At 54.2% G+C, this 112646-nt stretch carries 111 protein-coding genes, 3 tRNA genes, 1 other RNA gene and 2 riboswitches (2 of these 117 cut by a window edge); of the genes, 64 read left to right on the top strand and 51 right to left on the bottom strand.

What is annotated here, in order from left to right:
- Nucleotides 1–271 carry the final stretch of an ABC transporter ATP-binding protein gene (locus TW80_RS08205; RefSeq protein ID WP_045996746.1) on the top strand. The gene continues 560 nt to the left of window position 1, outside the view, so the window shows 271 of its 831 coding nt (coding positions 561–831); its start codon lies beyond the left edge, outside the window; the stop codon is at nucleotides 269–271.
- A gap of 44 nt (nucleotides 272–315) precedes the next feature.
- A riboswitch (FMN riboswitch) is annotated at nucleotides 316–448 on the top strand.
- 68 nt (nucleotides 449–516) lie between these two features.
- Complete coding sequence (locus tag TW80_RS08200) at nucleotides 517–990, top strand: 6,7-dimethyl-8-ribityllumazine synthase (protein ID WP_045997107.1); 474 nt, start codon at nucleotides 517–519, stop codon at nucleotides 988–990.
- A 438-nt stretch (nucleotides 991–1428) separates the two neighbouring features.
- On the opposite strand, the gene TW80_RS08195 is transcribed toward TW80_RS08200, so the two are convergent.
- Both TW80_RS08195 and TW80_RS08190 read right to left on the bottom strand, forming a co-directional pair.
- A tRNA-Ser gene (locus TW80_RS08195) sits at nucleotides 1429–1518 on the bottom strand.
- A gap of 351 nt (nucleotides 1519–1869) precedes the next feature.
- A complete protein-coding gene (locus TW80_RS08190; RefSeq protein WP_045996745.1) occupies nucleotides 1870–3348 on the bottom strand; it encodes an NAD-dependent succinate-semialdehyde dehydrogenase in 1479 nt (492 codons plus the stop codon).
- Nucleotides 3349–3410: 62 nt separating this feature from the next.
- On the opposite strand from TW80_RS08190, the gene TW80_RS08185 reads away from it, so the two are divergent.
- Nucleotides 3411–4190: an alpha/beta hydrolase gene (locus TW80_RS08185; protein WP_045996744.1), complete on the top strand. Its 780-nt coding sequence runs from the start codon at nucleotides 3411–3413 to the stop codon at nucleotides 4188–4190.
- Nucleotides 4191–4333: 143 nt separating this feature from the next.
- Entirely contained in the window at nucleotides 4334–4645 is a 312-nt protein-coding gene (locus TW80_RS08180) for a hypothetical protein (RefSeq protein ID WP_045996743.1), read from the top strand.
- A 55-nt stretch (nucleotides 4646–4700) separates the two neighbouring features.
- On the opposite strand, the gene TW80_RS08175 is transcribed toward TW80_RS08180, so the two are convergent.
- Nucleotides 4701–5330: a ribonuclease T2 family protein gene (locus TW80_RS08175; protein ID WP_045996742.1), complete on the bottom strand. Its 630-nt coding sequence runs from the start codon at nucleotides 5328–5330 to the stop codon at nucleotides 4701–4703.
- Between the two features lie 136 nt (nucleotides 5331–5466).
- Between TW80_RS08175 and TW80_RS08170 the strand changes: the two genes are divergently transcribed.
- Nucleotides 5467–6225, top strand: coding sequence for a DUF1013 domain-containing protein (locus TW80_RS08170; protein WP_045996741.1), 759 nt, complete (start codon nucleotides 5467–5469; stop codon nucleotides 6223–6225).
- A gap of 34 nt (nucleotides 6226–6259) precedes the next feature.
- Here the strand turns inward: TW80_RS08170 and TW80_RS08165 are convergent, their stop codons facing one another.
- Nucleotides 6260–6883: a class I SAM-dependent methyltransferase gene (locus TW80_RS08165; RefSeq protein ID WP_045996740.1), complete on the bottom strand. Its 624-nt coding sequence runs from the start codon at nucleotides 6881–6883 to the stop codon at nucleotides 6260–6262.
- A gap of 94 nt (nucleotides 6884–6977) precedes the next feature.
- Between TW80_RS08165 and TW80_RS08160 the strand changes: the two genes are divergently transcribed.
- The gene (locus tag TW80_RS08160; RefSeq protein ID WP_045996739.1) at nucleotides 6978–7877 is read left to right on the top strand and encodes a LysR family transcriptional regulator; all 900 of its coding nucleotides are present in this window, start codon (nucleotides 6978–6980) and stop codon (nucleotides 7875–7877) included.
- On the opposite strand, the gene recR is transcribed toward TW80_RS08160, so the two are convergent.
- The 3 genes from recR to TW80_RS08145 form a co-directional block, all read right to left on the bottom strand.
- Entirely contained in the window at nucleotides 7874–8467 is a 594-nt protein-coding gene (gene recR, locus TW80_RS08155) for a recombination mediator RecR (RefSeq protein WP_045996738.1), read from the bottom strand. The two genes, TW80_RS08160 and recR, sit on opposite strands and share 4 nt — an antisense overlap.
- Before the next feature lie 72 nt (nucleotides 8468–8539).
- Nucleotides 8540–8884: a YbaB/EbfC family nucleoid-associated protein gene (locus TW80_RS08150; RefSeq protein WP_045996737.1), complete on the bottom strand. Its 345-nt coding sequence runs from the start codon at nucleotides 8882–8884 to the stop codon at nucleotides 8540–8542.
- Nucleotides 8885–8945: 61 nt separating this feature from the next.
- Nucleotides 8946–10703 carry a DNA polymerase III subunit gamma/tau gene (locus TW80_RS08145; RefSeq protein WP_045996736.1) on the bottom strand — a complete coding sequence of 586 codons (1758 nt, stop codon included), beginning with the start codon at nucleotides 10701–10703 and terminating at the stop codon, nucleotides 8946–8948.
- Nucleotides 10704–10936: 233 nt separating this feature from the next.
- On the opposite strand from TW80_RS08145, the gene TW80_RS08140 reads away from it, so the two are divergent.
- Together TW80_RS08140 and TW80_RS08135 are read left to right on the top strand one after the other, a co-directional pair.
- Nucleotides 10937–12436 carry an ankyrin repeat domain-containing protein gene (locus TW80_RS08140; protein ID WP_045996735.1) on the top strand — a complete coding sequence of 500 codons (1500 nt, stop codon included), beginning with the start codon at nucleotides 10937–10939 and terminating at the stop codon, nucleotides 12434–12436.
- Nucleotides 12423–12908, top strand: a complete 486-nt coding sequence (locus TW80_RS08135; RefSeq protein WP_045996734.1) for a phosphatase domain-containing protein — start codon at nucleotides 12423–12425, stop codon at nucleotides 12906–12908. Before TW80_RS08140 ends, TW80_RS08135 begins: the two co-directional genes overlap by 14 nt.
- Here the strand turns inward: TW80_RS08135 and rsgA are convergent.
- From rsgA to TW80_RS08125, 3 genes are all read right to left on the bottom strand, one after another.
- A complete protein-coding gene (gene rsgA / locus TW80_RS08130) occupies nucleotides 12905–13936 on the bottom strand; it encodes a ribosome small subunit-dependent GTPase A (RefSeq protein ID WP_045996733.1) in 1032 nt (343 codons plus the stop codon). The two genes, TW80_RS08135 and rsgA, sit on opposite strands and share 4 nt — an antisense overlap.
- A gap of 108 nt (nucleotides 13937–14044) precedes the next feature.
- An RNA gene (ffs, locus tag TW80_RS17785) (signal recognition particle sRNA small type) lies at nucleotides 14045–14143 on the bottom strand.
- A gap of 37 nt (nucleotides 14144–14180) precedes the next feature.
- Entirely contained in the window at nucleotides 14181–16055 is a 1875-nt protein-coding gene (locus tag TW80_RS08125) for a bifunctional 2',3'-cyclic-nucleotide 2'-phosphodiesterase/3'-nucleotidase (protein ID WP_045996732.1), read from the bottom strand.
- 89 nt (nucleotides 16056–16144) lie between these two features.
- Between TW80_RS08125 and nudC the strand changes: the two genes are divergently transcribed.
- A complete protein-coding gene (gene nudC, locus TW80_RS08120; protein WP_045996731.1) occupies nucleotides 16145–17092 on the top strand; it encodes an NAD(+) diphosphatase in 948 nt (315 codons plus the stop codon).
- A gap of 38 nt (nucleotides 17093–17130) precedes the next feature.
- A complete protein-coding gene (locus TW80_RS08115) occupies nucleotides 17131–17601 on the top strand; it encodes an SRPBCC family protein (RefSeq protein ID WP_045996730.1) in 471 nt (156 codons plus the stop codon).
- Between the two features lies 1 nt (nucleotide 17602).
- Here TW80_RS08115 and TW80_RS08110 read toward each other — a convergent pair whose 3' ends face one another.
- Nucleotides 17603–18442, bottom strand: a complete 840-nt coding sequence (locus TW80_RS08110) for a prephenate dehydratase (RefSeq protein ID WP_045996729.1) — start codon at nucleotides 18440–18442, stop codon at nucleotides 17603–17605.
- Between the two features lie 121 nt (nucleotides 18443–18563).
- On the opposite strand from TW80_RS08110, the gene TW80_RS08105 reads away from it, so the two are divergent.
- The 6 genes from TW80_RS08105 to TW80_RS08080 all read left to right on the top strand — a co-directional run bounded on the left by TW80_RS08105 (nucleotide 18564) and on the right by TW80_RS08080 (nucleotide 25889).
- Nucleotides 18564–19079 (top strand): c-type cytochrome, encoded by a 516-nt coding sequence (locus TW80_RS08105; RefSeq protein ID WP_045997106.1) that lies wholly within the window; start codon nucleotides 18564–18566, stop codon nucleotides 19077–19079.
- 161 nt (nucleotides 19080–19240) lie between these two features.
- On the top strand, nucleotides 19241–21157 hold the full coding sequence (locus TW80_RS08100; protein WP_045996728.1) for an extracellular solute-binding protein: 1917 nt from the start codon (nucleotides 19241–19243) through the stop codon (nucleotides 21155–21157).
- A 9-nt stretch (nucleotides 21158–21166) separates the two neighbouring features.
- Nucleotides 21167–22246, top strand: coding sequence for a microcin C ABC transporter permease YejB (locus tag TW80_RS08095; RefSeq protein ID WP_045996727.1), 1080 nt, complete (start codon nucleotides 21167–21169; stop codon nucleotides 22244–22246).
- The gene (locus tag TW80_RS08090) at nucleotides 22243–23412 is read left to right on the top strand and encodes an ABC transporter permease (RefSeq protein ID WP_045996726.1); all 1170 of its coding nucleotides are present in this window, start codon (nucleotides 22243–22245) and stop codon (nucleotides 23410–23412) included. Before TW80_RS08095 ends, TW80_RS08090 begins: the two co-directional genes overlap by 4 nt.
- Entirely contained in the window at nucleotides 23409–25268 is a 1860-nt protein-coding gene (locus tag TW80_RS08085) for an ABC transporter ATP-binding protein (protein ID WP_084625733.1), read from the top strand. Before TW80_RS08090 ends, TW80_RS08085 begins: the two co-directional genes overlap by 4 nt.
- Before the next feature lie 165 nt (nucleotides 25269–25433).
- Entirely contained in the window at nucleotides 25434–25889 is a 456-nt protein-coding gene (locus TW80_RS08080; RefSeq protein ID WP_045996725.1) for a hypothetical protein, read from the top strand.
- Nucleotides 25890–26245: 356 nt separating this feature from the next.
- Here the strand turns inward: TW80_RS08080 and TW80_RS08075 are convergent, their stop codons facing one another.
- A complete protein-coding gene (locus TW80_RS08075) occupies nucleotides 26246–27778 on the bottom strand; it encodes a D-alanyl-D-alanine carboxypeptidase family protein (protein ID WP_045996724.1) in 1533 nt (510 codons plus the stop codon).
- Between the two features lie 260 nt (nucleotides 27779–28038).
- Here TW80_RS08075 and clpS point away from each other — a divergent pair, with 260 nt between their 5' ends.
- From clpS to TW80_RS08060, 3 genes are read left to right on the top strand one after another with little or no spacing between them, the layout of a single operon-like run.
- Nucleotides 28039–28383 carry an ATP-dependent Clp protease adapter ClpS gene (clpS, locus tag TW80_RS08070; RefSeq protein ID WP_045996723.1) on the top strand — a complete coding sequence of 115 codons (345 nt, stop codon included), beginning with the start codon at nucleotides 28039–28041 and terminating at the stop codon, nucleotides 28381–28383.
- A gap of 24 nt (nucleotides 28384–28407) precedes the next feature.
- A complete protein-coding gene (locus TW80_RS08065) occupies nucleotides 28408–29379 on the top strand; it encodes a methyltransferase (RefSeq protein ID WP_045996722.1) in 972 nt (323 codons plus the stop codon).
- Between the two features lie 19 nt (nucleotides 29380–29398).
- Nucleotides 29399–30202, top strand: a complete 804-nt coding sequence (locus TW80_RS08060; protein WP_045996721.1) for an SDR family NAD(P)-dependent oxidoreductase — start codon at nucleotides 29399–29401, stop codon at nucleotides 30200–30202.
- Here TW80_RS08060 and TW80_RS08055 read toward each other — a convergent pair whose 3' ends face one another.
- Nucleotides 30203–30589: a hypothetical protein gene (locus TW80_RS08055; protein ID WP_045996720.1), complete on the bottom strand. Its 387-nt coding sequence runs from the start codon at nucleotides 30587–30589 to the stop codon at nucleotides 30203–30205.
- Nucleotides 30590–30694: 105 nt separating this feature from the next.
- On the opposite strand from TW80_RS08055, the gene hemF reads away from it, so the two are divergent.
- Nucleotides 30695–31573, top strand: coding sequence for an oxygen-dependent coproporphyrinogen oxidase (gene hemF, locus TW80_RS08050; RefSeq protein ID WP_045996719.1), 879 nt, complete (start codon nucleotides 30695–30697; stop codon nucleotides 31571–31573).
- Nucleotides 31564–32205: a LysE family translocator gene (locus TW80_RS08045; protein WP_045996718.1), complete on the top strand. Its 642-nt coding sequence runs from the start codon at nucleotides 31564–31566 to the stop codon at nucleotides 32203–32205. The genes hemF and TW80_RS08045 overlap by 10 nt, the downstream gene beginning before the upstream one ends.
- Here the strand turns inward: TW80_RS08045 and TW80_RS08040 are convergent.
- Entirely contained in the window at nucleotides 32192–32554 is a 363-nt protein-coding gene (locus TW80_RS08040) for a hypothetical protein (protein ID WP_045996717.1), read from the bottom strand. The genes TW80_RS08045 and TW80_RS08040 overlap by 14 nt on opposite strands.
- A 7-nt stretch (nucleotides 32555–32561) precedes the next feature.
- Nucleotides 32562–33596 carry a uroporphyrinogen decarboxylase gene (gene hemE / locus TW80_RS08035; protein WP_045996716.1) on the bottom strand — a complete coding sequence of 345 codons (1035 nt, stop codon included), beginning with the start codon at nucleotides 33594–33596 and terminating at the stop codon, nucleotides 32562–32564.
- A gap of 82 nt (nucleotides 33597–33678) precedes the next feature.
- On the opposite strand from hemE, the gene hemC reads away from it, so the two are divergent.
- The gene (hemC, locus tag TW80_RS08030) at nucleotides 33679–34620 is read left to right on the top strand and encodes a hydroxymethylbilane synthase (protein ID WP_045996715.1); all 942 of its coding nucleotides are present in this window, start codon (nucleotides 33679–33681) and stop codon (nucleotides 34618–34620) included.
- Between the two features lie 5 nt (nucleotides 34621–34625).
- Here hemC and TW80_RS08025 read toward each other — a convergent pair whose 3' ends face one another.
- The 3 genes from TW80_RS08025 to TW80_RS08015 all read right to left on the bottom strand — a co-directional run bounded on the left by TW80_RS08025 (nucleotide 34626) and on the right by TW80_RS08015 (nucleotide 37000).
- Nucleotides 34626–36041, bottom strand: coding sequence for an FAD-binding oxidoreductase (locus tag TW80_RS08025; protein WP_045996714.1), 1416 nt, complete (start codon nucleotides 36039–36041; stop codon nucleotides 34626–34628).
- A 70-nt stretch (nucleotides 36042–36111) separates the two neighbouring features.
- Nucleotides 36112–36468, bottom strand: coding sequence for a hypothetical protein (locus tag TW80_RS08020; RefSeq protein ID WP_045996713.1), 357 nt, complete (start codon nucleotides 36466–36468; stop codon nucleotides 36112–36114).
- A gap of 455 nt (nucleotides 36469–36923) precedes the next feature.
- Nucleotides 36924–37000: transfer RNA gene (locus tag TW80_RS08015), tRNA-Met, on the bottom strand.
- Nucleotides 37001–37156: 156 nt separating this feature from the next.
- Between TW80_RS08015 and uraH the strand changes: the two genes are divergently transcribed.
- Entirely contained in the window at nucleotides 37157–37501 is a 345-nt protein-coding gene (uraH, locus tag TW80_RS08010; RefSeq protein ID WP_045996712.1) for a hydroxyisourate hydrolase, read from the top strand.
- On the opposite strand, the gene TW80_RS08005 is transcribed toward uraH, so the two are convergent.
- From TW80_RS08005 to TW80_RS07965, 9 genes are all read right to left on the bottom strand, one after another.
- A complete protein-coding gene (locus tag TW80_RS08005; RefSeq protein WP_045996711.1) occupies nucleotides 37498–38460 on the bottom strand; it encodes an aldose epimerase family protein in 963 nt (320 codons plus the stop codon). The two genes, uraH and TW80_RS08005, sit on opposite strands and share 4 nt — an antisense overlap.
- Nucleotides 38461–38523: 63 nt before the next feature.
- Nucleotides 38524–39348, bottom strand: a complete 825-nt coding sequence (locus TW80_RS08000) for an SMP-30/gluconolactonase/LRE family protein (RefSeq protein WP_045996710.1) — start codon at nucleotides 39346–39348, stop codon at nucleotides 38524–38526.
- Nucleotides 39345–39950: a 2-dehydro-3-deoxy-6-phosphogalactonate aldolase gene (locus tag TW80_RS07995; protein ID WP_045996709.1), complete on the bottom strand. Its 606-nt coding sequence runs from the start codon at nucleotides 39948–39950 to the stop codon at nucleotides 39345–39347. The genes TW80_RS08000 and TW80_RS07995 overlap by 4 nt, the downstream gene beginning before the upstream one ends.
- A gap of 99 nt (nucleotides 39951–40049) precedes the next feature.
- Nucleotides 40050–41117 (bottom strand): acetate/propionate family kinase, encoded by a 1068-nt coding sequence (locus TW80_RS07990; RefSeq protein ID WP_045996708.1) that lies wholly within the window; start codon nucleotides 41115–41117, stop codon nucleotides 40050–40052.
- The gene (locus tag TW80_RS07985; protein WP_045996707.1) at nucleotides 41114–42049 is read right to left on the bottom strand and encodes a phosphate acyltransferase; all 936 of its coding nucleotides are present in this window, start codon (nucleotides 42047–42049) and stop codon (nucleotides 41114–41116) included. Before TW80_RS07985 ends, TW80_RS07990 begins: the two co-directional genes overlap by 4 nt.
- 13 nt (nucleotides 42050–42062) lie before the next feature.
- On the bottom strand, nucleotides 42063–42773 hold the full coding sequence (locus TW80_RS07980) for a TSUP family transporter (RefSeq protein ID WP_045997104.1): 711 nt from the start codon (nucleotides 42771–42773) through the stop codon (nucleotides 42063–42065).
- A 33-nt stretch (nucleotides 42774–42806) separates the two neighbouring features.
- The gene (xsc, locus tag TW80_RS07975; RefSeq protein WP_045996706.1) at nucleotides 42807–44576 is read right to left on the bottom strand and encodes a sulfoacetaldehyde acetyltransferase; all 1770 of its coding nucleotides are present in this window, start codon (nucleotides 44574–44576) and stop codon (nucleotides 42807–42809) included.
- Between the two features lie 115 nt (nucleotides 44577–44691).
- Complete coding sequence (pdxR, locus tag TW80_RS07970; RefSeq protein WP_045996705.1) at nucleotides 44692–46158, bottom strand: MocR-like pyridoxine biosynthesis transcription factor PdxR; 1467 nt, start codon at nucleotides 46156–46158, stop codon at nucleotides 44692–44694.
- Between the two features lie 77 nt (nucleotides 46159–46235).
- Nucleotides 46236–47618, bottom strand: coding sequence for an aminotransferase family protein (locus TW80_RS07965; RefSeq protein ID WP_045996704.1), 1383 nt, complete (start codon nucleotides 47616–47618; stop codon nucleotides 46236–46238).
- Between the two features lie 468 nt (nucleotides 47619–48086).
- Between TW80_RS07965 and TW80_RS07960 the strand changes: the two genes are divergently transcribed.
- The 6 genes from TW80_RS07960 (at nucleotide 48087) to TW80_RS07935 (ending at nucleotide 55046) form a co-directional block, all read left to right on the top strand.
- On the top strand, nucleotides 48087–49094 hold the full coding sequence (locus tag TW80_RS07960; RefSeq protein ID WP_045996703.1) for a taurine ABC transporter substrate-binding protein: 1008 nt from the start codon (nucleotides 48087–48089) through the stop codon (nucleotides 49092–49094).
- Between the two features lie 109 nt (nucleotides 49095–49203).
- Nucleotides 49204–50007, top strand: a complete 804-nt coding sequence (locus TW80_RS07955) for a taurine ABC transporter ATP-binding protein (RefSeq protein WP_045996702.1) — start codon at nucleotides 49204–49206, stop codon at nucleotides 50005–50007.
- Nucleotides 50008–50111: 104 nt separating this feature from the next.
- Nucleotides 50112–51341, top strand: coding sequence for an ABC transporter permease subunit (locus TW80_RS07950; RefSeq protein ID WP_045997103.1), 1230 nt, complete (start codon nucleotides 50112–50114; stop codon nucleotides 51339–51341).
- A 200-nt stretch (nucleotides 51342–51541) separates the two neighbouring features.
- A complete protein-coding gene (locus TW80_RS07945; protein ID WP_045996701.1) occupies nucleotides 51542–53962 on the top strand; it encodes a heavy metal translocating P-type ATPase in 2421 nt (806 codons plus the stop codon).
- A 3-nt stretch (nucleotides 53963–53965) separates the two neighbouring features.
- Nucleotides 53966–54355 carry a Cu(I)-responsive transcriptional regulator gene (gene cueR / locus TW80_RS07940; protein ID WP_045997102.1) on the top strand — a complete coding sequence of 130 codons (390 nt, stop codon included), beginning with the start codon at nucleotides 53966–53968 and terminating at the stop codon, nucleotides 54353–54355.
- A 70-nt stretch (nucleotides 54356–54425) separates the two neighbouring features.
- On the top strand, nucleotides 54426–55046 hold the full coding sequence (locus tag TW80_RS07935; RefSeq protein ID WP_052700911.1) for an NYN domain-containing protein: 621 nt from the start codon (nucleotides 54426–54428) through the stop codon (nucleotides 55044–55046).
- Nucleotides 55047–55054: 8 nt separating this feature from the next.
- On the opposite strand, the gene TW80_RS07930 is transcribed toward TW80_RS07935, so the two are convergent.
- The 3 genes from TW80_RS07930 to uvrB all read right to left on the bottom strand — a co-directional run bounded on the left by TW80_RS07930 (nucleotide 55055) and on the right by uvrB (nucleotide 58534).
- Nucleotides 55055–55522: a HugZ family pyridoxamine 5'-phosphate oxidase gene (locus tag TW80_RS07930; RefSeq protein WP_045996700.1), complete on the bottom strand. Its 468-nt coding sequence runs from the start codon at nucleotides 55520–55522 to the stop codon at nucleotides 55055–55057.
- Between the two features lie 180 nt (nucleotides 55523–55702).
- Nucleotides 55703–56311, bottom strand: coding sequence for a hypothetical protein (locus TW80_RS07925; RefSeq protein WP_045996699.1), 609 nt, complete (start codon nucleotides 56309–56311; stop codon nucleotides 55703–55705).
- 21 nt (nucleotides 56312–56332) lie between these two features.
- On the bottom strand, nucleotides 56333–58534 hold the full coding sequence (gene uvrB, locus TW80_RS07920) for an excinuclease ABC subunit UvrB (protein ID WP_045996698.1): 2202 nt from the start codon (nucleotides 58532–58534) through the stop codon (nucleotides 56333–56335).
- 133 nt (nucleotides 58535–58667) lie between these two features.
- Here uvrB and TW80_RS07915 point away from each other — a divergent pair, with 133 nt between their 5' ends.
- Together TW80_RS07915 and TW80_RS07910 are read left to right on the top strand one after the other, a co-directional pair.
- Nucleotides 58668–58979 carry an ETC complex I subunit gene (locus tag TW80_RS07915; protein ID WP_045997100.1) on the top strand — a complete coding sequence of 104 codons (312 nt, stop codon included), beginning with the start codon at nucleotides 58668–58670 and terminating at the stop codon, nucleotides 58977–58979.
- Nucleotides 58980–59351: 372 nt separating this feature from the next.
- Nucleotides 59352–59429 (top strand) — tRNA-Arg (locus tag TW80_RS07910).
- A 19-nt stretch (nucleotides 59430–59448) separates the two neighbouring features.
- Here the strand turns inward: TW80_RS07910 and TW80_RS07905 are convergent.
- The 3 genes from TW80_RS07905 to TW80_RS07895 form a co-directional block, all read right to left on the bottom strand.
- Nucleotides 59449–60087: an imm11 family protein gene (locus tag TW80_RS07905; protein ID WP_045996697.1), complete on the bottom strand. Its 639-nt coding sequence runs from the start codon at nucleotides 60085–60087 to the stop codon at nucleotides 59449–59451.
- Nucleotides 60088–60428: 341 nt separating this feature from the next.
- Nucleotides 60429–62228: a phosphate ABC transporter substrate-binding/OmpA family protein gene (locus TW80_RS07900; protein ID WP_045996696.1), complete on the bottom strand. Its 1800-nt coding sequence runs from the start codon at nucleotides 62226–62228 to the stop codon at nucleotides 60429–60431.
- A gap of 83 nt (nucleotides 62229–62311) precedes the next feature.
- The gene (locus TW80_RS07895) at nucleotides 62312–63202 is read right to left on the bottom strand and encodes a type IV pili methyl-accepting chemotaxis transducer N-terminal domain-containing protein (RefSeq protein WP_084625730.1); all 891 of its coding nucleotides are present in this window, start codon (nucleotides 63200–63202) and stop codon (nucleotides 62312–62314) included.
- A gap of 406 nt (nucleotides 63203–63608) precedes the next feature.
- On the opposite strand from TW80_RS07895, the gene TW80_RS07885 reads away from it, so the two are divergent.
- The gene (locus TW80_RS07885) at nucleotides 63609–64004 is read left to right on the top strand and encodes a hypothetical protein (protein ID WP_052700910.1); all 396 of its coding nucleotides are present in this window, start codon (nucleotides 63609–63611) and stop codon (nucleotides 64002–64004) included.
- Here the strand turns inward: TW80_RS07885 and TW80_RS07880 are convergent.
- Complete coding sequence (locus TW80_RS07880) at nucleotides 63988–64599, bottom strand: class I SAM-dependent methyltransferase (protein WP_239450500.1); 612 nt, start codon at nucleotides 64597–64599, stop codon at nucleotides 63988–63990. The genes TW80_RS07885 and TW80_RS07880 overlap by 17 nt on opposite strands.
- 388 nt (nucleotides 64600–64987) lie before the next feature.
- Between TW80_RS07880 and TW80_RS07875 the strand changes: the two genes are divergently transcribed.
- The 9 genes from TW80_RS07875 to TW80_RS07835 all read left to right on the top strand — a co-directional run bounded on the left by TW80_RS07875 (nucleotide 64988) and on the right by TW80_RS07835 (nucleotide 75180).
- Nucleotides 64988–67081: a TonB-dependent receptor domain-containing protein gene (locus TW80_RS07875; RefSeq protein WP_084625728.1), complete on the top strand. Its 2094-nt coding sequence runs from the start codon at nucleotides 64988–64990 to the stop codon at nucleotides 67079–67081.
- 162 nt (nucleotides 67082–67243) lie between these two features.
- Nucleotides 67244–68545, top strand: coding sequence for an extracellular solute-binding protein (locus TW80_RS07870; RefSeq protein WP_084625754.1), 1302 nt, complete (start codon nucleotides 67244–67246; stop codon nucleotides 68543–68545).
- A 71-nt stretch (nucleotides 68546–68616) separates the two neighbouring features.
- Nucleotides 68617–69498: an ABC transporter permease subunit gene (locus TW80_RS07865; RefSeq protein ID WP_045996691.1), complete on the top strand. Its 882-nt coding sequence runs from the start codon at nucleotides 68617–68619 to the stop codon at nucleotides 69496–69498.
- Nucleotides 69499–69508: 10 nt separating this feature from the next.
- The gene (gene ugpE, locus TW80_RS07860) at nucleotides 69509–70375 is read left to right on the top strand and encodes a sn-glycerol-3-phosphate ABC transporter permease UgpE (protein WP_084625727.1); all 867 of its coding nucleotides are present in this window, start codon (nucleotides 69509–69511) and stop codon (nucleotides 70373–70375) included.
- A gap of 10 nt (nucleotides 70376–70385) precedes the next feature.
- Entirely contained in the window at nucleotides 70386–71423 is a 1038-nt protein-coding gene (gene ugpC / locus TW80_RS07855) for a sn-glycerol-3-phosphate ABC transporter ATP-binding protein UgpC (RefSeq protein WP_045996689.1), read from the top strand.
- A complete protein-coding gene (locus TW80_RS07850) occupies nucleotides 71420–72427 on the top strand; it encodes an endonuclease/exonuclease/phosphatase family protein (RefSeq protein ID WP_045996688.1) in 1008 nt (335 codons plus the stop codon). The genes ugpC and TW80_RS07850 overlap by 4 nt, the downstream gene beginning before the upstream one ends.
- A 171-nt stretch (nucleotides 72428–72598) precedes the next feature.
- Nucleotides 72599–73231: a sugar transferase gene (locus TW80_RS07845; RefSeq protein ID WP_045997097.1), complete on the top strand. Its 633-nt coding sequence runs from the start codon at nucleotides 72599–72601 to the stop codon at nucleotides 73229–73231.
- 91 nt (nucleotides 73232–73322) lie between these two features.
- Nucleotides 73323–73580, top strand: a complete 258-nt coding sequence (locus TW80_RS07840; RefSeq protein WP_045996687.1) for a spike base protein, RCAP_Rcc01079 family — start codon at nucleotides 73323–73325, stop codon at nucleotides 73578–73580.
- 1 nt (nucleotide 73581) lies between these two features.
- Nucleotides 73582–75180 (top strand): hypothetical protein, encoded by a 1599-nt coding sequence (locus tag TW80_RS07835; RefSeq protein ID WP_045996686.1) that lies wholly within the window; start codon nucleotides 73582–73584, stop codon nucleotides 75178–75180.
- On the opposite strand, the gene TW80_RS07830 is transcribed toward TW80_RS07835, so the two are convergent.
- Nucleotides 75177–76937: a GumC family protein gene (locus TW80_RS07830; protein ID WP_162197158.1), complete on the bottom strand. Its 1761-nt coding sequence runs from the start codon at nucleotides 76935–76937 to the stop codon at nucleotides 75177–75179. The genes TW80_RS07835 and TW80_RS07830 overlap by 4 nt on opposite strands.
- A gap of 74 nt (nucleotides 76938–77011) precedes the next feature.
- Here TW80_RS07830 and TW80_RS07825 point away from each other — a divergent pair, with 74 nt between their 5' ends.
- The 7 genes from TW80_RS07825 to TW80_RS07795 are packed head-to-tail and all read left to right on the top strand — an operon-like array spanning nucleotide 77012 to nucleotide 83429.
- On the top strand, nucleotides 77012–78277 hold the full coding sequence (locus TW80_RS07825; RefSeq protein ID WP_045996684.1) for a lipopolysaccharide biosynthesis protein: 1266 nt from the start codon (nucleotides 77012–77014) through the stop codon (nucleotides 78275–78277).
- Nucleotides 78262–79593 (top strand): O-antigen polymerase, encoded by a 1332-nt coding sequence (locus TW80_RS07820; RefSeq protein ID WP_045996683.1) that lies wholly within the window; start codon nucleotides 78262–78264, stop codon nucleotides 79591–79593. The genes TW80_RS07825 and TW80_RS07820 overlap by 16 nt, the downstream gene beginning before the upstream one ends.
- Nucleotides 79583–80161 (top strand): acyltransferase, encoded by a 579-nt coding sequence (locus tag TW80_RS07815; protein WP_045996682.1) that lies wholly within the window; start codon nucleotides 79583–79585, stop codon nucleotides 80159–80161. Before TW80_RS07820 ends, TW80_RS07815 begins: the two co-directional genes overlap by 11 nt.
- Nucleotides 80158–81267: a glycosyltransferase gene (locus tag TW80_RS07810; protein WP_045996681.1), complete on the top strand. Its 1110-nt coding sequence runs from the start codon at nucleotides 80158–80160 to the stop codon at nucleotides 81265–81267. Before TW80_RS07815 ends, TW80_RS07810 begins: the two co-directional genes overlap by 4 nt.
- Complete coding sequence (locus TW80_RS07805) at nucleotides 81264–81809, top strand: acetyltransferase (RefSeq protein WP_045996680.1); 546 nt, start codon at nucleotides 81264–81266, stop codon at nucleotides 81807–81809. Before TW80_RS07810 ends, TW80_RS07805 begins: the two co-directional genes overlap by 4 nt.
- On the top strand, nucleotides 81802–82683 hold the full coding sequence (locus tag TW80_RS07800) for a glycosyltransferase family 2 protein (RefSeq protein WP_045996679.1): 882 nt from the start codon (nucleotides 81802–81804) through the stop codon (nucleotides 82681–82683). The genes TW80_RS07805 and TW80_RS07800 overlap by 8 nt, the downstream gene beginning before the upstream one ends.
- Nucleotides 82680–83429 (top strand): glycosyltransferase family 2 protein, encoded by a 750-nt coding sequence (locus TW80_RS07795; protein ID WP_045996678.1) that lies wholly within the window; start codon nucleotides 82680–82682, stop codon nucleotides 83427–83429. Before TW80_RS07800 ends, TW80_RS07795 begins: the two co-directional genes overlap by 4 nt.
- Here the strand turns inward: TW80_RS07795 and TW80_RS07790 are convergent.
- The 12 genes from TW80_RS07790 to TW80_RS07735 form a co-directional block, all read right to left on the bottom strand.
- Entirely contained in the window at nucleotides 83420–84361 is a 942-nt protein-coding gene (locus TW80_RS07790; protein ID WP_045996677.1) for a phosphatidate cytidylyltransferase, read from the bottom strand. The genes TW80_RS07795 and TW80_RS07790 overlap by 10 nt on opposite strands.
- Nucleotides 84358–84999 carry a lysophospholipid acyltransferase family protein gene (locus TW80_RS07785; protein WP_045996676.1) on the bottom strand — a complete coding sequence of 214 codons (642 nt, stop codon included), beginning with the start codon at nucleotides 84997–84999 and terminating at the stop codon, nucleotides 84358–84360. The genes TW80_RS07790 and TW80_RS07785 overlap by 4 nt, the downstream gene beginning before the upstream one ends.
- A gap of 79 nt (nucleotides 85000–85078) precedes the next feature.
- Nucleotides 85079–85357: a hypothetical protein gene (locus TW80_RS07780; protein ID WP_045996675.1), complete on the bottom strand. Its 279-nt coding sequence runs from the start codon at nucleotides 85355–85357 to the stop codon at nucleotides 85079–85081.
- 39 nt (nucleotides 85358–85396) lie between these two features.
- Nucleotides 85397–86077 (bottom strand): PspA/IM30 family protein, encoded by a 681-nt coding sequence (locus TW80_RS07775; RefSeq protein ID WP_045996674.1) that lies wholly within the window; start codon nucleotides 86075–86077, stop codon nucleotides 85397–85399.
- Between the two features lie 101 nt (nucleotides 86078–86178).
- Nucleotides 86179–86775 (bottom strand): TetR/AcrR family transcriptional regulator, encoded by a 597-nt coding sequence (locus TW80_RS07770; RefSeq protein WP_045996673.1) that lies wholly within the window; start codon nucleotides 86773–86775, stop codon nucleotides 86179–86181.
- Between the two features lie 68 nt (nucleotides 86776–86843).
- On the bottom strand, nucleotides 86844–88055 hold the full coding sequence (locus TW80_RS07765) for a TCR/Tet family MFS transporter (RefSeq protein ID WP_045996672.1): 1212 nt from the start codon (nucleotides 88053–88055) through the stop codon (nucleotides 86844–86846).
- Between the two features lie 45 nt (nucleotides 88056–88100).
- Complete coding sequence (locus TW80_RS07760) at nucleotides 88101–88805, bottom strand: alpha/beta fold hydrolase (protein WP_045996671.1); 705 nt, start codon at nucleotides 88803–88805, stop codon at nucleotides 88101–88103.
- Nucleotides 88798–89595, bottom strand: a complete 798-nt coding sequence (gene pcaD / locus TW80_RS07755; protein WP_045996670.1) for a 3-oxoadipate enol-lactonase — start codon at nucleotides 89593–89595, stop codon at nucleotides 88798–88800. The genes TW80_RS07760 and pcaD overlap by 8 nt, the downstream gene beginning before the upstream one ends.
- The gene (locus tag TW80_RS07750) at nucleotides 89588–90787 is read right to left on the bottom strand and encodes an endonuclease/exonuclease/phosphatase family protein (protein ID WP_045996669.1); all 1200 of its coding nucleotides are present in this window, start codon (nucleotides 90785–90787) and stop codon (nucleotides 89588–89590) included. Before TW80_RS07750 ends, pcaD begins: the two co-directional genes overlap by 8 nt.
- Nucleotides 90784–91746 carry a threonine ammonia-lyase gene (locus tag TW80_RS07745; protein ID WP_045996668.1) on the bottom strand — a complete coding sequence of 321 codons (963 nt, stop codon included), beginning with the start codon at nucleotides 91744–91746 and terminating at the stop codon, nucleotides 90784–90786. Before TW80_RS07745 ends, TW80_RS07750 begins: the two co-directional genes overlap by 4 nt.
- A complete protein-coding gene (locus TW80_RS07740; protein WP_045996667.1) occupies nucleotides 91743–92561 on the bottom strand; it encodes an alpha/beta fold hydrolase in 819 nt (272 codons plus the stop codon). The genes TW80_RS07745 and TW80_RS07740 overlap by 4 nt, the downstream gene beginning before the upstream one ends.
- A complete protein-coding gene (locus tag TW80_RS07735; RefSeq protein WP_045996666.1) occupies nucleotides 92561–93238 on the bottom strand; it encodes a haloacid dehalogenase type II in 678 nt (225 codons plus the stop codon). Before TW80_RS07735 ends, TW80_RS07740 begins: the two co-directional genes overlap by 1 nt.
- A gap of 129 nt (nucleotides 93239–93367) precedes the next feature.
- Between TW80_RS07735 and TW80_RS07730 the strand changes: the two genes are divergently transcribed.
- Nucleotides 93368–93802, top strand: a complete 435-nt coding sequence (locus TW80_RS07730) for an FKBP-type peptidyl-prolyl cis-trans isomerase (RefSeq protein WP_045997096.1) — start codon at nucleotides 93368–93370, stop codon at nucleotides 93800–93802.
- Nucleotides 93803–93884: 82 nt separating this feature from the next.
- On the opposite strand, the gene TW80_RS07725 is transcribed toward TW80_RS07730, so the two are convergent.
- Together TW80_RS07725 and fabB are read right to left on the bottom strand one after the other, a co-directional pair.
- Entirely contained in the window at nucleotides 93885–94688 is an 804-nt protein-coding gene (locus TW80_RS07725; RefSeq protein ID WP_045996665.1) for an enoyl-ACP reductase FabI, read from the bottom strand.
- Between the two features lie 5 nt (nucleotides 94689–94693).
- Nucleotides 94694–95923: a beta-ketoacyl-ACP synthase I gene (fabB, locus tag TW80_RS07720; protein WP_045996664.1), complete on the bottom strand. Its 1230-nt coding sequence runs from the start codon at nucleotides 95921–95923 to the stop codon at nucleotides 94694–94696.
- 309 nt (nucleotides 95924–96232) lie between these two features.
- Between fabB and TW80_RS07715 the strand changes: the two genes are divergently transcribed.
- Nucleotides 96233–96784: a hypothetical protein gene (locus TW80_RS07715; protein ID WP_045996663.1), complete on the top strand. Its 552-nt coding sequence runs from the start codon at nucleotides 96233–96235 to the stop codon at nucleotides 96782–96784.
- 173 nt (nucleotides 96785–96957) lie between these two features.
- On the opposite strand, the gene fabA is transcribed toward TW80_RS07715, so the two are convergent.
- On the bottom strand, nucleotides 96958–97467 hold the full coding sequence (fabA, locus tag TW80_RS07710) for a bifunctional 3-hydroxydecanoyl-ACP dehydratase/trans-2-decenoyl-ACP isomerase (protein WP_045996662.1): 510 nt from the start codon (nucleotides 97465–97467) through the stop codon (nucleotides 96958–96960).
- A 146-nt stretch (nucleotides 97468–97613) separates the two neighbouring features.
- On the opposite strand from fabA, the gene irrA reads away from it, so the two are divergent.
- The 3 genes from irrA to TW80_RS07695 all read left to right on the top strand — a co-directional run bounded on the left by irrA (nucleotide 97614) and on the right by TW80_RS07695 (nucleotide 99430).
- On the top strand, nucleotides 97614–98030 hold the full coding sequence (irrA, locus tag TW80_RS07705) for an iron response transcriptional regulator IrrA (RefSeq protein ID WP_045996661.1): 417 nt from the start codon (nucleotides 97614–97616) through the stop codon (nucleotides 98028–98030).
- Between the two features lie 96 nt (nucleotides 98031–98126).
- Complete coding sequence (locus TW80_RS07700) at nucleotides 98127–98843, top strand: hypothetical protein (protein WP_052700908.1); 717 nt, start codon at nucleotides 98127–98129, stop codon at nucleotides 98841–98843.
- A 62-nt stretch (nucleotides 98844–98905) separates the two neighbouring features.
- Nucleotides 98906–99430 (top strand): REP-associated tyrosine transposase, encoded by a 525-nt coding sequence (locus TW80_RS07695; protein WP_045996660.1) that lies wholly within the window; start codon nucleotides 98906–98908, stop codon nucleotides 99428–99430.
- On the opposite strand, the gene TW80_RS07690 is transcribed toward TW80_RS07695, so the two are convergent.
- Entirely contained in the window at nucleotides 99390–100253 is an 864-nt protein-coding gene (locus tag TW80_RS07690; protein WP_045996659.1) for a glycosyltransferase family 2 protein, read from the bottom strand. The genes TW80_RS07695 and TW80_RS07690 overlap by 41 nt on opposite strands.
- 111 nt (nucleotides 100254–100364) lie before the next feature.
- Here TW80_RS07690 and miaB point away from each other — a divergent pair, with 111 nt between their 5' ends.
- From miaB to rpsA, 11 genes are all read left to right on the top strand, one after another.
- Nucleotides 100365–101675, top strand: a complete 1311-nt coding sequence (miaB, locus tag TW80_RS07685; protein WP_045996658.1) for a tRNA (N6-isopentenyl adenosine(37)-C2)-methylthiotransferase MiaB — start codon at nucleotides 100365–100367, stop codon at nucleotides 101673–101675.
- Between the two features lie 125 nt (nucleotides 101676–101800).
- Nucleotides 101801–102814, top strand: a complete 1014-nt coding sequence (locus tag TW80_RS07680; protein ID WP_045996657.1) for a PhoH family protein — start codon at nucleotides 101801–101803, stop codon at nucleotides 102812–102814.
- Nucleotides 102811–103302, top strand: coding sequence for an rRNA maturation RNase YbeY (gene ybeY, locus TW80_RS07675; RefSeq protein ID WP_045996656.1), 492 nt, complete (start codon nucleotides 102811–102813; stop codon nucleotides 103300–103302). The genes TW80_RS07680 and ybeY overlap by 4 nt, the downstream gene beginning before the upstream one ends.
- A 30-nt stretch (nucleotides 103303–103332) precedes the next feature.
- On the top strand, nucleotides 103333–104220 hold the full coding sequence (locus TW80_RS07670) for a CBS domain-containing protein (protein WP_045996655.1): 888 nt from the start codon (nucleotides 103333–103335) through the stop codon (nucleotides 104218–104220).
- 4 nt (nucleotides 104221–104224) lie between these two features.
- Entirely contained in the window at nucleotides 104225–105706 is a 1482-nt protein-coding gene (lnt, locus tag TW80_RS07665; RefSeq protein ID WP_052700907.1) for an apolipoprotein N-acyltransferase, read from the top strand.
- 33 nt (nucleotides 105707–105739) lie between these two features.
- Nucleotides 105740–105788, top strand: a riboswitch (SAM-SAH riboswitch).
- Between the two features lie 6 nt (nucleotides 105789–105794).
- Nucleotides 105795–106976: a methionine adenosyltransferase gene (gene metK / locus TW80_RS07660; RefSeq protein WP_045996653.1), complete on the top strand. Its 1182-nt coding sequence runs from the start codon at nucleotides 105795–105797 to the stop codon at nucleotides 106974–106976.
- A gap of 161 nt (nucleotides 106977–107137) precedes the next feature.
- Entirely contained in the window at nucleotides 107138–107851 is a 714-nt protein-coding gene (gene trmB, locus TW80_RS07655; protein WP_045996652.1) for a tRNA (guanosine(46)-N7)-methyltransferase TrmB, read from the top strand.
- A gap of 102 nt (nucleotides 107852–107953) precedes the next feature.
- The gene (gene aroA / locus TW80_RS07650; protein WP_045996651.1) at nucleotides 107954–109306 is read left to right on the top strand and encodes a 3-phosphoshikimate 1-carboxyvinyltransferase; all 1353 of its coding nucleotides are present in this window, start codon (nucleotides 107954–107956) and stop codon (nucleotides 109304–109306) included.
- Nucleotides 109303–109911, top strand: a complete 609-nt coding sequence (gene cmk / locus TW80_RS07645) for a (d)CMP kinase (protein WP_045996650.1) — start codon at nucleotides 109303–109305, stop codon at nucleotides 109909–109911. The genes aroA and cmk overlap by 4 nt, the downstream gene beginning before the upstream one ends.
- Nucleotides 109912–110327: 416 nt before the next feature.
- Nucleotides 110328–111626: a hypothetical protein gene (locus tag TW80_RS07640; protein WP_045996649.1), complete on the top strand. Its 1299-nt coding sequence runs from the start codon at nucleotides 110328–110330 to the stop codon at nucleotides 111624–111626.
- Nucleotides 111627–112105: 479 nt separating this feature from the next.
- On the top strand, nucleotides 112106–112646 hold the 5' portion of the coding sequence (rpsA, locus tag TW80_RS07635; protein ID WP_084625726.1) for a 30S ribosomal protein S1. It continues 1133 nt past the right edge of the window; 541 of the gene's 1674 nt are visible here — the first part of the coding sequence; it begins with the start codon at nucleotides 112106–112108; the stop codon falls past the right edge of the window.

Raw genomic sequence — 112646 nt, 5'->3', positions numbered from 1 at the left:
GAACCAAGAGCGCGGAACCACAATCGTCATGGTCTTGCACGACCTCAATCTAGCCGCCCGGTATGCTGACCGATTGGTCGCGATTGGGAACGGGCAGGTCCATTCTGTCGGGGCACCATCCGATATCCTGACCGAGACAATGTTGACCGAAGTCTTTGGCCTAAATGCACGGGTCATGGCTGACCCAGTGGGGCGTTCACCGATGATGGTTCCCGTTGGACGGTACAAAGTTACAAACGACACAGGAACTGTGCGTAAAAACGCAGGGTAAAATCATTCTGGCTCTGGCCATTTTTGGTGAAAGCTGTAGTTTGGCTTTGTTCTCAGGGCGGGGTGAAATTCCCCACCGGCGGTAATAGCCCGCGAGCGCCCTTTCACATGAAAGGGGTCAGCAGATCCGGTGGAACTCCGGGGCCGACGGTCATAGTCCGGATGAAAGAGAAGCGACATGTCTACCCGATGGGGTGGCATGGCCGAAAGCCTTGGGACCTTTTGTATCTAACGGAGGGTTCCGATATGACTGACTATTCAAACAAACGCATCGCGTTCATTCGCGCACGTTGGCACGCCGACATCGTTGATCGTGCGCACGAAGGGTTTCTAGCCGAAGCCGAAACCAAACTGACGGGAGCGCAAGTCGATGCCTTTGACGTTCCCGGTGCATTCGAGATGCCGCTGCTGGCCAAGCGTCTGGCCGCGACTGGGCGCTATGACGCGGTTGTTGCTGCCGCGTTTGTGGTTGACGGTGGTATCTATCGCCACGATTTCGTCGCTCAGGCCGTTGTCAGCGGTTTGATGGATGCACAAATGGCAACGGATGTGCCCGTGTTTAGCGTATCGCTCACGCCACATAATTATCAGGAAACAGAACTGCTGACGGACTTCTACCGCAACCATTTTGTCGAGAAAGGTGCCGAAGCAGCCCGCGCAGTACGTGGCGTTTTTGACGTCGCATTACCGGGCGCAACGCTTTCTGTCGTTAACGAATAATGTTTCGCGCCCCCGCGCATTACCGGGGGCGCAACCACTTAGATCAACGATTTTGCGGTCCCACCAGACAGCGCTAAACGCTACTACGAGTTCGTAGAAGGCTTGAAACTTTGGATGGCGTGAACCTATCAGCTAGAGCTTCAGTAAATCATAGATATGTTTGAATTTCTGCGAAAACGCCGAGCCGAAAAAGTTAAAAAATCTACAAGACTGAAAAATACAATAATTCGTGAGTTTACGCTCGGGATAGGGGGGGGGAGTGGCGGAAACGAAGGACGTCAATGTTGTTTGATTTGTGTCCATATAATGTATTTGTATCAGTGAGTTATATGCGGGGATTCATGCGAAAAAGACTGACCCCAAAAGGTTAAGAAAACCTTACAGGACTGAAAAGATACAATAATTCGTGAATAAACGCCCAGCATACGGGCAGTTTGGTGGCGGAGACGAAGGGATTCGAACCCTCGAGACGGTTTCCCGCCTACTCCCTTAGCAGGGGAGCGCCTTCGACCACTCGGCCACGTCTCCGCTGACGCGTATAGCCAACAAAACATTGGAGTTACAAGGCGAAAAGCTTCGGTTTTGAAATTTTCTCAGTTGGGCAATAAATGCCTTAAAATGGAATTGGATTTGGGCAACGTCCGGTCAATATTCTCTACATCGTGCCTAGGTGCATAGCAGCTCTGTGGGGGCGAGCGGCTAACAATCCTACTATAGCCCTGCTTTCGACAATCTGGAAGCAACCATCAATCCGTAGCAACAGTCATCTTGGCTAGATCTATATCCAAGTCTCCGAAGTGTGGTGCTATGTGCACACACTGCTCATTTTGTCCAAACAAGGGGTTTTGTTTTCACTCAACCCCTTGTTTGAGTCGAGCTTTATACTGAAACGCAGATGTATTTCATTTCGAGGTAGTCTTCGATGCCATGTGAAGACCCTTCGCGACCTAGGCCTGATTGTTTGACGCCGCCGAATGGCGCAACCTCGGTTGAGATGATGCCTGTGTTTACCCCGACGATCCCGTATTCAAGCGCCTCGGCCACTTTGGTCACGCGCGAGATGTCCTTGGCATAGAAATACGATGCGAGACCAAAGATGGTATCATTCGCCTGAAAGATGACGTCGTCTTCGTCTTCGAACATAAAGAGCGGTGCGAAGGGGCCAAAGGTCTCGTCTGTGCTGACGGCCATGTCTTTGGTCGCGTTGCTGATGATCGTTGGCTCAAAGAACAGGCCACCCAAATCATGGGGTTTGCCGCCGGTTAGAACCGTGGCTCCTTTGGAGAGCGCATCATCAAGATGGCTTTGCACTTTATCAATCGCTTTGGGTTCAATCAGCGGGCCGAGCGTGGTGCCGTCGGATAGGCCGTCACCGACGCGCAGGGCCTCGACCGCAGCTGTAAATTTGGCGGCAAAGGCGTCGTAGACGCCTTTTTGGACATAGATCCGGTTCGCGCAAACGCAGGTCTGGCCGTTGTTGCGGAATTTGCAGGCGATGGCTCCTTCGACGGCGGCGTCGAGATCAGCATCGTCAAACACGATAAAGGGTGCATTGCCCCCTAATTCCATGCTGCATTTCATGACCTGATCCGCCGCCTGACGCAGTAAAATGCGCCCAACTTGGGTCGATCCGGTAAAGGTGAGCTTGCGCACGATGTGGTTTTCGCAAAATTCCTGACCGATCTCTTCCGCAGCGTTTGACGTCACAACTGAAAACAGGCCCTTCGGGACACCTGCCTCTTCGGCGAGTTTGGCCATGGCAAGCGCAGACAATGGCGTCTGCGATGCAGGGCGCACTACAAAGGCGCAGCCAGCGGCAAGAGCAGGGGCCACTTTGCGCGCGATCATCGCGTTGGGGAAATTCCATGGGGTGATGCCTGCTGCGACGCCAATTGGTTGTTTGATCACCGTGATCCGTTTGTCCGCCATGTGGCCGGGGATGGTTTCGCCGTAGACGCGTTTTGCCTCTTCGCCGAACCATTCAATGAACGACGCGCCGTAAGCAATCTCACCACGTGCTTCGGCGAGTGGTTTGCCCTGTTCGGCAGTCAAGATGATAGCCAGGTCTTCTTGGTGCGCGATCATTAGATCAAACCATTTGCGCAAGACATTCGCGCGCGCTTTGGCAGGAAGCGCAGCCCATGATTTCTGAGCCTGTTCAGCGGTTGCGATGGCGACCCTTACCTCTTCACGGGTTAGATCAGGCACTTGGGCGATCACGTCTCCGCGTGCTGGGTTCGTTACATCAAAGCTGGCGCGACCCGCCGCTGCGACCCATTCACCCGATAGGTAGGCTGCCTCGCAAAGCAGATCGGGGCGCGCGAGCATGGATTTGAGGTTGGTAGTTTCATCAAGCATGGTAGGCTCCCGTTGTTTGGGGCTATCTGACCCCGAGGTAGGGGCGGCGTAAAGAGGTATTGATGGAATTAGATGAAGCATTTGCCAATGCGGCATATATTCCAGATGGCATGGTATACCCTGATAGATGGGCTGCAGAGGCCGCGGCCTATCGTGCGCTAGGAAATTGTACACTTGATTTGCCCTATGGTCCCGGTGAACGGCATCGGTTTGATCTGTTCCTGCCAGCGTCAAATGCGCAGGGGCTCGTGGTTTTTGTCCACGGCGGATATTGGCGCCAGTTCGATAAATCCTACTGGTCACACCTTGCGGCAGGCCCGGTGACGCGCGGGTGGGCCGTAGCGGTCCCATCCTATGATCTGTGCCCGCATTGTTCGATCCCAGAAATTCGTAGGCAAATTGCACAGTCCGTTGCTGTGGCGGCCGAGCGAATCTCTGGCCCAATAGTGCTCGCTGGGCACTCTGCTGGTGGGCAGTTGGTGGGCCGATTGGCTGCCCTTGGGTCAACTTATGCCTGGCAAAAGCGCGTTGCACGCATCTTTATGATTTCTCCGGTATGTGATCTGTCACCGCTCATGCGTACGTCCATGAACGAGGATCTAAAGATAGATGCGGATATCGCGGCAGTTGAAAGCCCATTGAATTTGGCCGCACCATCCTGTCCGGTCACAATCTGGGTTGGTGCGGATGAAAGGCCTATTTTTATTGGGCAATCTCAAGACTTGGCGCAGGCGTGGCGCGCTGATCTTAGGGTTGAAGGAGGGAAGCACCATTTTGATGTCATCTCCGATATGACCGACCCGAGGAGCGAGATGTCGCGCATATTATGCGGTGAAATGTAACCCCGATGCTTTCGCCTGACGCTTCATTTAGTCTTGAATCGTGGTTGCACCACTAGATACGCGCGTTTTGGCGTGGTAGGCGTTCATTGATTGTAAATCTCACGTTGTTAGATTTGGCGCGTGGATGTCGTTGTGAGGGCGAAATGAAGACTAGCAAGTTTACACGGGCCGGGGCCCTTATTTTGATCGCAGGCGCATTAACTGCATGTGAGGCATCACGTAAAGATGGCACCACGGTTGACGGCGGGCTTGATGGCGGGCCACTTCCTGATGGTGTCGCGTCAATTTGGGTCGATCCTGATGGGTGTCAGCACTGGTATGTGGATGATGGTATCGAAGGGTATATGTCTCCGCGACTACATCGTGACGGCACACCTTATTGCCGTGAGGAACGTGGTATGATCACGCTCAAGGATGGTAGCACAATGTTGGCAGAGCCCGAGCCAACACGCTAACCGAAAACCTCAAATGATAAGTGGTGAAAGGCGCCCATCAGGCGCCTTTTTGCATTTATCGCATCGGACTGAAATGCGCGTTTGTCATAGTGCAATCACGAATAACGTCCGCCCCGCAGTCGCGGAATTCTAAATCGCGGGTCATGCAAATCCGTGCTTCTTGGATATAGCTAGATTTGCATGTGATCGTGATTTGATCGGCAGAGAGTGCTGAATTGTCCTTGAGGAACGCTTCTTCGATTACGCTGGCAGGCACGGTGATCTCGCGGTCAATCGTCCGAAATACAGGGGGACGGGTGACGCGTGCGTAGGCTTCGCGCGATAATGCATAATAATCCTCTGAGGAAAGCCCCGTGCAGACCCCATGTTTACGCCATTGATGCCATGCGAGGCCTGACGTGCCCATAATATCAGCCATTTCGCCGGTTTGACGACGGCTTGGGGCGCGATGCGGTGTATGGCAAAACGATGGATAGCCGCGTTCGTATTGTGGCCAAAGCCCGTGGAGTATCCATCCAAAATCTTCTGCTTCGTCACATTGTGGTGAATTGCGCGCATCCCCTTCGAGGGCACACCAATTGGCCGACCACGAGAGGGATAATACATAGTAATCGAACTCTCCGGCTGTACCGTCAGCATAGGCGGGCGAGGTCATCAACATCATCAGGGCAAACAGCCGTCGCATTTTGATCTTTCCTAAAGTCGTTTTCCTTACTATATAGGGTTCAAGTTCCCCGACAATGCGAACCCGACTGATCCGTCAGTCTGCCCAGTTTAAGGGCGCAGGCGAAGCTTGTCTGAAATTTCGATGGAGACGAAAGATGTCCGATACACCGATTATGGCCAAAGCCACCGCTGTTTGGCTCTGCGACAATACCACCATCACCTTTAAGCAGATCGCTGATTTTTGCGGCCTGCATGAACTAGAGGTGCAGGGTATTGCTGATGGCGATGTGGCCGTTGGCGTAAAAGGGTTCGATCCGATTGCAAACAAGCAATTGACGCAAGAAGAGATCGACAAAGCCGAAGCAAACCCACTGCACAAACTCAAGCTGCTGTTTAACCCAGCTTCTGCTGGTGAACAAAAGCGTCGCGGTCCACGTTACACGCCGCTGTCGAAACGTCAGGACCGTCCCGCGTCAATCTTTTGGCTGGTAAAGTTCCACCCAGAGCTATCAGACGCGCAGATCAGCAAGCTGGTCGGTACGACCAAACCGACAATTCAGGCGATCCGTGAGCGCACTCACTGGAACATCAGCAATATCGAACCGATTGATCCGGTTGCGCTGGGCCTGTGTAAACAGTCCGAGCTTGACGCCGCTGTGCAAAAAGCCAACGCAAAGAAAGCTGCAGAAGGTGGCGCAATGTCAGATGACGAGCGCCGTAAACTGGTTAGCACCGAGCAATCCTTGGGCATGGAGCCAGAGCCAAAGATCCCTGCGGCCATTTCTGGCCTTGAGACATTCAGCCTATCTGACCCGCGTGACGAAGAAGAAGACGGCGAGGGCGAAGATCGTGATGCGAATTTTGCCGATGCGGATAGCTTCTTTAATCTGCCAGACGATAACGAAGAAAACTAAGATGATGACGCCACCCCACGGGGTGGCGTTTTGCTTATGCGGGTCGGCGCGCGACGATAAAATAGGGGCCACGCTTTAGACCGAAACGGTCGGTTTCGACAATTTCAAAACCCGCACGTTCGAATGCCGTAGATAGCTCTGTTGCCGAGAAAATACCAACATGCGGTGCCTTACCCACCAGTTGCATCATTCGTATGATTGGCGGCAGATACCATCCCATATCGCGCAGGCATGCTGTCTTTGAAATGACGTAACCACCGGGGCGTAACTGTCCATAGATTTGCGATAGCGTGCCGGGCAGGTCGTTGACGAGATGCAAGATACTAAAGGCGCAAATCGCATCAAACGGCGCATCGGCCAACGGTGTTTCAGCAGCGACTTGTAAGAAACGAAGGTTGCCCTGCGGTGCTTTGGAGAGCTTTTCTTCGGCTATTTTGATCATCTCTCCGGAAAAATCGGTTGCCGTATAGTTTGCGACATATGGGGCAAGCCTCATCGCGGTGCTGCCTGTGCCACACCCGATCTCGAGCAGGTGGTCGTTTTTTGTAAGGTAGCTTTGTGTGCGTTCTAACGTGGTTTCGTAGACAGGGATATTTGCGACGGGCGAAGCTGCATATTTTTGTGCGGTCTTGTCCCAAAATGAATTTGCGGCTGACATGGGGGAATTCCTAGTTGATGTGAATGCGCTCAGAATATCCATACGTAGAAATATATAAATTGCCGAATTTTGCCTTATCATTATACATATTTGTATGAATTGGCAGGCTGTCTCATTTGATTGGAACCAAATCCGTGCATTCCTCGCGACGGCCGAAGAGGGGTCGCTTAGCGCGGCGGCGCGTGCATTGGGGACCACGCAGCCAACTGTCGGGCGGCAGGTTGCCGCGCTCGAGACGGCATTGGGCGTGACGCTGTTTGAGCGGCTGGGTAAGACGCTCCGGATCACTGACGCCGGGCAAGAATTGCTGGCACATGTCCAAGACATGGCCGAGGCTGCAAGTCGGGTTTCGATGGTGGCTGCTGGGCAATCACAGGCGGTATCGGGGCGCGTATCCATTACCGCCGCCGATATTTTTGCAGCAGCCTACCTGCCTCCGATCTTGCGCGATTTGCGCCGGATTGCGCCGCAGATTGACATCACTGTCATCGCGAGCAGTCAGGTCGAAAATCTCGCGCGCCGTGATGCTGATATCGCGATACGACATGTGCGCCCTGAACAACCAGATTTGGTCGCTCGGTTGATTGGTACGTTTGAGGCTGGGTTCTTTGCTGCGACCAGCTATTTGGATTTGATGGGCCGACCGCAAAGCGTGCATGACCTGGGCGCGCACCGCTTTATCGGTGCGACGGATTTGGACGATATGCGCGGGTTCTATGAACGCTATGGGGTTCGGGTGCGGGATGAACAGTTTTCATATCAAACGGAAAATGGCGTGGTGATGTGGGAAATGATGCGCGTGGGGCTCGGGATCTGCACCATGCCCACCGGTATTTGGCAAAATACGGCGGGTGTTGAACGCGTGTTGCCTGCGCTCGAGCCCTTTACCTTTCCGATCTGGCTCGTTGCGCATCGTGAATTACACACAAGCCGCAAAATTCGCGTTGTTTACGATGCGTTGGCCGAGGCGCTGACAAGGCTACGTTTCGGCTAGAGCGCCTTGCGGGCATTCAGTGCAGCAGTGATTGTTCCATCATCCAGATAGTCCAACTCCCCACCAACGGGGACGCCCTGCGCCAGTGACGTAACCTGTACCGTCGGGAGTTGATCCGCGATGTAATGTGCTGTTGTTTGCCCATCAATCGTCGCGCCTAGGGCGATGATCACCTCTGTTACCTCTTCGGTTTTGACACGGTCCATCAATTGCGGAATGCGCAATTCTTCTGGGCCGATGGCGTCGAGCGCCGATAATGTGCCGCCCAAGACATGATAGCGGCCTTGGAATACTTTGGCGCGTTCCATCGCCCAAAGGTCGGCCACGTCCTCGACTACGGCGATCTGCCCATTTGCGCGCTTTTCCGATTGGCAAATATCGCAAATGTCCGAAGTGCATATGTTGCCGCAGTTCAGGCATTCGCGGACAGTCGCGCCAACGCGGTGCATGGCGTCGGCTAGAGGCAACAGGACAAGGCTACGTTTCTTAATCAGATGTAGAACGGCCCGACGTGCAGAGCGTGGGCCAAGACCGGGAAGCTTGGCCATAAGCGCGATCAGATGGTCGAGATCTTCAGTGCCGTTTGTCATTGCGTTCCCGGTGTAGCGAACAAATTTAGCTAAATTTGTTCTGTCCCTGAATTTAGCTAAATTCAGGGTGGATTAGAATGGCAGGTTCATTCCTGCGGGCAGCCCCATTTCCTCGGCCATTTTTGCCATTTCCTGCTGGCTGCGTTCTGCGGCTTTGGATTGCGCATCTTTGATTGCCGCGAGAATGAGGTCTTCGACAACTTCTTTTTCGTCGCCGTTAAAGATGGAAGGATCAATATCCAGCGCTTTCAACTCGCCCTTGGCTGTCGCGGTGGCTTTGACCAAGCCCGCGCCGCTCACGCCTTCAACAAGCACATTTTCAAGATCGGCTTGCATTTGTGTCACTTTGCCCTGCATTTCTTGGGCTTGTTTCATCATCTTGGCCATATCACCAAGACCGCCTAGTCCTTTGAGCATGTTCAATCTCCTGTCTCGTTGGGCATCAGATAGGGCCATCCCCACCGATTGGCAACGCATTCTAGTCTTCGTCGAATGGGTCCCATTCGTCATCAACTTCGGGAAGCGCATCTTCGAGCGCGTCTTGGGCCTTGTCTGCCTCTGTGCGGATGTCGGTGATCCGAGCCTTGGGAAAGGCGCTGATGACGGCCTGTACCAGTGGATGCGCCAGTGCCTCTTGTTTAATAGCGTTTTCAGCGGCGTCGCGGACCTCGGCAATTGTGGGTTCGCCACCTTCGTTGCGCACGGTGATTACCCAACGATTGCCTGACCATGCCTGCAAGCGTGATCCCAAACGGCCAACCAGATCAGGTGCGGCGTCGGCTGTGGGGTGGACCTCAATTCTGCCCGGTTGATAACTGACGAGCCTAAGCCCTGTTTCAACTTCGACCAAGAGCTTGACGTCGCGGTGACGGCGGATCAGTTCAACAACATCTGTAAACCGCGCATAGTGTTGCAAGGCATCACTGGCCAGGGCGACTGCCGTTTGTGCCCCAGACGCCGAAGGCCCAGTTGGTCCACTGTGGGTTGGCGCAGGTGTTGAAGCCATCGCATTTGTCGCGCCAGCGTTCGTCGCAGGCGCTGGCCGTCCACCGGATGGACCCCCATTTGGCGGTGGCGTTGCATTTTGCAACTTGCGCACCAGCTCATCGGGTGTTGGTAAATCAGCCACATGGGTGAGTCTGATCACAGCCATTTCCGCGGCCATCATTGCGTTTGGTGCCATTGCGACCTCTTCCAAGGCCTTGAGCAGCATTTGCCACATCCGCGACATCACGCGCATGGGAAGGTCAGCCGCCATGGCTTGACCGCGTGTCCGTTCGTCGGGACTTATGGTTGGGTCTTCGGCGGCTTCGGGGGTGATTTTGATCACGCTCACCCAATGGCATACCTCGGCGAGGTCGCGTAGCACAGCCATCGGGTCAGCGCCGTCTGCATATTGGGCCGACAATTCGGTTAGTGCTTCGGCAGCTTGACCGCGCATGATCAGATCGAACAGGTCAAGAACGCGTCCGCGATCTGCAAGGCCCAGCATGGCGCGGACCTGATCGGCCGTGGTTTCACCCGCCCCATGGGAAATGGCCTGATCCAAGAGAGACGTCGCATCGCGTGCTGACCCTTCGGCCGCGCGGGTAATCAATGCGAGCGCATCATCACTAATCTCTGCGTTTTCGCCTGTGGCGATTTTGCGCAAGAGGACGATCATGATTTCCGGTTCAATTCGGCGCAGATCAAAGCGCTGACAGCGCGACAAGACGGTGACAGGAACCTGCCGGATTTCGGTTGTCGCAAAGATAAATTTGACATGCGCGGGCGGTTCTTCAAGCGTCTTTAGTAGCGCGTTAAACGCGTTCTTAGACAGCATGTGAACTTCGTCGATGATGTAGATTTTAAAACGGGCCGAGGCCGCGCGATAGTGCACGCTGTCGATGATTTCACGGATGTCACCAACACCTGTTCGAGATGCGGCGTCCATTTCCATCACATCGACGTGGCGTCCCTCCATAATGGCGGTGCAGTGTTCGCATTCGCCGCAGGGGTCCGTTGTTGGTCCGCCATTGCCGTCTGGACCGATGCAGTTCATGCCCTTGGCAATAATCCGCGCCGTAGTGGTTTTGCCGGTCCCGCGAATACCCGTCATGATAAACGCCTGCGCGATCCGATCTGCTTCGAATGCGTTCTTGAGCGTGCGGACCATGGCATCTTGGCCGACAAGATCTGCAAAGGTTTCAGGCCGGTACTTACGTGCGAGCACTTGATAGGCGGGTGTGTCGGTCATATCGGCCTTTAGCGTGGATTCTTTCACGCGCCAGCCTAAGGGGGCAGGCCGCCAACGTCCACCTGTTTGACTGGCGTCGGCGGTAGGTCTATCATTTGCGTGTCGGTATCAGGCGGCACCCATGGTTCGCGGAAAGCATTGAGCACCTGAAGCTAAACTGAATGACCCATATCTGTGGTTTTTCTCATTTGCCCGAATAAGCGAACCTGCGGGCCGATCTGGTGAGGAAGCCAATGACAGATCCTTTAGCAGGGCTGCGACAGCAGGCCAAAATTCTTCAACGTCTTTATCAATCTGGCGATGCCAACGCGCGGCAACGTATTCAAATGGTTCGACTGCGTGATGAACCGCGTAAACGTGCCGATTTTTTGCATGTCATCGCCCGCGAGAATGGCTTTACACGCTGGCCGGAGCTAAAGGCCTCGGTTGAGTTGCATGGGTTAGATCGCGTTGCAAAACAGCAGCGCCTGCGTAGTGCGGTCGCACATGGGCAAACCAATTTGGTGTTGCAGCTATTGGACGAGACACCGGATCTGGCGGGTGACGATCTGGCGTTGCAGATCGCACTTTATGACGCAGAGGCCGTCGCAAGGGTGATTGCCCGCAGTCCAGAGCGCGCGACCAAATCCATACAGGGGCGTCGCCCCATGCTGCATCTTGCGTATTCGCGGATGCTGTCGGTTTGGCCGGGCAAAGAAGACCAAATGATCGCCATCGCGGACACTTTGCTTCGTGCGGGTGCCGACGTGAACGACAGCTATTCCGCGCAGCGAGACGGAGCAGAAACATTATCAGCGCTTTATGGGGCGCTGGGTTTTGCGGGGAATATGCCATTGGCGCGTTGGCTTTTGGCGCATGGTGCAAACCCGGATGATGGCGAAAGCCTCTATCATGCGACGGAACTCGGCCATCACGACGGATTGCGTTTGTTGCTTGAGTATGGCGCGAACCCGGTCGGGACAAATGCGTTATTTCGCGCGATGGATTTTCACGATGCGCAAGCTATCAAGCTTTTGCTGGACGCGGGTGCCAAGCCGGACGATGGAATGTCCGCGTTATTTCATGCAGCATGCCGTCAGTCTCCGCCAGCGGTCATTTCGTTGTTGCTTGGGGCTGGCGCGGACACGCAAACGCCCGTGATGGGGACCAGCCCTTATGCCGCGGCAAAGGTGTTTGGAAATGAGGATTTGGCAGAGGCGCTAGCGCAATCGGGGGCCGCTACAGCATTGTCCGAGGTCGAGCAGATATTGTCCGACTGCGTGAACGGTGTGGCCACCAAAGGGCGCTGGATTGATCCAGCGCAATTGCGCGGTGCCTATAAATTCCTGCTACATGAATTGGTTCCAATTCAGGGGCGGATGGATCATATCCGTGCTTTGGTTGATGCGGGTATGCCGTGGGATGTACCAGACCAGCAAGGCGTGCCACCTGTGCAGCATGCCGGGTGGAATGGTTTGGTGGATGTCTTGGAATACTTTCTCAAGCTGGGGCCTGACCTAAGCTATGTGAATGGCTTTGGTGGAACCTTGCTGGGGACAATTATTCATGGCTCGGAAAATTGCCCGGAACGGTCGACACGTGACCATCTTGGTTGTCTGAAAATCGTTCTAGAACATGGCGTTGCCCTGCCGCGCCGCGCGATCAAATTTGCCGGAAACCCAGAGGTTGCGTCTTTTCTTGGGGATTGGGCCGAGGCGCATCCGGGCCAAGTTGTCGGTGATGGGCTTGGGTGATTTTGCGTTGCATAAGATCCCGTTGGGCGGTGGCTGTTTGGCCATTGCCCCGGCACCGGGCGCGAACGGTGACTTTGCGACGGATATTTCTCAGATCGCTGAATGGGGTGCGCGGTTGGTCATCACAATGACCACCGTGGATGAATTGCAGGCATTGGGCACCGCGAACATGCGAACAGATCTGGTACAGATGGGGATCGACTGGCTGCACTTGCCAGTTCCTGATTTTTCGACCCCCGATACGCTTGATTGGTCTACGCTACGCGAAAACGTTTTGGGCCGTTTGGAAAATGCTGAACATGTGCTTGTGCACTGCCGTGGAGGATGCGGCCGATCGGGAATGCTGGCACTACGTCTAATGATTGCCGGTGGCGAAGCACCGAACAACGCGCTGAAAAGGTTGCGCAGCATTCGGCCCTGCGCGGTTGAGACAGCAGACCAAATGCGCTGGGCAATGCAAGATGCGGGCTAACGCTTTTTCTTTTTGGTCGCGCTCTTGATACGTTTGCTGAGTTTCTTGGAGCGGTCCCGCGCTTGCGCAATCGTTTCGGTTGCTTGCGTGTTTTCACGTTTCAGCTTGTTAAACCGACGCAGCCGTTCGGGATCGATTTCACCCGCTTGAATAGCGGCTTGGACCTTGCAACCCGGTTCGCTTTCGTGGGCGCAATCACGGAATTTGCATTGCGAGGCAAGTTCGGAAATCTCAGGGAAAGTTGCGTCAATTCCATAGGCGACTTCGGCAAGGCCAAGCCCCCGCATGCCCGGTGTATCAATAAGCCAACCACCTGTTGGGATTGCGTGCAGCGAACGACCTGTGGTGGTGTGCCGACCGCGTGCATCGTCTTGGCGAATGTCTTGGGTAAGAGCGTTTCCACCCGTAAGCTTATTCGCGATGGTGGTTTTCCCAACGCCAGACGAACCAGTCAACGCAACGGTTTCGCCCGGTCCACACCATGGCGATAAGACTGCGGCCATATCGTCGGATTTTGCGTTGACAGCGACAACCATCAGGTCACGCCCCAATGCAGATGCTTGGCCAATATAGCGGTCAGGGTCGTCGCATTCATCGGCTTTGGTAATCAAGATGACCGGCGTAATCAGCGCATCATGCGCAAGGGCTAGATATCTCTCTAGCCGGGCGACGTTGAAATCGTCGTTGCATGATGTGGTGATAAAGAGCGTATCAATGTTCGCGGCGATCAATTGTTTCTCGCCGCTGTGGAATTCTGTGCCACGCGACAGTTCGGTTTTGCGGTCCAAAACGCGCGTAACCCGATGTTGTTTGGGGATGGTGAGGACCCAATCCCCCACGGCAACTGCTGCGGTCGTAATCCCGGGATCAAGCGTGAGCTCAAGCGAACCTTGCTCTGATAATCCAACGACGCGATCACGGTGCACATTTGCAATGCGGGCAGGGATCTGACTGTTTAGGTCTTCGGCGTCGAGCTGCGCGAAAAAGAACTGCGACCAGCCAAGATCGTCGCGTGTGAGCTGTGTCAATGGATTGTCTCCGCCAAAGGATGATGGCCGCGGCTGACACTACCGACCTCGCCGTGCAGAGGAAAGCGATTTTGCGTGGGTTTCACGCCTGCACAATCATTTTAGGAAAGGTGAGAGGTTGGACATCGACCCAAGTGGGGCTCGTTGTGGCTGCTTCCTTCCGGACCTGACCAGGTTGGCGAGGCACTTGCCCGCGCCAACCTCTCAGGGGTCATATAGTGTTGCGAACACCGCAACGCAAGCGTCAGAATGCAAAACGATAGCGGTCAAATCCGTTTTCTGCTGGCCCAATATAGCTGACCTGTTCGGGCATAAGATCGCGCGCGGCAGGGGCAGATAGAAAGGTGGCCGAAGTTTTTGGCAGATTGCGAAACCGCCAAGTCCGGTCTGGCAAGTCATCAATGCAGGGTTGCTTGCGCAACGAACCGATCAATATTTCACGCAGCGAATCTTGGCTCGCGTACAAGATGTCTGCGTCGCAACAGCGCGCGAACCCTCCACCACCGTTGATCCGGTAGCGATTGGCGGCGACGATAAACATAGCGTCATCCGTCACCGGCTGTGCCTGATAGGTCAAATTGCGAATGCGTTGGGCGTTGGAGTCTTGCAAGACACCATTGGTGCTAAACATCGCGGGTTGGCTTAGGTCGATTTCGTAGGAAAGCCCATGGATGACATCACAGTTATAACCGGGGCTTTGCAGGTTGATCAGCGGCTGCTCGTGCTCGCCAATTGTCACTTGGTGATAATGTGCGGCGCTGCGTTCAAGCCACGCACGAATTTGCGCACCGGTCCGGCGCACGGCACATAGATTATCTGCAAAAGGAAACATCGCAGCAGCATCGCGCAGCGCGATTGGACCTGCGGGGATGTCGATATAGTGACCAGGGCCAGCACGACCGCCAAACAGATAGGGCGCCGTTGCAGTCAAAAGCGGATAACTTGCGGCGGGCGTCCCCATCAGGGCGGTTTCGATGAATTCACGCTGTGCACGGGCGAGAATACGCTGGCTTAGGTCTGGTCCAACGGTCGTAAAGTAACTGTGGATGCGTTTTCGGGTTGAGGCGATGGGTTTGCGGATATGGCTTAGCGTTGCGCTATGGGCTGCACCCACCTCTTTACGTAGCTTTTGCGACAGCGTGCTACCCGCCGGTTGGGCAGACTTGCCCGCGACGAGGCGTGATTGGTGGCAACCTACCTGCCATTTACCGTGATCCCATCGTAATTTGAGATCAACAATCCCAAGCTGGTTACCGTAAAAACCGGGCATAACGGTCGGTTTTCCGTGTAATGTACCCAAAACGGGATCGACGACTTCTGAACTGTCGCGCATCGGATCAGGGAACAGTTCGTGGGTGTGCCCTGCCAGTACCACATCAATATTATCGATTGATGCGAGCGGAATAGCTGCGTTTTCCATCCCATTGACATGATCTTGCCCGCCAATTCCAGAATGACAGAGGGCAACGATAATATCGGCTCCTTCGGCCTTTAGATTTGGGATATTGGTCAGCGCAGTTGATACAATGTCGTCGACCTGAACAACGCCGTCGAGTTTCTCAGGATTCCATTCAGAAACTTGTGGCGGAAGAAAGCCGATGACACCGATCTTAATCGGGCGCGTGATACCGTCGTCGCACTCAATTCTCCTGTCTAGAATAGCATATGGCCGGGATAACGCGCGTCCATCAGTCAGTCGAAAGTTGGCACATGTGACCGGGAACTGCGCATCCGATAAGGTTTGGAGCAAGAAATCCACGCCATAATCAAATTCATGATTACCCAAACCAATGGCATCGTAACCAAGCAGGTTCATTGCCGCGATCATTGGGTGTGGCTGACCATCTTGCCCGTGGCTAGCGACGTAATCGGCCAACGGATTACCCTGAAGAAAATCGCCGTTGTCGAGCAGCAAAGTCGTAAAGTTGCTGTCTGATCGTAGTTCTGCAATTGTATCGGCAAGGTTCACCAGACCAGTCGATCTGTCAGGATGATCGGCAAAATAGTCGTAGTCCAAGATTTGCATATGCAAATCCGTTGTTTCCAAAATACGTAGGTGCCCCGTCGGGATGACGTTCCTATCTTTGCTTTGGTGAAACGCAACAAGTTCGGTATTCATACTGCAACTATAGGCAGTGTTTCGGCAGGCACCAGCGCCCTTTTGCAGAATAAATTGAACTTCTCTCGCGACCGTGCCATTTCGGTCCTATGAAAATTGCAGAAACAGTAACTTTTGGTGGTTCTGGGCTAGATCGGGCGGCACATTTGCGCGCCAAGGCCCCAGATTTATTAACAGATTCGGCAACTCAGGTTCTCTTGTTGTGGCGTGGCAAACCGATGTTGCAGGCCGGAACTTTGGTGCGTGTTCCCTATGATCACCCGGTTCTTCAGGATGCGTCTCGAGGTTTGATCTTTCTAGGACTTGATGAGGGACCTGTATTCGCAGCGGATTTGTCGTCGTGGACGCCGAAGGATGTTGATGCAGAAGCCTTAAACAGCTTTGCCGATGCATCCGAGCAGCACCATCCCGCCATGCCATCAGACGCCGCCTTTGTGGAATTGCGTACAGTGATGAGCAGCCTTTCTGCGCGAGACGCGGAATTGGCGGCGACCGCGCGCGCAGTCTTTGGCTGGCATCGTTCGCATCGGTTTTGTGCGCTATGCGGAAACGAAAGCGAATTTGCCATGGGCGGGTGGCAGCGCGATTGCCCAAGCTGCGGCGGCCATCATTTTCCGCGCACGGACCCGGTGGTGATTATGCTGATCACACGTGGCAATGCGGTTTTGATGGGGCGTTCCCCCGGCTGGCCCGACGGTATGTATTCCTTGCTGGCAGGTTTTGTGGAACCCGGAGAAACGATCGAAGCCGCCGTACGTCGCGAAGTTCTAGAAGAAGCAGGTATTCAAGTCGGGCCTGTGCGCTATTTGGCCAGCCAGCCTTGGCCATTCCCGTCGTCTTTGATGTCTGGCTGCGCAGGCGAAGCAACCAGCGAGGAAATCACCATTGATCCCGCCGAAATTGAAGACGCGCGCTGGGTCACACGGGAAGAGATAGCATTGTCATTCACAGGCCATCATCCTGACATTCTTCCGGCCCGAAAAGGTGCGATTGCACGTTTTTTATTAGAAAACTGGTTGGCAGACCGACTTGATTAACCAATAAGCGCTAGGACGGTTCCCAAAGGATCAACAAAATGAAATTTAGCACGCGCGAGGATATCGAAGCTCCGGCTGACTACGTGTTCAGTCAAGTGAGCGATTTTGCCTCGTTTGAGCGCCGTGCCCTACGCCACGGGGCGCAGGTTTCGCGTGTTGACCAGAATGGGGGAACGCCAGATGTCGGCACCCAATGGAAGATCGCATTCAAGTTTCGTGGCCGTAATCGCAAACTCGACGCGACGCTAGAAGAAATCGAATCGCCCGTCGGCTACAGCGTTGCGGGGGCCTCGGACGGTATGACGATTCGCACGAATGTCGAACTTGTTCCGCTTTCGCCCACGCGTACGCGTATCTTGGTGGGTGTCGAACTACGGTCAAAGTCATTTACTGCGCGGCTGGTTCTTGAATCCATGAAGTTGGCCAAGACCAAGCTGAACAAACGATTCCGCGCACGTGTCGTGGAATTCGCCGAAGATATCGAAGACCGCTACCGCAAAGGCGGGTGAATTACTTTTCGTGCCGTCGCGCAGCAGCAGGGTAGACCCCCATGACATGCAGCTTGTCGGTAAAGTAATTGAGTTCTTCGAGCGCGAGTTGAACGTTCCTGTCGTCCGGGTGCCCTTCGATTTCGGCGTAAAACTGCGTCGCGGTAAAGTGGCCACCAACCATATAGCTTTCTAGCTTGGTCATGTTGATTCCATTGGTCGCGAATCCGCCCATCGCCTTATAAAGCGCGGCAGGAATGTTCCGCACCCGAAATACAAAGCTGGTCATCATGCCGTGCTCACCGCGTTTGCGGTAATCGGGGTCACGCGCCATGATCAAAAAGCGGGTGGTGTTGCGATCATGATCTTCGATATGGCGCGCCAGAACCTTGAGACCATAGATCTCGGCAGCTAGTTCAGAGGCTAGTGCCGCTTGGGTTTTGTCTTTGCCTTCAGAGACTTCGCGCGCCGCACGTGCGTTATCGGTGCTTGAATGCCCATGAATTCCATGGTCCCGCAAGAAACCGGCGCATTGTGGCAAAATCACCGGGTGCCCAAAGGCGTCTGTAATATCGCCAACTGTCGCATCGGGTTTGCCCAGCAAATTGACGTGCACGCGGACAAAGGTTTCGTCAACGATGTGTAAGCCGCTTTCGGGCAAAAGAGAGTGCACATCGGCCACCCGGCCATATGTCGAATTCTCGACGGCAATCATACCCAGATCGGCGTCGCCATTGCGCACGGCCTCGATCGCGTCTTCGAATGTCCGGCAGGGCAGGGGGGCAAAATCTGGGCGGGCGGTTGCACATGCTTCGTGACCGTATGCGCCAAGCTCTCCTTGGAATGCGATTTTTTGCGTCATATTGCGTGCCCTCCGAACGGCACCCGTGAAAAATGGGCGATTGGTCGCGGCAGTATACCTTGCAACCGGGTATGGGAAGCGGATACATACCCTCAAAACTGTGAACTGAATGGAACGCGACATGTTCGACACAATGACTATGACCAAAGTAGTAGGCGGCCTGTGTGGCACGTTTCTCGTTTTCTTGCTGGGCGGTTGGGCCGGCGATATCATTTATGCAGGCGGCGGCGGTCACGGCGACCATGCACAGGCCTACGTGATTGAGGTCGCAAGTGCAGATGACGCTGGCGAAGTGGTCGAAGAAGTCGATTTCAGCGAAATCATGGCAACGGCAAGCGCAGCAGACGGTGAAGGTCTGTGGCGGAACTGCCGTTCTTGTCACTCACTCGAGCCGGGCGTGAATTCAACAGGTCCATCTCTCTATGGTATCGTTGGCCGTACGGTAGGTAGCGAAGATGGCTTTAACTACTCTGGCGCATTGGTTGCGGTTGCTGATGTTTGGGACGCAGATCACCTGAACGGTTTCTTGGAAAATCCAAAAGGCTACGCACCGGGCACTGCGATGGGCTACAACGGGATGCGCAAGATCGAAGATCGCGCAAACTTGATTGCTTATCTGGATAGTCTCGACGACTAATCCCAACTTTGTGATTATTTCAAAGGCCGCCCAATTTTGGGCGGCTTTTTTGTTGTCCAAATTCGCGTGAACTTCGCGTGAGGATGCATTCTCAACTTGAACTTAAGAGCGTCTGTCACGTAGCCTTACCGGTAACTTTATGTCTGTGACCGGAGACCAAAATGTTAAATCGACCGAATGCTCGCGCAATTTCATTGGCGCGCCAAGACAATGCGGGCCGGGCGTGGCGTTGGGTTTCAGGTTCTTTGGTTGCGGTCGGTGCGTTGTTTGCGGCGGGGGTGGTCGACGCAGAATCACATGAAGGCGTCATTCAAAGTCACGGTTACAATGAATACGGTGAACTCAAATATAGCGCTGATTTCACCCACCTCGACTATGTGAACCCTGAGGCCCCTATTGGTGGCGAGGTCAGCATTTCCACCAGCGGCACCTTTGATAACATGAACCCATTTGCCACGCTTAGTGGTACGCCTGGGTTAATGTCTTCGATGATGTATGAACGCTTGATGACTTCAACAGATGACGAGGTCGGTTCAGACTACTGCCTTTTGTGCACAACGATTGAATATCCAGAAGACCAGTCATGGGTCATTTTCCATCTGCGCGATGATGTGACATTTTCTGATGGCACGCCGATGACGGCACATGATGTGATTTTCACGCATGAATTGCTGCGTGAACAAGCGACCCCTTCGTATCGTACGGCGATTTCTCAGTTGGTCGAAAAATACGAAGCTTTGGACGACTACACGGTTAAATTTTCGTTTAGCGCGGATGCGCCAGAACGGGGCCGCGTTTCGCAAATGGGCGCGCAGATCGTCATGTCAAAGGCATGGTTCGAAGAAACTGGCGCGCGTCTGGATGAAGCGCGGATGGAGACGTCGCCCGGAACGGGCGAATATATGATCGGCTCGATTGAGCCGGGACGGCAACTGATTTATACGCGCAATCCTGATTACTGGGGCGCTGACATGCCGATCAATGTGGGGCGGGGCAATTACGATTCGATTCGCGTCGAATATTTCGCCGATACATCCGCCGCGTTCGAGGCGTTCAAAGCAGGTGAATTCACATTTCGCCGCGAAAACAGTTCTTTGAACTGGGCGACGTCATATGATTTCCCAGCTATTGAGAAAGAATGGGTTGTCCGCGACACGTTGGATGATGGCACATTGCCTGCCGCAACTGGCTTTGTTTTCAACCTGCGTCGCGAAAAGTTCCAAGATCGGAACGTGCGTCGCGCCTTGGGGTTGATGTTCAATTTCTCTTGGACAAATGAAAACCTGCAATACGGGCTGTTCCAGCAGCGTGAAAGTTTCTGGGAGAATGACCGGCTTAAGGCGGCCGGTCTTCCCGAAGGGCGCGAACTTGAAATGCTCGAAAGCGTGCGTGAATATCTCCCCACCGAGATCTTCACCGAAGAGGCGCTCTTGCCGCATGAAAGCGGAGAGCGGGCATTGGATCGCGGTAATATGCGCCAAGCTCTCGTGTTGATGGAGGCCGCAGGATATACAATTGGCGATGACGGTCTGCTGCATGACGCCAATGGAAATACGCTGGATATCGAATTTCTGGAAACACGGCAGAGCTTTGACCGCGTTATCACCCCATACATTGAGAACCTACAGCGATTGGGCGTGAACATCACATACAACCGCGTTGATCCTTCGCAATATCAGGCGCGTACGCAGGAAAATGATTTCGATATCATCTTTGGATACTACGTGAACGGTCTGCAAGAGGGCCGCGGCATCCGGCAGCGATACGGCTGCGACAACAAAGATGACGTGTTCAATCCAGCAGGCTATTGTTCGCAGGCGGTGGATGAATTGGCAAAACTGGTCACAGCCGCAGAAGATTACGATGAAATGGCTGCGGCTGTCCGCGCTATTGATCGCGTCATGCGGTATGAGTACTTCATCGTTCCGGTCTGGTATCTGGGTAAAAACTGGGTCGCCTATTACGATATGTATGAATACCCGGATAACTTGCCTGAATTTGGGTTGGGCTACCTAGACTATTGGTGGATTAATCAAGACAAGGCTGACGCCTTGGCGGCTGCTGGCGCGTTTCAATAAAGAACTGATATGGGCGCTTATATCCTTCGACGGCTCTTGCTGGTGATCCCCACATTGTTGGGGATCATGATCATTAACTTTGCACTCATCCAATTTGTCCCCGGTGGACCGATTGAACAAATCCTTGCCAATCTCGAAGGAAACGGTGACGTCTTCGAAGGCATTTCTGGTGGGGGCGGGGACGCGTCCTTTGGCAGTGAAACCGAGAGCGATTATATTGGTGGTCGTGGTCTGCCTCCCGAATTCATCGCCGAATTAGAACGCGAGTTTGGCTTTGATAAGCCGCCGCTCGAACGGTTCTTGAACATGATGTGGAACTACATGCGCTTTGACTTTGGCGAGAGCTATTTTAGGTCAATCAGCGTGTTTGATCTGGTGATGGAAAAAATGCCTGTGTCGATCACTCTTGGGCTTTGGTCGACGTTGATTGCCTATTTCGTTTCGATCCCGCTCGGCATCAAAAAAGCCGTAAGGGATGGATCTGCGTTCGATACTTGGACCTCTGGTGCAATTATTGTGGGTTATGCGATCCCCGGATTCTTATTCGCGATTTTGCTGATCGTTTTGTTTGCTGGTGGCTCTTATTGGCGGTTCTTCCCATTGCGGGGGCTGACGTCGTCTGATTTCGACCAACTATCGTTGATTGGCAAAGTTCTGGACTATTTCTGGCACATCACGCTGCCGGTGCTTGCCTCGACGATCTCTGCTTTTGCGACGCTGACGCTGCTTACCAAAAACAGTTTCTTGGACGAAATCAAAAAACAATATGTCATCACCGCCAAGGCCAAAGGTTTGTCCGAGGGGCGTGTGCTTTATGGGCATATTTTTAGAAATGCGATGCTGATCGTGATTTCTGGCTTTCCGGCGCTATTTGTTGGGGTGTTCTTTGGCGGGTCGCTGATCATTGAAACGCTGTTCTCGCTTGATGGTCTGGGTCGCCTTGGGTTCGAGGCAGCCGTTGCCCGTGATTACCCGGTTGTCTTTGGTACGTTGTTTGCATTTTCGCTGATTGGTTTGGTGATCGGGATTATTACTGATCTGACCTATGTATTCATTGATCCGCGCATTAACTTTGAGGCACGCGGATGAAGCTATTGTCACCTCTTAACCAACGCCGTTGGCGCAACTTTAAACGGAACCGCCGCGCTGTCTGGTCGTTGATCATTTTCGGTGTGCTGTTTGGGCTGTCATTGATGGCAGAATTCATCGCCAACGATAAACCCATCGCCGTGAACTATCGCGGTGACATTCGGATGCCGATCTTTCACTTCTATTCAGAGCGTGATTTCGGCGGCGATTTCCCAACCGAGGCAGTCTATAAGGACGCCGAGGTCGAATGCCTGATCGTGACAGGCGGATTAGAAGACTGTTTTGACGATCCAGACGGATTGATCGCAGCAGTGGATGCCGGCGAAACCCTCGACGGTGATTTTTCTAAGGGTTGGGTGATCTGGCCTCTGATCCCTTATTCTTACAACACAATCGTTGACGTCAAAGGCGTCGCCCCAGCTAAGCCAAGCGCTGACAACTGGTTGGGCACGGACGACACCAAACGCGATGTTGTGGCGCGCGTGATTTATGGTTTCCGGCTTTCGATTGCTTTTGCCCTGATTGTGACCATTGCCTCATCGCTGATTGGTATCGTCGCGGGCGCTGTTCAGGGGTATTTTGGTGGCTGGACTGACCTGATATTTCAACGTTTCATCGAGATATGGACAGGAACCCCATCGCTCTACGTGATCATTATCGTCTTCGCGATTTTAGGACGAAGTTTCTGGCTCCTTGTGTTTTTGACTGTGCTCTTCGGATGGCCTGCGCTTGTGGGTGTCGTGCGGGCAGAGTTCTTGCGTGCACGGAACCTTGAATATGTTCGCGCGGCTAAGGCGCTGGGTGTGAAAGATCGCACCATCATGTTCCGACACATGCTGCCCAATGCAATGGTCGCGACAGTAACAATGCTGCCCTTCCTTGTGACCGGGGCGATCGCAACGCTCGCGTCGCTCGATTTTCTGGGGTTTGGATTGCCGTCGTCGGCGCCTTCCTTGGGTGAGCTGACTTTGCAGGCCAAACAGAACCTACAGGCGCCGTGGCTGGGCTTCACAGCTTTCTTTACCTTTGCGATCATGCTGTCACTGCTTGTTTTCATCTTTGAAGGTGTGCGTGACGCCTTTGATCCACGTAAAACCTTTGTGGCTGACGGTCTGGTTGATACGGCAGAGCTGTCCTTTGGCAATGTAGACGGGGCAGGGGAATGACCACTGTTTTGGATGTGCGCGATCTGCGCGTGGGCTTTCGTCAGGATGGCAGTGTTACTCATGCGGTGCGCGGTGTGTCCTTTCAGGTCCAAAAGGGTGAGACCGTTGCATTGGTGGGGGAATCGGGTTCAGGTAAATCCGTGACCGCTTTGTCTAGCGTGCAATTGCTGGACGATAGCGCCGTGATGGCCGGGTCCATAAAATACAATGGCGAAGAAATGGTCGGCGCGGACGAGCGGACCTTGCGCCGTGTACGTGGCAACGACATCAGCTTTATCTTCCAAGAGCCGATGACCTCGCTCAACCCGCTGCACACGATTGAGAAGCAGCTTCGCGAGTCGATTGAATTACATCAAGGACACTTGCTTCGTCGTGTGGGGCAAAAGAGAAGCACGGCAATCGCCAGAAGGCATAACTGGACGCCAGCCAAAATGGCGTTTGTAGCTGGTAGCATGTCGATTTTCCCGCCGACAATTCTTTTGGTTCTAAAGGCAATGTCAGTACTCGGTTCATTTCTGTTTGCGTGGCTGTGCTGCTTTGTTTTGTTCACTGCCTTTGGCTATTGGTGGGGAGGGAAACTTAAACAGCGGAATGAAGAAACGATTGTGGATCACGATGCGATAAAGCTAACTGATCCGGTCGGTGCACATGTAATTGACCTATTAAGGCGTGTAGGCATCCATGAGCCCGAAAAGCGTCTTGGCTCATATCCACACCAATTATCAGGTGGGCAGCGCCAGCGGGTCATGATCGCGATGGCACTGGCCAATCGTCCTGAACTACTCATTGCAGATGAGCCGACAACCGCGCTCGACGTTACCATTCAGGCGCAGATTCTGGAATTGCTCGCGGAACTTAAGCGCGATGAAGGCATGTCGATGCTATTCATCACCCATGATCTCACGATCGTTCGCAAGATCGCGGATCGTGTCTGTGTTATGAAAAACGGTGAGATTGTCGAGACTGGTCTAACCAACGAGATATTCGCCAACCCGCAACACCCTTATACCCAGATGCTCTTGGCGGCAGAATCGACTGGTCTGCCTGTGCCTGTTGCGCCAGACGCGCCCGTGGTCTTGCGCACCGACAAATCGCGCATTTGGTTTCCTATTCACGCCGGTTTGCTCAAGCGGACAGTCGGTCATGTCAAGGCTGTCAACGAAGCCTCGCTTGAAATCCGCGCGGGCGAGACGCTTGGCGTCGTCGGCGAAAGCGGATCAGGCAAAACCACCCTTGCATTAGCAGTGATGCGGTTAATCAGCTCCGAAGGGAAAATCGCCTATCTGGGACAACAGATCGAAACGCTATCGGCCAAGCAGATGCGCCCGCTGCGTAGCGAAATGCAGATCGTGTTCCAAGATCCCTATGGCTCGCTAAGCCCGCGTATGACTGTCGCGGAAATCATCGCCGAAGGTCTGGGCGTGCATGGGGTCGAACCTGGGCGCAATCGACGAGAGATGGTCAGGGAAATCATGCAAGAAGTGGGGCTCGATCCGGATACGATGGACCGCTACCCACATGAATTTTCTGGCGGGCAACGACAGCGGATCGCGATCGCTCGGGCGATGATCCTGCGTCCGAAATTCGTCGTTCTTGATGAGCCAACCAGTGCATTGGATATGACCGTTCAGGTGCAGATCGTACAGCTATTGCGTGACCTGCAGCAAAAATATGGACTGGCCTATCTGTTTATCAGCCACGACCTAAAAGTCGTGCGGGCGCTATCCCACAAGGTTATGGTCATGAAGCAAGGCGATGTCGTTGAGGCAGGAGACGCAGACGCGATTTTCGATGCACCGCAAACCGATTACACACGCGCTCTGATGGCCGCAGCGTTTGAGGGAAAGGTTGTTTGAAAGTGTCAATTCTGAAGCGTTAATGTCTGCTACGCGGACTCTGCAGTCATTGATCCTATCTCTTCCAATGGCCGGTTTTAGCGCTTAGCGACAGGCCCATATACGTTTGGCCCATGATAAGATTTTGGAAGTTCTAAAGCTGAGCGAGAATGGTATTGGAGAACTATGGATTACAGCAAATCGACTAGAAAACGGCTAGATGCAAAATCACTTGAACGATCTGTGGCGCATTGGTTGCGTCACGCTGTAGAGCTTGAAGCGTTGCTTGATATTCATCTTGCGTGCGGGTTTCCGAATGCGTTCGACCTAATTAAGAATACACTTCACCAGGGAAGGAGCGATTGGAACTATACTGATCGCATCGAAGGCCATAGCCGTATTCTTCATCGGCCTGAAAATATTCAGAACTTCGGTGATTCAGAGTTGCAGTGCCGTCGAGTCGAAGTGCTACTGCTCAACATCCCTCAGGTACTTAGTAGCGAGCGGCCCGTTGTCGACATGGAGTACAACCTAGAACGGTTACACAATGCGCTGGGTAGTATGGGCTACCCGGTAAAGTTGGCTTGGCCACTCTGGAAAACTTACTGGGAGAATTGGCTATCCGCCGAAAACCTAGCCTAATTAAAGCCGGGGGCTGTTGATTTTGTCGTGGCATCAGGTTCCCATTCACACCACGATGCTACGCTACCGAAACACCTTCAATCCGCGCTTGGTCGCAAATATCGAGCTTCGCGTCATCAGACCAAAACCGCTTCTTACTAATGCGAATGGAGCGCGCATAAGTGTCCACCATCGTTAGTGGACACTTAGCCAAGCCTTGGCGCTTCCGTTAGAGAAAGTTAGCCAAACGCTTACTCTAACCTCAGCTTTTCGCACCTTGTAGTCATATGTGCGTAGCGTAGCATTTGTCATTTCGGGCTCTAAGCGGCCTTTGCTCCTTCCACATGTTTTGGCATGTGTGGAGGGTGAAATCGACGTTAACCTTCAGATCCAATCATGAAGCATGTCGTGCCGCGTGCTTGTAGGCGGCGGCAGGCGAGGTCGGCGCCTTCGCGGCTGAGGCCCATGAAATTTGCGTCAAAACCACCCGAACGTTGCACAACGCGGCGGAGTGCGCCGTCGAGTGTGCTCATTTCATTCAAGGCGACCCGCAGCAAGACGCGTTCGGCATCATAGCGGCTGTTGTAGCGGCCGACGTTTACGCCCCAGTGGCGACCGCCTGAGGTTGAAATGCGAGTGACCACCTCTGGGCCTGCATCGGCAACAACAGCGGCAGGTGGCGCAGTTGCGGGCGCTTCTACGGCTGCAACTGTTGTGGTTTGCAGGCTTGCCGGGCGGAGATGCGGTGTCACTGCCGGGGTATCGCGTGCGATCAATGTTGAGGTGGTTGGTTGCAGCGCGGTTTCAGCGGGGGCTTCTACGACAACGGTTTCCGGCGCGACTTCCGGTTCGGCCATTGCTTCGACCAAGGCCGCATTGATGGCGTCGTTCAATACGTTATCTACGGCGGGTTCCTCGGCTGCGGCGACGAGGATCTCGGCGACAGGTGCTGTTGGCAATGGTCGTGCGACGGGGCGCAAGCTACGGCTGACCAAGCCGGAACGGCGCTGGGTCGAACGGCTTTGCGTTGCTGGCGCACTGGTGAGCATTGCCGCCGGTGGATTGGGCCGACGGATCGTTGCGCGCGATGGGGCACGGTTAAAGCCCATATCCATCAGTTCCGTCACACGTGCATTGCGCGCAGTCGTCGATGATCCGCCGAACACCGTAACGATGATACGTTCCTGTCCGCGCTGAGCAGAGGCCACAAGGTTAAACCCTGCGGCGCGTGTGTAACCCGTTTTGATGCCGTCACCGCCTTCGTAGGCATCAAGCCAACGGCGATTCGTGTGGCGGACAGTGGCAATGCCCGCATCGGCCGTCCGGCGCGAAAAAAGGTTATAGTATTGTGGAAAATCATAGATCACGTGGCGACCCAGCACGGACATATCACGTGCTGTCGAAAGGTGCCCGGATTGTGTCAAACCATGCGCGTTGTGGAATGTCGTGTTGCGCATACCCATTGCGCGGGCGGTCCGATTCATGCGTGTGGCAAACGCTTCTTCGGAGCCGGAAATCGCTTCGCCAATGGCGGTGGCCGCGTCATTGGCCGATTTGACAGCCGCTGCACGCAGCAAATACCGCAGGCGGATCGTTTGCCCTGCACGAACACCAAGTTTTGAAGGAGGTTCAGAGGCTGCGTTCCGGCTAATGCGTACTTCGGTATCAAGTGTGATTTCACCGCGCTCAATGGCCTGAAATGCAATGTAGAGCGTCATCATTTTCGTCAATGATGCAGGGTGTAACCGCGTGTCAGCATTACGTGAATGCAGCACTTCTCCCGTGCGGGCGTCCATCACCATTGCTGCATAGGGTGCAGCAGCTGCGCGTATAGGCGCAAGCAAAGTTACGATCAAAAATGCGAATAGATACAGCCCATTAAGGGCCAATTGTCCCGGACGACTTGCCACGTCGCTTGCCTCTTATATTTACTGCCTCTGGTCCCGAATTTTCCGGTGACCTTATTATTATGAGCAAAGGCTAACATAACTTCGCTTTTCGGAAAATACCCTATTTTCAAAGACTTTTATTGTGATCATAAAGCACAAAATCGCACATGTTGTGCCGCAAATTTGGGCCTGCGCTAAATGGCTGAATTTCGTTCGCAACACAGGGGTTTTCAGACGAGATCAGTGTCTTATATATGGGGTTCACCAAACTGGGCAGAGCGATGTTGGCTGATTTACACATGATGGCAGATAAAAAGGGCGACGACGATGGCGGCGACCTCGGGGTTGCGCTTGAGACAAAGCCCAAGACCAAACGCCCCCCAATGTACAAAGTCATGATCCTGAACGACGATTTCACGCCGATGGAATTCGTTGTGCTTGTGTTGGAACGTTTCTTTGGTTTGTCCCACGCGCAAGCGTTTGAGCTGATGCTGACGGTGCATAAAAAGGGTGTTGCAGTTGTTGGTGTCTTTAGCCATGAGATTGCAGAAACCAAGGTTGCGCAGGTGATGGATTTTGCTCAGCGTCATCAGCACCCGCTACAATGCACGATGGAGAAAGAATAGCGCCGCGTCGTTATTCGCAAAAACATGTCACAGTCTCGCTTAAGCACCGCTCTTGATGACGGCCTTCTTGTGTTGCCCGAAGGTGAAATCGCGATTTATCGCCCGTCTGCCACCTATGATATTGCCGGATTACCGCGCGAGCAGCTGCGTATCGTGCATGGGTTCTATCCCGATTACGTCGCTTGGAAAAACGCCGGATATCCAGTGTCCCAAGAACCGAGCAAAGCTGCCGTCGCAATTGTCGTTGTGCCGCGTGCCAAAGCTTTGGCGCGGGCCATGGTTGCGCAGGCTTGTGCCATGGCTGATGTGGTAATTGTGGACGGCCAAAAAACGGATGGTGTCGATAGCGTTTTCAAGGAATGCCGCAAGCGGTTAGGGACATTGCCGTCGGTGACCAAAGGACATGGCCGCATTTTTTGGTTTGACGCGACCGACGCATTTGCGGATTGGGCAGCCCCAGCGCCAAGCAAAGGCGCGCACGGCTATGTCACCACAGCTGGCGTATTTTCGGACGGGGCCGTTGATGCGGGGTCTGCGCTATTGGTTGATGCGCTTCCTGATAAACTGCCTGCCCGTACGGCAGACCTCGGCGCTGGCTGGGGCTATCTGGCGGCACCGGTTCTTGAGCGTGAGAATGTTCAGTCTCTTGATCTGATTGAAGCAGAGGCGCTGTCGCTGACATGTGCAAAGCAAAACGTTTCAGACCCACGCGTGCGTTTCCATTGGGCTGACGCAACCCAGTTTCAGCCCGAAGCATCCTTTGACGGCATTGTGATGAACCCGCCGTTCCACACAGGGCGTGCTTCTGATCCGTCCTTGGGGCGGGCATTCATTCAATCTGCTGCTCGAATGTTAACCCCAAGCGGAAAACTCTGGATGGTTGCGAACCGGCATCTTCCTTATGAAACCACCTTGTCCGAATGTTTCCGTAATGTGGACACGATTGGCGGGAATGGTGCGTTCAAGGTTTTTCATGCCAACCGTCCCAAGCGGTAATTGGCGAAGGAGTAACACGATGTCATTTTCGATTTCTGGCAAGACCGCCATTGTTACCGGTGCGGCCAACGGTGTTGGCCTCGCGATTGGGCGTCACTTTGTGCGCGAAGGCGCGAATGTCGTCTTTGCTGATATGGATGAAAAGGCGCTTTGCCATGAAGTAGGTGAAGCCGCTGACAAAGAGCAAAACGTTCTGACATTTGCCGGTGATCTACGCAAAAAACTGACGATCGCAAATTTGCTATCGGCAACAATTGACGCCTTTGAACGGGTCGACATTTTGGTCAACGCCTCACGGCAAGTGCTCCAGACTGATCCACTTGATCCCGACGATAACAGTGTCGAAGAACTGCTTCAGCAAAATACGATGACAGCCCTGCGGGTTAGCCAAGCCGTCGCGCGCCGTATGATCAAGCAGGCCGGTGATGAACCGGCTGGCCATGTAGGGTCGATCGTGAATATCAGTTCAATTGCCGCGCGACGCACACATCCTGATTTGCTGGGTTACTCGGTCAGCTCTGCCGCGCTTGAGCAGATGACACGGTCGTTGGCTGTGGCCCTTGCGCCCAATGGCATTCGCGTAAATGCCGTGGCCTTTGGCAGCGTCATGAGCGCGAGTTTGAAGGGATCGTTGAAAGGCTGCGAGGCAGACCGCGAAGCCATCGTGGGCAGCACGCCGCTGCACCGTATCGCGAATCCGGGCGAGGTATCAGACGCTGTGCAATATCTGTCGTCAGATGCGTCCAGCTTTGTAACCGGGCAGGTGATTACAGTGGACGGTGGCCGGACCCTATTGGATCCGGCATCGGTGGCCTGTCACTAATTATTCCGGGTGTATCGCGATACATTGCGCGACCATTTGATCGGAATTTGCCTGCGCCTGGACAAGGCGCCGTTCTAACTGTTCTAGCTTGGTTTGTTCGGCATCAAGGTCGATGGCAACCGGGCGTGTCGATGTATATGTTTCGGTTTCGTTACACGGGAAGCGGAATGTTTCGCCTTCCTTGTTTTCGCCACGGCACATTTTTGTCAGCGTGCGGACGTCTGTTGTCTCTGCCAATGCATAGCCACGCGCCAAATTGCCGCGCGCCTCATTGATCAACGCCCGCAGGACATAGAGGTCCTGATTAGCATCACTAATACATTGCTCTCGTGGGGTTGCGCAGGCAGTCAGCGCAATGATTGGCAGCAGAATAAGGGCGGGGCGCATAGGTAATTCTCCGGGACTTGATCTAGATCATCGTTAGCAGATTGATATCCTGCAAAGAACCTAACATAGAGTGTTATTCAATATCACAGTGCAAAAGGGGCTGTTATGTCAAACGGATTTGAAGCGGAAAAAAGCAAAGCATCGGCTTGGTTTCGCACATTACGCGATCAGATCGTTGCAGCCTTTGAAGCATTAGAAGATCGCCAGCCCAGCGACGCGCCCGCGGGCCGATTTGAAGTGACAGAAACCAAGCGCGCATCAGAAACTGGCGAAGACGCAGGGGGTGGCCTGATGTCTGTCATGCGTGGCGGCCGCGTCTTTGAAAAAGTGGGCGTGAATGTATCTACAGTCTACGGCGAACTTGGCCAAGCGGCGCAAAAATCTATGGCTGCGCGTGGTGTACCGGGCATGGATCAAGACCCGCGGTTTTGGGCATCTGGTATTTCGCTTGTCGCGCATATGCAGAACCCGCATGCGCCAGCGGTTCATATGAATACACGCATGTTCTGGACGCCACATGCGTGGTGGTTTGGTGGTGGCTCTGATTTGAATCCTTGCATCGAATACGACGATGACACCGAGCATTTTCATGCCGTGCAAAAAGAACACCTCGACCCGCATGGCGCCGATCTCTACCTGCAGCTCAAGAAGTGGGCGGACGAATATTTCTATATTCCACACCGTAATCGCGCCCGCGGTGTTGGTGGAATTTTTATGGATGACCGTTGCACCGGAGATTGGGAAGCCGACTTTGCCCTGACCCAAGATATCGGCCGCGCGTTTTTGCCAGCGTACCTGCCGTTGGTTGACCGCCGTCGCGAAATGGCATGGGGCGAGGCCGAAAAGGACATCCAGCTGATCCATCGCGGTTTGTACGCGGAATATAACCTTGTCTATGATCGCGGGACCAAGTTTGGACTGGCGACAGGTCATGATGCGAACGCCGTCCTCATGAGCCTGCCCCCATTGGCGAAATGGGCCTAGCAGGGATCGATATCTCTGTGCTGATGGCCTTTGCGGGCACGGCGATGCTGATCGAATTAACCCCCGGTCCAAATATGGTCTATCTCGCGGTGGTTGCCGCGAGCCAAGGGCGCAGACTGGGGTTTGCTGCCGTGGCAGGCGTCGCACTTGGCCTTGCATTGGTAGGGATTGCGGCCGCTTTGGGGTTGGCCGCGTTGATCAATGCGTCACCTGTGTTTTATCAGGCGCTTCGTTTTGGTGGCGTGGGATATATGCTTTGGCTGGCGTGGGATGCGTGGCGTGACGCGGATGAGCCTGTGCAGCAGGTCGCCCATGGAATTGCAGCGCGCACTTACTTTCGACGTGGGTTGATCACGAACCTTTTGAACCCAAAGGCTGCCGTTTTCTATGTTGCGATCCTGCCGAGTTTTGTTGATCCGGCTTTGCCGGTGGTTCCTCAGACGCTTGCCCTTTCGGCGGTGTTTGTCGCGGTTGCGACGATTATTCACGCGCTCATTGTCGGTTTGGCGGGGACTGCTCAGGTTCTGCTTGAGGACCCAAAGCGCAGCACATTTATTCGGCGTGCCTTAGCGCTTGCGCTGGTCGGGGTTGCACTGTGGTTCGGCTGGTCAACGACCCTTAGTCAACCGTGATAAATTTAGGGCCGTTGATCCCGCGATTGTTGATCGTAGTATCGGTTTGATCGGCTGGGTTTCCCTTGGCGATTTGGCGCAGCATCATGCCTGCCAGTTCGGGTGATATTTCGCCATCACTTGCCTCGCTCAAAAGGCGGGCAGCGCGATCAGGGGCGAAATGCACCATCGCGCGCGCAATCCGCATGGGTATCAGCCCCGCTGGCCGTTCAACGCCGATAGGCGAACGAAGCGCTGATCGTTCCACTGGTGTCGCTGGCACAAATCCGATCCAGCCGATGACCATGATCATCAGGCCAACCCAAGCGCTGCGTATCCCGTGAAATATCACGCGCAGCGTCAGAGGCATTTGCAGCCTAGCCACCGCGTACTGTGTCGATCATCAGTTGGACATTATCCGGGTTCGCGTCCGGCGTAATCCCATGCCCAAGGTTAAAGATATGCGGCCCCTTGCTAAAGGCATCGCAGATGCGGCGGGTTTCATCAATCAGATCCTGACCGCCAGTCACCATATGTGATGATTTCAGGTTGCCCTGAACGCATCCGTCAATTTGGACATGCTCCGCAGCCCAAGCCGCATCGACCCCATCGTCAAGAGCAACACAATCGGCACCCGTTGCGGCGTGGACGCCGGCGTATTTTTCACCGGCTCCACGTGGAAATGCGATGACCGGAATTTCAGGATGTTTTTCTTTGATGGCTGCCGTGATTTTTTGCATTGGCTTGATCGAGAAATCAGCGAAATCGTCACCTTGTAGTGATCCTGCCCAGCTATCAAACAGCTTTACGACCTCGGCGCCTGCCTCGATCTGTTTGGACAGATAGGCGATTGTGCCTTCGGTCAGGCGGTCAATGATGCCTGCGAATACAGCACGGTTTTCAGCCTTGAGCGCGTGTGCAGGGCCTTGGTCAGGGGTGCCTTTGCCTGCAATCATATAGGTCGCAACAGTCCATGGCGCACCGGCAAAGCCGATCAACGTCGTTTCCTTTGGCAGTTCTTGCGACAGGATTTTGACTGTCTCATAGACGGGGTTCAGCGTCTCATGAATTGCTTCGATCGGCTTGAGTTGCGCGAGGCCATTTGCATCCGTGATTGTAGATAGGCGGGGGCCCTCACCCGTTACGAACCACAGATCAGCACCCAGCGCCTGCGGGAGTAAGAGGATGTCCGCAAACAAAATAGCGGCGTCGAACCCGTATCGACGGATGGGTTGCAACGTGACCTCGGCCGCCAATTCCGGGTTATAGCAGAGCGACAAAAAGTCGCCTGCCTGCGCGCGCGTTGCCTTGTATTCGGGAAGGTAACGACCCGCCTGACGCATCATCCAAATCGGCGGGGTGGGCAGTGTCTCGCCTGCGAGAGCCCGAAGGATGGTTTTTTGCTGCGTCATAGGGTCTTCCTTTTCATTTCAACGGTGGTCCCAATTGCTTGGCTTATTGTCAAGCGAGATCACGGTCGCTAACAGACTAGGCATGACATTCGATATGCCCACACCCGCCCGTAGTTTTAAGATCGGAACCCGTGGTTCGCCGCTGGCCTTGGCCCAAGCACATGAAACCCGTGATCGGCTGATGGCTGCGTTTGATTTACCGCAAGATGCGTTTGAGATTTGTGTGATTAAGGTCACGGGCGACCAAATTCAGGATAAGCCGCTGCGCGAAATCGACGGTAAGGGGCTGTTCACCCGCGAAATCGAAGAGGCGCTGTTGGACGGTTCCATCGACATTGCTGTCCATTCGACCAAAGACATGCCGGTTGCCCAACCTGATGGTTTGGTCATGGATACATTTTTGCCGCGCGAAGACGTGCGCGATGCCTTTGTGTCGTTGAAGTATAACGCGCTGACAGATTTGCCGGATGGCGCAGTTGTTGGGACATCATCAACGCGGCGTCGTGCACAGCTGGCTGCGCGGTTCCCGGCGCTTAAGGTGGTCGAGTTTCGTGGCAACGTGCAAACACGATTAAAGAAACTCGCTGACGGCGTCGCAGACGCGACCTTTCTTGCGACGGCTGGGTTGCGCCGTTTGCATATGGATGACGTGCCCTACACATCCATTTCCCCGGATGAGATGTTACCCGCTGTTGCCCAAGGTGCGATTGGCATCGAACGGCGCATCGGTGATGATCGCGCGGAAAAAATGCTCGCGGCTATTCACGATATTCCAACCGGACATAGGATTACAGCAGAGCGGGCGTTTCTGGCGCGGCTGGATGGATCTTGCGAGACGCCAATTGGCGCGCTTGCAGAGCTTGATGGCGATACCTTGCGTCTACGTGGCGAAATCCTGAGCGAAGATGGCTCACGCGTCCTGACGGATGATGTGACGGGTCCAGTTCAATCCGGGCCAGAGATGGGGAACGCAATGGCCCTGCGCCTGCTGTCGCGGGCAGGGCCGGATTTCTTCAAGACCTGATTGACCTAACTTGCAGGTGGGATGACCTTGCCAGGGTTTAAAATCCCTTTGGGGTCAAGCGCTGCCTTGATCGCGCGCATCGCGTCCAATGCGACGGGATCTTTGCGGCGACGCATCGTATCCAGTTTGGATATGCCGACGCCGTGCTCTGCGCTGAACGATCCGCCGAGTTCTTGAACCACGTCTTCGACAGCTTCGACCATGGCTTTCATGGCGTCCGGATCATTGCGGCTGACAAAGGTTGTGTGGTGAATGTTCCCATCGCCCAGATGGGACACGATAACCTCGACACAGTCAGGATCAATTGCCTTGAGGCGGGGCGTGATTTCGCGCTCGAATGTACCGACCTTATCCAGCGGAACTGCAATATCCGTGTTCACAAAGGGATCACCTTTAACCAGAATCTCGCCTGCTTCTTCGCGGCGGCGCCACATCTCGGCGCGTTGCGTTTCATTCTGTGCGATAACGGCATCCAAGACGCGACCATCTTCGAGCATTTCACCGAGTATCTGTTCGAGATGGGCTACGACAGGAACCTCACCGTCTGCATTTGGCGTGGCATCCCGTTCGGCGGTCGCGCCGACTTCGATCAGGATATTGACGTCATAGCTGTCTTCAAAGGGTGGCTTTGCGTCATCCATGATTGCGATGTGGCGGTCGATATAATTGCGCGGCATATATTCAAACGCCTCAACCGCGCCGCCTGTGCTGTCTTGCATCGTATGCAGTAGCCCCAAGGCATCGTCCAAAGTTGGCACTGCGATCATAGCAGTCGCATAGGCGCGTGGCTTGGGCTTTAGCTTCATTATTGCGGCGGTAATGATGCCAAGAGTGCCCTCGGCACCAATCATCAAATGCCGCAGATTTAGCCCTGAATTATCTTTGTGCAGCGCGCTCATAAGATTCATGATGCGTCCGTCCGCCATCACCACCTCTAGGCCAAGGCAAAGATCGCGGGTGTTTCCGTAGCGCAGCACATTCGATCCGCCCGCATTGGTGGATAGAACCCCACCGATCATCGCAGACCCTCGGGCACCAAAGGTGAGCGGAAAGATCAGGTCATGTGCGTCGGCTGCGTCATGCAAGTTCGACAAAATTACACCTGCCCCGACGGTTGCGGTGCGCCCTGCGACGTCAATGTCGTGAATCGTATTCAACCGATCAACCGAGAGCACCAGCGCGTCAGTCGCAAGCGTCGCCCCTGTCAGGCCCGTATGCCCAGAAACCGGAACAACTGGTGTGCCAGACGCATGGGCAAGCTTCATGATTTGTGAGATTTCTTCAGTAGAACCGGGGCGCAATACAGCGATCGGTGCACCTTTGTATTGGCCTGTCCAATCCGTTGCGTAGGGGGCTGCGTCCGCGCCCGTAAGTACCCGATCTTCGCCAATAATCTTTGCGATATCGCTGCAAATGCCCATAAAACTCTCCCTCGGTTCCTCGACAGCATTGCTAGCCGCAATTGTGAGGCAGTAAAAGGTCAGAGTACGATCAGTTGTTTACGTTTTCGGAGTTTCGCACGGTGGCAAGTAGAATCATCACAATGAGGCCCAATCCAAAAATCATGGCATTGTAGGCCCAGCCGTTGAGCACAACGATTTTCAAAAGCACCAAGATCAGCGCGATCCCGGATGCTGCACGCGTCCAGATGTAGGCAACCAGCCAAATACCAAGCAGAATGAGCGCTCGATGATAATATGCGTCAAAAGTTGGCCCGTAACCTAATGGTTCAAGCAGGATTGTCAGTGATTCTATAGGGGAGGCGGGGATGTCATTGAGGCCGATGAAACCAATGGCGCTAAGGATTAATCCCGCAAGAGAACACACAGTATGGGAAACAAAATGCATATGCGATTCCGGAACAAATAAACGAGTTACGTACTCAGTATAGTCCGGAGAGTTCTGGAGGTAAACTTAAAGGTGAGTATTTTTGAACGTTTAAACTTAAGGGCGATCAGCCTTCGCGCAGTGTCACGAAAACTTTCGTTTCAACTGGGCGAAGGCCTCTCCGCGGAATTTAGGCGCGGGAGAACCGGCAACCACACCAACACACAACAGTACAACTAGCAAAACATCTAACATTTGGTTCTCGCTTTCTGGCCTAGTGGCAATTTCAGTCAGCCACATTCAACCGCATGATGATATTATTGCCATGTTTTTCACCGCACTCATATATACCCTTTAGTACAGTCTATTTTCTTATCCATTCGGATAGGTAATTCGGAATATCGGATTAAATTATAATTTAATTGCGCAGCAATACTGTGAATTGAATTAATCATAATAGAATTAATGGAGAGTGGTGGTGGCGTGGGGGAGATTTGAACTCCCGACCTAACGATTATGAGTCGTTCGCTCTAACCAACTGAGCTACCGCGCCGAACCACGAGGGACCGATTAAGCAATGGCGGGCAGGGTGTCAAACCGATTCTTTGCGGTTTTGTGGGATTTCTTTTGGTCACACGAAGGGGACGTAAATCCGCGTGACAAACGACGCTGATTTTTGCAACATTTGCAGGCCACAAGAGGATCAAAGATGACAGGTTTCCTGACAACGCATGTTTTAGACACCGCCGCTGGCGTGCCCGCAGCGGGGATGCGCGTTGACTTATTTCGGCTCACCGATGGCACGCGGGCACATTTGGTGACGATGACAACTAACGATGATGGCCGCACGGATAGCCCGATCTTACCAGCCGAGTCGTTTGCCGTGGGACAATATGAGCTCGTTTTTCAGGCTGGGGCGTATTTCGGACGGGACGAAGAAAACAGCTTTGTGGATGAGGTGCCCATTCGCTTTGGAATCAATGATCCCAATTCGCATTATCATGTACCGCTATTAGTCTCGCCTTTTAGCTTTTCGACATATCGGGGCAGCTAGGCGCGAAAACTCCATCGTGTGGTCTGGCGGTATGGGGCGTCTGGAGACACAGTGATTGACGGAAAACCACGATGGTTTGGTGCGTCCGGCCAGCGCTGTGGTTCGATTGCTAGTCCTTCGTATGTGGAGCAACCGGGGCGTTGTGCACCGCCTCCATCATAGATTTGAATGCCCGGTTCTGTTGTTGCAATCGACATCGCCACGCCGCTCGCGCCAGTCAGTGTTAGGACTTCGCGTATGTCTACGGGGGTGTGTGAGAGGCAGAAATTATGGTCAAGTGCGGGAGATGCCTTTTCCAATAGCCGCATGTTGCGGAAATCCATATCGGTGTCGCTCACGTCGCAGATTTCACCAGTTGGGGCAGTGGCATCGTTGATCGGCAGGTAATGATCGGCGGCTATCCGCAAGCTGTGACCATCCCAATCCGGCGTGCCGTCTAAGTTCCAATAGCTATGGTTGGCAAAATTCATCAGCGTCTTGGTATCCGTCTCGCCCGTGATTTCGAGTGTCAGCGATGCGGGTGCAGTCACGGTGAAGGTTGCCGTGATTTTGCGGTGGCCGGGCAACCCGTTCACCCCGTCCGGCAGTGTAACGGTTAGCGTGACGCTGTTTGCGCTTTGATCCTGAACGGTCCAAAGCTGCTTATGAACACCGTCACTGCCGGAATGCAGGTGGCCTATCCCGTTTTCGTTACGCTCAAGTTCATACATCATGCCTTCTAACCGGACACGCGCGTTGCTGATCCGGTTGGCGATCGGGCCGACGAGCGCACCGTGATAGCCCATCGATCCAAAGTAGTCGTCGATATTCGACGATCCAAGCGTCAATGAATAGGGAATGCCGCTCAGCCGGACATCTTGAATGATGGCCCCAAAGGTCAAGATACTGACGCTAAGATCGCCATCGGCAATCGTAATCTCGTCGATTTTGTCGCCGTTTGCGGTTGTTCCAAAGGCCATATTGGATTCCTTGGTCTATGTCCGCTGGCGCGGATGATTTGAGTATTTTGAACAAAGCGAGGTTTAGAGCTGTACCTGATGTTCGCGTTGCCCTTTGATGTCTGTCTCAACGCAGAAGGTGCGCCCATTACTTTCGCTGGTGGGCAGACCCGTTGCCGCGGAAGTGCAGAACAAAGTTGTCAGGTTGTCACCACCAAAGGATGGGCAGGTGGTCTGTGGTGCAGGGAAATCAAATGCTTTGATAAATGTGCCGTCAGGTGCATAGCCCGCGACGCGGCCGCGACCCCACTGTGCGTTCCACATGTTGCCGTCGTGATCAATTACGGACCCATCTGGTCGATCCTCGGTTCCCGAGAGGTCAAGGTAAAGCGTCGGTTCGCTGGCTGGCCAGCCGTCTTGGTCGAGTTGGACCTGCATGATCTTTTGGGTCGGTGTGTCCGTAAAGTAAGCGGTCTTACCGTCGGGGGCGAAGCAGATGGCATTTGAGATCGTGATCGGCGCAAAGAGCTGGCGGAGCTCGCCTTTATAGTAGCGGTAGATCGCACCAGCGTTCTCTTGGGCTTCGATGCCCATGGTGCCGATCCAGAAACCACCTTGCGGATCGGCGCGCCCGTCATTGGAACGTGTGACGGGGTTATCCGCCTCGAGCGGGCAAATTTCGGTGCGTTCGCCCGTCTTGATGTCGAATTTTAGCAAGGATTTGGCTGAAGCGATCATCAGCGTATCCGTATCCACCCAACCTGCGGCGCTGACATAGGTGTCAAATTTCCATTCTTGGCCTTTTGTGTGGAGCCTGTGGTTCAAGATGTCGAACCAGAACAATTGGTTGCGTGTGGGGTGCCAGAGTGGACCTTCGCCTAATTGGCATGCGGTGTTGTCAAAAATCATGATGATGCCTCGTCAAATGCTGAAACGATGTGCTGCGCGCAGGCACGTAGGTCTGCGATTGTCATTCCTGGCTGATAGAGCGCACTGCCAATGCCAAAACCATCGGCAGTGGCGTCGAGCCATTCTTTGAAGTTTTCGGGACCCGCGCCGCCGACGGCATAGAGCAGCGTAGTTTGGGGCAGAACCGCGCGAAACGCCTTGATCCCAGCAGGGCCGACGATGGATGCGGGGAAAATCTTAAGCCCATCGGCGCCAGCCTTGAGTGCAGCAAAGCCTTCGGTGGGTGTCATGACGCCCGGCCAGCTTTGCATTCCGGCGATTTTTGTGGCGACGATAACCCGCTGGTCACAATTGGGCGAAACGACAAGTTGACCCCCAACTTGCGCCACGCGGCCTGCATCATCGGGCGACAAAACGGTGCCAGCCCCGATCAGCGCGTCCTGCCCAAAGGCGGTTGTCATCGCCTTTATACTGTCAAAGGGATCGGGGGAATTGAGCGGGACCTCGATTTTCGTGACCCCCGCATCAATGAGCACCTCTGCCGCGAGGGCGGCCTGATCAGGTGTAATCCCGCGCAGGATAGCGATTAATGGGCGGCTCATTTGGTTTCCTTTTGCGGTAGGTCGTGCTGGGGCAGCAGTGTTAGCGGTATCGATCAAGTGCTAAGGCAGTGCGCAAGTAATTTAAAGTCCGCATTCGGATTAAGACGTGGAATCGGATTGAATACGTATCGCATCGCGTGCGATTTGTCTTTCTTCGTCGGCAGGGATGATGTGAACATCCACAGATCCGAGGAATGCGAGGTGGTCTAGGATTTTGTCCCGAATGGGTGCTGCGTTTTCACCGATGCCGCCGGTAAAGGCGATGGCGTCCACCCCGCCCATAGCGACAATTGCTGAACCTGCCTCGCGCGCGGCCCAATAACAAAAATGGTCGACGGCAAAGCGCGCGTTTGCGTCTGAGCGCGCGAGCAGGTTCTTCATGTTGTTGTCGCCTGCAAGGCCTTTCAGCCCGCTTTGTTTGTTCAACAGGTGATCCGCTTCGCTTAGGCCCAGATCGTGGGCGATCCGAAGAACAGCCGCGCCATCGATTTCGCCGCATCGGGTGCCCATCACAAGGCCAGACATTGGCGAATAGCCCATAGAACTGGCGACGGATTGGCCGTATCTGATTGCGCAGAGGCTGGCACCATTGCCCAAGTGCAGCGCGAGCAGGCGGTCGGGTAAGGCATCGCCGAATTCGCTGACCATGTTGGCGTAGGACGATCCGTGAAAGCCGTATCGCTGGATGCCTTGAGCGTATTGCTGATCCGGGATGGCGTAGCGCTTTGCGATATCGGGGTTTGTCGCATGAAACGCCGTATCAAAGCTGACGAATTGCGGCATGTCAGGGCGCAGTGCGTTGATTGCTTCGATGCCAAGCAAGTTTACCGGGTTGTGCAGGGGTGCAAGCGGAATACAGGCGCGGATCGCTTCGATCACCTCTGGCGTGACGCGGGCGGGTTCTGAAAAATATGCGCCACCGTGAACCACGCGATGTGCAACGGCGGAAATATCTGTGGTTTTATGCCCTGCCTGATCAAGTGCCCCGAGCATCTGTTGCAGCGCGCTGGCATGATCCTTGGCCGTAATGTCCGCGCTTTGATCATTGAGCGTCAGGATACTGGCCCCACCAATATTGCTAACCGCGCCATCGGCGATTTGGGTCAGATCGGTTGTAAACAGACTGACCTTAAGCGATGAGGACCCAGCATTAACGACGAGGATCATTGTGCAGCCGCCACAATCACGCCGAGCGCCGCCGAGCAAATCCGCGCGGGGGCCTGTTGGCTGCGTGATGTCAAAAGAACAGGAACCTTGAGCCCCATAACCAGCCCGCCAGCGCAGCACCCCATGCCAAGCACCATCATTTTGAATAGTGCGTTGCCCGAGGTGATGTTGGGGGTGAGCATAATGTCTGCATCGCCGGACACAGCAGATGCATAGTTTTTCGCTTTTGCTGCCTCGGCGCTTAAAATCAGATCGAGCGCCATCGGACCTTGGACTGTAGCATTTGGAAGGGCGTCTTTTGCCCATGTCGCGATTTCGTCGGCTTCAGTTGTGTTCGGGATTGAGGGGATCAGGTCTTCTGTCGGGGCAAGGATGCCGGCCTTGACCGACGTGTCGCCCAAGATTTCCGCCAATCGCACGGCGTGGCTGAGGCATGCTTTGCGCGTTTCTACTGACGGGTTCACGTTCAATGCTGCGTCTGTCAGCAAGAGCGGGCGTTCGGACCCGGGACGGGTAATATGAAAGACATGGCCGCATCTTGTGCCTTTTTCGCGCAGCCCTGCGGCAGAGGGGAGCAACCCTTTGAGAAATGTCGAGGTGTGGACCTGACCTTTCATAATGCTGTCTGCTTCGCCCGCCCGCGCAAGTTCGGCAGCGCGCGTCGACGCCTGCGCATGGGGCGCGTGTTCAATGCGATATGGGCTGATGTCCCAGTCAATCTGACGGGCGGTTTCGCGGATCTTGTCTGAATCGCCGATCAAGATCGGTTCGGCTAAGCCTAGCTCGACCGCTTCGCGCATGCCTTGCAGCGGATTGACTGCCCCTGCATTCACCAGGGCAACCTTTGGTGTTGGCAGGCTTTGTGCTTTGGCCAGCAGTCCAGCCGGGCAGGGTGCAGTTTCTTGCGACAAGAACGGGAAGGGGAGTGTCATTTAGCGTGGCCTTTCAGGTCAGTAATGGGCGTAATAGGCCAAGACCTGACAAGATCAGCAAGAGAAAAACCGCAAAACGACGAAAGGTTACCGGTGAAGTGGCCAAGAACTGCCGCCCGCCAAACCATATACCAAGGCCGAGAAGGGGAAATGCACAGATTGCAGCGATGCCCGTGTCAGGTGTTACCAGCCCTCCATGCCACATCAACGGCAGGGTCATCAGGTCAAGCCCGGTTAAGAACACGATCATCGTCGCGCGGAACCGGACGGCGGGGATTGGCTGTGCTGATAGAAAAGCAGCGACAGGCAGCCCGCCGACACCCGCGCTGTTACAAATGCCAGCCAGCGCGCCGACCATCCCGTGCCCATTGCGCCCAATGGTGCGTTGCAGGGTGACACCCGATAGCAAGACAAGCGATAGAACCAAGATGATCCCAGAGATGGCGAGCCTGATTGCGTCGTCCCCGATCGAAAGAACAAAGCGCACCGCAAACGGCAGGGTGATCGCCGCCCCAATCAAGAGAGCAACCGCCCGCGCCCAATCAACATTGCCGCGTATCCCGCGCGCCTGAAACCCGGTCATCATCATTTCGCAAGCAAAGACCACGGGGATCAATGGCAATGGGTTTGTCACCAGCGATGCTGACGCAATGAATATGGCCGAGAAACCAAAGCCGGAATATCCGCGCACATAGGCAGCCCCCAAGAGGGCCACGGCCAGCATCGCAGCCGTGGCGGGCGACAAATCAAATGGCACTTAGTCAGCCATATCGTCGCTGACGACACCCGCCACACGCACAGGTTTTTTCATGGCATCGCGACGGAATGGTTCACCTAGCTCTTGGTTTAGGATGACTTCGATCAGGGTGGTTTCGTTGTTTTCCATCTGATCGGTGATTGCCTGTTTCAATAAGGTGGTTAGTTCGTCCATCGTTTTGGCTTGAACGCCTTTTAGCCCGCAGGCCTGTGCAATCCCCGCATAGGATACTTTCATATCCAGTTCGGTCCCGACAAAGTTATCATCGAACCACAGGGTGGAATTGCGCTTTTCCGCACCCCATTGGTAGTTACGGAAAACAATCTGCGTAATTGCAGGCCATTCATCGCGGCCAATCGCGGTGAGTTCGGTCACAGAGATGCCAAATGCCCCGTCGCCCGCAAAGCCAATGACGGGAACATTCGGGCAGCCGATTTTTGCCCCAACAATTGATGGCAGCCCATAACCACAGGGGCCAAACAATCCGGGGGCAAGATATTTACGCCCGGTGGGGAAGGACGGGTAGGCGTTGCCGATCGCACAATTATTACCAATGTCAGAACTGATAATCGCGTTTTCGGGCATCGCGGCTTGGATTGCGCGCCACGCCATACGGGGGCTCATCCAATCGGGGCGGGCGGCGCGCGCACGTTCGTTCCATGTTGTGCCGGGATCATCGTCTTCGTGATCCATGCTGGTCAGCTCTTGGGCCCATGACGATTTCGTTTTGGCGATCAAGGATTTGCGGTCGTCGCGCCCTGCGTCGCCCGCAGTGTCGGATAGTTGCGCCAATATCCCGCTGGCGGCCTTGGCTGCATCTGCAATGATCCCGACGCTGACCTTTTTCGTCAGGCCAATGCGGTCAGGGTTGATGTCGACCTGAATGACCTTGGCATTCTCTGGCCAGTAATCGATGCCATAGCCGGGTAGGGTGGAAAACGGGTTCAACCGGGTGCCAAGCGCCAGAACAACATCGGCCTTGGCGATCAATTCCATCCCCGCTTTGGACCCGTTATACCCCAAAGGCCCGGCAAAGAGCGGGTGCGCACCGGGGAAGGCGTCATTGTGCTGGTAGCCCACGCAAACAGGCGCATCGAGCCGTTCGGCCAAGGCGATTGATGCATCAATGCCGCCCTCAGACAGGACAACACCCGCGCCATTTAAGATCACGGGGAACTTGGCCTCGGATAGCAGCTTTGCCGCGTCCGCAATCGCGTTGTCACCACCTGCCGGGCGTTCAAAGTCGACGATCATGGGCAGTTCGATATCAATGACTTGGGTCCACATGTCGCGCGGAATGTTGATCTGCGCAGGGGCGCTGGCGCGTTTGGCTTTCATGATCACACGGTTCAACACCTCAGCCACACGAGAAGGATCGCGGACCTCTTCTTGATAGGCGACCATGTCTTCAAACAGTTTCATCTGTTCGACCTCTTGGAAGCCCCCCTGACCGATGGTTTTATTTGCCGCCTGTGGTGTCACGAGCAAAAGTGGGGTGTGGTTCCAATAGGCGGTCTTTACGGCTGTGACAAAGTTTGTGATCCCCGGACCGTTTTGCGCAATCATCATCGACATTTCACCTGTCGCACGGGTGTAGCCGTCAGCCATCATGCCAGCAGACCCTTCGTGCGCGCAGTCCCAGAACGTGATGCCCGCGGGCGGGAAGATATCCGAAATCGGCATCATGGCAGACCCGATAATGCCAAAAACATGTTTGATCCCATGCATTTGCAGTGTTTTGACGAATGCTTCTTCGGTAGTCATTTTCATGGATGCGATCCTTCGTATTGGTCGGGTGGGGCAAATGCGCGGGTGGATTTGCGTAAGTTAAAATTCTGCAAGCTTTGGCAATAGGGCCAGTTGTGTCAGCCTCTTAATACCAAAATTACAGAGTATGTCTTTGGATAGCCTGAGCGATACGCTGAATGCCGGGTGCGATTTGCGATGCAGGAATGGATGAATACGCAAGGCGGTAATACTCTGTCGGCGGTGTTTCAGATGCAAAAAACGGTGCCCCCGGTTCAATGAGAACGCTTTCGTTACGCAATTCTTTGGCGAGCCGCGCTGTGTTGATCCCGTCAGGTGCGCGTAGCCACATGGCAGAGCCACCATAGCTGCCATGGCCCGCAATCGTTAATCCGTGGGCATTGATCGCGTCGTCCATGGCCTGTCGGCGTGCGTGATACGCGGCACCCATCCGACGTATCAGCGCATCGTAATGGCCAAGCGATAGAAAATAACTGACGGTGCGTTGAATATGGCCGGGCGGGTGGCGCAGCACGGTGGCACGCAGCGCGCGCGCCTCGCGAATAAAAGGTTCAGGCCCCACCAAATAACCCAATCGCAACCCCGGAAAGAGCGATTTTGAAAACGAGCCCACGTAAATCACTCGTCCATTCCGATCAAAGGACTTGAGTGCGGGAGATGGGGCTTTGAGGAATGACATCTCGAATTCATAGTCATCCTCTACGATCAGAAAGTCGTTTTCTTCGGCCCTTTCCAGCAGTGCCTTTCGGCGGTCAATCGGCATGGTCGAGGTGGTCGGGCATTGATGGCTGGGCGTGACAAAGGCGACATCTATTGACTCGGATAATCGGGTTGGATCGATCCCTTTGTCGTCAACGGGCACGGGTGTGTATTGACAACGCGAGTGATCCAAGATGTTGCGTAGCGCAGGATAGCAAGGGTCCTCAATCGCGGCCATTCGGCGACTATTCAGCAGAACCTGTGCGGCCAGCCAAAGCGCGTTTTGTGCGCCCATCGTCAGTAGGATTTCATCGTTGTTGGCCAAAATCCCACGACGCGGCAGTGTTTGGCGCGCGATAAATTCGATCAACTGCGGGTCATCGTCATCATAGTAGTCAGAGGTCAACGCTCCAAAATCACGCATCCCCAAGGCACGCAACGCACAAAGCCGCCAGTTCGCCGCGTCGAATAGCGACTTGTCTGTTTGCCCATAGAGGAACGGGTATTTGTAGCTCGCCCAATCCATCGGCTTATCAACATTGAGGCCGGGGGCGAATTTTTGACCCAATGCACGGTTCCAGTCGACCGTGCCGTTGCTAGATCGATTGGCAGGAAAAGCCGGAGGTTCTGGTGCGTTATCCGAGACAAAGTAACCAGAACGGCCTTTGGATGTCAGGTAATCATCTGCGACCAGTTCTGTATATGCCAGCGTAACTGTGATCCGGCTGACCCCAAGATGCGCCGCAAGTTTGCGCGACGATGGCAGGCGTTCGCCCGGACGAAAGCGTCCCGCAAGAATGCCTTGGGCGACCATCTGTTGCACACGTGCCTGCAGGGTGCCTTCGGCAGATGGATCAAGAAAGAATGTATCGATAGAAACTGGCATGAACTGGCCCTAAGTTGATCCGATTTTGGACTTAACTTAGGGCCGGGGCAAGCGCCAAACGCGTGACCTTGTTTTCGCTATCCCAACACCTGCGTGATCGCGTTACTCACTGCCTCGGTGACTTGGTTTAAGTCATCTTTGGTCGCAATTAGCGAAGGCGCAAAGAGAACTGTGTTATTGTAGCCCGGAACCGAGCGATTGGTTCCGCCGACGATCACACCGTTTTTGATGCACTCGGCAACGATTGCGGCGGTGTGCTTTTCGTCGATTGGTTCTTTTGTTGTGCGATCAGTTACCAGTTCAATCCCGGCAAACAGCCCCATGCCGCGTACATCGCCGATCCACTTGTGCTGCTCTGACAAGGCAAGCAGGTTCTCGTTGAGGTGTTCACCCATTTGGGTCGAATTTTCCAGCAACGCTTCTTCTTCGATGATTTTCATATTCTCGATGGCCGCCGCTGGTCCGCCAGTGCATCCCCCAAAGGTCGAGATGTCGCGGAAATAGCTCATCTTGTCAGTGTCATCTTTGAACTGTTCAAACACCGCGTCTGTCGTCACACAACAAGAGATCGCCGCATAGCCTGATGCGACCCCCTTGGCCATTGTGACGATGTCAGGTTGAACGCCGAATTGCTGATAGCCGAACCACGTTCCGGTCCGCCCCATGCCGCAGACGACCTCGTCAATATGCAGTAGGATATCGTATTTCTTGCAGATTTCCTGAACACGTTCCCAATAGCCTTTGGGGGGGACAATGATGCCGCCCCCAGCCGTAATCGGTTCAAGGCAAAGCGCACCTACGGTGTCTGGACCTTCGCGGAGAATGACACCTTCGATCGCTTGTGCTGCGGCGTGGCCATAGGCCTCACCGCTTAGGCCGTTTTCGGCGCGATACTCGAGGCAATGGGGCACACGAACAAATCCGGGGGCAAAGGGACCGTATTGTGCGTTGCGCTCATCTTGGCCGCCAGCAGACAATGCGCCGATGGTAGTGCCGTGGTAGTCACGATCACGGTAGAGGATTTTGTATTTCTTTCCGCCATGATGCTTATGGCTAATCTGGCGCACCATTTTAAAGGCTTTTTCATTGGCCTCAGAGCCAGAGTTCGCGAAATAGACGCGATCAAGGCCGGGCATCTTTTCAATGAGCATTTCGGCATATTGCGCGCCCGGAATAGTGCCTGCTGCGCCGCCGAAGAAACACATCTTGGTGACAGCATCGGCGACGGCTTTGCCGATACGCTCGCGCCCATAACCCACGTTGACCGTCCACACGCCACCGGCAACGGCATCGATATATTCCTTGCCGGTGATGTCCCAAAGACGCAGGCCTTTTCCTTCGACAAAGATGCGCGGATCGCTGGTTTCATAGACCTTGTGCTGGCTCAGGTGGTGCCAGACATGGGCGCGGTCAGCGTCGACCACATGGTCAAGATCATTGGAAAACTGTGTCGTGTCCATTCCGGAGCCTCGATTTAAGAATTGGAAAATGGGGAACGCGAATCTGGCTCCGCCTCGCCCCGTTCAACTGTATTTTGACGGATTTTCCAATCTCTCTAATAGGTCCAATTGGTGCCCCTAAATATATCCAGAAATGCAAGGGAACGACGGTATTCATTGATGTTTTATACGTCACTGCGATGAATTATTGCGCAAATTTTTCATCATTGCGGATTTGAAGCGCGAAACTCTTTAGAAAACCACGCAACTGCGTATGATGAGCGCAAGCGACTGGCTCAGTCTATGTCATGCATGTTGAAGGAACGGAAATCGGCGGGATGAACGTTGACTGACATTGATATTCTGACAGGCTGTCAGATGTGAGGGGATAGCTTCAATAGCTGGGTCACATTGGCGCTAAATACACAAGGCGGGTGAAGCCGTCAGCATTTCTGCCTCGATCTGCGGGGTCCAACACGGGAGTTAAAAATGAAACTAAAGTCGGTATTCACCAGTGCACTCGCAGGGGCTGCGATTTTGGCCTGCGGAACATCTGCAATGGCTGAGGGCCATGGCGAAATCACTGTCGGCTATTTCTTGGAGTGGCCGATGCCATTCCAATACGCCAAGGTAAACGGCACCTACGATGAAGCGCTGGGCCTCAAGGTCAACTGGGTGAGCTTTGATGCAGGCACGGCGATGTCAGCGGCCATGGCCTCGGGCGATGTGCAGATTTCTGTCAGCCAAGGTGTGCCACCATTTGTTGTTGCCGCCTCTGCCGGGCAAGACTTGCAGATCCTCGATGTGGCTGTTTCCTATGCTGAAAACGATAATTGTGTGGTCGCCACAGAGCTTGAAATCGACAAGGACAGCGCGGACGAATTGGCCGGCAAAAAGGTAGCGGTCCCGCTTGGTACTGCTGCACACTATGGGTTCTTGCGTCAAATGGAGCACTTTGGTGTTGATCTTGCCTCGCTTGAAATCGTTGACATGGCCCCACCGGATGGTGCCGCCGCAATCGCGCAAGGCTCTGTCGATATGGCGTGCGGCTGGGGTGGTTCTCTGCGCCGGATGAAAGAATACGGAAACGTTCTGCTGACGGGTGCCGAAAAGGAAGAATTGGGCATCTTGGTGTTTGACGTCACCTCTGCACCTGCCAGTTTTGTGGCTGAAAACCCCGATCTGGTGGCGAAATTCCTTGCTGTCACGGCAGAGGCAAATGCCGCTTGGAACGAGGGGTCTGCCGTTGCAGAAATGCTGCCCGTGATCGCGAATGATGCCGGTATGGACGAAGATGCGACTGCTGAAACAATGGCCAGTTTTGTCTTTCCAAGCGTCGAGGATCAATTGTCCGATGCATGGCTTGGTGCGGCTGCGCCCGTCTTTATGAAAGGTGTCGCAGACGTCTTTGTGGATTCTGGTTCCATCGATAGTGCGCTGGATAGCTATGCTGGCAACGTCAACACAGGGCCGCTGGCCACTTTGAACGACATGTAATTTAAGATTGCGGCCCGGCAACACCCGGGCCGCGACAAGAATTTTCTAGAAAATTCTTCGGTCCGCCGCGGCGTGCCAATAATTTTCCAGAAAATTATTGGAGCGGGAAATGTCGTCACTACTCATAGACAAACTGTCCATGCGGTTTGATCTTCCAAATGGTTCTTCGGTACAGGCGCTGCAAGATGTTTCGCTCGATTTGAAAGCGGGTGAACTGCTCTCGATCCTTGGGCCATCGGGCTGCGGAAAAACCACGCTGCTCAATATTGTCGCCGGGTTTTTGGCCCCGACTGCGGGCCATGTTTCGTTGAACGATAAGGTGGTCACTGGTCCGGGCGCTGAGCGGGGCATGGTGTTTCAGCAGGGCGCATTGTTCGAATGGATGAGTGTACGCGAAAATGTAGGCTTTGGCCCTTCAATGAAAGGCATGCCAAAGGCCGAGAAGGGACAAATCGTTGACCATTTGCTCGATGTTGTTGGGCTGCAGGCTTTTAAGGACAAAGCTGTCTATGAACTGTCTGGCGGTATGCAGCAGCGCGTTGCCTTGGCCCGCTGCCTTGCGAATGAACCCGATGTGATTTTGATGGATGAACCCCTTGGCGCATTGGATGCGTTGACCCGTGAAAAAATGCAGGGGCTTGTCTTGAAGCTTTGGAAAGAGACCGGAAAGACCATTATTTTGATCACCCATTCGGTGGAAGAGGCGCTTTTGCTCGGCGAGCGGCTAATCGTCATGGCACCCCGTCCGGGCCGTATTCACAAAGAATATCACCTGCCATTTGCAGAAATGGGAGTGAACCAAGACCTCCGCGAGGTGAAGCGTGATCCCCGTTTTAGTGACACTCGAGAAGAAATTCTGAGCATGATCTGGGACATGGAAGAAGAAATTATGGGCCGGGCGGAGACTGCTTAATGGAATTGCTTGCGGATTTGGGCGCAGAGCTCTGGGCGGTCCTTGCCACTGTTGTACGCGTTATCCCCTATATCGTCGGATACATCGTTCTGATTTTGCTCGCGATGGTCGTTTGGCGTGGCGTCAAAAGACTGCTTGCGCCCAAACAAGATTACGGATCGCTCAAGACTGTGACCTTTGGTGACGAAAGCGCTGTGACCTCGAATACGGCTGCGTCGGTCGTGTCGGTCGTGCTGATTTTCGTCATGTGGGGTGCGTTTACCGGCTCTAAACTGTTGCCGTTCTTCATGCATGCGCCCGGACCGTTTTCTGGGGATGCCAGTTTCACCTACACGATTACCACGCCGGATGGTCAATCAGATGATGCACAAGTGTTTGTTATTGTTCACCCCGCGACGGTTGAAACCGATGCCCCTGAGGTGCCATTGGGTGACGGAATCGCCAAGGACGACTCTGTCGCAATCGCGAGTTACCGCAGCGCGCTCTTGCGGGTTGATCGCAACGATGAAATGGGCCGTGATCAAGATACGTTCATCACGGCAGTGAACGGACGGTCGATTGGGCCAGGTGGTTCGGTTCGGGTCGGCTTTGGCACCGTTGCGATGTCATCAAAGGGTACGCTCAACATCATTCCCGCTAAGGGCATGCAGATGGAACCCATCTGGCTGCCCGCCCCAGAAGCCGTATGGATGCGTCTGACCGAAATCGCGACCGAAGGCTTCCGTAATTCTACATTGATGGAGCACTTGGGCTTTTCGCTATTCCGCGTGATTGTTGGATTTCTGCTTGGGGCAATTGTAGGTATCCCATTGGGCTACGCGATGGGGCTGTCAAATTGGTTTCGCGGCTGGTTTGATCCCATCGTCGAATTTATGCGCCCGGTTCCTCCGCTTGCTTTGATCCCGCTTGTTATCATCTGGGCCGGTATCGGAGAGGTGGGCAAGATCATCCTGCTCTTTCTCGCCGCCCTTTGGATCATGGCGATTGCAGCGCGGTCTGGTGTGTCTGGTGTTCGCATTTCAAAGGTGCACGCGGCCTATTCGTTGGGTGCCTCAAAATGGCAGATCATGCGTCACGTGATCATTCCGAATTCCCTGCCAGAGATATTCACAGGCGCGCGCGTTGCGATGGGCGTGTGCTGGGGCACGGTAGTTGCTGCAGAATTGGTCGCTGCCGAAAAAGGGGCGGGCATGATGATCATGGTGGCTTCGAAATTCCAGAATACCGATATTGTTCTAATGGGGATTATTTTGATCGGTATCATCGGGTTTAGCATCGACATGCTGATGCGGTGGATCGAACGTATTCTCGTTCCTTGGAAAGGCAAAGGTTAGGCCCGGTATCACGAATTGGGGAAAGCTGAATACCTGGTGCTGTGACCCCGTTAGTGATGGTTGTGGGCGGCACTGTGGATTGGTCCAATGCGAAATTCATCCGAGAATGGATGAACCAATAAAAGAATTTGATCTGCGTTCTTGACCTTCCTGTGACTGGAACCCCTATGTAAGGTGCCAGACCAATCGTGAGGCATCCCATGGGATCATCGTCAGAACTAAAATTTCAGGTCGCCGGGCTTAGCTGCGCAGGCTGCGTTGGCCGCGCGGAAAAGGCGATAGCAGCTGTACCTGGTACGGCAGATGCGCATGTAAACTTGGCAAACACGTCGGGGTCGGTGCGGGTGACGACTGCTGAAACCGGCCGCGCAGTGATAAGCGCGCTAGACGCCGCAGGCTATCCTGCGGTCGCTCATAAATACATCTTTGATGTCGCAGGTATGACATGTGCGTCCTGTGTCGGCCGTGTAGAGCACGCATTACTGGAAATCGCAGGTGTTACTGGTGCGACGGTCAACCTAGCCAATGGCACTGCGACGGTGACGACAGTCACTGATTCAGCCATTCTGCGTGATGCGATTGCCGCCACGGGCTATACCGCCACGCTGCGTCGCGATGGTGAGCCGCATGAAGATCGGCAGGGGGCCGAGATACGTCAGCAGTGGCAACGTTTTGTGATCGCAGCCGTGCTCACGCTGCCAGTGTTCGTCCTTGAGATGGGGGGGCATCTATTGCCGCCGTTTCATCACTGGGTCATGCAGACAATCGGTCAACAAACGAGCTGGGCAATTCAGTTCATTTTGACATCTGTGGTGCTTTTCTTTCCGGGGCGTGAATTCTTTGCCAAGGGTGTTCCTGCGCTTAGGCGCAAGGCACCCGATATGAATTCGCTTGTTGTGATGGGAGCCGGAGCGGCGTGGATTTACTCGACTGTTGTGTTGTTTGCGCCTGCGCTTTTGCCTGCGACTGCGCGCGCGGTTTATTTCGAAGCAGCCGCCGTCATTGTGACGTTGATCTTGTTGGGGCGCTGGCTGGAAGGGCGGGCAAAGGGCAAGACTGGCAACGCAATTAAGCGGCTGATTGGACTGCGACCGACCCACGCGCAGGTCTTGCGTGGGGATACAGAAACCCAAGTCGCAGTGGATGACATCCAAAGCGGTGATATAGTCGTTGTGCGCCCCGGCGAGCGTATTCCAACGGATGGGGTTGTTTACAGTGGCCAATCATTTGTGAACGAAAGCATGGTCACAGGAGAACCGTTACCTGTCGAAAAAGACAACGATGATCTCGTGATTGGCGGCACGATAAATGGTAACGGTGCACTGCAGATACGCGCAACGGCGGTTGGAGCCGAAAGCCTGCTGTCGCAAATTATTACAATGGTCGAAGACGCCCAGAGCACCCGCCTGCCGGTGCAGGATTTGGTGAACAAAATCACGCAGTGGTTTGTTCCCGCCGTTATGGCGATTGCGACGGCGACGATCTTGATATGGCTTTTGTTTGGGCCGTCTCCGGTGTTGTCTTATGCGCTTGTTGCTGGGGTATCGGTCATGATTATCGCCTGCCCTTGTGCCATGGGATTGGCGACACCGACTTCAGTTATGGTTGGCACCGGGCGGGCCGCCGAGCTGGGGGTGCTGTTTCGCCGTGGTGACGCCCTTCAGACGTTGCAATCGGTCGATGTTGTAGCCTTTGATAAGACTGGTACGCTCACTTTGGGGCAGCCGACGCTAACCGACGTTTTGGCGCTGGACGGAGACAAAGATGGGCTGTTGCAGGTTACGGCATCGGTCGAGAGCCTATCAGAACATCCGCTTGCACGCGCGATCGTAGCGGGGGCTAAGGGGCCGTTGCCAGAGGTTTCAGATTTTACGTCACTGACCGGACATGGTCTGCGCGGCGTTGTTGACGGTCAAGTGGTGCTAGTCGGGACCGCACGCCTCTTATTGCAGAACGGTGTTGATACTACGCTGCTCGAACCAACTGCACAGGATTTGGCGCGGCAAGGGAAGACACCGATATTGGTTGCGGTGGATGGCCAGCCCGCTGGTGTGATCGGCGTCGCAGACACGTTACGGCCATCGTCAAAAGAGGTCGTGCAAAAGTTGCGCAAGAATGGTGCGCGGGTGGTCATGATCACCGGGGACGCCGAACAAACGGCGCAGGCAATCGCTGCAGACCTCGGGATCGATGAAATCCATGCGCAAATTTTGCCCGGTGGCAAAGCCGAGGTTATTCGCCAGTTACAGGCAGATGGCGCAAAGGTCGCCTTTGTCGGGGACGGTATCAACGATGCTCCGGCGCTGGCCACGGCTGATGTGGGGATTGCAGTTGGGACGGGAACTGACGTCGCGATTGATAGTGCTGACGTTGTCTTGATGTCGGGTGATCCCTCTGCCGTGTTAAATGCAATTACGGTAAGCCGCGCTACAATGGCCAACATCAAACAGAACCTCGTCTGGGCCTTTGGCTACAACGTACTTTTGGTGCCTGTCGCGGCAGGAGTGTTGTTTCCGGTATGGGGCGTATTGTTGTCGCCAGGGCTGGCTGCTGGGGCAATGGCATTGTCGAGCGTCTTGGTGGTTTCAAATGCGTTGCGGTTGCGCTGGGTAAAGGGCTGAATGATGAACATCTCAGAAGTAGAAACACGCACCGGCCTACCTGCCAAAACGATCCGCTATTACGAAGACATCGGCCTAGTGACGCCCGCACGTCGCACGAATGGGTACCGTGACTTTAGCGATAAAGACGCGCATAAGCTCGCGTTTTTGGCGCGCGCGCGGGCATTGGGTTTTTCGATCGAGGATTGTCGAAACCTCCTCGCGCTTTGGGAGGATCAAACCAGAGCAAGCAGCGACGTACGTGAAATCGCCAAACATCACCTTGTCGAAATCGAAGCGAAAATTCAGGGCTTAATGGCCATGCGCGATACGCTGTCCGATTTGGTGCATCAATGTGCCGGAGATAGCAGGCCAGACTGTCCGATCTTGAAAGGGCTAGAAGGGTCGCAATGACGCCCCAATGTTGCCTTGCGGTTGTATCAGGACTAGAGGAACGATGTTCAATCTGGCTTAGGGATTTGGGATGCGCATTTTTCGGTGGCTTTTGTCTGGCACCTTGATCGCTTTGGTCGTTTGTGGCGCTGCACTGCCTGAAGGGTCCGACAAAACACGCATCATTGACGGGCTGGGTAAGGCGGTTTTTGTCAGCTTTGGTCTGCTTGCGCTGGGGTATGTTTACCGTTTCCGGCGTTGGCTGCGGGGCGCGCGTCAAACGCCCGTTGTCGCCCAACGCCAGCGCGAGAAACCGATTATCGTTGACGGTTCAAATGTGATGCATTGGGGTGGCGATCCATCGGCCAAGGTCTTGGCCCGCGTGATCACGGCCCTAAAAAACCGCGGCTATGATCCGGTGGTCTATTTCGACGCGAATGTTGGGTATAAATTGGCGGATAAACATATGGGGCCACGTGAACTGGCCTCTGTCATTGGGGTGCCTGCGGCGGATATTGCACTGGCACCGAGCGGCTCGCCCGCCGATCCGATCCTGCTAAAACACGCTGCCGACGAAGGGCTGCGCGTGGTGACGAATGACCGTTTTTTGGATTGGAAACAGCAGTTCCCAAAGGTTGGCGACAAAGGGTTTCTGGTCAAAGGACGCTGGCAAGAAGGTAGCGTGATCCTGTTGGGATTGGGGCGAGGCTAAAGGCTGGATCAACGCGGGCTGATGTCCAAAGGCGACAGCCGGAATGCTTTGCCGAAACCGCCATTCAGGTGAAACGCGGTTGGTGTCAGCCGGAACATGATGAAATCAGGGAAATCGTAGTACAGCTTTGCCTTTGGGATTTGGGCAAGCCATGTGGATTTATGCGCAGGTTTGTCGACATGCGCGGCGCTGCATTGCACGGTTAGGCGTGGGTGCGTCAGCGGGTCACCTTTGTCGCCGGGTTCGCCGACCAGAACGGCGCATTGGGGTGCGGCTAATAGTGCGGTGGTGTGTGTCGACAGCCGCGAGACCAGAGTTAGGAAACCATCCCCAGCCCAGATTAAACCGACTCGCGTCACATAGGGCGCGCCGTCTGAGTCCACGACCGCCAAAGCCCCAAACCGCGTGGCGGTCAGGATGTCATTGGTGAGCGCAATGGATTCGGGTGTGGTGGGATTAATGGGGTCTTTGGTCATGATGGGGTTAGCATAGGTTTGGACGCGTGAAAGGGAAGGGGGCTATCCGATACCGCGCCAGATATCAGGCGTAGCGTCCGGCACGAGGGCTGGTGCGGAACGCGCCCGCCCGTGGCGGCCGGTCGGACGCGTGCCCTTTGCAGGCAAAGAGCGGCATAGAAAATATGCGCGCTGGCCGGGTCAACTATGGATCCAATCAACCAATAAATCGCCATAGCCCCATTGGATTGTTCCCCAAATCAATAATGTGAATTCAGTCCACCATATAGTTTTTAACCAAATCGTGTTCGACTCGTGGCTGCGAGCGTATCTTTCCTCGAATTGATTAAGTATGTTGCTGAGGTCGCTAAGAGGATTTTCGCCACTATTTTCTTCTAGACGCTTCTGAACGTCTCTACAGAACGATTCTACTTTCTCAGCATCATTTTCACAGAACGGGTTCGGGACCTGTAATACCTGAGCTATCTGGGCATGCTGACATGCATGAATATCAAACGTCAATTCTAGAGCCTGACGGTCAGCTTCAAATTGTTTGCGCAGATATACAAGGTGAGACTGAGTACGCTGATGTTCCCACTTCTGGTTGACGGTGTTAAAGGTTGATTGGCTCCGTGATAGGTAGAAAATTGCCCATGCAACGATTAGCGATCCTAGGCGCGCAAACCAGTCAGGTTCGTTGGCAAGAATTAATTGAACTGAGAGCCAGCCAAATAGTGCAAACGGTATTAGTTGATAAGCAAATGGATGTATTCTCTTTATGAAATTATTCTTTTGAAAGTGACTGAACATATTGCCCAACTCCTTGCATTGCTAACGCTTCCTCCTCTTAACCCCGCCCCGCTGACCGGGCTTGCCAGCGGTACTGCGCCCTGCCGCTTTTTGCGCATCATCGACGGCTTTGTTGACGGCTTGTTGCCGTGCCAGTGGGTCGTCGCTGACGACCAGATCAACGGTTTCGAGCCGTTTGATTTCGTCGCGTAGGCGGGCGGCTTCTTCGAATTCGAGGTTCTCGGCGGCTTTGCGCATGTCGGCGCGTAGCCCGTCCAGCACGGCCTCGAGGTTGCCGCCGTGCAGCGGTTTGTCGACGGTGGCGGTGACCCGGTTCATGTCCACGTCGCCTTGGTAGAGCCCGGCGAGGATGTCTTCGACGTTCTTTTTCACGGTCTGCGGGGTGATCCCGTGTTCTTCGTTATAGGCCATTTGTTTGGTGCGGCGGCGCTCGGTTTCCTTCATCGCGCGGTCCATGGAGCCAGTGATTTTGTCGGCGTACATGATGACGCGCCCTTCGGCGTTCCGCGCGGCGCGGCCGATGGTTTGCACGAGCGAGGTTTCAGAACGCAGGAAGCCTTCTTTGTCGGCATCCAGAATGGCGACCAGCCCGCATTCAGGGATATCGAGTCCCTCTCGCAATAGGTTGATCCCGATCAGCACGTCGAACGCCCCAAGCCGCAGGTCGCGCAGGATTTCGATCCGCTCAATCGTGTCGATGTCAGAGTGCATGTAGCGGACCTTGATCCCCTGTTCATGCATGTATTCAGTCAGGTCTTCGGCCATGCGTTTGGTCAGGGTCGTGACCAACGTGCGGTAGCCATTGGCCGAGACTTCGCGGACCTCGTCCAGTAGGTCGTCCACCTGCATATCGACGGGCCGGATTTCGATTTCAGGGTCGATTAGCCCGGTGGGTCGAATGATTTGTTCGGTAAACACGCCGCCGGTCTGTTCCATTTCCCACGCTGCAGGCGTGGCCGATACGAACACGGATTGCGGGCGCATGGCGTCCCATTCTTCGAATTTCAGCGGGCGGTTATCCATGCAAGACGGCAACCGGAACCCATGTTCGGCCAGTACCGATTTACGGCGGTAGTCGCCTTTGTACATGCCCCCGATTTGCGGCACGGACACGTGGGATTCATCGGCAAAAACAATGGCGTGGTCTGGGATAAATTCGAACAGGGTGGGCGGTGGTTCACCGGGGCCGCGGCCGGTAAGATACCGCGAGTAGTTTTCGATGCCATTGCAGACGCCTGTCGCCTCGAGCATCTCAAGGTCGAAGTTGGTGCGCTGTTCAAGGCGCTGCGCCTCGAGCAGTTTGCCGTTGGCGACCATCTTATCAAGCTGCGTGCGCAGTTCTTTTTTGATGCCGATGATGGCTTGGTTCATCGTTGGTTTGGGCGTGACATAGTGGCTGTTGGCGTAAACGCGCACCTTGTCGAACGTGTCCGTCTTGGCCCCCGTCAGCGGGTCGAATTCTGTGATGGTCTCGAGCTCTTCGCCAAAGAACGACAGTTTCCAAGCCCGATCATCTAGGTGGGCGGGCCAGATTTCAAGGCTGTCACCACGCACCCGGAAGGTGCCCCGCTGAAAAGCGGCATCGTTACGACGGTACTGTTGGGCGATCAGATCGGCAATGACTTGGCGTTGGTCGTACATTTCTCCGGCATGCAGATCTTGCGTCATCGCGCCGTAGGTTTCGACCGAGCCGATACCGTAGATGCAGGACACAGAGGCCACGATGATCACGTCGTCGCGTTCCAGTAGTGCCCGCGTTGCGGCGTGGCGCATCCGGTCGATTTGTTCGTTAATTTGGGATTCTTTTTCGATGTAGGTGTCAGACCGGGCCACATAGGCCTCGGGTTGATAATAGTCGTAGTAGCTAACAAAGTATTCTACGGCGTTGTCAGGAAAGAACCCCTTGAATTCGCCGTAGAGCTGCGCGGCCAGCGTTTTGTTCGGCGCAAGGATAATCGCCGGGCGCTGCGTTTCCTCAATCACTTTGGCCATGGTAAAAGTCTTACCCGTGCCCGTCGCCCCCAAAAGAACCTGATCACGTTCGCCCCCCAAGACACCGGCGGACAATTCCTTGATGGCCGTGGGCTGGTCGCCCGCCGGATCAAATTCAGTGCTTAGTACAAATTTCTTGCCGCCTTCCAGCTTTTCGCGGGTTTTCACATCCGGCGCGGGATTGGCAAGATATGCATCGGGTTCTGACTTGTCGGTCTGGGCGTATGGCATCGGCTTATCCTCGGGTTAATCTATATGTGATCCCTTTTTGTTCCGCTGCAACCCCGTTTCCTGACATTCGTTGTCAGTATGCTTGCGCAATCGCACTGTTTTGCGGATAACAAGCCCAATTATGGAGTTCATGATGCGTGCACGAATCTACAAACCCGCAAAAACAGCCATGTCGTCAGGCACAGCCAAAACACACCTTTGGGTTTTGGAACATGTCGCGCAATCCGCCCGCGAAGTTGACCCGCTCATGGGGTGGACATCTTCGGAAGATACGCAAGCGCAAGTAAAGCTGACCTTTGAAACCAAAGAAGCAGCGGTGGACTACGCCAACGAGCATGGCATCGACTTTGTGGTCCAAGAACCCAAAACACGTAAACCAAACATTCGTGCCGGTGGCTATGGAGAAAACTTCGCAACGAACCGCCGCGGCGCATGGACCCATTGATCGTTGTAAATCGGGGAAAAGTTGTCTCGAAATAGGGGTAAGGATCCCGCAAAACTGGTGTAATGTGGAAACCTATTGATATTGGCCCTGACGGATTTACTAGCGGGCCAGTTCAGACAATGGGCCTTTAACTCGGATTGAACGTTGGTTTAGCACGAAGCGTGCGTGTGGAGCGGGGCAAATACATGGCCGCTCCAGTTTAACTAGATGTCGGGTCGCTCTCGAAGCTCAATAGTCAGCCTGTCTCATTCAAATACCGACTACTCGACCTCCGATTTCTGCCATCTCATCACTGCGCTTCGGGACTAGGCCCCGACCGAGATAGCAAGTTGACAATATGTACAATTTGTCTGATTAACCCCACGCAAGCATGGGCCGTTAGCTCAGCTGGATTAGAGCAGGGAACTTCTAATTCTCAGGTCGGGGGTTCGAGTCCTCCACGGCTCGCCATGCTTGTTTTTGCCAATGATTAAACGACCATTGTCTGATAATGCTTTGGAAGCTGAAGACCAGCATCCAGAATTCTCTGCTGAAGCGCGTCAGAAATGAAAATGTTTGGGCGACGTATGCGTTTTTCGCGCCAGATCTGCGCATCACCTATGATACTTGGCGACATTGCCAAACCCGCAGTTGCTTTTTTTGTATCACTACCAAAATACAAAGGGCTGTCATGAAACGAAGCTTCGTCGCTTTCATCCGGCTGAAAACTGTCAAGAAATTGCCCAATGCGCATTCCAAAGTAGCTTTCCGGATAAATTTTTTCGCGAGGCATCACGATCTCCATCGGCCAAAACTGATGTATGCCCGGCTCCGCCTCTTCGATAATCTCTTTCAGACTTTGGTGGGCAATAAGGAGCTTGTTCGTGATTTCGGCTAGGGCTGCTATTTCTTTTACGTTCTTTTTGGTCTCAAACTGCTTAACCATTTCGACGTCTTCGAGAGGTCCGAAATCCTCTGTAAATTTCCGAGCTACCGAGAATGTGTTCCGTGCGTCATCATCCGCGCCGATCTCGTCCCAATGCTTTTGAAGACCCTCCTTCCATCCTACGAAATCGCCGTTGAGAAAGAATTTACCAAAGCCACTCGCCTCATGAACTGCCCAAACCATTCTACGCACCTTTCTCCGGTAAGGCCTTCTGCGCCCCCATCTTTTCCAATGTCTCCGCGTCCACCATCCGTGTCACGATCGGCTGTTGGCATCAATCGCATTCCCTATAACTTGATCTGAACTCTAGCCATCATACGCATGAGCAGAACATTTGCGGCGGCGTATAAAGTGACCCGTACATCTTGATCGCCCGCTTTTGAGATGCGGCCAGGGTTATCCTGTTCGCAGCGATCTTTCGCTGTCTAACATCAAGGTTGGATTTTATTTGAAACTGTTGTTTTCATATATTAGCAATCTCGCTAAGTGTTTGGGGCGCTTGGTGGCGCCCCAGTTGATGAGTATCAGTTGGCTGAGGCTAGGCGCGTCCACACCTCGACCCGGCGATTGAGGTCGCGTCCTTCGGCGACGTCGTTACAGGCCATTGGCAATTGTTCGCCAAAGCTAAGCGGCGTGATGTCGTTATCGACGAGCGTTTGACGCGGTAGTTCGCGTTCCAGGATTTCCAGAACCGCTTGCGAGCGCGCTTCGGCAAGGATCGTATTCAGGTTTGAATCCCCAACGCTATCCGCAAATCCAACGAGCAGTATTTCTTGTCCCTCAAATTCGTTTGCTTCGATCCGTTTCGCAAGCTCACCAAGGTTGTCGATGGATTCTGGATCCAAGATGCTTGACCCTGAACGGAACCGGAATGCGATGGAAAGGCGGTCAGCGCCGCGGAGTTCCCGCATCAAGGTCGAGAATTGATTGCCGTCGAAATCGGGTTCCACCGCCGCAGTATGCACGAGCATCATGCCCATATTTTCGATCCCGGTCTTTTCGAGATCCGCGTTAGCAAAGCCTGCATCGCCGATGATCTCTTGTGCAGCAGAGCTCTTGGACCATTCGACAAACTCTTTGGCGACAGGATGCAGCGCATCGGGACGGGTGTAGGCGTAAATCGAACGCCCCGCAGGGTAGTCGCCAATTTTGACGCCAAAATTCGATGGGGCGGCCAGCAAGCCACACGACCGGATCAAAGAGATCAGACGACCGCCACCCGCAAGAGCCGTAGCACGTGATGCGACGCCGATGGCTGCGCGGTCCGACACAACAGATTCAACCAGTCCGGCAGAGGTCTCATGCGTTGCAAAAACCGGTGTGCTACCCGAAAGTTTTGAAGGGAGAATGCGTGCGCGGAATTCTTGTGCGATCGCAGTTTGCGCGTTGGCATAGTCGTGGATGCGGATTGGCATATCGCGCCCTCCTAACTGCTGCCAATTCGTGATTTCACCCGACCAGATGCGCTGGATGTCCTCTGGCGCGAGGTTGCGGATTTGATTGGTGGGGTGCACGAATACGGTGACAGCATCAAGTGCGAGCAGGGCCTCGTGCTGGCTGCCGCGTAATTCTCCGAAACCTCTTTCGGTATAGATTGCGGACTCTTGGGGTGTAATCCGGCGCTGAGTGAAGCCAACGTCAAACACCCCTTCATCAAGTTGGGTAAGGACACTATCGTCGTCGGCAACGCGCAATGTCAATTCGGCGACAAGCGTTTCGTCGGCCGCGTGAATTTGGGCGATCCGTTCGCCTGTGATCGCGTTAGTCGTAAAGCTGATCTTGGCCTCTTTGGTGTCCGCAAACCCCTTAAGTAGGGCGGGCAAAAGGGACTCCATCGTGACGCCTCCGGCCTGAACAACAAAGCTGGGCGTTTCTGAAATCGTCGGGCAGCCGGGGCCGTCGCAAATCATCAGGTCCTGCGAAAGCCGCAGTTCCCCTAGGGCCGTATCCAAGACATATGCGCCATCCTCTAGCGCAACGAGCTGGCCCGTCAGTTCCATTGATCCTGATTTTTCGCGCAGGGTTACGGTCGGGCGTTCGATGACCTCTGGCGCGTCTAAGTCCGGGCAAAGCGCGCCGATACATTCTACATCATTGACGTCGATAAGCAGCCGACCCAAGGCCGTCTGGATAGCATATGCGCCATCCTCTAATGCAATGTCTGTGCCAACAATCTCAAGTTCATCGTCGACGCGCAGAACAACCTGTTCCTGCGCAAAAGTAATGCCGGGCATCAGCAAAAGTCCAATGGATGCGAGATGCAGTCGGCCGGCACGAAGGGTGGTTTTGGCGTTTGGGAGTGTCCAACTTTTTCTCATGATCATTTCATCGTTCCTTAGTGTCGTGGGGTTTTGGCAAGGGTGAGTGGTGCCAAAAAAGGGGCCCGCAGCGAACGGACCCCTTTGTTTCATTGCGTAGGAATCTCTTCGTAGAGACCGACAGCGTCATTCATGGTTCTGAGCAGGGGTTCTGTTTCACTTGCCAAGAGTGCCATGTCGCTGTCGCTTAGCACTTCGCCTGCAGCGGCGCGGTCCATGATGGCTTTGACTGGAACCCAAAGCTCTTTGACATCTTGAAGTCGGTTGGCAATCGCCTCTGTTGGGGCGGGGATAACGCCTGCCTGATCAAAGCCAACCATCAGCGCATTCAGCGAAAGGTCAAACAACTGGACTGTTTCTGCGACACGGGCAGCGTAGAGTTGTGGATCATCTGCGATGCGCATCATGCAGACTTCTTTGACAGCACGTTGGGTGAGCATGCGCTGACGTCCAGCAACGTCAACGGTTATGGTTTGACCTAACGGCAAATCAGGCGAGACATCCGCATAGGCACGGGCTGTCTGAAACACGGCCATGTTCATGAATTTCAAAACCTGAAGGCTGGCATCATCAAGTGTTTGGAGCTCGTCTTGGTTGATGATCCCTGTATCAATACTTTGCTCGATTACGATGCGATAGCGCAGCCAGTGCTCGTCGATATTCCCCAAAGATCGCAGCACACGCGGAAATGTCTCGGCCTGAAGTCCCATGTCTTCATTCCCGTGACGAAGAGCATCGTCAGAGGCAACGAATAGATTGTAGGCCGATGTCATTTGGTCGAAAGCGGTGCCAAAACTGATGTCTTGTGCCATCAGGCAAGCTGCCTTTGCCATGCGCTGTGACAGCATACGTTGGCGGCCCGCAATATTGACCTTGCGGGTGGCTTCTTCGGCACTGACTGTGGGTTCTGCGATTGAAGGTGTTTGCATCCCAAGTAGCAGCATGCATGCTAAGGTTGCATATTTTGGGATTGTTTTCATGGGCGATTGCCTTATTTGGTGTTGATTTGTTTGGCTATTGTTCGCACTGGGCGCGAAAAATATCAGCTTTGCGGCATTTTTCTTTGATCTATTTTCAGTCAAAGATTCTATCTTCGGTTGTCGTTTTCTTGTCTAAGGAATTGACTCAGGAATGCGCGGGAACGAAGGCAAAAACTGAAATGCGCGACATTTTGTTCATGTCTCGCATTTTGGCCGCATATAATATTAGCAGAATCGGGGATTTTGCATAATTTCCGCGCGAATGATGACTCGCCTGAAAGCTGCGTTTATCGCAAAAATGAATGGGTAAATTCTGAGCAGTTCGAGAATCTAAATTTGCAATGCGTGACGAACATTGAGCTCGCGCTGACTAGGCAGCGGTTTAGGAATTGTGCATACCGTTCATATGACGAAAGAAAACTCCGAACTGAGATCCTTGGTCGCCTTCTTGATGATTGGGGGCGGTTTTAGCATATTTTATGCAGTCACAACCGCGGTGCTGATCAGTGTTTTGCATACGCCGCCGTTCTGGACTAGTGTCACGGTCTTCACTGCCTGTGTGCCGCCGGCTTTTCTTGCGCAGCAGCATCTTGCCTTCAGGGCCAAGAAACTCCGGCAGCATGCTTTCTTAATCTACGCGGCCACCCAAATTTTCGGAATTGCACTGGTTTCGACCATAACGACGCGCTTTGTGACCTATGATATTTTCTGGGACACCATCATCATGGGCGTCACGGTTGCGATCAACGCAATTGTCGGCTTTTTGATTGGGCGGTTCGTGACCTTTAATCCCGTGGAGTAAGTCGCGCGATAAAGTGCAGCTTGCGACCGAAAACGAGGTTCAGTGGGAAACCATAGAGAGGCACATTGGTGTTAAACTCTTCAATATTGAGCCCAGCTGCATCAAACCATTTTTCCCATTCAGCGCGAGATGCATAGTTGTAGGGCAGAACAACACCGTGTGGTGCATTGCCGACCCAATCCATAAGTCTCAGCGTAAGGTGATCAAACCAATTTTCGCTCAGGTGGTCTTTGATGATGACCGATGTGCGGCAAACGCGACCCGCCTCACGAATGAGTTCGCTAGGGTCGTCCGTATGGTGCAAAACATCAACAAAGGTTACGACATCGACCCCTTTGTCGTCGACGGGAATGACGTGACCATCGAATAGTTCGACAGGTATGTGCGTTGTCTCGCGCAGCATAATGTCGATGCCCCGCATTTTAGTACCGTTTTGCCGCTCACCAATTGCCTTTGCGATTTGGCCATCGCCTGTCCCGACATCAAGAATTTCGGCATTACTTGGAATTTGTGATCCGAGTTGCTCAATCAGCACTGCAATCCGCCGATTAAACACCATCTTTTCGTGAACTTTTCCCAGAAGCTTTTTGTACATATTGATGCCTGTCGTCATTAATTCGTAAGATTTGCCAGAGTTCTCGGGTCTTTAACAGCCACTAATCCGAGAATATGTGCAGAATTAGGAAAACTTTGGGCGCGTGCGCTTGATTGAGTGTGCCTTAAAACAGTGCGGCATTTCGCTATGGTAGGTTTTCACTTGTGGGTTTAGTTGTTGGGATGAATGCACTGTAAGCGTTAGTCATTGAAAATATTGACAGTTTACATCTTTACGTTAACGTCAGGCCGTAGTCTTGGGCGCGATTCCATTTTATTTGAAGCGCATTCAGAAGCGCATTCATATATGCCGTTCCGAGGCTGCTTAATTCAAACGATCCAGGCCGCTTTCCGCTCCCCAGACAAAAATCTTGTTTTTGAGGGGACAAATGAAAACCTGTAACTCACTAAATTTCGTGGCCAAGCTGGGCGTTTCTATTGGGGCGTTGATTGCGATGCAAAGCGGCGTGGGCTTTGCCCAAGATGTTGATCTGGGGACAATTGTGATCGACGGTGGGCAGAGTATCTCTGTCACGGGCGCGGGCGCTAATCTGGATGCCGATGATGTTAATCTTAAGTCAGGCGGTGATATTGCCGACGCTGTTCGCGCGACGCCGGGCGCGTTCACGCGGACGCCCTCGGATAATCCGGGCATTTCGGTGAATATTCGCGGCATGCAGGGCAATGGTCGCGTGAACACGATGGTCGAAGGCGTGCCACAGACATTCCGGAACCTGTCAGGTCATGCGGGGTCCTTTGACGACCAGTTGTTTATAGATCCAAACCTGCTTGCAGGCGTCGATATTTCGCGTGGGGCTGTGAATGGTGCCGATGGCACTGGCGCTCTAAGCGGTGCGGCCAATTTCCGATTGCTTGATGTGGATGATGTCATTCGCGATGGCCAGGACCAAGGTGGCATGTTGCGGCTGAGCGGCGGTAACAACGGTTCGACCTTTGATGCGATGGCCGCCGCGGCAATGCGACGGGATCGTTTTTCCGCGCTAGTGGCGCTAAGCGGTTACGAAGACGGTGACTATGTCGATGGTCGCGGCAATGAAATTGCGACGGATGCAAAATCACAAAGCGGGATGGCGCGAGCAACGTTTGATGTGTCCTCAGATTCCGATCTTGATGTGGTTGCGCTTTGGGGGCAGACGGATTTCTTGGCGAATAGTTCATCGGGCTATTATTGGGAGACTGAAAAGACTCTTGGCAAAGTGAACTACAGCTTTAATCCCGTGTCGGACGCTGTGGACCTAGAGGTCGAAGCGTATCTGCAGCAAGACGATATCTATTTTCCGGGTGATGATGAACAGAACGGCAGTTCGTTTAACGGTCGTGATGGAACGGATACCGGAATGGGGCTTAAGCTGACCAATACAAGCACGTTCAGCGCATTTGGGAACCCTCTCTCGTTGAGCTATGGGGCGACAGTTCAACAAAACGAATATGACGGCAATGCCCAAAGTGGCGCCAATGCGAGTGGAACGCTCAAGAAATATGGTGTGTTCTTGAGCGGTGAATATGCGGTGTCAGATTTTGATCTGGCGGTTGGTTTGCGTGCAGATGGTTATGAGGTCGAAGGTGTGACGCTGGCGACCGCCGCAGGGAGTGGTGACTGCCCGAGCGATGCGGACGGCGGACGCTGTATTGATGAGCGCGACTCGCGCAGTGACAGCGCGCTGCTGCCCAGTATCGTGATGGGTTATAAGGTTACGCCACAGCTTCGGGTTTATGGTTCTTATGCTTTAACGCAACGCGCGCCGACTGCATCCGAGATGTTTTATCCCGGTGGTCATAGTTTTTCTGGATCGGTGAGTGGTTCTGCGCAGAACCTTGATCTTGCTGCCGAAGAAGCGGCCACCACAGAGTTGGGGGTTACCTATCAGACACAGGGGCTGATTTCGGCGGATGATGTGTTGAATACGCGGTTCAATCTGTTCCGCTCTGATATTGATAACTATATCGTCTATGGTTTCGATCCAAACGGAACAGCGGGTGGAATTTGGTACAACACTGATGACACGACGCGTACCGAAGGTGTCGAGCTGTCAGTCAACTATGACAGTGACCTATATTTCGCATCCCTGAGCTATACCAAGGCGGACACCCGCCAGCCGCTTTCGCTTTATGCGGGGATCGGGAACGATGTTGGCCGTTTGCCAGATGATTTTGGCACCCTCGATCTAGGGGTAAAGCTGCTGGACGCTGACCTGATCTTGGGCGCGCGGGTCCGGTATGTCGGGGACAGTGTGATCGCGATTTTCGACGAGGAAAATTCGCTTCATCTTGATCCTTATACGCTGGTTGATTTTTACGGCAGCTATCAGGTGAATGACGCGGTTCAACTGTTTGCGAGCGTGCGCAATGTCGCGGACAAGGAATATTACGAGGCGAACACTGGTATCGGTGACACCGAATACGCATCAGATAACGGCGGGCGCGGGCGCGAAGTGACTGTTGGCGGAACCATTCGTTTCTAAAATACCACCTGCAGCGTCTTTGGGCGCTGCAGGTCATGCTGCACAATAGTTGTCCGTTACAAATAGTTCACGGTTATTTTGCAAAACTGACATTCAGCGAAACTAATCCGGCCCCTGCAAGACAGGGGGCATATGCGCCCTTTGCGTTTAGGGAAGCATATTATGAAAACGACATCCGTAATTTTTGCAGGTGCGGTCTCTGCTGTTTTGGCTGGGCCGGCGTTTGCGCAAACTGAAATCGAATGGTGGCACGCAATGGGCGGGAGCCTGGGCGAGACGGTCAACAAGATCGCCGCTGATTTCAATGCCAGCCAAAGTGATTACACCATTACCCCCGTATTTAAGGGCAGCTACGAAGAAACATTGACCGCCGGGATCGCTGCATTCCGCGCAGGCGAGCAGCCGAACGTATTACAGGTATTTGATGCGGGCGCGGCCACTGTGATTGGTGCACAGGGTGCGACTGTTGCTGTGCAGGATCTGCTGACGGATAATGGCGTGCCATTTGATATCCAAGATTACATTTCCGGCGTGCGCTATTTTTACGCCGATAGCGATGGCAAAATGATCGGCATGCCGTTCAACTCGTCCTCTCCGATCATGTATTACAACGTAGAGGCTCTCAACGCTGCAGGCGTCACGCCACCAGTGACATGGGAAGAGTTCCAAGAAACAACAGCCCCCGCATTGGTCGAAGCTGGATACATCCCGCTAAGCCAATCGCATATGCCTTGGATTTTCACCGAGAACTTCTTTTCGCGCCACAACTTGCCATTTGCGACTGGCAACAATGGCTATGATTCCGCGTCAGTTACGATCAACATGGATGCGCCTGAAATTCGCGACCACTTTGCCGCGTTCAAGGGCTGGATCGACAACGGTTACGCAGGTTTCTGGGGTGCCGGTTGGGATGACAACGCGACACCGTTTGAGCAAGGCGAAGTCGCAATCTGGCTGGGGTCTTCGGGTTCGTTTGGTGGCCTGCAACAAACCGCAGAATTCCCATTCTCGGCGACCTACCTGCCATATTGGGAGGCCATCACCACAGAGCCGACACAGACATTTATCGGTGGTGCAGCCCTGTTTGCGATGTCAGGTCACTCTGACGCTGAAAACAAAGCGACGGCTGAGTTCTTTCGCTATCTGACGTCGCCTGAGGTGCAATATATGTGGCACCAAGAAACAGGTTATGTGCCGATCACAGAGGCAGCCTATGAACTGGCAAAATCAGACGGTCACTATGATCGCTTTCCCGCAGCAGAGGTTGGTATTCAGCAACTTTCACTGCCTGCAGGCGATTGGACACGTGGCTACCGTATGGGCTTTTACGTTCAAATTCGTGACGTGATGAACCGTGAATATCAGCGCTACCTGACGGGTGAAACCTCTTTGGATGACGCGTTCACTGCGATCAAGTCCGAGGCAGACGAGCTGCTGGCGCGCTTTGCCCAGACCCAAGGCTAACTACGGAACATCTAGATGGCGGTCGCAGCGATGCGGCCGCCGCTTTCGTTATTGAATATCAGGAATACGACATGAAGCGCGCGGCGTTTTCTCAGCCGTTGATGCCCGTGGCACTGTTGATGCCACAGCTGATCATCATTGCGGTATTTTTCTACTGGCCAGCATGGGAAGCGGTTTATTCCTCTTTCTTCTTGCAAGATCCGTTTGGCTTTGGTGCCAGCTATGTCGGGGCGGATAATTACACGCGTTTGGCGCGTTCAACCGAATACGGCAAAGTCGCGGGTTTTACGTTGTTCTTTACGCTCGTGGTGACGTTTCTGTCGCTGGGGATCGCGCTATTGCTGGCGGTCAAAGCGGACAAAGTCATACGCGGCGCTAAGACCTATCGCACATTGCTGATGTGGGTCTATGCCGTCGCACCGCCAGTTGCGGGATTTTTGGGGAGCCTGCTGTTCAACCAAAACATTGGCCCCATCACGGATCTATTCGCGTTTTTTGGTTATGACCTGCAAATTGGGCTGAACTACAACGACACGGCTTTTGCGATGATCACGGTGTCGGTTTGGAAACAGATCCCTGTGAATTTCATCTTTTTGTTGTCGGGGCTGCAGTCCATCCCCGTTTCTGTTCGCGAAGCGGCGTTGATTGACAACCAGTCTGGGGTGCGTCGATTTTGGGATATCACCTTTCCGCTTTTGGCGCCGACCGCGTTTTTTCTGCTGATCATCAATATCACCTACGCGTTGTTTGATACCTTTGGGATCATCGACATCATGGTCAAGGGCAACCCGGCCTCGAACCCGATCACACTGGTTTACAAGGTTTATACAGATGGGTTCCGCGGCAATGATCTGGGTGGTTCTTCTGCGCAGTCTGTCGTGCTGATGGTTTTGGTTCTGCTGCTCACGATTATGCAGTTTCGTATGCTCGAACGTCGCATTCACTATACCTGAGGATCGCAACATGAAGACTAACAAACGACCCATCCGGCCGAGCGATGTCATCGACCATTTGATCTTGGTTTTGGGCGCTCTTTTGATGCTGTTTCCGGTTTACCTGGCGCTGACCACAACCAGCCATGACAACGTCTTGCTTAGCAAAGAGGGTTTGCAATTCTGGTTTGGCGACCAGATGGGGCAGAACTTTCGCGCGGCCATGTTCGACAAGGGCGGGTTTAGTGAGCAAATCGACGGCACAGCGATGCTCATCAATTCTCTCATCCTCGGAGTCGGCTTTGCCGTCGGCAAAATCGCTCTGTCGATGGCCGCTGCCTATGCGATTGTCTATTTCCGACTGCGCTTTGCCACGTTTGCGTTCTGGGTGATCTTTACGACAATTTTGCTACCCCTCGAAGTGCGCATTTTGCCCTCTTACGAGGTGGTCACTGGTCTGGGAATGGCGAACACCTATTCGGGGCTGATCGTGCCGCTTTTGGCATCGGCGACAGGGACTTTCTTTTTCAGGCAGTTCTTTTTGTCTGTCCCAGAAGAACTGGTCGAGGCTGCCCGCATAGATGGGGCAGGGCCGGGCAAGTTCTTTGTTGATATTCTAGTGCCGTTGTCGCGCACAATGATCGCGGCAATCTTTATTATCATGTTTGTGTATGGCTGGAACCAATACCTGTGGCCCACGCTGATCACGACAGACGAGAGCCTGTTCACCTTGGTGCGCGGCATCAAACAAATCACGCAATCCGTGTTCGAAGGAAATCAGATCCCCGAATATGGGCAGGCCTGGGCCTTGGCGATTATCGCAATGCTGCCGCCCGTTTTGATCGTGATCTTTTTCCAAAGCTGGTTCGTCAAGGGCCTCGTTGAATCTGAAAAATAGGAAGACCAAGATGGCGACCGTAAGTGTTACCGATATTTCAAAAACCTACCCCAACGGGGCGCAGGCCGTGTGCCCGGCCAGTTTTGAAATAGCCGATGGTGAATTGATTGTTTTGGTGGGCCCATCGGGCTGTGGAAAGTCGACGCTGCTACGGATGGTGGCAGGGCTTGAGGACATCACAACTGGTGATTTGCGCATCGGGGATCGTGTGGTGAATAACCTTGACCCTGCAGAGCGTGACATCGCGATGGTGTTTCAAAATTACGCTTTGTATCCGCACATGACCGTCGCCAAAAATATGGCCTATGGTTTGAAAAATCGCGGCGCATCAAAGGATCAGATCGCGGCAAAGGTTACCGAGGCCGCTGAAATGCTTAGCCTTACACCGTTGCTGGATCGTCGGCCTAGTCAGCTATCAGGCGGCCAGCGGCAGCGCGTGGCGATGGGGCGGGCGATTGTGCGTGATCCAGCCTTGTTCCTTTTTGATGAGCCTTTATCGAACCTTGATGCAAAGTTGCGCCATCAGATGCGCGTGGAAATTCGCAATCTACAACGGCGCCTAAATGTCACCGCGATCTATGTTACCCATGATCAGGTCGAGGCCATGACAATGGCGGACCGTATCTTTGTTCTGAATGCTGGCGCGATTGAACAAATAGGCACTCCAAGCGAAATCTACCGCAAACCTGCATCGACCTTTGTCGCGTCATTTATGGGCGCGCCGCCGATGAACCTGTTGCACGCGCAAGCGGATGCAGGTCAGGTCCGTATGGGTGATGTTGCCCTGCGTATGCCCTGTGCCGACGGTGCAGTCCAATTAGGTATTCGCCCAGAAGAAGTCAGTTTTTCGCCAATGGGCGAGGTGCCGTTTAAACTGACCTTGGTTGAGGAGTTAGGAGCGAGCCGTCTATTGCATGGAAAAGTTGCCGGGCAAGACTTTGTCGTGAATGCGCCGAATGATGATGCGCCTTTGGCAGATGGACTGATGCTATCCTTTCCAGCCGAGTCATTGCATCTATTCGATGCACAATCGGGCAAGCGGCTATGACGCGGATTGTCTCTGCGTTGACACCAGTCACACCAGCGCAACGTGCCGCAATTCTAGACGCGGCTCCAACGCGGGACGCGCATCGCGCACTGATGGCGCAAATACCGGCGATGCACGAGATCGAGGTTGGTGGAGACGGCAGCGGGCCGATAGATGGACACCTGAATGTCGTCGCTTGGAACCTTGAACGCTGTCTGTTCCCAGAGGAAAGCGCAGAGCATCTGCACGATACGTTCCCAGATGTTGTTTTGGTATCCGAGGCGGACAAAGGCATGGCGCGCACTGGGCAACGGAACACAATGGCGGATATGGCTGCCGCTCTTGGCATGCATTACGCCTTTGGTGTCGAGTTTCACGAGCTTGATCTTGGGGGCGTTACAGAACGCGCCTTTTGCCGCGACGATTATAATGCGCTGGGCTGGCATGGTAACGCGATCTTGTCGCGTGCGCCGTTTGAGAGGCTGGAACAGATCCGCCTTGATGATCACGGGCATTGGTTCGCGCCTGATCAGAACGCCTCTGACCCCGGCCAGCCACGTGTAGGCGGGCGGATGGCACTGGCTGCGGTGATCAGGGTGGATCGAAAAGACATATGTTTCGTATCAACGCATTTGGAAAGCAACGCAGATGCCGCACATCGTGATCGGCAGATGCATGTACTGCTCGACGCTGTCGCGGCATTCGCAGGCGATATGCCGGTTATTATTGGCGGTGACCTGAATACGGGCAATCACTTGCCCCCAGATTTTCGCTGGCAAGATGAAACGCTTTTTGAAACGGCAACTAGGCGCGGCTTTCATTGGGATGCAAATGCCGATGGGTTCACAACCCGGCCCAGCCTCATTACGCCGCACCCAGATCGGCGTATGAAGTTGGATTGGTTTTGCTGTCGCGGAGTGGTGGGCCAAAACCCCAGGATCATTTCAAGCCTAAGTAGATCTGGTCGCCCGCTGTCCGATCATGATGTTGTGACGGCGCAGTTTCAATTCGCTACGCTATCTTAAGGTTAGTGTAATTCACCTTAACACGCGACAGGTGTGTTCGTTAACGGGATTGGGGCAAAAACTGTGCAGCGCAATGAAAGCAAAGGTTTTTCTTTCTATGGGTTAAGTTGCTGTTAACTATCTTATCGCAGGTTCGTTAACCAAAGCGTGGTTGAGTTGACGGTGCAGGCGATGTTGGATTTTCAAGGCGAGTTGGTGGCGCAACACGGTGTCGAGGCCCCGCATTTTAGCCCCATTTCAAAGCGCGTGTTCGACAAATCGGTTGCGACGCTCTTGTTGGTGCCTTTGGTGTTTTGTGCCACTCTTCTGGTCCTTTTGAACCCCTTCGCAAACCCCGGCAGGCTTTGGTTTTGGCAGCAGCGTATGGGTAAGGACTGCAAACCGTTTTACGTTCTCAAATTCCGCACGATGCGCGAGGGCCCAAGTCGGCGTGGCGCATTTGATCCTCTCGAAAAGGGGCGCGTGACAGTGTTGGGCCAGTTCTTGCGGCGTGCCCGACTGGATGAGCTGCCACAGGTGATCAACGTGTTACGTGGCGAAATGAGCCTGATCGGACCGCGCCCGGACTGTTACGAACATGCGGTCGTCTATGCTCAACAAGTTCCGGGCTATACGGCGCGCCACTCGGTGCTACCGGGGATTAGCGGATATGCGCAAACCCAGATTGGTTATGTTGATAGTTTCGCGTCCATTTCGCGCAAAGTGGCGGCGGATCTCTATTACATAGATCAGGCATGTTTTGGGTTTGATATGCGAATTGCGTGGCGCACGATTATCGTAATCCTGACACGATCAGGGCGCTGACCTGATGTTGCGCGACCGACCGTACGCTACACTTAGTAATTTCTAAGCATGCCCGCCTAGGCATGAGGGGTGATTTTAACGGAGAACCCTCATGTCTGATCCCTTTGATTCTGATTACGTAAACCTGACATCCCCTGCGGTTTCACATTTCGTGGTGGTGCCAGACGACAGCACAGACCTGCCTGTCCGGCCTCGCGCGATCTATGTGAATACCGCAGGAACGGCTGTGCTTCAGGATAAAGACGGCGTAGCCGTCAGCTACGACCTAGCCGCTGGGGCGGTGCTAAGCATCCGGCCGCTTCGCATTCTGGCTACGGGCACCACCGCCCAACTGGTCGCGTGGTACTAAGATGATCGGTCTGGAGCTATCGCCCGGATATACGCGGACCGCGTTATTGCCACCTTTGGCAGGATTTTTCGTACCCGGTGAGGGGCAGAGGGTGGCGCTTGCCGATGGTCCCGCTGATACCTTGTCTGTTTGGACCGAGATTGGCGAAGGTTTTGCGGCCCAAATGCGTTTAGATGCCAACGATCCAGCGAATAGATATTCTTGGCGTGAAACACTCGTGGCAGCATTGCGCAATGTCTATCCGATTGGTGCGTTGACGCTATCTTCGGGGTGGTCGCAATTGCAGTCTTCGGGCTCTGGCCTGCAAGCCAGTTACACAGGAAATCGCGCGATTAGCACATCTTCGGGTTCCGCCGAGGCCACGGTCACGGTTGATGCGGACCATAGCTATGATCTGTGGGTTTACTATACGGGTCGCACGAATGGTGGCTATTGCCGGGTTGAGATCGACGACGCGCAGGAACTGGTCAATGAAATCGCTGACCCGGCTGGGTTGGGTTACAAAGCTTTTGCGACCTATGCCGCGAATGATTTAACCAGACGTCAGTCGATCAAGGTGGCCAGCGGCCTTCAGGGGGCACACGTGATCAGGCTGACCAACGGTGGCGTGGCGAACCCCGGTGGAAACGCAATTATGATCGAGGCCGTAGGCATCACGGGCAGCTTGGCGGATAGCCGTATTTTGCCGCCCGCTTGGTCGGCCTCAACGCAATATACGATGGGGGACGAAGTACAGCACGGCGGGTTGTTCTACACGGCCCGCGCGACCGGTGTCAGCGGTTCTGCCGGGCCTACCCATAGTGGGGGCATTGCGTCAGACGGTGCCTTGGACTGGCGGGCAGACAATCGGCCCACCTATCCCAATTTCGTCGCTATCGATTACGCGTCAGAGCGCGAATATGCTGCTGAATTCGCGGTTGCGGGGAATACCACTGATCTGGGCGGCCAGACCCACGGCAACGAAAGCCTGATCTCGCGGTCCATTCAGCTTGATGGTGTGTCATGGGTGCCGGGGCAGAGCCTGAATGGGCTGTCCGTCGGTGCCGAAATCACCATGGTTGAGAACACAACTTGGCAACGTTCAGAAGGTGGCGACATCGGGGAATGCCAGCTCAGGCGGGTGATCGCACCGGGAGAGGTTCGGCACGATGTTACCCTTATTGCCACTGCATCCGAGGTTGACTTTGCATGGGTCTACACAGGCATGGTTCCACTAGTGCATTGGGATGGTGAGACCAAGACCAAAGTCTTTGATACGGTCGAACCCGCACAGAACGCGATGCTTGACCTTGATGACTATGATGGGGTGAACCCACCCAATATTGTCTACGATGACGTGGAGCGTATCGGCCTGTCGGGCAAGATTTTTGGCAATGATCTGAGCTATGGCCACGAGATTGGAAAGCTTGCTGCAGGTGATGAATTGTTTGGGGCTTGCGACGCAATTTTGCGCCCCAATATCAACGCCTCATCCGCCAGCGGTTCGACCGATTGGATGGCAAAGCTGTATGCAAGTAGCGGTCCGTTTCAGATGGTCGCAGGCGATACCTTGGGATTTTATAGTCGTCATGTGATGAAAACGTCGACGGCTGCCAGCTAAGTCACGATGATTTCGGGGGTCGGCGCATGGACAGAGTTCAGCGCCGACTGTCCGGCTTGGGCTGATGTGATCGAGGTCTTGTTCGCCCGTAGGCAATACAAAATGCGATCCGAAAATCGCGCAAGGATCGGCGTATCCGCATAAGGCGTAGCAGCAGGCGCGTGTATGACGATGTAATTGTATTCGCTGCGCGCGGCTTGGATCATTTGTTCAAATTCGTTGCTCAGAAAAATGTCGGCAGGAACCGTGCCAGTATGACTAAGATGGATGGAATCTATACCGTGTTTGGCGTCGCGCGTAATGTAATCGTTCAATGTCATTGGCGACGCGGGTATCGTGTCAAGACGCTGTGCCGTTTGAGTGGCCTGTCGCGTGTCGGCATCGATAAAAAGCGTCTTGTCATCAAGCCTCGCGATTGATTTTGCGAGTGACAGCGCAATCTCGCCCTGCCTATCGCGAGCAGTTGCGCCTGCGCACAAGATAACCGTGCCAGTGGTCGATTTTGGTACGCGCATCATCCGCGTTCTTAGATGATTGATCGCCTCGTCGGCCTTGGCGACCTTAGCGTTGCAGTGCGTGGCGTTCCCAATCCCTAACACTGTCCCAATTGTTTCCGCCTGCACTGCGCGCGATTGTCGCCACAGAACCCAGAGGATACCCAGCAGGCCACCAACAACCGTTGCCAGCAGCACCATCAGTGTCTTGCGCGGGCCAGCGTGTTGACCTGTGGACGCGGGCGAAAGCAGACGCGCATCCGGTGGTCGCATCGTTTGCTGCATGCGTGCTTGCTGTAGCTCTGTCGATAGTTGGGTGTAGATTTGTCGCGTATTTTCGGTCTCGCGTCGCAACTGCTGCAATGCGACCAATCCCGCAGATTGCTGGGCGATTTGATCGTTCAGGTCATTGTGAAATGCGGACAAAGATCGAATTTGTGGCGTGAGCTGCGCCGCGTTTTCAGGATGTGCGGCCAGTTCGTTCTGGGCATCAGTCAGTCGCGTTTGCGCTTCGTTTGCTTGACGGCTCAGTACGTCGAGTTCTGCATCTGATTGAAACTGCCCGCCAGCGATCCACGCGTTAATTTGCGTTTCCTTGTCACGTAGGACTTGCTGTAGTTCGCTGACACGTTGCTGAAGCTGCGAAATGTGTGTCGTGGTTTCGGACAGTCGCGCAGTGGTTTGATCATCCAGATAAAACTGTACCCACGCATTCGCGATTTGCTGTGATTTATCGGCGTTTCCCGTCGTCGCGGTCGCAGAAATAATGTAGGTGCCGCGCTCGATACGCGTGGTTAGCGCATTGGCTAAGTTTTCGATAGTCTTAGAGGTGACAGTATCTGGCGTCGGATCAGTCATCGGTATTCCGGTCACCATGCTACGCAGCCAATTGCGTGCCCCATTTAGCGACCACGCCGGCACAGGAACCAAATACCGATTAAATTCTGGGTCGCTCTCTAGATCGAGCGTTGTGACGACACCCGACAGAATATGACGCGAGCGAAGGATCGCGGCATGTGTGTTAACCACAGCGGGGTCCACTGTGGTCTGATCCGCGCGAAAGCTATGACGCGGCTCGAGGTGGATCGTTGCAGTCGCAGAGTAGGCAGTGCCCGCCACGGCAAATGCGAAATAGATCGTGACAATGCCTGCGCCCACCGCACAGAGCAAGACAGTCCATTTACCGCGCCATAGGCCACGCATCATTGCGGCCATATCAAACGGTGGGATCGTTTCATGTTGAAAGGGAAAGGGATGTTGCACGAGGTTGCCTTTGGGCGTGATTGGTCGTGCCGAGATAAATCACAACAGGGTTAACCGAAAATTAATCTCAATGAATGATCAGTAAATCTGAGACCGAAGGGCTTAACACTTCGAAGGCAGGTATAGAGCGTATGATCCCACGACATGTCCGCGATATGATGGCACGCCATGCATTTGGCGCGTTGGCATTACGCGCAGGCATGGTCGCGCTGAACTTTGGGATCATGATGGGGATTGCCGCTTGGGTTGGCATGGCGGCCTTTGGGCAAATCGCCGTGATGTGGAGCACAACACTTGTCGTTGCCCCGATTATCGCCTGCGGTGGACCACTTCTGATCTTGCGCAATGCATCTCAGGGGCGGATGTCCGGCTTTGATTTCCTTGTGCAGGCGGTGCTGATCCCCGGCGCGGCATGCGTTTGCGTTGCATTCGTGTCTGGGGCGCTATGGCCCAACATGGCTTGGGGAGAGATCGTCCTTGGTGGATTTTTCATAAATCTGCTTTCGTGCCTGGCGAGCGCGCTGCGTGGACGAGATAGTGTGAATATCTCGATGATCACCCGCGATTGCGTGCCGTTGATCGCACTTGGTGCTGCTGTGTTCATTGGCGGGCCGGATAACGCATTGCGCGGAGCGTCATTGGTGATGGGGGCGTTTGCGGTGTTCGCCCTGCTATATCTGATCCGCGCACAGATGTTTTTGATCACCGTTGACGTGTCAAAGCCGTCGATGGGGTTGTGGGGCACCTCTGTGTTGGGCGTGGCGCTATCTCAGGTCGATATTATCGTGGGTGGTTCTGTCTTATCTGACGCGCAAATGGGGATTTATGCCTTGGTCCGCAGGGTCGCGAATTTAATCGCGTTGCCAGTGACTGTGTCCACTTGGGTCACCGCCAAAACAATCGCGCAAAGCCATCGTGACCAAGATACGCAAGCGCTCCGCCGCGCGAGCGATACTGGCAATAGGATCGCATTTGGTCCGGCAGTCGTGCTCTGGATGGTTGTTATTGTGGGGCTTGGTGGTCTGAGCAATACGCCATTTATGGTCGGATTTATCCTTGCGACTACGGCTTTGCTGCAGGTCGCCTTTGCATCAAGCCTGCCTGTCGCGACGCTAAGCGAGCTGCCACATTTCGCAGCTATTTCACGCGCGATGAGTGTTATCGCCTACGCTGTCATGTCCATTTTTGTGGCTAGCATGTTGGGCAACGCCATCGCCTATGCGATCGCGATTGTCATTGGCTGTGTGTTCTTATGGTGTGTGCTGTGGCGCAAACTGGGGGTGGATACTTCTGTCATGGCGCTGCTTTCCTCGCAGGGGATACGATGGCGTCTGTCTTAACGATTGCATTGGCCGCGATTTGTGCGGTTGTCCCATTTGTAATTGGGCAACGTCACGGCGTTGTGCGGTTGGTTTCGCCTATGCATCTGCTCTGCTACTTTTGCGCCCTTGGGTTTTTGGCCAAGTTCACCATCTATAGCTTTCAGCCAGAGCTCGCGTTTTATCGCAAGTTTGATTTGGATCCATCTGCGCCACTGTTGGGTGCGGCCTACCTAAGTGGCTTTGTCTTGCTAATGTGTTGTGGCTATCTGTCCGGTATTCGGCGGATAAGTTCTCCGACATACAGTGCGCGCCTGATTGCTGCGGGGATTGAACGCAGTGCTTGGCTTACCCTTGGGGCGTTTACCGTGGCATTGGGAACGCTGTTCTTGATCCTGAATGCGCGTGGTGCCAGCCTGTTTGATGCGTCACTACTGTCAGGGTTGAACACGGCCAAGCAAATCAATGTCAACGACAATGGCGTTGGGGCGACGCTTGCCGGGATCAAGACGCTCTTTATCATTCCGAAATTTGCATTTGTCCTGATCCTCGCGCGCGGGATCGCGCGTCGGTCAATGTTGCAGCTAATGATTGCCGCTGCCTTGGCCGGGTTGCTGATAGTGATTGCGTTAGTTTCGGGTGATCGCTTTGAACTGATTGAATTGCTGATCTATGCGCTCGCAACCTATCTGATCCTTGGAGGTCGGATCGGGGGAAGGGCCATTGTCGTCGCTGCAATGGGCGCTGCAATTGTCACAATGGTCTCGATTTACATGACGCAATTGCGGTTGGGGCACGGGTCGCTCGTGGGGCAGGTATTCGGGTCAACCTATTTTCTCGATATTAATGCTTCGGTCATGATTACCGACCAGATCAAAGCGGATCAGTTCCTTTGGGGCGCAAGCTATTCGTGGTGGAGCTTTGGTTGGGTCCCGCGCGCGTTCTGGTTTGATAAGCCCGCGATTGACTTGGGCGTCTATTTTAAGCGCGAGGTTATGCAAATCTATACCGGTGGGGCCTATAACGTCACTGGTCCGGGTGAGGCCTTTATCAACTTTGGCTGGGCAGGCGTGAGTGTCGGGTTCGTTCTTGGTTGGGTGTATCGCCGGATCGAAGAAGCGTTGCTTGCCCCGGGCAATATCATGCGGTTTGGATCGTTCTTATTCTATCCGATGGTCTTCTACCCGTTTGTGCAGGCTACACTTCAGTCGTCATTTAGCGCGTTCATTGTTGGTGCGGTCGCTCAAACCGTCCTGATCGTTTTGATGATTTTGCTGTGTGTCACACGTTTCCGGCCGCAGATGTGCCAACCGATTGGGGGGCATCATGCGGTATAATCCGATCAGTTTATCCTATTGGATTGCACGTGCCGTCGCTGGTGTTTTACGCCGAACTGGCCGGGTGTGGGCCACGCAAATTCATCGCGCGACCCTGAAATCGGTTGGGGCCGGTTGCGTGTTTCAGCCCGGTGTGCGCTTTGGCCGTCCTGATCAAACGACCATCGGTGATCACTGCTATTTCTGGCGCGGGTGCGACGCCTCTTCTGAGCGGAGCGATGGTTATTTGCAGATTGGTGACGGCGTTCAAATCAATATGAACACGCATCTGGATATGACGGGTGGTTTGTCACTTGGCGACGGGGTGATGATTTCTCAGGACGTGCTGGTTTACACCCATGATCACGGCCTTGATCCGCGGTCCGTGCCGCAGCCAATCGGCAAAGAGATCGCAACGGGTGCTTGGATCGGCGCGCGTGCCGTGATCATGCCCAGTTGTCGGCGTATCGGAACGGGCGCGGTCATAGGTGCCGGGGCGATCGTGACCAAAGACGTGCCAGACCGTGCAATTGTTGCGGGCAACCCGGCGCGTATCGTCCGAATGCGCGATGGGAACAGCGCAAAATGAAGGTTTTACACGTCAGCCCTTCGTTCTATCCGGCGACGTTTTGGGGTGGGCCGATCTGGTCGACCAAGGCAATATGCGATGGGCTGGTCAAAGACCCTGCCGTTCAGTTGCGTGTTTTGACGACTGACGCGGCAGGACCACTTCGCGCGGATCGCGTGGCTCCTGTTCCGCTGGATTATCCGGTCACCTATCTTCGGCGGATGGCGGGCCATAGCATCGCGCCGGGATTGTTGATCCATCTTTGGCGTGCGGTGGCCTGGGCAGAGGTCGTCCATCTGACGGGCACCTATAGTTTTCCGACCCTACCCACGCTTATGGCGGCGCGCATCATGGGCAAGCCCGTGGTCTGGTCGCCGCGCGGCGCATTGCAAGCAAGCGCAGATTGGCCAGACGCCCCGCGACAAAGGGTAAAGCGCTGCTTTGAACGCGTTGCGCAAACTCTCGTGAATGATCGGGTCGTGATGCATGTCACCAGCCAAGCCGAGGCGCGGGCGAGCCAATCGCGCATCGTCACAGCGCATACCGCCGTTATCCCCAACTCGGTCCCGATCCCAGCGGTGACGCCCAAGCAACCATCGAAGCAGTTTCGACTAATTTATGTCGGGCGGATACATCCCAAAAAGGGGCTCGATCTGCTGATCAAAGCAATGGCGCAGCTACCCGCGCATGTGACGCTGGATATCTATGGCACGGGCTTGCCAGCGGATGTTGCACCGATTGCCGGGGCCTGTAGCGACCGTATTCGCATGCATGGACATTTGGATGACGCAGATAAGCCAGCTGCCTTTGCAAAGTCTGACCTCTTTGTGCTGCCCAGCCATTCCGAGAATTTCGGCATCGCAGTGGCCGAGGCATTGGCGCATGCCGTTCCGGTGCTGACAACAACAGCGACACCTTGGCATGCGCTTGATGACATTGGGTGTGGGCGCTGTATGGATCTGGGGCGGGACGATTTATCGGAGGAAATTCAGGCGTTACTCGGGCGGGATTTGACCCAGATGGGCCAAGCTGGGCGGGCTTGGATGCAACGTGCGTTCTCGGCAGAGAATATGGTCGCAGAGTTCCGATCCCTTTATGTCCGTCTGATTGAGCAGAGGGCGAGATGACACAAAGAGTAGATGTCGCTGCCAATCGCGCCGCACGAAAATACGACGCGCTGACGCAGGTCAAACGTGTACTATGGGCGCTATGCTGGCCCTTGTTCCGGCTAAGCCCGCGCCCAATGTGGGGCTGGCGGGTCTGGATTTTACGGGCCTTTGGGGCGCAGGTCGGTCGCGGGGTGCATGTCTACCCAAGTGCTCGCATAACGATGCCTTGGCATTTGCGGTTGGCCGATGAGGTCGCGATAGGTGACCGCGCGATCCTCTATGCGTTGGATGTCATTACTATCGGGGCACGGGCGACCGTGTCGCAATATGCGCATCTGTGCACGGGCAGTCACGATCTAGGTGATCCCGCGCGTGCGCTAAAGACTGCACCTATAATGATAGGGGCTGACGCCTGGGTCTGCGCCGATGCCTTTGTTGGGCCGGGGGTACAGATCGGAAAATCCGCAGTTCTGGGCGCACGTGCCGTCGCGTTCAAGGCATTACCCGACAGGTGCGTTGGTATTGGCAACCCGATGCAGATTAGGTCGCGCCATGACTGAGATTACCGTCATCATCTTGTGCAAGGACGAGGCCGCACATATTGGGCGTGCAATTGCATCTGTCGCGAAAATTGCAACCCGCATTGTCGTCGTGGACAGCGGTTCCAGTGATGACACAGTTGCAATCGCAAAAGCCGCAGGCGCAGACATATTGTTCAACCCGTGGACCACACACGCGCGCCAATTCAATTGGGCGCTGGATCAGATCGCTGGCGTGGCAGGATGGGTGCTGAGGCTGGACGCGGATGAGGTGGTGACCCCGGAATTGGCGCAACAGATTGGCAGGGGTTTGCCGGATGTCGACGGTATCTATCTGCGGCGCAATATCTGCTTTCTTGGTCAAGAAATTCGCTATGGCGGTGTGTATGGGCTTTCCGTCATGCGCTTGTTTCGCAATGGGGCAGGGCGAGCAGAGCAGCGCTGGATGGATGAGCATATCGTCGTTAATGGGCCGACCGCGACGTTGTCGGGGGCGATTGTGGATGACAATCGTAAGCCGCTAGATTGGTGGATCACCAAGCACAACGGTTATGCTAGCCGCGAAGTGATCGACATGTTGCGGACTGAATTTGGCGCGCAGAACGGGCCAGCGCAGACCGGGGCAAAGCGATGGATCAAAACCCACGTTTATCGACGGCTTCCAGGTGGGCTTCGCGCGGGGACCTATTTTTTCTATCGCTACGTCATGCGTTTGGGGTTTCTGGATGGGCCACAGGCGCGGTCATTCCATGTGCTTCAGGGGTTTTGGTACCGTTACTTGGTCGATGCAAAGTATGCCGAAACCCGCCGTCACATGGTGATGAACGGTTGTGGGTGGGAACAGGCTGTCTCTGATGTCCTAGGGGTCACAATCAAAGATGAGGATATGCGATGAAAATCTCGGTGGTGACGGCGGTTAGAAATGGAGCGCGCACGATACCTGATGCAATCCAAAGTTTGCGTTCCCAGACATACAGCGATGTTGAACATATCGTTCAAGACGGCGGATCACAGGACGGCACGCTGGCTTATCTGTCGGACAATGCGCACCCGCAGATGTCGCTGCTCTCGGAACCCGATAATGGAATTTATGACGCCATCAATCGCGGGATTGCGCGCGCCTCGGGCGATGTGATCGGGCTGTTGCATGCCGATGACATGCTTGCCGACCCAACCATTTTGGAAAAGGTTGCCTCCGCTATGTGTGATCCGCAAATTGATGGGGTCTATGGCGATCTGCAATATGTGACGCATTCAGAAACTGCGCGCATCGTGCGGCATTGGCAGGCAGGTCAATACGATAGACGCAAGCTGGGGCGCGGTTGGATGCCCCCACATCCTACGCTTTATCTGCGGCGATCAGTGTTTGAACGTTATGGGGTATATGATCCCACATATCGGATTTCTGGCGATTACGATGCGATGCTGCGCTATCTCGTGCAGGGCAATCTACGTTTGGCCTATCTTCCACATGTCATGGTACAGATGCGACTAGGCGGCGCGAGCAACCGATCGTGGCGACAGTTGATCCGCAAAAGTCAAGAAGACTATCGCGCGATTAAACAACATCAGGTTGGCGGAATTGGAACGTTACTTGCCAAAAACCTCTCCAAACTTCCGCAGTTTTTCACTCATCCGTAGAAGAACCTGACAAGGTGGTAGAATATTGGCGCGGCAAAGATCACGCTGTCGAGCTGATCAACAAAGCCCCCTTGGCCGGGAATAAGATGCGACCAGTCTTTGACGCCGCGGTCGCGTTTGATCGCCGCAAAGACGAGACTGCCAAGCATTCCGACCAGACAGGACGCACCAGCAAGCGCAGCTGCACCAAAGACATCAAATGGTGTGATCCATGAAAGCAGCGAACCGATCACCATCGCACAAAGCACACCGCAAATGACGCCTTCCCACGTTTTTGGGGAAAGACCGGGGGCGATCTTGTTCCGGCCAATGCGGCGCCCAAAAAAGTATTCCAACAGGTCCCCGAACTGCACGACCATGACCAAGAACGCGATCATGAGAACGGCGCGATCACTGTTCTCTGTGATTGTTAGATTGATGAGCGCTGGTACGTGGCTGACGCAAAAGACTGCGATCATCAGACCCCATTGGGTTTCAGCAACCCGGATGAGGAATTTTTCCGCGTTGCCGCGCAGGGCCGACACGATTGGCAATAGCAAGAATGCGTAAACCGGGATGAAAACGGTATACATACCTGTCCATCCCATCCCGACAAAGAGATACTGCAACGGCAGTACGACAAAGAAGGCAAGTGCAAGCGATATGTGGTCTGCCTGCGCTTTGGTGGTCAGGGTCAAAAATTCGCGTAGTGCCGCGAAAGAACAAAACGCAAAAAGAACCATCACCCCCAGTTTGCCGACCAACAGCGCTGTGCCGACAAATGCGACCATGCCCCACCAGCTTTGAATGCGGGTCATATAGGTTTCGAGTACTGGGTTCTGCGTTCCGGGTTCTTGGCGTGCGCGCAGTACCTCGCCCAGAAAGGTGAGGGCAATCAGAATACCAAAGCTGCCAAAAGCCAGCAAAAGAATATCGACGGTCGTGCTGCTCATGATTTTGTCTCGGGTGCCAGTTCGGCCAGCGCAGTTGATGCACGCGCTAGAAATTCGTCTTTGGTTTCACCTTCTTTGACGTGGATCGGCGCGCCAAAGGTCACGGTGCAAATCAACGGTAGCGGGATGATTTCACCCTTGGGCATAATGGTGTTGAGGTTCGCGATCCACGTCGGAACCAGATCAACATCAGGGCGCGCAACACCCATATTATACAGGCCCGCCTTGAACGGCAGTAGCAGTTCGTCGGTCATGTTACGGTTGCCTTCGGGAAATATGATCAATGACGATCCTTCGTCCAGCGCTGCGATGATCTTGTCCATCGGCTTGTCTTTCACCTCGGGACGCCGATCAACCAGAACGCAATTAAAGACTTCTGGGCCGACAAAGGCGCGGAGTTTGTTTTTCAGCCAATAATCAGCGGCGGCGACGGGGCGGACCTCGCGGCGCAGAGCCGAAGGCAGCGCCGCCCAAATCATCGGCATGTCGCCGTTGCTGGTGTGGTTGGCGAAATAAACCCGTTGACGCGGTACTGGTTCGATCCCTTGCCAATCGGCACGCACGGCTGTGATGGCCCGGGCAAAGATACGAAGGGCGTGGCCGACGATGCGCGCCGCGAAATGACGTAGAAACTTCATAGGTCTAACCTTGGCCGAAACCTGGCCGATTTCAAAGAAGAAACCGCCCGCGATAAGTCACGGGCGGGGGGTGGGCGCGTTAGCTGCCTTCGCCGACATAATCAGACAACAGCTTTTCGTTTTTGGCGTCTTCAATCCGTTGGATACGGTCCTCGGACATTTTTTCGTCAAAGCGATATTTGACAAAATTGACCAGCGCCAAAGTCAGCATCATCACCGACATCGCCCAAAATCCTTTGGTGGACAAAGGCACATCTGTCGACAGCCATAGTGAAATTCCCAGCATCCCATAGGCGACAGCAACACCAGCGCCATTCACAAACATAATCAGAGAGTTATCAGATTTAATACGTGCCATTTTCTTGTTCCTTGTAATCGTTCTTTGGTGTCTTTGGGGTTACTTTTTCGCTGACTTGAGCCGCGCAAGGACATCGTCAGTTGTTGATCTGGTGCGCGAACCAATGCCAGCATTTGACATACGGTCAGTGATATTATCGCCGTTCAGGTCGCGGTCGATTTCGGCCAGAATTTCGGTCCTTTCGAATGGATCATCACGTCCGAGAACCCGTTGGATCAATTCTTCGGCTTCGTCCACACTGCTGCTCATCGGTGTGGATTTGGCCAGTTTCATTTGGATGTTTTGTTCACGACGCACCGCGCGTGCCTGAATGGCACCCTGCTTGAGGTCGATAATCCGGCGATGCGCGCTTTCGATTGATGACCGCAGGCGAATGACTTTCTGGTCAAGACGATCAAGCGTCTCGCGGCGCACAACAAGTTCGTTTTCCATTGGCGCAATTGCACGTGCAGCTTCGGTGGCGAGGTCCTCGCGGTCATTTTCCAGAGCTTCGGTCGCGCGTGCCATCAAATCGTCAATACGTGCCTTCAAGGCGGAATGTTGTTTTTCCTCAGTGCGCTGGCGCTGAATTAAGCTGGCGAGCGTGGCTTTGGCGGCGCGCAGGCTTGCTTCGGATTCGCGAATTTTCTGATCAATCAGTTCGATCGCAAATGCGTCGCGGACACGATCTTCGGCGCGGGCATTTTGGCCATTGATCAAAGTAGCAAGCGTCTTAAACATCGATTTTCCTTTCGTTCAGCTTTCATGAACACTGTTCACAAAAGCCTTCTAGGCGACCAATGTAGATTCGGTCAAGTAAAAATTGAACGATGTTCAAAAAATTATTTGGCCAGCGTGATCTGTCGCAGGATCAAGGCAATCATGCTGTCGATTTCATCTGAGGGCACGCCCGCACTTGCGCCATCAAGACCCAAGAGCACAATGCCATGCACTGACGAAAACAACCCACGAGTCAAAAGCGCGCGCTCTTGATCAGAATACTGCGGGAATATGACCGCGAGGGGGTCTGAAATATAGGTAAACAAGCGCCCCATTTCTTGCAGGTACCATTCTGGGGCATCTTCATCGGGCGCACGTTCAACATCAAAGAGCGCCCGCCACGCATGTAAATTTGCCGCCGCGAAACGGTGATAGGCCTGTGACATGACCACCAACTGTTCAACGGGATCTTGCGGCGCATCGGCGAGCGCCTCGGCGACCTCAGCGCCCAATTTGTGAAACGTGCGGGCGTTCACAGCGAGCACCAGATCAGTCAAATCGCCGAAGACGTTGTAGATTGCGCCCAGCGCACAGCCTGCCTCTTTGGCTAAATCGCGCGCGCGCAATTCGCTGAGGCCGTCATTTGCGATCCGTTGCTCCGCGATGTTGATCAGGTTTTCGCGCAGTGCTGCACGTCGTTCTGCCACTTTGCCCGCCATTGATCCTCTCCCGTTAGTGAACGAGGTTCATGATACTGTGCGATCAGGCAAAAGCAAAGCAATAAGGGCTAATCTGCCATGCGCCGCGTTGCGGTTTGTATAAACACCAAAATACAGGCCATCGTCAGTATTGCGGAAACCAAGAACGGCGCGCCCGGCAGATAGAAGGGCGCGTTTTCGCTGGTAAAGTAAAAGAACGTCTGCGTAACGATCAACGGGGCAATGATCGTGGCAACGGCCGCAATTGATGACACTAGCCCCTGCAATTCGCCTTGCTGGTCATCGGATGCTGTGCGTGACATGATCCCTTGCAATGCGGGGCCAGCGACAGAGCCAAGTGCAGTTAATGGGATCAACGCAAGGGCGACCCATCCGTTTGTTAAAAACCCCAGCAAACCAAAGGCGAGTGTATCCAGCCCCAAACCCAGTATAACTGCATTGCGTTCGCCGATCCGCGCGAGAACAGGCTTCATCATGCCGCCTTGCACAATCGCGATGCAAATCCCGAAAACGCCAAGCGACAGCCCGATCATACCGGGCCCCCAGCCAAACCGGGCAGTGCCGAAATAGGCCCAAACACCAGGGTACACAAAAAACGCAATCGTATAGACAAAATGGATAAGCATGAGCCGCTTGAGACCGGGAAGCCGCCCGATATTCAAGAACGCCCCAAGCGGATTGGCGCGACGCCATGAAAACTTGCGCCGAATGCTGTCATCCACGGTTTCTTTTAGGACAAAATATCCGAAAATCGCATTGCCTCCAGCCAGAACCGCAGCAGCCCAAAATGGCGCACGTGTGCCAAACTCGGCCAATAGCCCACCCAACATGGGACCAAAAACAAAGCCAAGGCCAAAGGCCGCGCCGATTTTGCCAAAGTTGATAGATTTTTCTGCAGGCGTTGAAATATCGGCGACATAGGCCGTTGCAGTTGCTTGCGTGGCGGCTGTGATCCCACCAATGATACGACCAATCACCAAGAGCCAGATGCTCCCTGCGAGCGCCATGAGCACATAGTCGAATGACATAAACACCAGCGAACAAAGCAGCACCGGGCGACGCCCAAATCTGTCAGATAGGCTACCGACGATGGGTCCGCACAGGAACTGCATTGCGGCGAATATCGTTGCTAGGATTCCACCCCAAACAGCGGCTCGGCCAAGGTCGGCGGCTTCGACTTCTTGGATGAGTTCCGGCATTACCGGCAGGATTAGCCCAATACCCATGCTGTCGATTACGACGGTAACCAGAATAAAGATCAGTGGCAGGCGGTTTTGCATAGGGCGCAGAATTGGCGCGAGCCTGCCCGATTGCAAGCCTTATTATTACGATTGCGTTGCAGCGCGGATGAGTTGCTCTGCCAGCGCTCGGGGTTGGGATAAGAACGGCGAATGCGAAGTTGCCATCTCCGTCACATCGCTGGTGGGCCAATCTTGGGTCATCGTGACCTGAAACGCAGGCGGAATTGTGCGATCATCGGTGCAGCGGATGTAATGCACTGGCAAATCATGTGCGGGCGATAGAGGCGTTTCTTGGGGCAGAATTGGCTGCGGTCCTAGGTTGCCAACGGCCCATTTGGCGCGCTCGGGGGCAACGTCGTGATAGAACTTTGCAGTCGCTTGGGCTGGATCGACCGAGAATGTCACGCGGTCTTCGTCCACGATAATCGCGTCGAGTAACGGTTGCGATGGGGCCATACGGCGCATCTCTGCCAGCGTCTTACAGTTGGATGGCACATAGGCGCAGAGGTAAATCAGCTTGCTGATCTTATCAGGAGCAAGGTTGGCCGCTGCTGTTATGGGATAGCCCGCCATGGAATGCCCGACCAAAACGACGGGGTCTTGGATCGCATCTACAATCGCCTTTGCATAAAGATCGAGAGTAACATCTTGCGGCGGGGTCGTATCTTGGCCGTGCGAAGGAAGATCAATTGCCCGCGCTTTGTGACCCGCGGCTTGCAAGTGGGGGATGACATCATCCCAGCACCACGCCCCATGGCACGATCCATGGATCAACAAAAATTCAGGCATGGCGAATGTCCTTAATGAATTGCTTCAATAGGTTAGCATAGCCCTCTGGGGCTTCGACGCAAGGCAGGTGTCCGCTACGCCGCATTAGCGTGAACTGCGATCCCGGAATCAGATCAATTGTTTCGCGAACCAGATCAGGTGGTGTTGCGCCATCCTCGGAGCCAGCGATCCCAAGCGTCGGAACGCGAATCCCGCTGGTCGGCGTATAGAAATCTGTGCCGCCAATTGCCGCGCAAACGCCAGTGTAGCCAGCGACCGGGGTGGTGCAGAACATCTCGCGCCACGGAGCGATATTAGGCGAGGCATAAAACCCGCGCGAAAACCATCGTTTCATGACGTCATCGGCAACGGCATCCATTCCCAATTTATGAATTGCGGCAATCCGATCTTGCCAGAGTTTGTTGTTCCCAATCTTGGCGGCTGTATTGGACAAGACCAATCCACGGATCAAATCCGGGCGTTTGACGGCCAATCCTTGCGCGACCATGCCGCCGACAGATAACCCGACAAACAGGACATCACTTAACTCAAAGGTGTCACAGATGGTTTCGGCATCGCTGACCAATTGGCCCATGGAATAGGGTGCCTCGGGGACATCGGATTTGCCGTGCCCACGCATATCATAGCGAATGATACGATGCTCAGCGGGTAGCAGTTCTACAACATCGTCCCAAAGCCGCAGGTCGGTGCCAAGTGAATTCGCAAATACGATAGCCGGGCCATCAGTTGGCCCCTGTGCAACGGCATGCAGCGACACGCCGTCACGCGCGACAATTTTGGTCTCAGGCATCGGGGTCGCCGATTACCATATGTGCCATAATTTGCCCGTGGTCGGACGCGAGCTTATTATAGGGGGCCTCTGGGTGTGAGCCGTCAGTTAGGTGATCGTTCAGCACGCTGAAGTATTCCATTTCGCCAATCTTGCGAGAATGATCGGGATGGAAATGCCGCGACATCAGAATTTGGTCGATGCTTTCGAATACCCCACCGAAGGCTGAGGTATAAACCATGTCACGCAGCGATTTTCGGACGAACAACTTTTCCGCCGAGAAAAGGCGTACCTTGCTGATCTTTTCTTGGATAATCTCGTTTTCGGCGTCGGAATATCGGTCGCGTTTGGTTTGCGCATCGTGGCGGCGCATCCAAGCGTAGTTTTTGAATGGGGCTTCGCCAGTGATAATTTCGGACGATACCGCAGTTTCGCTATCGTTAAAGTCACCCAAAACCATCACGGGGTGTCCTGCCTCTAGCTCCTTGAGCACCTCGTTGCGTAGCACCCATGCCTCGGCCATGCGGCGCAGCGCGGCACGGAGCGAACCCATCGCGCGCGCGGCAGGGTCATAGTTGACCAGATCTGCGGCAGGGGGGGTGGCCGAGCCATCCACGCGTGGGAATTCACCCAACTTAGATTTCAGGTGGCAGTTGAACACCGTCACCACCGCGTCACCAACGGGAATACGCACCTTTAGAATGGGGCGGCTGAGTCGTTTGATTGTGTAGCTTCCGCCATCCGTGCCGTCGATGTCACTAAATGGCACCTCAAGAGGTTCGGGCAAATCTTGGATTACGTCAGGTTGCCCGACAAATCCAAAACGCGACAGTATCGCAACGCCGGGTCGCCTTTGGCCCGGGCCACCGTCAAAGCTGTTGGGGGCAAATGCAAGGGTTGCTTGTGTGTAGGGCTCATAAGCGAGTTTGCGAAAGATCGCCTTGCGGGCATATCGTTTAGAACGGTCTGGGATATTCGCCGCATTTGCCGCCATACCCAATTCATCCGCTTCGATAACAACATCGCGTAGCGCGTTTTCGCTAAAGATTTCCTGAAAACACACAATATCTGCATTCATTGTCAGCAGTTGGTCGGCCAGCCAAGCACGTTTCCACGCGTATTCTTCGGGCGTGTATTCTTCGAATTTATAGTATTCCTGCTCGGGTTCGATCAGGTTTTTGACGTTAAAGCTGGCGATCGTGAAACGGGTCATACAAGCGTGTCCAGTGCGCGTTTAAAGATAGAAGGGTCTACGTTACCACCTGTAGCCACAGCGACAACCGCATCGCCCGTGAATTCGTCAGGATGGTATAGCGCTGCCGCCAGCGCCGCCGCGCCACCGGGTTCAACAACGATCTTAAGCCGTTCAAACGCGACGCCCATTGCGCGCAGGCATTCGTCTTCGGAGACAGCGACGCCGGGCCCACAATGTTTCTTGAGGATTGGGAATGTGATGTCACCCGGTTGTGGCGTCGCAATTGCATCGCATAGCGAGCCGTCCAATGCTGCGTTGCGTTCAATCTTGCCGCTTTGCAAGGAACGCTTCACATCATCAAAACCTTCTGGCTCTGCGGGGCGAACACGAAGACCCGGTGCTTTTTCGGCCAGCGCCAGCGCAATGCCAGAGGTCAGACCGCCTCCACCACAGCAAACCATCACATCCGCTGTAAGCGTTCCCAGTTCTTCGGCGATTTCAAGGCCACATGTGCCTTGGCCCGCGATGACCAATGGTTCGTCAAACGGCTTGATCAGATTCAGCCCACGCTCTGCGGCTAGCTGTGCGCCCAATGCGTCCCGATCTTCGGTCGCGCGGTCATAAAGCACGACCTCTGCACCAAGCGCGCGGGTATTCGCGATTTTGATGGCCGGGGCATTGGACGGCATGATGATGACCGCCGGTGCACCATGTTCGCGCGCCGCGAGCGCGACCCCTTGGGCGTGGTTGCCGCTTGAAAATGCAATGACGCCAGCCTTGATCTGTTCCGGGGATAGGGCGGACACCGCGGACCAAGCGCCGCGAAACTTAAATGATCCTGTATGCTGTAGGCATTCCGCTTTGACGAAGACACGCCGCCCTGCGATCTCATCCAAAAACGGCGACGAGAGGATCGGCGTTTTGCGCGCGTGCCCGTCAATGCGCTTCGCCGCGTCGCAAATCATTTCAAAGTTCATTTCATTTTCTCCAGCCAAGCAAGCAAGGCAGTCAGTGATTGTGGTTCGTCAAGGAAGGGTACATGTCCGCGTCCGGGCACATCTGTGCGGATCATGTCCGGGCGTCGGCGGGCCATTTCATCTGCGGTTTCAGGGGATAGAAGGTCAGAATTTGCACCACGGATTAGCGCGAGCGGTAAATCTTGCGTTGCATCAAACAGCGGCCATAGGTCGGGTAGGGGCTCTGCCCCGGCGGCCAGAATAGCATCACGAAGCTTGGGATCGTAGCGGATGACCAGCCCTTGTGGGGTTTCCTGATAATGTCCCTGCACCTCGGCCAGCCAACGTGACATCGGCACCCCTTCAAATTGGGTCCACATCCGTGCCCGTGCATCAGCGGCCTGCGCGTAGGTTTTTTGCACCGGGTTTCGGCCGACGTAATCCATGATGGTGCTTAGGCCTTCCGCTTGCAGTTCGGGGCCGATATCGTTCAACGCGACCCCAAGCAGCCGGTCCTTGGCCCGCGCGGCAAGCGTCATCCCGATAAATCCGCCGCGCGAAGTTCCCAAAATGGCGGCCTTGTCTAGTTCAAGGTGGTCCATCAGTGACAAGACATCCACCGCCTCGTGGTCAATTGTATAGGTCGCCGGATCGGCCCAAGCCGATTTTCCACGCCCGCGATAATCGGGCCGGATCAGTCGTGTCGGCCAGCGCGGAGCGATGTGGTTAAAGTCTGCCCCATTTCGGGTTAGCCCAGCCAGAGCAATAACAGGCAGGCCCGCGCCTTCATCCGTGTAGTGCAGGGATAAACCATCCTTTGAGGTGTAATATGGCATCAGATGAGCTCCGGTATTTTGGTTAGGTCTGAAACAACGTGATGCGGTTTGGCAAAGAGCCGATCTTGCGGGGCCGCCTGGCGGTTAACCCACACCGTGCGAAACCCAAAGCCAGCCGCGCCAGCCACATCCCAACCATTTGAAGATACAAATAAAACTGAGTCTTTTGCGCCACCAAATCGTGCGCCAACCATATCGTAGACCTGATCTGCAGGTTTGAAAATACCCACATCTTCGACAGATAGAACTTCATCCAGCAATGTGTCGATCCCAGCAGATTTGACGGCGCATTGCAGCATGCGCGGACTCCCGTTTGAAAGGATAGCTGTCTGGACACCGCGATCTTTGATCTGGCGCAATACATTCGCGGCTTCTTTGTAGGCTGGCAGTTCCCAATAGAGTTCTAGCAGCCGCTCGCGTATTGCTGGATCATTAATGTCATGTGCTTCGAGCGCCCAATCTAATCCATCTTGGGTCACCTGCCAAAAATCGCAGTGTTGCCCCGCGATTGCGCGAAGCCAGCTATATTCTAGCTGCTTGGCCCGCCAATCGGCTGCCAATGCGGGCCATACTGCAGCTAATGTCGCATGGGCGGGGTCTTGTGCTGCGACTTGCGCCGCAGCATTGACGTCAAACAGGGTTCCGTAGGCGTCAAAGATACATGTCAGCGTCGTCATCTGTGTCCTCCCGATATAGGGGCACCGTTGCACGCAGTTCAACGAACGAAAAGAGGGAAACAGGTTTACAAACGGCGACCTGCCCGCGTAGCTAGGGCACACTCGGGAAAATCAATGAAAGAAATGCTCATGAGCACAGCAAAGACCGGCGACACGGTTCGAATCCATTATACTGGTACACTCAAATCAGGTGAGGTGTTCGACAGTTCAGAAGGACGCGATCCGCTTGAGTTCGTGGTGGGGTCTGGTCAGATTATTCCGGGACTTGATCGCGCGATTCCGGGCATGGAAGTTGGCGATAAGAAAACTGTCGAAGTTCCCTGTGCACAAGCGTATGGCGAGACCAATTCAGAAGCGCGCCAAGCCGTCCCACGTGGTAGCATCCCTGATCACATTCCGCTTGAGGTCGGAACGCAGTTGCAAATGCAGACACCGCAAGGGCAGGTGGTGCAGGTCTTTATCGCTGAGGTGACAGAAACCGAAGTCACCTTGGACGCGAACCACCAGCTTGCTGGCAAAGACCTGACATTTGCCATCGAAATGGTTGGTATCGACGCAGCCTAAAAATAAATAGGCACAGACGCTGTAAACGTCTGTGCCCATAATCTCCGGTATCTACCCAATACCATCGGTTCCCGTCGCAGTATTATGACTGTGGCATAACCAAATTATCGGGTTGCGGCATTCCCAACACATGGAAGCCGCCATCAACGCGAATGATCTCACCTGATGTAAAGGCCCCTGCATCAGACGCCAGATAAACGGCGGTGCCGCCGACTGCCTCAAGCGATGCATTCTCGCGCATTGGTGCATTTTGCTGCGTATGTTTAAATGTCCGACGTGCACCAGCGATTGCGGCGCCAGCAAGCGTTTTCATCGGGCCGGGGCTGATCGCATTGACGCGGATGCCTTGTGGGCCAAGATCATTCGCCAAATAGCGCGTTGCGCTTTCCAATGCGGCCTTTGCGACGCCCATGACGTTGTAGAATGGGGTCACCCGATTTGCCCCTTGGTAGGTCAAGGTCAGTAGGGTGCCGCCATCGGGCATGAGCTCTGCCGCACGTTTTGCAACGTCGATAAACGAATAACAGGAGATCGCGAGCGAATTTTGAAAATTCGCTCTGGTTGTCTCGGTAAAACGCCCGGCGAGTTCGTTTTTATCGGAGTAGGCAATTGCGTGAACGACGAAGTCGAGCTTGCCCCATTTCTCTTTGATCAGATCGAAAGCGGCGTCCATGCTGGCATCATCGGTAACGTCCACATCTACGAGGATATCAGAGCCGACCGTCGCCGCTAAGGGCGCAAGTCGCGAACCAAAAGCTTCACCTTGATAAGTAAATGCAAGTTCTGCGCCAGCGTCATGCATTGCTTTGGCGATCCCCCAAGCAATTGAGCGATCGTTCGCGACCCCCATGATCAAGCCGCGTTTGCCCTCTAAGGATATTGTCATACGATTTAGCCTTTAAATTTGGACAACAACATCGAACCGTTTGTACCGCCGAACCCAAAAGAGTTGGTCATGACAGTATCAAGTTCTGCGTTCTCAACCAAGGAAGTCGCGATTTCAGCAGGATCAAGCGCTGGGTCGAGCGTTTCGACGTTAATTGATGGCGCGATAAAGTCATCTTGCAGCATCAACAGGCAATAGACGGCCTCAGATGCACCAGTCGCACCTTGGCTGTGTCCGGTCATGGATTTTGTCGACGACACGGGGGGCGTGCTGCCTTCGCCAAATACCCGGCGGACGGCTTCGATTTCGCCAACATCACCCACGGGTGTCGATGTGCCATGCGCGTTAATGTAGCTGACTTTGCGGCCCTCTGGCAGGGTCTCCAGTGCCAAGCGCATTGCGCGTTCGCCGCCTTCGCCCGATGGGGCAACCATGTCGTGGCCGTCGGATGTCGCGGCATAGCCAGTGACTTCGGCGTAGATTTTTGCGCCGCGTGCTTGGGCGTGCTCAAGGCTTTCGAGCACTAGCATCGCACCACCGCCTGCGATTACAAAACCATCGCGGTTTGCGTCAAACGCGCGGGAGGCTTTTTCAGGGGTATCGTTATATTTCGAAGACATCGCGCCCATTGCGTCGAATAGGCAGGACAGCGTCCAGTCCAGTTCTTCGCCGCCGCCCGCGAACATCACGTCCTGCTTGCCCATCATGATCTGTTCGGCTGCGTTGCCGATGCAGTGCAGGCTGGTCGAACAGGCGGATGTGATGGAGTAGTTGATGCCCTTGATCTTATACTGGGTCGACAGGTTCGCGGAGATCGTCGAAGACATGCATTTAGGCACAGCAAACGGCCCGATGCGTTTAGTCGCGCCAGTTTCGGTCACCACGTTATGTGCAGCGAACATCGCAGACGTCGATGGCCCACCAGAGCCAGCAACAAGGCCAGTGCGCACGTTCGACACAGTGTCGTCATCCAGACCCGCATCGGCGATAGCTTGCCCCATCGCGATATAGGCATAGGCCGCACCCGGCCCCATGAAACGCAATGCGCGCTTATCGACGTGTTCTTTGATGTCAATTTTTACGGTGCCCGCGATCTGGCTGCGAAAGCCATGCTCTGCCATCTCGGGCGAGGCTTCGATCCCGGATTTCCCCGCTTTTAAAGAAGCCTTCACCTCTTCAGCGCTATTCCCAATCGGAGAGACAATCCCCAAACCTGTAATGACCACGCGACGCATGAGCGCACTCCCTTTATACTGCTAAGGCTTTGTACGGCAGCAGTGGGGGCGGGGGCAAGCAGGTAAGGTTTGGGTGTGGTGTCGGTGACAAGTTTGATGTGGGTTGATAGCTTTTACGCGAATGACCGCTTGGAGCCCAAAGCGACTGAAGACTGCGCGATGAACGAATGGCCGCTATTGATCCTGCAATACTGAAAGTATCGCGTGACGCATGTCGTTGATCACCAAATCAGTAGGATTGAGGAGTTGCCTCCGTGGAACTATGAAGGCCAAGAGAGGCACATACCAAGGATACGACGGTTTGATCAAATGAAGATTTCTGAGCGTATGGCTCGCATCGACAAGGCTCTGGAACCACTCAAGGCGGACCTGTTGGCTGCTGGTGTTCGATTTAAAAACACGGGCGAAATACACCTTTTGCACAAAGAGGACTATCCAATCGGCCTTCCGATTATCTTTGCCCATCTCCAGATGGCGTATGATGATCTGCCAAGGGCCATAATGGCCGAAGCGTTTTACTACACAAAAAACATACACACACTGAACGCATGGCCCGATATTGCCGAAATTTACACCCAAACCCCAAATCAAGCATTACCATTCAGCGACGGCGCATTGCCTGTACAGGAATCGGACGCGAAAGAGATGCTCGCCAATGCACTTCTCCGGCTATATCAGCCCAAGCGCTTCGATGCAGTCGTCGACATTGTCCGCAATCCACGTAACGGTCGCACACGCATCATACTTCTTGAGCCGTTACTTCGTGTTCGCAATCGTCGTGTAAGGGCAATGGAAGTACTGAAAGAGCTTATGGCAGACCCAGTGCTCGAGACTGCACTATCTGAGCGCGGTGTCGGTTAAAGTTACCCTCAGTGTCCACTATCGACGGTGGCCACTTAGCCAACTCCCTGCGCTTGCATCGAACCGGGCATTGGTATGAGAGCAGCGAACGACAGCTTCGTCCGCAAAGCAGACCTTTATATCTTGTAAAACAGCCTAACGCCGATCAATCAAACCAGCGTTAGGCCTAAACCTTAACTCTCGCTCAGCGCGACTTTCATGTCTTTGACTTGATAGATCACTTCACCGTCGGCTTCGACGATGCCGTCGGCGACACCCATTGTCAGGCGGCGGGTTTGAATCGCTTTGGTGAAGTCGATTTTGTAGGTCAGCATTTTGCGGTCAGGGCGGACCATGCCTGTCAGTTTGACTTCGCCAACGCCCAATGCGTATCCGCGCCCCTGCCAGCCGCGCCAGCCAAGGTTAAAGCCAGTCAGCTGCCATAGGCCATCAAGACCCAGACAGCCGGGCATGATTGGGTTGCCGGGGAAATGGCAGTCAAAGAACCACAGATCAGGGGTGATATCGAATTCTGCGACAATATGCCCTTTGCCGTGCGCGCCGCCGTCAGCGGATACTTCGGTAATGCGATCCATCATCAGCATCGGTGGGGCAGGAAGCTGCGCATTACCGGGGCCAAATAGCTCTCCGCGGGCGCATTTCAAGAGATCGTCTTTATCAAAACTTGTGGGGTAGTCTGCCATTTGTGTGGTCTCATTCTTGGCTGCTGTATCGCAAGACCTCTATCATCGCGGGGTTTGTAAGGGCAAGTCTGGCTGGAATATTGGAAATTCGTTTGATAAATACCCATTCCTTGCCATATATAGGGACAGGCAGCGGATAGGCGACTATGACAGATATCGTAACACAGCGCAGTTCAGATTGGCTTTCGGGGGCAGGTTTGCGCCCGACACGGCAACGTATGACCTTGGCAAGCCTACTGGTAGGCGATGGTCAGGACCGGCACGTCACAGCCGAAAGCCTGTTTGATGCGGCTTCTTCTGCGGGCGAGAAGGTATCTCTTGCGACGGTCTATAATACGCTACGCGCCTTTTGCGATGCTGGTCTGATGCGTGAGATTACCGTTGATGGAGCGAAAAGCTATTTCGATACCAATATGACGGATCACCCCCATTTTTACTGGGAAGACACCGCGCATTTGACCGATGCCCCTGCTGAACAGCTCGAGATTGCCCGCGTGCCGCATGCCCCCGAAGGTGCAGAGATCGCATCCGTGGATGTCGTGATCCGGCTACGCCGCAAGTAAGCAACACCTAGAAATTACCGCAGCTGCACAGCTTGCGGTTGCGCATATATTGAACCAAGTTGCCCCTTATTCAGTAGATGTATAGGGCGCAGAGATATGCCAGAAGCACGGCGTCAAGAAATGGTTTTGTCTTATCACCGGGTGCGGACGGCGCTTGGGGTTTTGGGAATGGCGCTGCCCATGGTGTTGCTGGTCGGCGGACTGTTAGATTTTCGTCGGATAGAGCCCTCGATCAGTGATTTTTATCATACAACCTATCGCGACATTTTCGTTGGAACGCTCTGCGCGATTGGCGTTTTCTTGATATGCTATCGTGGCTACCGCCGTGTGCCGGGTGATATCATCAATGATGATTGGCTCGGAACAGTTGCAGGTGTGGCGGCCTTTGGTGTGGCTCTCTTTCCCAATGAAAGCCCGACGGCCGAGATCGCAACGATGACCCAAGAACTGGTTGGGATCGGCATAAGCCCGATTTTTCACTATACGTCTGCGCTGGTGTTCTTCTGCTCGCTCGCGGTGTTTTGCCTGTTCAAATTCGCTCGCACACGTCACAGGCTACGCCGCCGGATATATATCGGCTGTGGCCTCATTATTGTGGCTGCTCTGATCGGGATTACGCTGGCATCATATGCCAAGGTCATGGGTGCGCCTGAACAACGACAGATGGTCGCGGCCTATAATCTGGTCTTTTGGTTCGAAGCGATAGGAATTTGGGCGTTTGGGCTGTCTTGGTTGGTCAAAGGAAAGGCGGATAGTGCCTTTGTGCGACTAGCCAATCGGGTTGCTGAACATAGAGATCCGCTGCTCAGGTAAGGTGGATCGAGATCCACCCTACGGTTTACGGCGCATTAACCAATGCACTGCACTGTAAACATATGTCAAATTATCGCCGACGCTATGTGCCTGGTGGCACCTATTTCTTTACAGCTGAATTGCTGGACAAACAGTCGACTCTCTTGACTGAGGAAATTGATTTGCTTCGCGCAGCGACGGCCATCTGCAAACGGCGTTGGCCGTTCCAGATTAAAGCAGCCGTGATACTGCCTGCCAAGATGCATATGATCTGGACACTGCCACCTGGCGATACCGAATACTCAAAGCGTTGGCGTCTGATCAAATCGACATTCTCGCGTCACGTTGATCCGCCCATTTCACCAACAAAGACAAAATTACGCGCGGGTGAAAAAGGCATATGGCAACGTCGATTTTGGGAACATGTGATTAGGGACCAAGCGGATTACGATCTACATATGCATTTGATCATCACTGCGCCCGTGACAGCCGGATTGGTGCGCAAGCCGCTGGATTGGCCTTATTCGTCGCTGGCAAGGCGAAGGGTGGATCTTGATCCACCGCCATCTAAAACCATTGCCCCGGTTCAATTATCCCCCAATCCATAAGCTGCTGGGAATGCCATTGAAATTTTTCAGAGTTTTCCCAGTGAAAACTCGCGATGTCGTGGCGGCTACCGGGGTTGCGCCGAAGCGCCTTGGCTGTGCGAAACGATGCCGTCGCAGCGGTGATATTATTATGCCAAGGGCATGAAATCGTGTTGTGTTCATATTCTGAAAAACCGCCGTCAGGTAGCATCTTCAGACCGGGGATCACGCGATAAAGTGATGAACGATCGAGCCTTTGGCGCGGGATCGCGATATGCTCTTCAAATCGCCAGCGCAGCCCTCCGTAGATATTGAGCTGACGCTCCAATGTTTGCCCAAGCGCATCCTCGCGCGCGAGCGCAAAATATCCGGTTGAATCGAAGTAGGCGTCTTCGCGATCAACTGCGCTTGGTGTTTCTTCGAGGTCGCGTGCGTAAAGATCCACCGTGTAGGTTTGTATGCAATCGCGACGTTCCTCGGCCATGAATGCAACAAGTTCTCCGATGCTGCGGGTCTCGCAAAATGGGAATACGAGGTATTCCGCGTTGTAACAGTAATAGACCCATTGATTGGCGGCGCATTTGATCACTGCATTATTGATCGCTTGCAGCGCCCCATCGGCTGTTACGTCAAAATCAACCCGGTGCACATTCTTGGGTAAGTTATCGGGCAGGCCAAAATCGGCAGCACAAAAGACCAGCACGTGCTGAAAGCCCAAGCCAACGTGATGCGCGATCGTGCTCTCGACCTCAATCCCATCTTCGATGAGAATGATCGCAATCGGCCCCTTGGATAGGACGGGTTTTCCTTCGGAAATCATTGATTGCAGGTCGCTGTAGTGCATGGTGTTGGCATCCCGTTGTCGTGGGTGCAAACTGTGCCAAAATGCCTTGCATTGCAAGCGAACCAACAAGTCGCTAGAAGGCCCTGAACCCGCCAAACCCAAGAGCCAATCATGCCAGAGCCCAAAAAGCTATATATCAAGACCTACGGCTGTCAGATGAATGTCTACGACAGTGAACGCATGGCCGAAGCGCTGGGTGGCAAGGGCTATGTTGAGACGCAGTCACCAGACGATGCGGATATGATTCTGCTCAACACCTGTCACATTCGTGAAAAGGCAGCAGAAAAGGTATATTCGGAACTTGGGCGTTTTAAGGGTCTGAAAGCGGAAAAACCCGATCTGAAAATCGGCGTGGCTGGTTGTGTTGCGCAGGCCGAAGGCGAAGAGATCATGCGCCGCCAGCCGATGGTTGATTTGGTGGTCGGCCCGCAAAGCTATCACCGCCTACCAGCGATGGACGATGCCGTTCAAACCGGCGCAAAGGCGCTGGATACGGATTTCCCCGAAGAGGATAAATTTGCCACCCTCAAAGGGCGCGGCAAGGCAAAACGTGGCCCAACCGCGTTTTTGACTGTGCAGGAAGGCTGCGACAAATTCTGTGCCTTTTGCGTGGTGCCATATACCCGCGGTGCCGAAGTATCGCGCCCGGCTGAGCGCATCATTCGCGAAGCAAATGAGCTCGTTGAAGCGGGCGTGCGCGAAATCACCCTGCTTGGACAGAATGTGAACGCCTATCACGGCCACGATGGCGGTTTGGCAGGTTTGATCTGGGAACTTGATAAAGTTGATGGTCTAGAGCGCATTCGTTTTACCACCAGCCACCCCAATGACATGGACGATGCGCTCATCGATGCCCATGCCACCTGCGAAAAACTGATGCCCTATCTGCATCTGCCTGTGCAATCCGGCTCTGACCGCATTCTCAAGGCTATGAACCGCAAGCACACGGCCGAAGGTTATGTTCGGTTGATCGAACGTATTCGCGCTGGTCGCCCAGATTTGCTGTTATCTGGCGACTTCATCGTTGGGTTCCCCGGTGAAACCGAAGAAGATTTCGAAGATACAATGCAGCTTGTTCGGGATGTCCACTACGGGCAGGCTTATTCATTCAAGTATTCAACACGTCCCGGTACGCCCGCCGCAGAAAAGCCGCAACTGCCTGACGACGTAATGAACGACCGCCTACAGCGATTGCAGGCCTTGTTGCGCGAACAGCAGCAAGCCACTCAAGCGTCAATGGTCGGTCGCGAAGTTAAGGTCCTGTTTGAAAAGGCAGGTCGCGAAGCAGGTCAGATGATTGGAAAATCAGAATACTTGCACGCCGTCTATGCTGAGGCACCGACTGACGTACTTGGCACTGTGCGCCGCGTAAAAGTCGTGCAAGACAGTCCAAACTCGTTAAAAGGTGAGTTGTTGAGCTAAGCTTTGCTGCACATTTGTTCGGCCGCGCGGTTTTTCCGTCAATTGCATCACAATTGAATGACTCTTCTTGCACATGCAGCATTCCCTTGCCACGATAGGGGCATAGAGACTCAAAGGAGAGCCGTTTGGCTACAGGTGCCCTGACCCAACCCGCCGATACCGTCACTGAAACCGTACTAGAGTTTCCTGACAATTTTCTGCTGATTGACCTTTGCGGCGAATATGACCGCAACCTTACCACCATCGAAAATAGCCTAGGTGTGCAGATCGTGCGTCGCGGCAACCAGCTTGCTGTGATCGGCGAGGATGGCTCTCGTCAGACGGCGCATAACGTTTTGCAATCGCTCTATGGACGTCTTGAGGCGGGTCGCAGTTTGGATCCGGGCGACATCGATCGCGAATTGCGTATGGGCCCTGAAACTGTGCGCGGCCCCGCAGGTCCTGCCGATCAAGAAGAACTATTCAAAGGCGATGGCGCGCGGGTTGAGATTAAGACGCGCAAGAAACTGATTGAACCGCGCACCGACGCGCAAAAGGCCTATGTAAAATCACTGTTCGACAACGAATTAGCGTTTGGGATTGGGCCAGCAGGGACCGGTAAAACCTATCTGGCGGTTGCCGTCGGCGTGAATATGCTGATTTCCGGGCACGTCGATAAGATTATCCTGTCGCGCCCCGCCGTCGAAGCTGGCGAAAAGCTAGGCTATCTGCCCGGCGACATGAAAGACAAAGTCGATCCTTATATGCAGCCGCTCTATGATGCGCTGAACGATTTTCTGCCGGGCAAACAAGCTGCCAAGATGATCGAAGAAAAAGTGATCGAGATCGCACCGCTGGCCTTTATGCGTGGCCGCACGCTTTCGAATGCTTTTGTTGTGCTGGACGAGGCGCAAAACGCGACAACAATGCAAATGAAAATGTTCCTGACACGCCTTGGCGAAGGCTCTCGCATGGTGATCACGGGTGACCGCACCCAGATTGACCTACCGCGCGGTGTCAATTCAGGACTTTGGGATGCTGAGCGTCTGCTTAAAAACATCCCCAAAATTAGTTTTAACTACTTTTCGGCAAAGGACGTTGTCAGACATCCATTGGTTGCCGCAATTATTGAAGCCTATGAGAAAGATAACGAGAATTGACTGTTGACTGTGTAATTGAAGATATCCGTTGGAATAATATTGATCGCCTTGCGAAAGCAGCCAAAGATGTGACGCTGACCCATTTGGGTTTTGATCCTTCGGCCTATGAAGTAAGCATTCTCGCGTGCTCTGATGAGCGGATCGCCGTGCTCAATTCTGATTTTCGCGGCAAACCTTCGCCGACGAATGTATTAAGCTGGCCGTCTTCTGAACGCGCTGCTGCCGAAGATGGAGGCACCCCAATTCCGCCAGAACTGCCCCAAGATGCAGAGCTAGGTGATATCGCTATCGCCTTTGAAACATGCATCAAAGAGGCTACAGCGATGGGCAAATTCGTCGAGGATCACGTGACCCATTTGCTGATTCACGGCGTCTTGCATCTGCTTGGTTATGACCATGAACGCGACAAAGACGCAGCGTTGATGGAGCGTTTAGAAACGCAGATACTTGGCAAGCTGGGTATTTCTGACCCATATAAGGTAGCGTAGGGCGATTTTGCCCCCATAGGTAAGGAAGAAATGGGCGACAATAACGAGGGTCCATCTATTGCAGCGCAAAGCGCGCATTTGGATCAACAAGTGAATACTCCGGGTTTTTGGGCGCGTGTCAGTAACGTGTTTTGGCCTCAAACGACGTCAGAGGCGCATGAGGTTGTTGTCTCTGAAGACAGCCAACCCAAACACTATGTGTTAGGTATGTTAAACCTGCGGCGTCAGCGGGTAGAAGATGTTGCCGTTCCGAAAACCGATATCGTCGCTGTGCCTGCCTCGATCTCAAAGGACGATCTGCTGCAGGTCTTTCGTGACTGCGGTCTTACCCGTCTACCTGTTTATGACGGAACGCTGGACACACCTGTCGGATTGATCAACCTCAAAGATTTTGCACTGCGTCACGGCTTTAACGGGGACAGCCCTGATATGGACGTGCGCGCAATGGTGCGACCATTGCTCTATGTTCCGCCATCAATGCCCTTGGGGGTGCTACTGCAAAAAATGCAGGCCGAGCGGATTCACATGGCTCTGGTTATTGATGAATACGGCGGTACGGATGGATTGCTGACGATTGAGGATTTGATCGAACAGGTCGTCGGCGAGATCGAGGATGAGCACGACATCGACGAGGCCCAAAGCTGGTTCATGGAAAAGCCGGGCGTCTATATGGCGCAGGCGCGGACTGAGCTAAAGGAATTCGAAGCCGAAATCGGCATGAAGCTGACGGACCACGAAGAAATCGACGAAGAAGAAATCGATACGCTGGGCGGGCTGGTGACAATGTTGTCGGGCGACTTGCCTGCACGTGGCGAAGTGATCTTGCATCCGGACGGCCCTGAATTTGAAGTCGTTGATGCAGACCCGCGCCGGATCAAGCGTCTGCGCGTCAGATTGACACGTACGGGCGATGCCTAACCCAATGGGGGCTATTTTAGCGCGATCCGCCGTTTATCGTCGGGTCGCGCTCGCTGTGTTGGGCGGACTCGCTGGGTTTGGTCAGGCGCCGCACGATTTGTGGTATATCACTGTCTTGGCTCTTGCCGCTTTTCTTGCGGTGCAATCGAAAGCGTCCACCAGCAGAACAATCGCGTGGAATGCTTGGGCCTTTGGTGCAGGGTATTTCGCGTTTTCCCTTCGCTGGATCATCGAACCCTTCTTGGTCGATATTGCCAGGCATGGCTGGATGGCCCCGTTTGCAATTGTCCTGATGGCTGCCGGAGCCGGGTTATTTTGGGCCGTATTCAGCTATTTGGGTGCACGGATCATCCGGCGAGCAGAGCTTGCGACATGTGTCGGTTTGATCTGGGCTGAAATTGTCCGGTCACTTGTGTTTACCGGCTTTCCGTGGGCGTTGCTGGGGCATGTGTGGATTGACACGGGCCTTGTCCATATCGCCACCATTGGCGGACCTCATTTATTAACGCTGGCGACGGTATCGATTGCATGGGCCGTCTATGCCCTATCGACAGGCATGTGGCGCAGCGCGGTTGCGATCTTGGCGCTATGGGCAGTTTTGGCATTCATTATGGTTCCGCCTCCGCAGACCACCGATGACGGCCCCATCATCCGCTTGGTACAACCAAACGCACCACAGCATCAAAAATGGGACCCTGCCTATCGCGACATGTTCCTTAACCGAATGGTCTCAATGACTGGCGACGGTGCGGTGCCCGACCTTATCGTCTGGCCCGAGACGGCAGTTCCCTTCCTTTTGAACTACGTGCAGTCTGACCTTAGCCTGCTGGATGAGGCCGCGCGCGGCGCGCCGTTGGTCTTTGGCATACAGCGCCGGGACGAAATGCAGCGGTACTTCAATAGCCTCGTGGTGATGGGCGCAGGCGGCACCGTGCATGATGTTTATGACAAACGGCATCTTGTGCCATTTGGCGAATATATACCTGGCGGCGAATTGCTCGGCCGCTTTGGTATTCGCGGTTTGGCCACCACTGACGGGAATGGATTTGCCAGTGGCACGGGGACCCCAATGGTCACTGTGCCGGGCATTGGGAACGCGCTGCCTTTGATTTGTTATGAAGGGATATTTGCCGAAGAGGTGACGACCTTTCCCGAGCGCCCACGCATGCTGTTACTGATCACCAATGACGCATGGTTTGGTCAGGCTGCTGGGCCTTATCAGCACCTCGCCCAAGCACGCTTGCGTGCGGTCGAACAAGGTTTGCCAATGGTGCGCGTCGCCAACACAGGTGTCAGCGCTATGATAGACCCCTACGGTCGGATAGGGGCCGCGATCCCGCTAAATACGCATGACGCGATAGATGTGCCTCTGCCTGATGCGTTAGAGGCAACAATATATGCGCGCTGGGGTGATTGGCTCGTTTTCTTAGTAAACGCTTTATTAACGTTGGGACTCTATCTGAAGTTTCATCGTGATAGAGATTGACGCCCGCGCACCTGAGGCATAGACCCGACGCTAGTTCTGTCACAACGGCTTCCTGACGTGGCAGGTTTAATTTAATGGAGCACTTCCCATGGCACGACAAAACTACACGTTCACTTCGGAATCCGTTTCCGAGGGACACCCCGATAAAGTTTGCGACCGCATTTCCGACGCGGTGCTTGATGCCTTTTTGGCAGAAGAACCCGAAGCGCGCGTAGCGTGTGAAACCTTTGCGACCACAAACCAGGTTGTTATCGGTGGCGAGGTTGGTCTTTCTGATCAGTCCAAGCTGAAGGACTACATGGGACGTATCGAAGATATCGCCCGCGATTGCATCAAAGACATTGGTTACGAGCAGGATAAATTCCACCACGCGACCTGCAACATCACCAATCTGCTGCACGAACAATCTGCGCATATCGCGCAGGGTGTCGATGCTGCCGTCGACAAAGACGAGGGTGCTGGCGATCAGGGTATCATGTTTGGTTACGCGACCACCGAAACGGACGCGCTGATGCCTGCGCCAATTCAATACGCCCACGCGATTTTGCGCCGACTGGCAGAGGTCCGCAAATCCGGCGAGCAGCCGACATTGCGCCCCGACGCGAAAAGCCAAGTATCTGTACGTTACGAAGACGGCAAACCGGTCGAGGTCACCTCGATCGTGCTATCGACACAGCACCGCGACGAAGACCAATCCAGCGACGATATCCGCGCGATTGTTGAGCCATATATTCGCGAGGTCCTGCCCACTGGCTTTATCACGCCGAAAACAGAATGGTGGGTGAACCCAACGGGCAAGTTCGTCATTGGCGGCCCCGATGGTGATGCCGGGCTGACCGGCCGCAAAATTATTGTGGATACCTACGGTGGTGCCGCCCCGCACGGCGGTGGTGCTTTTTCTGGTAAAGATCCGACCAAGGTGGACCGTTCTGCGGCTTATGCCTCGCGCTATCTTGCAAAGAACGTCGTGGCTGCGGGAATGGCCAGCCGCTGCACCATTCAGCTTAGCTATGCGATTGGCGTGGCAAAGCCTCTGTCGATCTACGCCGATACACATGGTACGGGCGAAGTGAGCCCCGAGCAGATTGAACGTGCGGTTGCGCAGGTAATGGACCTTACCCCACGTGGCATTCGCAGCCACCTTGGGCTGAATAAACCTATCTATGCTCGCACAGCTGCCTATGGTCACTTTGGTCGCGAACCAGATGCTGATGGCGGATTTAGCTGGGAACGCACTGATCTGGTCGAGCAGCTCAAGCGGGCTGTCTAAACTGCGTAGTCAGTGGATTTGTGAAAGGGTGCCATCCGTGGCGCCCTTTTGTCGTTTCCGGGAGTGGCTATCCGTTACAATCGACGCAAACGCGGCGTTATCATCATGACTGCCCAATTGAGGTAATTGCGCTGTTGCCGCAGGCTTGCTAAGGCAGCGCCATGAAAAATGATCGACATCCGTCCGGCGCCCCATGGCGCAACTTCTACGGCCGTTTTCGCGGGAAAACGATCCGTGCGAGCCAGCATGATTATCTGGAGAATGACTTGGGGCCATTGTCCCCAGGGCCGATTAGTTGGGAAGAAAACCCTGACCGTAACCCGCTCGATCTGAACGCGGTCTTTCCGGGTCAAGACGTCTGGCTTGAGATTGGTTTTGGCGGCGGAGAACATCTGGTTCATATGGCCGAGACATATCCTGATGTCGGTTTGATCGGATGCGAGCCATTCATCAATGGCGTTGCGATGCTGCTGGGGAAAATTCGCCAAGCCAATGTCGATAACCTGCGCGTTCATCCCGGCGATGCACGCGATTTGTTCGATGTCTTGCCAGACCACAGCCTGAGCAAAGTTTTCCTGAACTACCCGGACCCTTGGCCGAAAAAACGACACCACCGCCGACGCTTTGTCACGCCCGAGCACCTCGCGCCGTTGCACCGTGTGATGAAACCCGGTGCAGAACTACGCGTTGCGACGGATATTCCAGATTATGTTCGTCAAACGCTCGAGCAAGTGCCGCGCCACGGGTTTGACTGGCTTGCCGAACGACCCGACGATTGGCGCACCCCTTGGGGCGATTGGATTTCAACCCGCTATGAACAAAAGGCGCTTCGTGAGGGGCGAACACCCCATTATCTGACGTTCCGACGCGTTTAGATTTGAAGCCTCCGGCGGGAGTATTTCAAACAAAGCGAGGGTAGGAGTAGACCCTCGTGCGGTGCTACGTTAAACCGCCTTTGATAAGTAAAGGAAAACTTCATGTCTGGCCACGGCACACCTATCCCCATGACATCACGCCCTTGCGGCCCCTTGAGCGGTGAGGCCAATGTGCCCGGCGATAAGTCTATCTCGCATCGTTCCCTGATTTTGGGTGCGCTTTCGGTTGGTGAAACCAAGATTTCGGGCCTGTTGGAAGGCGAAGATGTCTTGGATACGGCCAAGGCCATGCGCGCGTTTGGCGCGACAGTGACGGATCATGGTGCTGGCGAGTGGTCTGTTCACGGCGTCGGTGTTGGCGGATTTTCGGAGCCAGATCAGGTAATTGATTGCGGGAACTCTGGCACGGGTGTGCGATTGATCATGGGGGCAATGGCGACCTGTCCAATCACGGTGACCTTCACGGGGGACGCATCACTGAATGGCCGCCCCATGGGCCGCGTGACTGATCCTTTGGCACTGTTTGGCACCCAAGCCGTTGGCCGCGATGGCGGTCGGCTACCGATGACTTTGGCGGGTGCGGCCGAGCCTGTACCTGTCCGCTATGTGGTCCCTGTACCCTCTGCACAGGTAAAGTCGGCGGTCTTGCTGGCGGGGTTGAATGCGCCCGGCCAGACCGTAGTGATTGAGAAAGAAGCAACGCGTGACCACACTGAGCGAATGTTGCAAGGTTTCGGCGCGACTTTGTCGGTCGAGGAAACCGATGAAGGGCGTGTGATTACGCTTGATGGTCAGCCTGAACTGCAGGCGCAAACGATTGTGGTTCCACGCGACCCATCGTCAGCCGCGTTTCCTGTTTGCGCTGCGATTATTACACCGGGTTCTGATGTATTGGTTCCAAATATCGGATTGAACCCAACGCGGGCGGGACTGTTTACTACTCTGCAAGAGATGGGCGCGGATCTGACGTATGAGAACATGCGCGAGGAAGGTGGCGAGCCTGTCGCAGACCTGCGCGCTAAGTTTTCGCCTAACCTCAAGGGCATCGCTGTGCCACCTGCGCGCGCGGCAAGCATGATCGACGAATATCCTGTGCTTTCCGTTGTCGCGTCCTTTGCAGAGGGTGTGACTGATATGCAGGGCGTCAAGGAGCTGCGTGTCAAAGAAAGTGATCGTATTGATGCCATGGCCAAGGGGCTGCGCGCTGCTGGCGTCCAAGTGGACGAGGGCGATGATTGGTGGAAGGTCACCGGGCTAGGCCATGGCAATGTGCCGGGCGGTGTGACCGTGGCCAGCGTGTTGGACCACCGGATTGCTATGTCGTTCATGGTGATGGGCATGGCCACACAAAAGCCAATGTCCGTTGATGACGGCTCACCTATTGCGACGTCCTTCCCGATTTTTGAGACACTGATGGGGAACCTTGGTGCGCAGCTTGTGCGTGACGACGCGTGAGCTTTACCGTCGCCATAGACGGCCCCGCTGCGGCAGGTAAGGGTACGATCAGCAAGGCTGTCGCCGCGCATTTTGGTTTTGCCCATCTAGACACTGGTCTGCTGTACCGGGCTGTGGGTGCCAAAGTGCTAGCAGGGGCTGAGCCGATTGCTGCGGCCCGTGCGCTAGATCCTGTTGATCTAGAGGACGATAGCCTGCGTACTCCGGCAGTTGCGCAAGCGGCGAGCGAGATTGCCGTGATTCCTGAAGTTCGTAGTGCGCTTGTTGATTTTCAACAGAAATTTGCGGGTCGTGATGGCGGCGCTGTGTTGGATGGCCGCGATATTGGGACGGTAATTTGTCCCGATGCGGGCGCGAAATTGTTTGTGACAGCGAGCGCGGAATGCCGTGCCGAACGGCGGTTCAAAGAACTGACGGGCAAGGGGATGGACATCACGCTTGATCAAGTTCTGGCGGATGTGAAGGAGCGCGACGCACGCGACCGCAGCCGCCTAACAGCCCCCCTAATCCCAGCAGATGATGCCGTGCTGATTGATACATCTGACATGACGATTGAACAGGCCGTGGCACGCGCGATTGAGATCGTGCAGGCGCGATTAGGTTAACACCGTAGAGTGCTGAGCCACGCCCGCGCAACGTGCGGGCGGGTTAACGCGCGTTTTTACCCCGAAAATATGAGGAATACGCAGTCTGCATTGCGTATGTTTTGCGTATGCATAGCGTATGGCAGGTAGTGTGGTTTTGAGGTGTGGGGAGTGTGGTTAATGAGGCGTGCGTTAAGGATTGTTGGGGTTTTGTGAATGTCGGCTGTGCGGAGTGACCCGACCTTAGCAGATTGACGGCCAAGGGCTGCTTTTCCCTTCTGTTCTTGCAACGAAACGCAGCAACGGCGGAAATAAGTCGTTCGCTGCAGGTGTGTAACTACAACTGGCGAGATCGAAAAGTTCACCTTGTCCGAAGCTCAATTGTAAGGGATATTTGGCTTTTATCAGTGAAATTAGTAACTATCAGGAGATAGGCAGTGTACATCCGGAAACGGAAAGCATTCATTGAGCTGCTCAATTTGGTCCGCAATATTGAGGATAATCCAGATGACATTGAAGCTGTTCGTCAGGTCAACGAAAAGCTGATTGCTCTACTGACTAGTGCCGAAACAGCGATTGCCCAACATGGAGAATCCAAAAAGTCATTAATAGAACAACTAAAAACTCAACGCCTTCCTAAGGCAGAAACGAAAAAAATTCGGAGTAAACTCAAGAGAGTTGATGGTTATATCAAAGCCCAACGTGATCAGATTTTTGTCTGGAAGAGCATTGGTGATGCTTTGGCGTTTGTCTACTTAGACCCATTCGCGATCAAGCACATGTTCTTCGATACGGAAGACTATAAGGTCAGACAGGATGCAGGTGCTTTATTAGGAAAAAAGGGATTGGAAGCGGAACTTCAAGTACTCAACGATGCTCTGGATAACAACGTCCCAGCAATTCTATGTGACTTAACCAATACGCTCCGTTTTGGTGACATTTGCCTGTTAGGAAACTCAGACCCCTACCCAATTGAAATAAAAACCAGTTCTCGCTTGAATCAAAGAGGGTTGCGACAGAAGGCCAAGTTAGAAAAGCTACACAGTTTCTTGGACACTAACAGTGCGGATGATTTTCGCGGTTTTTCTGGACAGACCAGCCGCATTGCGTCTTCAACTCCGAGTTACCACCGTGACGTAATTAACGAGGCTATCGGGAATGCTTTAGAAAGAGGCTATGTTACTATTACGCCAGAAGACGGTTTGAGTTTTCTGGTGATGCGGACCGACAGTTGTCCAAACGAAGTTTTCGCAGGGCTGGACCTGGAAACCCCAGAGATCTTCGATCTAAATCACTTTAAGAACGGCCATGCATGGGCTGCGTATTTACCATTCATTCTCAGCATTCGCGAACCCGACCACCTTTTAGGTTTCTTAGAAGGTAGGATCTATATCCTAGCATTTATAGAGGGTCATAAATTAGCCTCAAGGTTTGAAGCCCCAAACAGGGAAGTAAGGTATCGTCCGAATGAGCAGTACTCCATACAATGCTTAGACAATAAAACAGGAGAATTCTTCGGTGTCTCTTCTCAGTTTATCGCTCGTGCTGCCTTCGAATTTCTGTCTTTCGAAAGCATTGTGTCCAGCCAAAGTCCGACGACTGATCATTTAGTCGAACTGTCGTCCAAATATGACCAACCGATTGATCCCGTAGAGTTTAGGCAGAGGCTAAGTGCGATGTTGGGGCCAGATGATGAGTGGGTTGAGCGAATTTTGCAGCTATACTCGTCGTTTTAGGCCACGGGTTCTAAAGCGATTTGCCCAGCCGTCCTGAATCCGACCTTCGTACGCGGTGCTACAGGGCTCAAAGCTGTCGTTGGATTGAACTGCATCATATGCCTTTGCGAATGCAAAGGCAGCGCCCGGTCCGGGGCTCCGCCCGTTCGCCCCTGAAATGGTCCACTGGAGCATTTCCAAGACGGGCTTCATCCTCCTTCATCGGGAGGGCGCTTCGCACCCACCCCGACGTGGGGCACGGTGTGTGATTGATAGGGAGGAATGAGTCAAAATTCCTTGCAAACTTGGGCAAACGGGCCTATACGCCGCCCTGTCGAAGCATCGGAACAGGTGTGGGCTTGAGATTTGAGCGGGGTCGGGGAATTACCGGCCCTGTTGTTTTATGCCCATGAAGGTCGCTTTGACCAACTGAAACCCAAAAGACCGGCGGAGACAACCGCTCGGCCCGTATAAACAAAACGTTAGGAAAACGACGCCACATGGCAAATTTGATGGATGAGTTTGAAGCACTCTTGAACGAAAGCTTCGAAATGGACACACCGACCGAGGGTTCGGTTGTAAAAGGTAAGGTCATCTCGATCGAGGCTGGCCAAGCTATCATCGACGTAGGCTACAAAATGGAAGGCCGCGTTGATCTGAAAGAATTCGCAAACCCAGGTGAAGACGCTGAACTGGCTGTTGGTGACACTGTTGAAGTGTTCCTGCGCCAAGTTGAGAACGCCAAAGGCGAAGCTGTTATCAGCCGCGAAATGGCGCGCCGTGAGGAAGCTTGGGATCGTCTGGAAAAAGCATATGCTGACGAAGAGCGCGTCGATGGCGCAATCTTTGGCCGCGTTAAAGGTGGTTTCACTGTCGATCTGGGCGGCGCTGTTGCGTTCTTGCCAGGTTCACAGGTTGATGTACGCCCAGTACGCGACGCGGGCCCATTGATGGGCCTAAAGCAGCCATTCCAGATCCTGAAAATGGACCGTCGTCGTGGCAACATCGTTGTGTCCCGTCGTGCAATCCTTGAAGAATCTC

The sequence above is a fragment of the Loktanella sp. S4079 genome, assembly GCF_000967725.1.
Taxonomy (GTDB): domain Bacteria; phylum Pseudomonadota; class Alphaproteobacteria; order Rhodobacterales; family Rhodobacteraceae; genus Yoonia.
Note: the sequence above shows the minus strand (reverse complement) of the source record. Positions and strands in the feature narration are given on the sequence as shown.

What these genes read in the sequence shown, in the direction of transcription:
- TW80_RS08045 (WP_045996718.1), top strand. Translation starts at nt 31,564, where the DNA reads ATGGGCCTAGCAGGGATCGATATCTCTGTGCTGATGGCCTTTGCGGGC.
- TW80_RS08105 (WP_045997106.1), top strand. Translation starts at nt 18,564, where the DNA reads ATGTTCGACACAATGACTATGACCAAAGTAGTAGGCGGCCTGTGTGGC.
- fabA (WP_045996662.1), bottom strand. Translation starts at nt 97,467, where the DNA reads ATGGCAGACTACCCCACAAGTTTTGATAAAGACGATCTCTTGAAATGC.
- uraH (WP_045996712.1), top strand. Translation starts at nt 37,157, where the DNA reads ATGACAGGTTTCCTGACAACGCATGTTTTAGACACCGCCGCTGGCGTG.
- TW80_RS07845 (WP_045997097.1), top strand. Translation starts at nt 72,599, where the DNA reads ATGTTGGATTTTCAAGGCGAGTTGGTGGCGCAACACGGTGTCGAGGCC.
- TW80_RS07740 (WP_045996667.1), bottom strand. Translation starts at nt 92,561, where the DNA reads ATGCCATATTACACCTCAAAGGATGGTTTATCCCTGCACTACACGGAT.
- TW80_RS08125 (WP_045996732.1), bottom strand. Translation starts at nt 16,055, where the DNA reads ATGAATACCGAACTTGTTGCGTTTCACCAAAGCAAAGATAGGAACGTC.
- TW80_RS07870 (WP_084625754.1), top strand. Translation starts at nt 67,244, where the DNA reads ATGAAAACGACATCCGTAATTTTTGCAGGTGCGGTCTCTGCTGTTTTG.
- TW80_RS08175 (WP_045996742.1), bottom strand. Translation starts at nt 5,330, where the DNA reads ATGCGACGGCTGTTTGCCCTGATGATGTTGATGACCTCGCCCGCCTAT.
- TW80_RS07915 (WP_045997100.1), top strand. Translation starts at nt 58,668, where the DNA reads ATGCGTGCACGAATCTACAAACCCGCAAAAACAGCCATGTCGTCAGGC.
- miaB (WP_045996658.1), top strand. Translation starts at nt 100,365, where the DNA reads ATGCCAGAGCCCAAAAAGCTATATATCAAGACCTACGGCTGTCAGATG.
- TW80_RS07905 (WP_045996697.1), bottom strand. Translation starts at nt 60,087, where the DNA reads ATGGTTTGGGCAGTTCATGAGGCGAGTGGCTTTGGTAAATTCTTTCTC.
- TW80_RS07695 (WP_045996660.1), top strand. Translation starts at nt 98,906, where the DNA reads ATGTCAAATTATCGCCGACGCTATGTGCCTGGTGGCACCTATTTCTTT.
- nudC (WP_045996731.1), top strand. Translation starts at nt 16,145, where the DNA reads ATGAAAATTGCAGAAACAGTAACTTTTGGTGGTTCTGGGCTAGATCGG.
- TW80_RS07760 (WP_045996671.1), bottom strand. Translation starts at nt 88,805, where the DNA reads ATGCCTGAATTTTTGTTGATCCATGGATCGTGCCATGGGGCGTGGTGC.
- TW80_RS07935 (WP_052700911.1), top strand. Translation starts at nt 54,426, where the DNA reads ATGCGCATTTTTCGGTGGCTTTTGTCTGGCACCTTGATCGCTTTGGTC.
- TW80_RS07690 (WP_045996659.1), bottom strand. Translation starts at nt 100,253, where the DNA reads ATGCACTACAGCGACCTGCAATCAATGATTTCCGAAGGAAAACCCGTC.
- TW80_RS07825 (WP_045996684.1), top strand. Translation starts at nt 77,012, where the DNA reads ATGATCAGTAAATCTGAGACCGAAGGGCTTAACACTTCGAAGGCAGGT.
- TW80_RS07730 (WP_045997096.1), top strand. Translation starts at nt 93,368, where the DNA reads ATGAGCACAGCAAAGACCGGCGACACGGTTCGAATCCATTATACTGGT.
- TW80_RS07775 (WP_045996674.1), bottom strand. Translation starts at nt 86,077, where the DNA reads ATGTTTAAGACGCTTGCTACTTTGATCAATGGCCAAAATGCCCGCGCC.
- hemC (WP_045996715.1), top strand. Translation starts at nt 33,679, where the DNA reads ATGACATTCGATATGCCCACACCCGCCCGTAGTTTTAAGATCGGAACC.
- TW80_RS07950 (WP_045997103.1), top strand. Translation starts at nt 50,112, where the DNA reads ATGGTCGTTTGGCGTGGCGTCAAAAGACTGCTTGCGCCCAAACAAGAT.
- trmB (WP_045996652.1), top strand. Translation starts at nt 107,138, where the DNA reads ATGAAAAATGATCGACATCCGTCCGGCGCCCCATGGCGCAACTTCTAC.
- TW80_RS08020 (WP_045996713.1), bottom strand. Translation starts at nt 36,468, where the DNA reads ATGCATTTTGTTTCCCATACTGTGTGTTCTCTTGCGGGATTAATCCTT.
- TW80_RS08185 (WP_045996744.1), top strand. Translation starts at nt 3,411, where the DNA reads ATGGAATTAGATGAAGCATTTGCCAATGCGGCATATATTCCAGATGGC.
- xsc (WP_045996706.1), bottom strand. Translation starts at nt 44,576, where the DNA reads ATGAAAATGACTACCGAAGAAGCATTCGTCAAAACACTGCAAATGCAT.
- TW80_RS07790 (WP_045996677.1), bottom strand. Translation starts at nt 84,361, where the DNA reads ATGAGCAGCACGACCGTCGATATTCTTTTGCTGGCTTTTGGCAGCTTT.
- TW80_RS07795 (WP_045996678.1), top strand. Translation starts at nt 82,680, where the DNA reads ATGAAAATCTCGGTGGTGACGGCGGTTAGAAATGGAGCGCGCACGATA.
- TW80_RS08150 (WP_045996737.1), bottom strand. Translation starts at nt 8,884, where the DNA reads ATGCTCAAAGGACTAGGCGGTCTTGGTGATATGGCCAAGATGATGAAA.
- TW80_RS08040 (WP_045996717.1), bottom strand. Translation starts at nt 32,554, where the DNA reads ATGCCTCTGACGCTGCGCGTGATATTTCACGGGATACGCAGCGCTTGG.
- irrA (WP_045996661.1), top strand. Translation starts at nt 97,614, where the DNA reads ATGACAGATATCGTAACACAGCGCAGTTCAGATTGGCTTTCGGGGGCA.
- cueR (WP_045997102.1), top strand. Translation starts at nt 53,966, where the DNA reads ATGAACATCTCAGAAGTAGAAACACGCACCGGCCTACCTGCCAAAACG.
- pdxR (WP_045996705.1), bottom strand. Translation starts at nt 46,158, where the DNA reads ATGCCAGTTTCTATCGATACATTCTTTCTTGATCCATCTGCCGAAGGC.
- hemE (WP_045996716.1), bottom strand. Translation starts at nt 33,596, where the DNA reads ATGACGCAGCAAAAAACCATCCTTCGGGCTCTCGCAGGCGAGACACTG.
- TW80_RS07965 (WP_045996704.1), bottom strand. Translation starts at nt 47,618, where the DNA reads ATGGACACGACACAGTTTTCCAATGATCTTGACCATGTGGTCGACGCT.
- TW80_RS07735 (WP_045996666.1), bottom strand. Translation starts at nt 93,238, where the DNA reads ATGACGACGCTGACATGTATCTTTGACGCCTACGGAACCCTGTTTGAC.
- TW80_RS07850 (WP_045996688.1), top strand. Translation starts at nt 71,420, where the DNA reads ATGACGCGGATTGTCTCTGCGTTGACACCAGTCACACCAGCGCAACGT.
- TW80_RS08080 (WP_045996725.1), top strand. Translation starts at nt 25,434, where the DNA reads ATGGATTACAGCAAATCGACTAGAAAACGGCTAGATGCAAAATCACTT.
- TW80_RS07925 (WP_045996699.1), bottom strand. Translation starts at nt 56,311, where the DNA reads ATGTTCAGTCACTTTCAAAAGAATAATTTCATAAAGAGAATACATCCA.
- TW80_RS08055 (WP_045996720.1), bottom strand. Translation starts at nt 30,589, where the DNA reads ATGCGCCCCGCCCTTATTCTGCTGCCAATCATTGCGCTGACTGCCTGC.
- TW80_RS08060 (WP_045996721.1), top strand. Translation starts at nt 29,399, where the DNA reads ATGTCATTTTCGATTTCTGGCAAGACCGCCATTGTTACCGGTGCGGCC.
- TW80_RS08160 (WP_045996739.1), top strand. Translation starts at nt 6,978, where the DNA reads ATGAATTGGCAGGCTGTCTCATTTGATTGGAACCAAATCCGTGCATTC.
- TW80_RS07805 (WP_045996680.1), top strand. Translation starts at nt 81,264, where the DNA reads ATGACACAAAGAGTAGATGTCGCTGCCAATCGCGCCGCACGAAAATAC.
- ugpC (WP_045996689.1), top strand. Translation starts at nt 70,386, where the DNA reads ATGGCGACCGTAAGTGTTACCGATATTTCAAAAACCTACCCCAACGGG.
- TW80_RS07780 (WP_045996675.1), bottom strand. Translation starts at nt 85,357, where the DNA reads ATGGCACGTATTAAATCTGATAACTCTCTGATTATGTTTGTGAATGGC.
- TW80_RS07990 (WP_045996708.1), bottom strand. Translation starts at nt 41,117, where the DNA reads ATGATCCTCGTCGTTAATGCTGGGTCCTCATCGCTTAAGGTCAGTCTG.
- TW80_RS07955 (WP_045996702.1), top strand. Translation starts at nt 49,204, where the DNA reads ATGTCGTCACTACTCATAGACAAACTGTCCATGCGGTTTGATCTTCCA.
- TW80_RS07820 (WP_045996683.1), top strand. Translation starts at nt 78,262, where the DNA reads ATGGCGTCTGTCTTAACGATTGCATTGGCCGCGATTTGTGCGGTTGTC.
- TW80_RS08140 (WP_045996735.1), top strand. Translation starts at nt 10,937, where the DNA reads ATGACAGATCCTTTAGCAGGGCTGCGACAGCAGGCCAAAATTCTTCAA.
- TW80_RS07725 (WP_045996665.1), bottom strand. Translation starts at nt 94,688, where the DNA reads ATGACAATATCCTTAGAGGGCAAACGCGGCTTGATCATGGGGGTCGCG.
- aroA (WP_045996651.1), top strand. Translation starts at nt 107,954, where the DNA reads ATGTCTGGCCACGGCACACCTATCCCCATGACATCACGCCCTTGCGGC.
- TW80_RS08000 (WP_045996710.1), bottom strand. Translation starts at nt 39,348, where the DNA reads ATGATTTTTGACAACACCGCATGCCAATTAGGCGAAGGTCCACTCTGG.
- TW80_RS07900 (WP_045996696.1), bottom strand. Translation starts at nt 62,228, where the DNA reads ATGATCATGAGAAAAAGTTGGACACTCCCAAACGCCAAAACCACCCTT.
- TW80_RS08025 (WP_045996714.1), bottom strand. Translation starts at nt 36,041, where the DNA reads ATGGGCATTTGCAGCGATATCGCAAAGATTATTGGCGAAGATCGGGTA.
- uvrB (WP_045996698.1), bottom strand. Translation starts at nt 58,534, where the DNA reads ATGCCATACGCCCAGACCGACAAGTCAGAACCCGATGCATATCTTGCC.
- TW80_RS08095 (WP_045996727.1), top strand. Translation starts at nt 21,167, where the DNA reads ATGGGCGCTTATATCCTTCGACGGCTCTTGCTGGTGATCCCCACATTG.
- TW80_RS08065 (WP_045996722.1), top strand. Translation starts at nt 28,408, where the DNA reads ATGTCACAGTCTCGCTTAAGCACCGCTCTTGATGACGGCCTTCTTGTG.
- TW80_RS08085 (WP_084625733.1), top strand. Translation starts at nt 23,409, where the DNA reads ATGACCACTGTTTTGGATGTGCGCGATCTGCGCGTGGGCTTTCGTCAG.
- TW80_RS07835 (WP_045996686.1), top strand. Translation starts at nt 73,582, where the DNA reads ATGATCGGTCTGGAGCTATCGCCCGGATATACGCGGACCGCGTTATTG.
- TW80_RS07700 (WP_052700908.1), top strand. Translation starts at nt 98,127, where the DNA reads ATGCCAGAAGCACGGCGTCAAGAAATGGTTTTGTCTTATCACCGGGTG.
- TW80_RS07875 (WP_084625728.1), top strand. Translation starts at nt 64,988, where the DNA reads ATGAAAACCTGTAACTCACTAAATTTCGTGGCCAAGCTGGGCGTTTCT.
- TW80_RS07980 (WP_045997104.1), bottom strand. Translation starts at nt 42,773, where the DNA reads ATGCTGGCCGTGGCCCTCTTGGGGGCTGCCTATGTGCGCGGATATTCC.
- TW80_RS07745 (WP_045996668.1), bottom strand. Translation starts at nt 91,746, where the DNA reads ATGAACTTTGAAATGATTTGCGACGCGGCGAAGCGCATTGACGGGCAC.
- TW80_RS07930 (WP_045996700.1), bottom strand. Translation starts at nt 55,522, where the DNA reads ATGACCAAAGACCCCATTAATCCCACCACACCCGAATCCATTGCGCTC.
- TW80_RS07800 (WP_045996679.1), top strand. Translation starts at nt 81,802, where the DNA reads ATGACTGAGATTACCGTCATCATCTTGTGCAAGGACGAGGCCGCACAT.
- TW80_RS08005 (WP_045996711.1), bottom strand. Translation starts at nt 38,460, where the DNA reads ATGGCCTTTGGAACAACCGCAAACGGCGACAAAATCGACGAGATTACG.
- TW80_RS07945 (WP_045996701.1), top strand. Translation starts at nt 51,542, where the DNA reads ATGGGATCATCGTCAGAACTAAAATTTCAGGTCGCCGGGCTTAGCTGC.
- TW80_RS08090 (WP_045996726.1), top strand. Translation starts at nt 22,243, where the DNA reads ATGAAGCTATTGTCACCTCTTAACCAACGCCGTTGGCGCAACTTTAAA.
- TW80_RS08165 (WP_045996740.1), bottom strand. Translation starts at nt 6,883, where the DNA reads ATGTCAGCCGCAAATTCATTTTGGGACAAGACCGCACAAAAATATGCA.
- TW80_RS07750 (WP_045996669.1), bottom strand. Translation starts at nt 90,787, where the DNA reads ATGACCCGTTTCACGATCGCCAGCTTTAACGTCAAAAACCTGATCGAA.
- TW80_RS08170 (WP_045996741.1), top strand. Translation starts at nt 5,467, where the DNA reads ATGTCCGATACACCGATTATGGCCAAAGCCACCGCTGTTTGGCTCTGC.
- TW80_RS08180 (WP_045996743.1), top strand. Translation starts at nt 4,334, where the DNA reads ATGAAGACTAGCAAGTTTACACGGGCCGGGGCCCTTATTTTGATCGCA.
- TW80_RS07995 (WP_045996709.1), bottom strand. Translation starts at nt 39,950, where the DNA reads ATGAGCCGCCCATTAATCGCTATCCTGCGCGGGATTACACCTGATCAG.
- TW80_RS08100 (WP_045996728.1), top strand. Translation starts at nt 19,241, where the DNA reads ATGTTAAATCGACCGAATGCTCGCGCAATTTCATTGGCGCGCCAAGAC.
- TW80_RS07765 (WP_045996672.1), bottom strand. Translation starts at nt 88,055, where the DNA reads ATGCAAAACCGCCTGCCACTGATCTTTATTCTGGTTACCGTCGTAATC.
- TW80_RS08190 (WP_045996745.1), bottom strand. Translation starts at nt 3,348, where the DNA reads ATGCTTGATGAAACTACCAACCTCAAATCCATGCTCGCGCGCCCCGAT.
- clpS (WP_045996723.1), top strand. Translation starts at nt 28,039, where the DNA reads ATGTTGGCTGATTTACACATGATGGCAGATAAAAAGGGCGACGACGAT.
- recR (WP_045996738.1), bottom strand. Translation starts at nt 8,467, where the DNA reads ATGACAAACGGCACTGAAGATCTCGACCATCTGATCGCGCTTATGGCC.
- TW80_RS08200 (WP_045997107.1), top strand. Translation starts at nt 517, where the DNA reads ATGACTGACTATTCAAACAAACGCATCGCGTTCATTCGCGCACGTTGG.
- hemF (WP_045996719.1), top strand. Translation starts at nt 30,695, where the DNA reads ATGTCAAACGGATTTGAAGCGGAAAAAAGCAAAGCATCGGCTTGGTTT.
- TW80_RS07815 (WP_045996682.1), top strand. Translation starts at nt 79,583, where the DNA reads ATGCGGTATAATCCGATCAGTTTATCCTATTGGATTGCACGTGCCGTC.
- TW80_RS07885 (WP_052700910.1), top strand. Translation starts at nt 63,609, where the DNA reads ATGACGAAAGAAAACTCCGAACTGAGATCCTTGGTCGCCTTCTTGATG.
- TW80_RS08110 (WP_045996729.1), bottom strand. Translation starts at nt 18,442, where the DNA reads ATGACGCAAAAAATCGCATTCCAAGGAGAGCTTGGCGCATACGGTCAC.
- TW80_RS07715 (WP_045996663.1), top strand. Translation starts at nt 96,233, where the DNA reads ATGAAGATTTCTGAGCGTATGGCTCGCATCGACAAGGCTCTGGAACCA.
- metK (WP_045996653.1), top strand. Translation starts at nt 105,795, where the DNA reads ATGGCACGACAAAACTACACGTTCACTTCGGAATCCGTTTCCGAGGGA.
- TW80_RS07985 (WP_045996707.1), bottom strand. Translation starts at nt 42,049, where the DNA reads ATGACACTCCCCTTCCCGTTCTTGTCGCAAGAAACTGCACCCTGCCCG.
- lnt (WP_052700907.1), top strand. Translation starts at nt 104,225, where the DNA reads ATGGGGGCTATTTTAGCGCGATCCGCCGTTTATCGTCGGGTCGCGCTC.
- pcaD (WP_045996670.1), bottom strand. Translation starts at nt 89,595, where the DNA reads ATGCCTGAGACCAAAATTGTCGCGCGTGACGGCGTGTCGCTGCATGCC.
- TW80_RS07810 (WP_045996681.1), top strand. Translation starts at nt 80,158, where the DNA reads ATGAAGGTTTTACACGTCAGCCCTTCGTTCTATCCGGCGACGTTTTGG.
- TW80_RS07895 (WP_084625730.1), bottom strand. Translation starts at nt 63,202, where the DNA reads ATGAAAACAATCCCAAAATATGCAACCTTAGCATGCATGCTGCTACTT.
- TW80_RS07840 (WP_045996687.1), top strand. Translation starts at nt 73,323, where the DNA reads ATGTCTGATCCCTTTGATTCTGATTACGTAAACCTGACATCCCCTGCG.
- TW80_RS07865 (WP_045996691.1), top strand. Translation starts at nt 68,617, where the DNA reads ATGAAGCGCGCGGCGTTTTCTCAGCCGTTGATGCCCGTGGCACTGTTG.
- TW80_RS07880 (WP_239450500.1), bottom strand. Translation starts at nt 64,599, where the DNA reads ATGTACAAAAAGCTTCTGGGAAAAGTTCACGAAAAGATGGTGTTTAAT.
- TW80_RS08115 (WP_045996730.1), top strand. Translation starts at nt 17,131, where the DNA reads ATGAAATTTAGCACGCGCGAGGATATCGAAGCTCCGGCTGACTACGTG.
- fabB (WP_045996664.1), bottom strand. Translation starts at nt 95,923, where the DNA reads ATGCGTCGCGTGGTCATTACAGGTTTGGGGATTGTCTCTCCGATTGGG.
- TW80_RS08135 (WP_045996734.1), top strand. Translation starts at nt 12,423, where the DNA reads ATGGGCTTGGGTGATTTTGCGTTGCATAAGATCCCGTTGGGCGGTGGC.
- TW80_RS07960 (WP_045996703.1), top strand. Translation starts at nt 48,087, where the DNA reads ATGAAACTAAAGTCGGTATTCACCAGTGCACTCGCAGGGGCTGCGATT.
- TW80_RS07770 (WP_045996673.1), bottom strand. Translation starts at nt 86,775, where the DNA reads ATGGCGGGCAAAGTGGCAGAACGACGTGCAGCACTGCGCGAAAACCTG.
- ugpE (WP_084625727.1), top strand. Translation starts at nt 69,509, where the DNA reads ATGAAGACTAACAAACGACCCATCCGGCCGAGCGATGTCATCGACCAT.
- TW80_RS07670 (WP_045996655.1), top strand. Translation starts at nt 103,333, where the DNA reads ATGGGCGACAATAACGAGGGTCCATCTATTGCAGCGCAAAGCGCGCAT.
- TW80_RS07785 (WP_045996676.1), bottom strand. Translation starts at nt 84,999, where the DNA reads ATGAAGTTTCTACGTCATTTCGCGGCGCGCATCGTCGGCCACGCCCTT.
- TW80_RS08145 (WP_045996736.1), bottom strand. Translation starts at nt 10,703, where the DNA reads ATGACCGACACACCCGCCTATCAAGTGCTCGCACGTAAGTACCGGCCT.